We start from the raw sequence: 85,566 nt of genomic DNA on the forward strand, positions 1-85,566 counted from the left end.
GCCCAGCTCAGCTCCATCGCCCGGCAGCTCAACGAACGACCCAGAAAGACCTTGCTCTATCGGACACCAGCGGAGACCTTCGCCGAGTGTGTTGCAGCGATCAGTTGAGCCCACCACCCGTTGTGGAGATTCAGCTTGGTCGAGTTTCAACATGAGGTGACCGACGCCGCCGCACCGTCGGCAAAGCCGCAGCTGCGAGCAGCGCGGGCACGATCGTAAAAGTGCCGACGAACGTGACTGACTGGCTCATGGATCCAACGAGGGTCCAGGGCCGGAACGTCTACTGCGGCACAACCGTCACATTGCAACGAATGTCATTCCAGGCCGAGGTCTGGCCTCGGCTGTAGAAAGTCCCAGTCCTGTTTGGCTGGACGATACAGGATGCTGACGATGTGCATGCAACAACCTGCCCGGTGGATCCAGAACCAGCATTATAGGTAAAGCTGTATTCGGTTGCACGAACGGCCCTTGAAGAGTTCTGGTTAGTGAACTGACAGCCGACTGCACTCCCACGCACGACCCGTCCCTCATGATAGGATTGTTGCACAAACCCGGCAGACATTATTGCTGTTGCCATCGCCAGCGATGTCAAGACTATGGGCCTCATAACTCTTCTCCCAGATGCGTCATCTCTGAAACGGGCTGCACGCCGAAACCGGCATCGTCGCGATTTCGATCCAGGCTTAGCCACAAGCTTGCGCCATCGCCAGTGGTGACCCACCCCAATGGGCAGCGTCCCGCGGACCCATAAGCCGCGCTCACGATCCTCGGCGGCCGTCAGAGCCGCATCATCCCCACGGTCGTCCAAGGCCAAGTTCGATCACACGTCCACCCCAGAGATCGACTGTCAGCCCGGCCGCACCTGAACGGCCAACCGAACCAGCTACGAGCGCGTGACCGCCCTCTGCCGCAACGCGTCCGGGGTAGAGATCAACTCCGCGATGGTGGTGCTTCGGGCGGCGTTGGTCCGGGATCGGTTCAACCGGCAGAGGGCGATCTGCCGATCCTGACGGCGGTCTTTCGGATTGGATCTTCAGGTGTCCGCTCGAAGGGCAGCTTTACGGATTGACGGCGAGGACCGCCTTCGACCCATAGCAGCCATCGTCAATGTCTGTTCGCGGGTATGACGTGTCGGCTCGGAAGCGGCCGTTGAAGGCTTCAATGAAGGCATTGTCGGTCGGCTTGCCGGGCCTCCGGAACGTCCATGCCGTCAAGCCTGGCCGTCCACTTTTAGAAGGTCGGCGAGCTCAGACCGTGTTTCCTGCACAGATCCACCACCGGAACACCGGCCTTCTGCCCGCGCAAGATCCCGATGATCTGTTTCTGGCTGGCGCATGCGCCAGCCTTGAATTCGTGAGCCGTGATCGCTTCATTCTGTCCGTCCATTCGAGGAGCGGACTCTAGCTATTGCTGGAGGAGTTTCAGGGGGTCACTTCAGTCTGCTTGAATAGATCCACATCCCTCCCTCAATCCTTGTCCAGACATGATCCTGTCCCCCCGACGTTCCACCTCCGCCCGGACGACCGGGATACAGGCCTTGATTTGGGGTATGATCGTCTCAACCAATAGCGACACCGTTAGGTCACCATTGCCGCTCTCGCGTCCGATCATGGCCACCATTTTCGTCCCGAAGGCGTCGACCTGAGCCGTGTACGACGACTCGATGGCGTCCATACGGGTCTTTAGCAGATCTCTCTGGATACGCCCATCGGCGGCGGGATCCACCGCGTAAACGGCGTTTTGCATATCCCTTCTCATGGATTCAATGATGCGATCGAAGGCGACCCACTCTGCCCATTGTGCGTCCGTTTGCGTAGAATGGACCACGGCGGGGTTGGAGCCAGAAAGGGCAGCGGCGAACATGAGGGCGGCGATCATCTGAACTCCCGGGCAAACCCGGTGCGAAGTGTTCCGCCAAACGGGCCTCCGGCACAAGCCCATTGCCCTCGGTCATGAAATCGCCCCCGGTCTCGCCCCGGGCCGTGCCTGGCCGATACCGCCCGCATGGACCTGTCACAGGCGGACCGTGCAGAGGTGGCGAGACGGCTGGGGGCGGTCAGTCGAGGGTCCTGAGGCCGGTTGCGGTAATGTCCGCTGACCACCCATAGTGGACAATCCTCGCGCCCGCTTTCGGCCGTCTCGACGTGCGCCCGACTCGAGCGGCCGGACCAGCAAAACTCTGATCAGTCCTTCGTGGGACTGACCGCGTTCGCATCGTTGTAGGTCAGGGCCAGGAAAACGTCCTCCAGGTCCGGATCCTCGGTGGTGATGTCGGAGATGGTGATCCCGGCCGCGCGCACGGCGGCCAGCACATGCTCGACCGACGACTGGCCCTTCTTGTAGCTGATCGAGAAGGCGCCGTTGGCCCGCGCCACCACATCGAACCCGGCCACGACCGGCACCCCGTCCAGCGGATGCTCGGGCGTCACCACGACGTTCCTCGTATCCAGCCGGCGCAGCAGCTGCGGCGTCGGTTCGCAGGCCACGACCTCGCCCCGGTTCATGATGGCGATGGTGTCACACAGCTCCTGCGCCTCCTCCAGATAGTGGGTGGTCAGAAGGATGGTCACCCCCTCGGCATTGATGCGCCGGACATACTCCCACAGCTGGCGCCGCAGCTCGACGTCCACCCCCGCCGTGGGTTCGTCGAGAATCAGGATCGGCGGATTGTGGACCAGGGCCTTGGCCACCATCAGGCGGCGCTTCATCCCGCCCGACAGGGCCCGTACATAGGCATTGGCCTTGTCCGACAGGCCGAGCGCGGCCAGCAGTTCGTCCGAGCGCCGCTCCGACTTCGGCACGCCATAGAATCCGGCCTGGACCTCCAGGGCCTCGCGCGGGGTGAAGAAGACGTCGGCCACGATCTCCTGCGGCACCACGCCCAGGGCGGCGCGCGCGTCCCTCGGCCGTTCATCGATGTCGCGGCCCCAGATGGCGGCCGTCCCGCCGGTCTTGTTGACGATCCCCGCCAGGATGTTGATCAGGGTCGACTTGCCCGCCCCGTTCGGACCCAGCAGGCCGAACATCGACCCCCTCGGAATGACCAGGTCGACCCCGCGCAGGGCGATCTTCGGAGGCGACTTCTTCGAACCCGCATAGGTCTTTTCCAGCCCGTGCACCTCGATGGCGTTGACGGGCAGGGCTTCGTTATTGGTCATTCGGGGCTTTCGGCGTGTCGCTGCGCCGTCTAACTAGGCGTCGCACCCTCTCGCGCCAAGACCACGGACCGATCAATGCCGCCGCGCCACCCCGATCAACTCGTCCTCCCGCCCGAGGAAATCACGGTCTCCACCAAACGCGTGGCCTGCGACGGCGGCGGCGTGCTGGGCCACCCCCTGGTCTATCTCGACATGGGCGGCGATGATTTCATCGAGTGCGGCTACTGCGACCGTCGCTTCGTCCTCGCGGCCGATCATCACGCCGAGAGCGACTACCTCGATCCCGCCGCCCGGCCGCCGGAAGCGCACTAGACACGCGCACGGACCTCCGCGGAGCGGGCCTGTCGGCTTTTGTCGGAAGAGCGCCGTTTTCAGAACGGCGTCATCCTGATAAACCGGCCACCGGAGGACAGCTCATGATGATCCGCAATCTGTTGCTCGCGTCGGTCCTGGCGCTCGGAGCCTGCACCCAGGCGGCCGCTCCGGAAGACGCCCCGGACACGGCTCCGGCCGCCGCCGCCACTCCGGACTCGCCCGGCAACGAACTGCCGGTCGCCGCAGACCTCCTGGCCGGCGCGCCCCTGTCCGGTCGGTGGGAAGATGTCGGCGACGGCGCGACCGTGGGCGTGCTGTTCACCTCTCCGGACTACGCCGATACCCTCGCGATCGGCTGCAACACCGGCACGGGCGAGGCCTATATCAACTGGACCATCCAGAACCCTGCCGAGGACGGAGAGGTCCGGCTCTACACCGGGGCGAAGACCGAGACCTTCGCCGCCACCGGTTCGAACGCCGGCGCCGCCATCCGCACCATTGACGTCTCCGGCTCCGACCCGCGGCTGGCCGTCCTGAAGACGACCCAGGCGAAGTTCGCGGTCCAGGCCTCGGGCGAGGCCATCGTCCTGCCCTGGGATCCGTCGATCGCCCGGGTGCTGAACGAATGCGCAGGCTGACGGGCCAGGTCTGATCCTCACCATGGACAGAACCGCATAGAGGGTCGTCCCGGTCGATCAGGGTTCAGGCCCAGGCGAGATCCAGATGATCCCTGTGTATCCCGGCGGCCGGATCGCCGGGGACCATCTCCGACGTCGGCATAATGCCTTGCAGATCGTTCACCGCAGGCTGCGGCAGGTCGGCCGGCAGGGGCGCGAACAGGACGTCGTCGACCGGCGAGATCCACCCGATGCTCACGTCCGGATCGGCCGGCGGCACGAAAGCATCGTGGTCCTTGCTGGCGAGGAACAGCCACAGGTCGGCCGGCTCGTGGACCGGCCCGTCGATTTCGCCCGGCAGGACCTGGGCATCGTGGAGTCCCTTGGCGTCGACGGGGTCGACGGGGCTCCCGACATAGCCGCCATACCGGATGCCGCCGAGCCACGAAGCGGCAGTCAGGGCGATGTGCTCGGCGCTCTCCGAGAAGCCGATCACGACGGAGGCGCGGGTGGCGCCGGAACTCAACTGGTTGACCCAGGCGGCGACGCCGGCCGGCTCGCCCTCCCGGTTCAGGCAGAAGCGGTACAGTTGTTCCACGAAGGCCTGGTTCGACAGGGCGCCGTAGCGGGCCTGGAACTCCGCCGATCCGACGAAGGCCGCCGCGATCTGCGTCAGGCTCATGCCGCCCTCATACAGGGCGACCCAGCCCGCCAGACCCGACGGGTCAGGCAGGCGGTCCAGCGTGGCGTCGTACAGCCGCGCGATGACCTGGGCCTCGGCGTCGGGGATCCACAGGCCCGCGGCCAGGGTCGCGGCCGTGCGTAGCTGGTTCTCGGCGCTCTCGGAGAAGCCGACGACCACCTGGCCCCGGCTCATGCCGCCGTTCAGCGCGTTCACCCAGTTGGCCACGCCCGCCGGATCGCCGGTCCGGCCCAGGGCGAAGACGTAGAGTTGCTCGACGAATTGCTGATTGTTCAGCGCTCCGAACCGGCCCTGGAACTCGGCCGAGGCGACGAAACGACTGGCCAGAGCCTGGAGCCCAAGGGTTCCGAGCGCGGCGACATTGGCCTCCAGCCCCGCCTGATCCGGCGTCCGGTTCAGCGCCGCACTATACAACCGCATCACCTGCGCAGAGGCGCTCGTCGCGTCAAAGGTCAGGACCCCGTCGACGAAGCGGGCCTCCTCGATGGAGACCAGGGTGTCCGCGCCCTCGCCGTTGCCGGACACCGTCGTGGAGCTGGCCGCGTACTGGCGTCGCAAGCCGGAATAGAGGGCCGCGTCGATGCCTGCGCCGCCGTTGAGGAGGTCGTTGCCGGCGCCGCCGGACAGCCGGTCATTTCCTGCGCCGCCGTCGAGCCTGTCGTTGCCCGCGCCTCCCTCGATCCAGTCAGCGCCGTCGCCACCGGAAAGGGCGTTGGGTCCCGATCCGCCGATGATGTGATCGTCTCCCGCCGTCTGCTGTCCGATGAACGGCCCCAGGCCGGCATAGCTGGTGGTCGGCGAGAAATAGGGCGTCACTCCCATGGCCCAGTAGTGGGCGGCTGCCGCGGCGGAGGCCTCCTGCCCGAGCAGTGCGAGCACGGGGCGAGAGGGGAGGATGTTGGTGACCGCGCCGTTGATGTCCACCGGACTCGGATTTTCCATCAGCATCGAGTCGATGGCGTTCAGGAAAGTCTGGCTCCAGACGCCGCCGCCCGCGTCCCCGCCGATGAAGGGGTTTCCATTGGTGACGATGTAGACGTCGGGGTTCACCGCATGCACCGCGCGAGCGATCGCATCCACCAGTGAGATCATTCTCTGCGCGAGCAGCTGGACTGTCGGTTGGCCGGACTGCTGGCTGAGATGCCAATAGATGCCCACGTCATCCAGAAAGATGGAGTTATAGCCACGCCGGACCAGATCGACCGCCTGCTCGATGACGATCGCCTGCCAGGCCGGATCCCAGTATCTGACGATACGAGCATCGGGTCGCCCGTCGAGGCTGAAGTCGTAAAGCGGCTGCCCCTGCAGCCAGGCCGGCGCCGATCCCGTCAAGGCGCCGGTATCGCCTCCGCCACTCGTCCAGGCGGTCTCCCAGTACCGGCGATTGTCATCTGTGACGGCGACGTTGACATAGCCGCCGACCAGACGGCCCTGCGCCACCAGCGCGCGGACCTCCGTGTCCGTCAGCATGGGGGTGCTGCCTGCACGCGGGAGCGGCGCACCCTCGGTTATCACCAGATCGTAGGGCGATGCGGAGAGCTGCGAGAAGGTGACTCCCCCGTAGGCGAGGGCGAAGCTGGAAACTCGCGGCATCTCGACGCTCCCATGACCAAACGGCGTTATCCTGTGCCGGGCGACCTCGGGATGCAAGGCGTCATCGGCGCTATCTGGGGGTGTATTTCGTCCTTTCTCAAGTGACGGGACTCCCGCCCTCTAGACCGCCTGCCCCGCCGCCCAGCCCGACGACCACGCCCACTGGAAATTATAGCCGCCCAGCCAGCCCGTGACGTCGACCACCTCGCCGATGAAATACAGGCCGGGCACGGATTTCGCCGCCATGGTCTGCTGGTCCAGCTGATCGGTCGCCACCCCGCCCAGGGTGACCTCGGCGGTGCGGTAGCCCTCCGACCCCACCGGCTTGACGGTCCAGCCGTTCACCGCCGCATCCAGCCGCGCCAGCACCTTGTCCCCGACCTCGGCCAGCTTGCCGTTCGCGCCCTCGCGCGCGGTCAGCACCTCGGCCAGCCGGCGCGGGACGATATGGCCGAGCGCCGTGTGCACCGCCTGTTTGCCGCCGTTCTCGGCCTTGGCCGCCTTCAGCCGCCCCAGCACGTCGACGCCGGGTGCCATCTTCACCGTGATCGCCTCCCCTTCGCGCCAGTAGGAGCTGATCTGCAGGATGGCCGGCCCCGACAGCCCCCGGTGCGTGAACAGCATGGCCTCATTGAACGTGGGCCTACCACCCTGTGGGCTACTTGAGGCCGGGTTGGAGGTGACCGAAACATCCACCGCCACCCCCGCCAGCGGCGTCGTCTGTTCCAGCAGCCCCGCCTCGAAGGTCAGGGGCACCAGCGCCGGCCGCGTCTCCGTCACCCGTAGCCCCATCGACCGCGCGAGGTCATAGCCCCACCCCGTCGCCCCCATCTTGGGGATCGACTTCCCGCCCGAGGCCACCACCAGCGAGCCGCATTTCACCGCCCCCCCGTCCGACAGGCTCAGGGCGAACCCCTCCCCCTCGCGCGTCACCGAGGCCACGCCGGTGTTCAGCCTCAGCACCGCCCCCGCCTCCCGCATCGCCCCGGTCAGCATCGCCACGATCTGTTTGGCCGAGTCGTCGCAGAACAGCTGGCCCAGGGTCTTCTCGTGCCAGGCGATGCCCGCCCGATCCACCCGCTGAACAAAGTCCGCCACCGTGAATCGCCCGAGCGCCGAGGCCGCGAACCGCGGGTTCTCCCCCAGGAAGTTCGCCACCGTCGTCCCGGTGTTGGTGAAGTTGCACCGCCCCCCGCCACTGATGCGGATCTTCTCGCCCGGCGCCCGCGCGTGGTCGAGGACCAGCACCCGCCGTCCCCGCCGCCCGGCCTCGGCCGCGCACATCATCCCGGCAGCGCCCGCGCCGACCACCACCACGTCGAAAGTCTCTGATCTCATGGTTCAGCCCCTTACAGCATCCGGATGCGCGGCCGCACGGGCGGACTCGCTCCCCTGCCTGTGCACAAACCAGAACAAACCACGAACATCCCCTTGCCTCCGCCCCGTCCCCGGTGTTCAACCACCCCCGGGTCGGCCCCCATCCCCGAGGCGTTTCCAGATGACATCCCCCACTTCCGGCCCCACCCCCGACCCCCGCCCCGTCGCCCCCGACCTGGAGCGGCTCCTCGCCCCCCTGCGCGGTCTCGACCTGACCAGCGCCGACGGCCGCTGCGGCATCAAGACCCTCCTGGCCGAGATCGAGCGCCTGTCCCCCGGCGTCATCCTGCAACAGGCGGCGGGCATCCAGCTCCGGCGTCTGGGCTGCGTCACCCTCGCCGACCACCGCGACCGTGCCGCGGGCTGAAACGCTACAGCAGGCTGCGGATCACCCGGGTCAGGGGCGCCTCGTCGCCATTGAACGCGGCGATCATGGCCTCGAGATACTGCTGTCGATCGATCCGGCCCACGCCGATGGCATGCCCCGCCCGTTCGGCCAGCAGCACCAGAAATGCTTTCTGGGCCCTGCCATTCCCTTCCCGAAACGGGTGGATGACGTTTAGTTCGGACAGGACATGCGCCGCCCCCGCTGCGAAGGCGTCGGCATCCAGTCCGCGCAGATGATCGGCCCGCGCCAGATTGGCGAACAGGATCTCCATCTGCCGCCCGATCTGCTCGGGATAGCAGAACGTGCTCGCGTCCTTGGTGATGCGGACCGTCCGGTCCTTGCCCGCCCAGCGATAGACCGGCCCGAACAGATGCCGATGGATGGCGCGATAGTGTCGGGCGTCCAGCGCGCCGTCAGGCAGGGGCTGGGTCGATCGAAAGGTGACGACGGCCGCCTCGAACTGATCCAGTTCGGCCTGGCCCCTCAGCCCGTTGCGGTTCTTCAGAACCGCCGTTCCCCTGTAGCAATAAGGATCGTCGTCGGCTGCATACAGGGGTTCAAAGGGCGCGTCGGACAGGGGCGCCTACTTTTTGAACGCCGCGACAATCGCGCCCAGCTGCTGCGCCGGGGTCATTCCCGACGCCTCGACGTCCCGCAACACCCTTCGCGACGCCGCGTTCAGCGCCACGCCCTCGATCCCGTTCAGCCGCACGGCCGTATCCCGCCCCAGCGTCAGTGTCTCGCGCACCTTGCCGTTCGCCTGATGGACGGTCAGCACTCCGCCCTGACGCGCCAGCGCCCGCTTCGCCGCCGCCACGGCCTCGGCCCGGGTCGGGAAGAACGAGCCGCCTGTCGCCCCCTCGCGCACCGCCCACCGGCCGTCGACTTTCGCGACGGCGACGGACCCGGAATGGCGCGTTGAGCTTTTTGGCATGATCGGGAGTCTATCATGGAACAGGACAGCGCCAAGACGCTGCGTCCGCCCGCCCCCCTGCGCGGTCTCGACCTGACCAGCGCCGACGGCCGCTGCGGCATCAAGACCCTCCTGGCCGAGATCGAGCGCCTCTCCCCCGGCGTCATCCTGCAACAGGCGGCGGGCATCCAGATCCGGCGTCCGGGCTGCGTCACCCTCGCCGACCACCGCGACCGTGCCCAGGCGTCCTAAGGGCGAAGAGCGGATCATGTACCTGCGCCAGTCCCATTTCCGGGAGGAGGCGGGCGGCGGCCCCCTCCATGCGATGGTCCAGTGGGACGACGGCCTCAACGGCCGCGAGGCCTTCCTCAACCCCGGCCACTACCCCCCGTTCGAGGGCCCCGGCGCCGGGTTCCGCCTGATCCGCCACAAGAAGGGGTCCTATAGTTTCATCGAGCGGGTCGCGGACAAGGGCGGGGCGGCGTGGCGGGGGGAGGGGTGATCGGGGGCGGGGGCCACTACGGCGTTCGGGGCCTCCTGGTCGGGATCGAGTGCCTCTTCCCGGGCGCCATCCTGCAACAAGCGGTGGGGATCCAGCTCAGACGGCTGGGATGCGAGCTCCGAGGGTTGAACCAATCTATGGCAACCTCTACCGTGGCGAAGCTTGAGCTTGACTGATCAACCATGGGTGGATTTAGGTCGTTCGTGTTCAGAGAGGCGTGACCAGTACGATGTTTACGATCCTCCATTTGTCGGACCTACATCGGTCACCCGATGAACCGGTCGACAATGTCTCTCTCCTGGCATCCCTCGTGAACGATCTAGATCGAGCGAGAAGGGAGACGCCGCCTTGCCCGCCGCCTGACGCAATCATTGTGAGCGGTGATATCATTCAAGGGGCCAGAATTGCCCAGAAGGGCTGGGCGACCGCCGTCCGAGAGCAATATGACGTGGCGGAAGCCTTCCTCGGCTCCTTGGCGGACACTTTTTTGGACGGTGACCGCAGTCGGCTGATCCTAATCCCCGGCAATCATGATGTGTGCTGGAATACCGCTTTTGAAGCGATGGAGGAGGTTCACTACGATCCCGCAAATCAAACAATCCGAAGTCAGCTCAACTCGCCAGAAAGTACCTATAGGTGGGATTGGTCCAAGCTGAAACTCTACAGAATTCAAGACTTAAAACGGTATGATCAACGGCTGGGGGCGTATTGGTCATTTGTTGAGCGCTTCTACGCCGGAGCTAACCTTGCTCACTCAATTGATCCGAACCGAGGCTATCAGCTTTTTGAGCTCAACGAAGGACGCATTGTGGTGGCGGCTTTCGATTCAACCCACCAAAATGACTGCTACGCTTATGCGGGGGCATTCTCGCCGAGCGCTGCGGGTAGTGCATTTCTTAAGTTGCGAGACCTGACAAGGTCGGCCGATCTGAAAATCGCAGTCTGGCATCACAGCGTCCAAGGACCGCCAAACAGTAACGATTATATGGACGTCGGGCAGGTCCACGCATTAGTGGGGCACGGGTTCCAGCTAGGCTTGCATGGCCATCAGCACATCGCGGCTGAGGCAGCCTACTATGTCCATCGCGCAGAAGCGCAGAAGATGGCCGTGATTAGCGCAGGAAGTCTCTGCGCAGGTTCACGCGAACTGCCGCGTGGTGTTAATCGCCAGTACAACGTCATTGTGGTGGATGACGACCACGCAAGCGCTCGCCTGCATGTCCGCGAAATGGGTGAAGGTGCTCACTTCGCGTCCAAGCGGAGTGGAGCCTTCTTAGAGGGTTTCATTCGGGTGGATTGGCAGCCACCTCTCGATTTGGCCGGGAGGCCTGTTGACGTGGCGGAGGATTCCGAACGCCGCGCCGTGGACGAGGCCGAGAACGCGTTGAACAGTGGCGATCCTTTGGGGGCGCTTAGGGTGCTTGAGACCGTTGCGCTGCTGCCCGCCTCCTACGCCCGCGCACTGGCGTTGCGCGCTGCTGTAGCTCTCGATGATCACGATGCCGTAGCAAGGATTATCGATAGCCCCGCTAGTGTTACAGAGGCAGTTCAGCTCGTAAGTTCATTTGAACGGCTTGGTAGATTGCCAGAAGCGTTGCTTCTTCTTGAAAATTTGCCTGACATAGACATTTCAACAAAACGCGCACTTCAAGATCGCATCGAGATCAAGCTTCGGATCAAAACAACATGACCAACACGGAATTGATCCCATTCAAAGTCGAGACGCAACGCGTGCTCGAATTATTCGCAACGCAAATATATCACTCTCCGCTAGCCCTACTACGGGAGAATACTCAGAACGCTTTTGATGCAATTCGACTAAGATTACACGACGGCCAAGACTTCAAACCCAAGATAGATATAACGATTTCTCCGACTGAAATTGTTGTAGAAGACAACGGCCTCGGTATGACCGAGGAAGATCTTAAGCAGCATTTCTGGCAAGCTGGCAGCAGCAGCAAAAATACGGCAGAGGCGCGCGCTGCAGGCGTTGTAGGAACCTTCGGTATCGGTGCCATGGCGAGTTTCGGCATAGCTGATGCCGTGACGGTGGAGACTGAGAGTGCGCTCAACGGCGAGCGGCGTAGAAGTCATGCTGAGAAGGCCAAACTGTCTCTAACGGAGAACTGTGTTGAGCTCGCAGACGAGTTGCCGACGGGCTTTCCAGGAACCCGTGTCGTGGCGCACGTACGCGCAGGCGAAACAGTCAATGTTCAGCAGGCTCGGGATTATATCTCGGATTTCGTCGCCTTGGTCGATCTCCCGGTACTGATCAATGGCGAGCTTGTAAGTCAGAAGCCTATTGAGTCGGCGGTTCCGGTCGTCCCGGAGACTTGGCGTCTCGCGGAGGACGGTCGCGCAATTGGGCAGCATCTCGTGGCGAATGTGCTTTTTGTACTTTCGAACAACGCGGAGATTTGGCTGAAACTCACGGAGATGACTTGGCAAGGCGCGCCGCTCACGGGACAGATCGTCTTACGTAGCGGAACAAATGCGCTGCGCACCTTTCGAAGTGGCTTTGGATTAGCGACTGTATCCGTGAACTCCGCGTATCAATTTGGCGGTGTTGTCGATCTATTGAACCTTCAGCCGACTGCAGGACGTGAGGCCATCACGGTGGATGGCGTGCAAATGCTCCAGTCAATCATGGTTGATATTGATCGATTTACATCCGAAGTTCTTAGCAATCGAGAAGAGTGCGACTCTAGTACGCCTTTTATGAGCTGGGTATCGCGCCATGGCCGGGTGGACCTAATGGGGCGCCTGAAGGCTACCATCACACCTGGGGATCGCATTTCTCTTGCAGAGCTTCAAATTAGGACCGCGCAGACTCCCATACTTTATTATCAGGGAACAGATCAGGGTATTGTTAAACAACACGCTACCGATGAGCGACCCGTTCTTGTGTTAGCGCGTGGGAACCCGCGCCGACAATGTGAACAACTCTACATACAGTCGTTTGTGAAAACGGCATCAATATCTGACAAGCCGATAGCCAATAAAAAGAAGCCGTTTAAAGACCTTTCCACCGCAGAGAGTGCGCTGGCTTGGCGGCTCGAAACAATTTTGGACGCCGACTATTTTGTAAAGGCCAAAGTGGCTTTTGCCAGCATCACTCATAACCTTCCCATCTTGGCCGAGAAGAACGGAAATCAAATACAGGTTATTTTGGATCCCGAATCTCAGTCAGTCCGGATGCTACTTGAAGTTTATGATAGAGATTTTGCCGTATTTGGCGGGCTAGCAAAAGATTTTGTCAGGAATATCGTATTTCAACGCATAGCTGATTATGTCCCGAGTAGTACAAGACAGGGGGCAGAGGCATTTCTTTCGGCAATCCGAAAAACGAGGGAATTGTTTGAATACGGCGATCTTGATTTGGGAAGTCTGCCGCAGATTTGGGAAGACCAAGAGCAAGGCCGGATCACGTTGGATGAAGCGGTTCAACGCTCACGTATCGCAGCGCGGACAAATGTCCAGTTCATCGACGCCGGGACGGCTGTGCGCGCCAGCCAAGTTGTAGGAGATGTAATCGAGAATGAACACGCTCTACAGATAGCAGAGGGTGGCAGTACGGTAGAATCTTCTCACTCTGTCGATTTTGAATCTGCGCCAGCCATAACTCGTGTCGAGAAGGAAACGAGTGCCAAGCTTCTCATAATCGATGACAGCGAGCCTGCTTTGCGAGGTTATCGATGCTTCCTTGCGTTGTCAGATCGAGCCAGAGAGGAAATGGGCGAGTTCTTTTTGCAGCCCCATAAAACATCGATTGTTTGGGGTGGGCAAAAGACGCTCTTCATATTTCTCCATCACTCAGGTGAGTTTGGACTTTACTATGATCTCCAAACGCGTGAAGCGATCGACGCTAATGCGGGTGGCGGACCCTTTCCAACAGCGACTATCGTCCTCAAGAACGCGATCTATATCCCGATCCCCGACGCTATTCGCGACAGTTTCGTTCCGATCCAAGGTGAACGAAAGCGGTTCGAAGTTCGGGCCGATATCATCCGAACAGAATCGTCCGAGACGAGGGGGCGGTTAAGCGGGCCCGCCGCCTAGTGCGCCTCATCCCAGTTCTTCGCCGCTCTCGCCTCCACCACCAGCGGCACCGACAGCGCCACGGCGGGTTCCGCCGCCCCCTCCATGACCCGGCGGATGACGGGGATGGCGGTCTCGGCCAGGGCGTCCGGGCATTCGAAGACCAGTTCGTCGTGGACCTGGAGCAGCATCTTGACCTCCGACAGTCCGGCCGCCTCCAGCGCTGAGGGCATGCGGATCATGGCGCGGCGGATGATGTCGGCGGCGGCGCCCTGGATCGGGGCGTTGATGGCGGCGCGCTCGCCGAACTGGCGTTCGGCGCCCGATTTGGAATGGATGGCCGGGATGTGGATGCGGCGGCCGAAGACGGTGGAGACGAACCCCGCCTGGCGGACCTCGGCCTTGGTCGCGTCCATATAGTCGCGGATGCCGGGGAAGCGTTCGAAATAGGTCTTGATATAGGCGCCGGCCTCGCCCTGGTCGATGTTCAGCTGGGCGGCCAGGCCGAAGGCCGAGATGCCGTAGACGATGCCGAAGTTGATGGCCTTGGCGCGGCGGCGGGTCTCGGGGTCCATCTGGTCGACGGGGACGCCGAACATCTCCGACGCCGTGGCCGTGTGGATGTCGATCCCGGCCTTGAAGGCGCGTTTCAGCTCGGGGATGTCGCCGATATGGGCCAGCAGCCGCAGCTCGATCTGGGAATAGTCGGCGCTGATCAGGACGTGGCCGTCGCGGGCGATGAAGGCTTGGCGGATCTGGCGGCCCGTCTCGGTGCGGATCGGGATGTTCTGCAGATTGGGGTCGGAGGAGGCGAGGCGCCCCGTCGTCGCCGCCGCCAGCTGGTAACTGGTGTGGACCCGGTCGGTGGCCTCGTCCATCGCCGCGACAAGCGCGTCCGTATAGGTGCCCTTGAGCTTGGACAGCTGGCGCCAGTCGAGGATGGCGCGGGGCAGGGGGTGGGTCTCGGCGAGGGTTTCGAGGGTGGCGGCGCCGGTCTCCCACTGGCCCGAGGCGGTCTTCTTGCCGCCGGGCAGGTTGAGCTCGCCGAACAGCAGTTCGCCTATCTGTTTGGGACTCGAGATCGCGAAGGGGCGGCCGGCGATCTCGTGGGCCTGGGTCTCCAGCTCGGCCATGCGCAGCCCGAACTCCGACGACAGGCGGCGCAGGCGGGCGGGGTCGACGCGGATGCCCTCCAGCTCCATGTCGGCGAGGACCGCGGGCAGGGGCCGTTCCAGGGTCTCATAGACGGTGGCCAACCCTTCCGCCGCCAGCCGGGGTTTGAGCAGGCGCCACAGTCTCAGGGTTACGTCCGCGTCCTCGGCGGCGTAGGCGGTCGCCGGTTTCAGCGCGACATGTTTGAAGGATTTCTGGGACTTGCCTGTGCCGGCGACCGATTTGAACGGGATCGGGTCGTGGCCCAGATGGAGCCTCGACAGCTCATCCATCCCGTGTCCGTGCAGCCCGCCCTCCAGGACGTAGGAGATCAGCATGGTGTCGTCGGTCGGGGCGACGCGGATGCCCCTGCGGGCCATGACGGCCAGGTCGTATTTGCCGTTCTGGGTGACCTTCAGGACGGAGGGGTCCTCCAGCAGGGTCTTCAGTCGCGCCAGAACCGTGGCCTTGTCGAGCTGGTTCAGGGGCTCGCGCGTCTCGACCGCATCTCCGAAGTCCAGTCCGCCCCCGCCCGCCACCGGCTCATGCTCATGCGTCAGCGGAATATAGCAGGCGTCGTTCGGCCCGATCGCCAGGCTGACCCCGCACAGCCCTGCATGCGTCGCCGACAGGGCGTCCGTCTCGGTATCGAACCCGACCACCCCCGCCTCGCTCGCCCGCGCCAGGAAGGCGTCGAGCGCCTCCAGCGCCTGGATGCAGAGGTAGGCGTCGTGGTCGACCGCCTGTTTCTCGATCCCCTCCGGAATCGCCTGCGGCGCATAGCGGGGCGAGATGACCGGGGCGGTCAGGGGTGCGGGGCGGGGCGGGGCGAAGGCCGAGCCGTCGTGTCCCTCCAGCCGGCCGTCGCCGACCCGACGCAGCAGCGAGCGGAACTCCATCGTCTCGAGGAAGTCGGCCAGGATCGCCGGATCGGGATCGCGGACCCTGAAGTCGTCGATCGGCTCGGGCGCGGGGGCGTCGCAGGTCAGGCGGACCAGCTGGCGGCTGAGCAGGATCTGATCGCGGAAATTGATCAGGGTCTCGCGCCGCTTCGGCTGTTTGATCTCGCCCGCCCGTTCCAGAAGCGTGTCGAGGTCGCCGTACTCGTCCAGCAGCTGGGCCGCCGTCTTCGGGCCGATGCCGGGGGCGCCGGGGACGTTGTCGACGCTGTCGCCGATCAGGGCCTGGAGGTCGATCATCTTGTCCGGCGTGACGCCGAACTTCTCCATCACCGCCTCCTCGGCCAGACGGCGATCCTTCATCGGGTCCCACATGACGACCGAGGGACCGATCAGTTGCATCAGGTCCTTGTCGGACGAGACGATGACGCACTCCCCGCCCGCGTCCCGCACCTTGCAGGCATAGGTGGCGATCAGGTCGTCGGCCTCATAGCCTGGCAGTTCAACGCAGTGGACGCCGAACGCCGCCGTCGCCTGCCGCACCAGCGGGAACTGGGGAACCAGATCCTCGGGCGCCGGCGGACGATGGGCCTTGTACTGGTCGTAGAGGTCGTTGCGGAACGTCTTCTCCGAGTGATCGAAGATGGCCGCCAGGTGGGTCGGGCCGTCGGCGCCCTTCATGTCCTTCAACAGCTTCCACAGCATGTTGCAGTAGCCCTGGACCGCGCCCACCGGCAGGCCGTCGGACTTGCGCGTCAGCGGCGGCAGGGCGTGGTAGGCGCGGAAGATGTAGGCCGAAGCGTCGATCAGCCACAGCCGGACGGGAGGGCCGTCCTGGGTCAGGGGTTGATCGGTCTGCGGGGCGTCGGCGGCTTCGGGCGCGAGGTCGGCATCGGACATGGCGGCGAACATAGGCGGCGCGGCCGGGCTCGTCACGATCGGAAACCGCCTGATGTGTGAAGCTTGACCGCAGGGTCGCGATGCCGTCGGTTGAGCAGAACCGGGACGTCGGGGAGCGAGGTCATGAAGGTCAAGGGTTTCGTATCGGTCGCGCTGGCCTATCCGGCCGCTGCGGCAGTCGGGGCGGCTGTCGTTGCAGTGGAGTTCGGCGCCTTCGCGTTCACAGAGGGGGCCTCGACCGGCATGGCCGAGTTCGGATACGGCGGGGAAATGCTGGTGGTCGCCTGGCTCTATGCGTTCATCGTCTTTCTGCTCGGCCTGTTGATCGTCGGAACACCGGTCTGGCTGCTGATGGCGCGCCTCAAGCGCAATCAACGCCTTGACGCGACGGTGTGCGGGGCCGTGCTCGCCGGCCTCGCGGGATTTGTGATCATGCAGATGTTCAGCGGGGTGGTCTGGAGCTGGACCCCCCTGGCCTATGCGGCAGCGCTGGCGCTACCCGGCGCCGCGGCCGGCTGGACCCTCCACCGCGTCGCCTACGGCAGGCGCTCCGCCTAGAACTCCCGCCAGCTGTCGCCGGGGTCGCGTTCGCCGGGCCGGGCGGATTGCTGGCCCCAGGTGACCATCATCAGCAGTTTGTGACTGCGTATCCGGTACTCCCCGATCATGGGCGAGACGGCTCCGAGAGGCGCGCCTGTGCGGGCGTCGTAGACGAAGCCCGAGAACTCGGCGACCCCGACCCGGTCCCTGCGGCTGTAGAGGCTGAGCTCGGGGATCGAAACGACGTTGAGGTTCTCGTTGATCGGCAGGGCCAGCGGCGGGAGGCCCACCACGCGGCGCATCTGTTCCAGCGACAGGGCACCGGCGCGCAGCTCGAACACGGCGTCGGCCTGGCCCTTGTCATCGGCCAGGGCGAACCCCGATTCCGACAGGGCCGAGCGGACCGCCGAGGTGGCATAGGTCGAGCCCTCGCCCTGCATGTATCGGTTCTCGACGAAGACCCGTGAACCCGGCGGGATCGGCAGCCGCAATCCGTCCACCGCGATGTCGGCGGCGCGGGCCATCAGCAGCTGTTCGGTCGCGGTGCGGCCGGGATTGGTTTCGGAGGTCGATGCGCAGCCGGCAAGCAGGACCGCGACGCCCAGGTGGGCGAGGCGCACGCCTACCAGGTCCCGGTGTTGGGCATCAACAGCCAGGGCTCGGCGGGAGGGAGTGGCGTCCCTTCCTGCAGCAGTTCGATCGAGATGCCGTCCGGCGAACGGACGAACGCCATATTGCCGTCGCGGGGCGGGCGGTTGATGACCACGCCCGAGTCCATCAGGCGCTGGCAGGTCGCATAGATGTCATCGACCCTGTAGGCGAGGTGGCCGAAATTCCGGCCTCCCGTGTAGACTTCCGGGTCCCAGTTCCAGGTCAGCTCGACTTCGGGCGACCGCTCGGCGGCCGAGCGATCCCTGTCCTTCGGCGCGGCCAGGAAGACGAGCGTGAATCGCCCCTTCTCGTTCTCGATGCGGCGCACCTCCTCAAGGCCCAGCTGGGTGGTCCAGAAATGCAGGGAGGCGTCCAGGTCGGCGACCCGGACCATGGTGTGCAGATAGCGCATAAGAACACTTCAGGCTGCGGGAGGGAGAGTGCCGGCTTCTAGTCTGGAATCGTCAGCTTCCAAAGGCCGGAAAACCGCACTAAGCGTGGCGGCTCAACGTCCGTGCGCGAATTGTCGCAGGACGCACCGTCGGCCAGGGGGCGGCGGACAGTCAGGGATATGCATCGCTCCATGGGATCGATCACTCGCGCCAATGCCGCGCGCAACGCCGTTAAGGGCTCCGTCGCCAAGCCGAACACCACCAAGGGCCAGCAGGTCGGAGACATCAGTCTCGGCGAACGGCTCAAGTACGGCTTCGACAAGTCGATGTCAGGCGGTGCCATGGCGCTTGTCGGCTGGCTCGGTCTGGTCACTCTGATCACGATCCTCTTCGCCGCCACGGTCCTGACCCTGACCCGTTGGGGGCCGGATGGCGGCTGGAGCTTTATCGAGTCTCTTTGGCAGTCGTTGATGCGCACCACGGACGCCGGGACGGTGGCTGGTGACGCGGGCTGGGCCTTCCGCGGCCTGAACCTGTTCGTCACCGCCATGGGAATTCTGGTGTTCTCCGCGTTGATTTCGGTCATCTCGGCCGGACTGGATTCCAAGATCGAAGAGGCCCGCAAGGGCCGTTCGCGCGTGCTGGAGAGTGACCACACCATCATCCTGAACTGGTCAGCCTCGATCTTCGACATCATCTCCGAACTGGTCATCGCCAATGAGAGCCGGAAGAATCCGCGCATCGTCATCATGGCCAACAAGGACAAGGTCGAGATGGAGGACGAGATCGCCGACAAGGTCGAGGATCTCAAGAACACCCAGATCATCTGCCGTTCGGGTGATCCGACCGACCTGTTCGACCTGTCCATCGTCAATCCCCAGGCCTGCCGGTCGATCATCGTCGTGTCGCCCGAAGGCGTCGACGATCCAGACAGCCAGGTCATCAAGACGGTCCTGGCCCTGACCAACGATCCGAAGCGCCGCGAGGCCCGCTATCTGATCGCCGCCGAACTGCGCGATGCGAAGAACGCCGAGGTCGCCCGCATCGTCGGCGGCGACGAGGTCCAGCTGGTGCTCGCCGATGATCTGATCTCGCGCATCGTGGTCCAGTCCAGCCGTCAGGCCGGCCTCTCTGCGGTCTATTCGGAGCTGCTCGATTTCGACGGCTGCGAAATCTACACCACCGAGCTGGAGGAACTGGTCGGGGTGACCTACGGCGACGCGGTCATGGGCTACGAGGACTCGGCCCTGATCGGCATCCGCTATCCCGATGGCCGTGTGCGCATGAACCCGCCGATGGACGAAACCATCGTCGCAGGGTCGCGCGCGATCATCATCGCGGAGGACGACGCCTCCATCAAAATGACCCCCTTGCCGGACGCCGCCGTCGACGCCTCGGCGATCCGCAAGCCCAAGGTTGTTCGGCGCAAGGCCGAACGCACCCTGATCATCGGCTGGAACCGTCGTGGGCCGATGATCGCCTATGAGCTGTCGAAATACGTGCGCCCCGGATCGGTCCTGACGGTGGCCGGCGACACACCCGGTTTCGCCGAGGAGATCGCCTCCTTGCCGCTCGGCTCGACCAATATGAAGGTCACGGCGAGAACGATCGACACCAGCCATTCCGCCTCGATCGAGGCGCTGGACCCGGTCTCCTACGACTCCATCATGGTGCTGGGCTATTCCGACACGATGGAGGCCCAGTCTGCGGATACGCGCACCCTGATCACCCTGCTGCATCTGCGGAAACTCTCCGAGCGGCTGGGCACCCACATCAGCGTGGTCTCGGAGATGATCGACATCCGCAACCGCGAGCTGGCCGAAGTCACCCGCGCCGACGATTTCGTCGTGTCCAACAAGCTGGTCAGCCTGATGCTGGCCCAGGCGTCGGAGAACGAATATCTATCCTCGATCTTCGATGACCTGCTGGATGAGGATGGTTCGGAAATCTACATGCGTCCGATCGGCGACTATGTGGACCTGTCCGGCCCGGTGACCTTCTACACGATCGCCGAGGCGGCCCGGCAGCGCGGCGAGACCGCCATCGGCTATCGTCGCAAGCGCGAAAGCGAGGATGGCGACGGCCGCAACATGGGCGGGGTCGTGGTCAATCCGTCCAAGTCCGAGGCTCTGGACTACCTGCCGGAAGACCGCATCATCGTCCTCGCCGAAGGCTGATCGCGGCGGCCGGGGCGGGCTGCGACACACCGCCCCGGTTGGCGCGTTCTGACGCAGGCGCCATCTCTACCCCCCGACTTGAACCGGAGAACGCCGTTGCCCCTGTTGATGTGCCCCAACGACAATGCCCAGATGCAGACCCTGGACCGCAATGGCGTTCAGTTCGACATGTGCCCGACATGTCGCGGGGTCTGGCTGGATCGCGGCGAACTCGAGAAGCTGATGGAGGGCGCTGTCGCTTCGGCCGCTCCGGCGCAGCCGGCCTACGCCCCGCCACCCCAGCAGAGCGCGCCCCAGCAGCACACACCCTGGGGCCAGGCTCCGCAGCAGCCCCAGTACCGCGAGCAGCCGCGATATCGCGATGACGACGACTACCGCTACAAAAAGAAGAAGCGCGACAGCATCTTCGACATCTTCGACTGACCGGGTTGAGGCCGCGCGCGGCCGTGTCGCACGTTGGCCAAAAGAAGCAGACCCGGTCAGGGGCTGGACTCCTGAAGTCAGGCCGCCAGCCCGGCGGCCCTCATCAGTCCTTTCAGCGGCGCGATGCTTTCCGGCGCGGCGGTCAAGGCCGCCCGGGCTTCGGGCGCGCGGAAAATCTTGATCGCCTCGGCCTTGGCTCGATCGGCGGCTGGCCCCAGAGGCGCGGTCTCACCCGCCGCAAGCCTCAGCAGGGCCGAGAGCTTCTGGGGAACGGTGACGGGCGCGCGGGCCAGCTGGGCGGTGAGCTTCGCTTCGGCCTCCACCACCCCGCCGACGTTGCCGATGGCGGTCAGGATCTGCGCGGTGTCGTGTTCCGACAGGGCGGCGGCGACGACCGACCGATTCAGCTGGGCGAGGACCTGAAGCTTCTTCGAAGCCGTCGGGGCGCTGATGCGCATCTCGCTTTCGAAACGCAGCGAGGTCACGCAAGCGGCCAGCCAACGAGCGGCGGAACGTTTGTTGGCGGCGCCGGTGACGTTCTCACACAGGCGCGTCAGCTGTTCGGCCTCGCACAGGACCGTCTCGCACGGCACGACATAGGCCTGGACGAAATCGGCGGTGACCAGGCTCTTCGACCTTTCGGTGAAGGCGCTCTGGACCTCCTCCAGCGTCAGCAGTCGTCCTGCCGTCGCGGTCAGCGACATGGCGAGGGCGCGCAGGATATCGATCTCGCCTGAGGCATCGGCCGGCCGCAGTCGGCGGGGTCCCATCAGTTCGCGCAGCACCATACGGGCCAGGGAGGCGGCGAGGATCGGGTATTCGCCGGCCTCGATCCGCGCGCCCAGCCGGGCCGCCGGACCGTCGACGGACGGGATCAGCAGGGCCATGCGTGGATCATGGCGGATCAGCAGGTCGATCTCGCGCGGCGCGACCATCCTCACCACCGCGGCCAGATTACCGCCCTGGTCCAGCGCCGGCCCGAGAATTTCCGCAAGGGTCGTCCGCGCGCCCAGCTGTTCGCACAGGATCTGTTCGATCGCGACCATCACCATGGCGCGCGGCGCGCCTTCGGCCGGCGCCCGGTCGGCCAGGTCCATGAGTCGGTCAAGACGTGGCCGCGCCCCCCGGACGCCCGCCAGGGCCCCGGCCAAGACGCCCCCCATGATGAAGGATCGATCGGGCGCGCCGGCCAGTTTCTGGGCCACATCGGCCAGCGACCGGTTCGCCAGGTCGGGGAAGCTCCCCTTTCGTCCGGCGCTGACGACCCGTTCCATCGCCTGGTCGACGAGCTTCTGGTACTGGCGAATCAGCTCGTGCGAGGCCTGACCGGTGGCCTGGCTTTCGGGGATGGCGACCTTCTGGATCGCGTGCTGCAACTCGACGCCGGAGGCTTCCAATCGCTCGACCAGGTCCGGCCGGTGCAGAAGCTCGAAGACAGTAATCCCGTTCCGTCCCAGCCAGTCTTCGAGCACGCGCCCGATCAGCTCGCGGGCGTGCGGGGCGTAAAGATCCTGGGGGCCGAGGCAGGTCGGACGATCCTCGGCCGAATTGACCAGCCGCTTCTTCGGCGCTTCCGGCGCCCCCTTGGTCAGGACGGTGACGCTGTTGAACACCATCGTGTCCGGATCCAGGGTCTCCTTGGTGACCCGCACGGCCACGGCGTGCTTGTCGCGCAGGACTTCCTCGGCGGTGTCGACGGCGTGCTTGCGCTCTTCCGTCGCCAGCATCAGCGACCACGGCGCGGGCGCTGTCTTGCGGACATAGAGCTCGTAGTGGACGGGTCCGGCCATGGCGTCGCTTTCTGCGGTCGTGAAGCCGAGACTAGGCGCAAAGGCTTTAAGGTCCCGTTTCGCGAACGAAATCTGGTCAGCGCCGGACTGTGGCCGTAAAGTCACCGCGATCGCGGGCGAACGGTTACGCTTGCCGTGCGTTCAGACGCTCCCGACTTCGGTCAGGATCAGACGAGGAGACCTTCATAGTGGCCAACATCACCCTGGTGGACGACGACGAGAACATCGTCGCTTCCGTGTCGCTGGCTCTCGAGAGCCATGGCCACAAGGTGGTCGCCTATCACGACGGCGCCACCGGCCTTGAAGCGCTGGAGGCCTCGCCGCCCGATCTGGCCATCCTCGACGTCAAGATGCCCCGGATGGACGGCATGGAGGTGCTGCGCCGCCTGCGCCAGACGTCCCAGATCCCGGTCATCATGCTGACTTCGAAAGACGAGGAGATCGACGAGATCCTCGGCTTCAACCTCGGCGCAGACGACTATATCCACAAGCCGTTCTCGCAGCGTCTGCTGATCGAGCGGGTCAAGGCCCTGCTGCGCCGCTCGGGCGGCGACGGCGGCGAGCCCGAGCCCTCGGCCGAGATCTCGGGCAAGGCCATCCGCCGCGGCAAGCTGGTCATGGACCCGGCCCGCCACGAGAGCACCTGGGACGGCAAGCCGGTCAAGCTGACCGTCACCGAGTTCCTGCTGCTTCAGGCCCTCGCCCAGCGCCCCGGGTTCGTGAAGAGCCGCGACAACCTGATGGACGCCGCCTACGACGACCAAGTCTATGTCGACGACCGCACCATCGACAGCCACGTCAAGCGCATGCGCAAGAAGTTCCGGGTCGTCGACAACGAGTTTGACGCGATCGAGACCCTGTATGGCGTCGGTTATCGATACCGCGAGAGCTGATCCTCCGGAATCGTCCGAGGAGTTGCCGCTGCGCCGCCGCCTGATCCGCTTCGGCGGGTCGAGGCTCGGCGGGCTGATCCTCGTCCTGAATCTCATCAGCCTGCTGATTCTGCTCGGCGGGGCCCTGGCGCTCAACGAATGGCGCACGGGTCTCGTCCAGGCGCGTCAGGAATCCCTGCTTGGCCAGGCCGAGCTCCTGTCCAAGGTGCTGAGCGACAAAGAATACACGCGGGGCGAGCCTATCCCCGAGCTGAACCCTGACCAGGCGGCCAAGGTCCTGATCGATCGCTTCGTTCCGGAGGGCCAGCGCGCCCGCATCTTCGACCGCGACGGGGTGCTGCTGGTCGACAGTTTCGACGTTTCCGACACCATCGACGGCGAACCTCTGCCGCCGGCTCGCCCGGCCGGAACCCCCGCGCCGCCGGACACGGGGGCGGACAAGGCGGCGACCACGCTCGAGAACGCCAATGTCGCCCTTGAGGACGAAATTCTCGCCGCCCTCGCCGGTGATCCGCAGACCACGGTCCGGCGCTCGGAGAGCGGCGAGAGGGTGGTGTCCGTCTCCCTGCCCATCCGCCATGTCCAGCAGGTCCTGGGAGTCCTGACGCTGGAGGCCAATGACGTCGACCAGATCCTGGACGCCCAGCGTCGCGCCCTGATCCCCTTCGCCCTGGTCGCCCTGGCCGTGAACCTGCTGGCCTCGCTGCTTCTGCACCTGTTCGTCGCCCGACCCGTCATGCGGCTGTCGGCGGCGGCGGATCAGGTCCGGCTGCAACGCGCCCGCGCCATCTCCCTGCCGGATCTGGAAGACCGCCGCGACGAGATCGGCGACCTCGCCCGGTCGCTGGAATCCATGACCGACACCCTGTCGACCCGGATGGACGCCATCGAGCGGTTCGCCGCCGATGTGTCCCACGAGATCAAGAACCCCCTGACCTCGATCCGCTCGGCGCTGGAGACCCTGGATCTGGTTCAGGACCAGGACAAGCGCGATCGCCTGACCGCCGTCCTGCAACAGGACGTGCGTCGTCTGGATCGGCTGATCACCGACATCTCCAACGCCTCGCGCCTCGATGCGGAGCTGTCGCGGGACCGGCCGCGCCCCGTCGACCTGTCCGCCCTCCTGACCGATATCGTCGGGGTCTATGAGACCACCTCCAAGCCGGGCGAGGCGCCGGTGGCGTTGGACATCGCGCTTGATGCCCCGGCGCGGGTCATGGGCCGCGACGGGCCTCTGGGGCAGGTCTTCCGCAACCTGATCGACAATGCCCGTTCATTCAGCCCCGCCGGCGCCTCGGTCCGCGTCAGCGTCATCCGCGACGACCTAGACGCCCTGCCTCTGCATGTGCGGGTCGAGGATGACGGCCCCGGCATCCCGGCCGACAACCTCGAGACGGTGTTCGAGCGCTTCTATACCTCCCGGCCCCGGGGCGCGGCCTTCGGGTCCAACTCCGGCCTCGGCCTGTCGATCGTGCGCCAGATCGTCGAGGCGCATGGCGGCCGGGTCACGGCCACAAACCGGCTGGACGCTTCGGGCGCGGTCGAGGGCGCGCGGTTCGAGGTGGCCCTCCCTGCCGCCGGCCGCAGGGCTTGAACCCGCCCATCCATGCGACGTCGGTCGCCCGGCCCGGTCCGGGCGGCTGGCGCGGCGTCCTGCTGCGGGGCCCGTCCGGATCGGGGAAGAGCGACATGGCCCTGCGCCTGATCGACGCGGGCTGGCGTCTCGTCGCCGACGATTACAGCCATGTATGGGCCTCCGGCGATGTCCTCCATGCCTGCGCCCCGGACCGGATCGCCGGACGGATCGAAGCGCGGGGGCTGGGGCTCGTGGATGTAGCGACACGGCCTGTGGTGCGGGTTTCCCTTCTGGTCGACTGCGTGCAGGCCACGCCTGAACGACTGCCCGAACCGGTGTTCGAGACCGTGGCGGGGGTGCGACTGCCGCGTCTGGTTCTGGACATCCGGCCGGCCTCAGCGGTCCGGACTCTGGCCCTCGCGATCGACCGGCTTTAATCCCGCACCGGTTTGGCCTATCTAGGCCCGCTTGGGCTGGAGCGGGGGCTTCCGGGCCACGGCATAGGGGATACCCAGCGTTGCAGACGCTTTCCAGGATCGGCACGGCATGATCGGCCTCGTGATCGTCACCCACGGTGGCCTCGCGTCCGAATTCCTGTCCGCCATGGAGCATGTGGTCGGCCCCCAGCGCGGGGTCGCGGCCATCTGTATCGGGCCCGAGGATGACATGGAGCGGCGCCGTCGTGACATCGTCGACGCCGCCGCCGCCGTCGACGACGGCTCGGGCGTCATCCTTCTGACCGACATGTTCGGCGGCACGCCGTCGAACCTCGCCATCTCGGTGATGGAGCAGACCCATGCCGAGGTCATCGCGGGGTTGAACCTGCCCATGCTGATCAAATTGGCCAGCGTGCGCGGACGCGAAACGCTTGAGACCTGCGTCGCCCACGCCCAGGACGCAGGCCGCAAATACATCTCCGTGGCCTCCTGGGTCCTGGCGGGCGAGAAATAGCCTTGGGCGAGACGATGCCGACCGCGAAGGCGACCGCGAACATCTGCAACACCCGGGGGCTCCATGCCCGGGCCTCCGCCAAATTCGTCAAGCTGGCGTCCAGCTTCGAGGCCGAGATCCATGTGACCCGCGACGGCGTCACCGTCGACGCCCGCTCGATCATGGGTCTTCTGATGCTCGGCGCCGGGAACGGTTGCTCGATCGAGATCACCGCCGAAGGCTCCGACGCCCGGGAGGCTATCGACGCCCTCGGCGACCTGGTCGCCCGCAAGTTCGACGAGGACAGCTGACCTGTCGGGGGCGGGCCTGGCCCGTTCAGTCCGATGTCGGGCCCTGCTTCGCCCCGATGTGGGCGATCCCCAGCCTCTCCGCGATCCTGACCTGACGATCCCGTTCCCGTGCGGCCTGTCTCTGCGCTTCGGTCCGGGTGTCATGGCATCGCGCGCAGCAGACGCCCTCGACATAGAGGGGCGACGTCCGGCCCTCCGGGCTGACCGGCATCCGGCAGCCCCGGCAGAGGGTGTGCGTCCCCTCGGCCAGTCCGGGCCCGACCGCGACCCGTTCGTCGAAGACGAAGCATTCGCCGTTCCACAGGCTTTCGGCCTCCGGCACCGTCTCCAGATAGCGCAGGATCCCGCCCTGCAGATGGAAGACGTCGGTCACCCCTTCCGACTTCAGGAAGGCCGTCGACTTCTCGCAGCGGATGCCGCCGGTGCAGTACATGGCCACCTTCGGCGGGTTCGGCCCCATCTCCCGTTTCCGGGCGAGCAGGGCCCGCCCTTCGGTCCGGAACCACTCCGGAAAATCGCGGAACGACCGCGTGTTCGGCTGCACCGCCCCGGCAAAGGCCCCGACCTCGCCCTCGTAGTCGTTACGCGTGTCGATCACGATCGTGTCCGGATCGGCGATCAGGGCGTTCCAGTCCTCGGGCGCAACATAGGTCCCGGCGTTCATGGCCGGCTCCAGGTCGGGCAGGCCCAGGGTGACTATCTCGGGCTTCACCCGGACCTTCAGCCGATGGAACGGCATCCGTTCGGCGGAGGAATATTTGACGTCGGTCCCGGCGAAGCCGGGCAGGGCGGTCAGGCTGGCGATCACCCGCGCGATCGCCCCGGCCGGACCCGCGATGGTCCCGTTCACGCCCTCGCAGGCCACCAGCAGGGTGCCGCGCACGTCCTCGCCACAGAGATCCTCCAGGAGATCTCGCAGGGCAGCGGGATCGGCCACCGAAGCGAACCGGTAAAGGGCCGCGACGCGCAAAGCTGAGTCACTCATGGCTGAAATCCTGACCGCCAGTCCTGCGAAGCGCGTCAGCGCGAAGCAGGATGGTGGAGCCGAGGGGAGTCGAACCCCTGACCTCGTCATTGCGAACGACGCGCTCTACCAACTGAGCTACGGCCCCGTTTTCCGGGTGACAGGCGAGGGCGGGACATAGGCGGGCGCGAGGCGCGGTGTCAATCTCTGCGGTATCGGCGCCTGCGACCACGCAAAACCTTGGCCTTCCGCGGTCCGACGGCTAGAACCGACCTTCCCCCTCTTTCAGGAGTTCCCCGAATGGGCGAAGCGATCGTCTGGCTCATCAACGCCATCATCAGCCTGATGACCTGGTTCATCATCGGCTCGGCGATCCTCAGCTGGCTGTTCGCCTTCGATGTGATCAACCACCGCAATCGCTTCGTGAACCAGCTGGCCGGATTCCTCGACGCGGTCACGCGGCCCCTGATGGAGCCGTTCCGGCGGATCATCCCGCCCCTGGGGGGCATCGACATCTCGCCGATCGTCGTGTTGCTGCTGCTGAACTTCGCCCGGATCGCCTTCAACAACATGGCCGCCGGGCCGATTATCGCCGTCCTCGGCTAGAGCCGGATCCGGAAAATTGTGCGCGGTTTTCCGGATGGGTCCGGCGTCCGCATGACGCCAGGGCCGTGGCGCAGGCGCCGCACTGCGACATTCCAGCCTTGCGCCGCGCCCGGACGCTCTTAAGGTGCGGTCGCCCGGGCGAGACGCCGCTTCTGACCACGACTTCATGACCTCCACGATCAAAACAGTCGCCGTGATCGGCGCCGGGCAGATGGGCGTCGGCATCGCCCACGCCGTGGCCCTGGGCGGATATCAGGTGCGGCTGTACGACCTGGTCGCCGACCGTCTGCCCCTGGCGATCGGCGTGATCGGCGCCTCCCTGGCCCGCCAGGTCGAGCGCGGGACGGTCACCCGGGCCCAGGCCGATGCGGCCCTCGCCAATATCTCCGGGGTGGAGACCCTGGCCGAGGCCGGCAAGGCCGATCTGGTCATCGAGGCCGCCGTCGAGGACGAGGCGATCAAGAAGGCCGTGTTCGCCGAACTGGTCCCGCATCTCGGCGCCAACACCGTTCTGGCCTCCAACACCTCCTCCATCTCGATCACCCGTCTGGCGTCCGCCACCGACCGGCCCGACCGGTTCATCGGCCTGCATTTCATGAAGCCGGCGCCGGTGATGAAACTGGTGGAGATCATCCGCGGCATCGCCACCTCGGCCGCCACCTACGACGCCGCCGTCGCCTTCGCCGAGAGCCTGGGCAAGACCACGACCAATGCCGAGGACTTCCCCGCCTTCATCGTCAACCGCATCCTGGTGCCGATGATCAACGAGGCGATCTATGTCCTCTATGAAGGCGTCGGCAACGTCGCCTCGATCGACAAGGCGCTCAAGCTGGGCGCCAACCACCCGATGGGGCCGCTGGAGCTGGCCGACTTCATGGGTCTGGACGTCGTCCTGGCCATCATGAATGTGCTGTACGAAGGCCTGGCTGACAGCAAATACCGGCCCTGTCCCCTGCTGGTGAAATATGTCGAGGCCGGCTGGCTGGGGCGCAAGTCCGGCCGCGGCTTCTACGACTATTCCGGCGACGCGCCGGTCCCGACCCGCTGATGGCCCGTTTCGACACCCCCGCCGACCTGCCGGGCCAGGCGCCGGTCATCTGGCGCCGGACCCGGGCGGCGATCCCGCTCGCAGCCCTGGCCGGCGTCCTGTGGCCGCCACTGGTCCTCACCCTGCTGATCTGGCCTCCGCAGAACTGGATTCCGGGCCAGGACATCGACTGGCGTCTGACAGTTCTGGTGATCGGCATGATCGCCGTCCCCGTGGGCCTGTGGTCGATCCGGCGCGAGCGCGACCGTCGGGGCCGCCCGGCCTCGCGTCTCGGCGTCGTGTGGCGCTTCATGCTGTATGGCGGCCTGCTGGCCGCTGCCGCCCAGACGGTGCTGGCCCTGGCCATGATGGTCTATGGCATGATCCAGTCGGGCAGCGTCGGCCAGGGCGTCGGCGCGACCGAGACCACCCTGCTGATCTACGGCGTTGCCGGCCTGCCGGTCGCGATCCTGGTCGGGGTCAGCTATGCCCTCTGGGCGGGCCTTTGCGCCGCCTTTATCGCCTTCATCCCCGCGCCGGAGAAGGTGAAGGACCGGCTGGGCGTGCTCGGCGGCTGATCCGAGGCTGAGCGGGCGGTTTACGCCCGGCGGCTTTGCGCTAGAGTTCGTTCCATCGTCTGCTTTGGGGGAAGCGCAGGGCCATGTCCGAAGTCGAAATTCAGCCTCAGACGGCTGCCGTAGGCTTGGCGCCGACCGGGTCGAAAGACCGCATCTTCCAGCTGGACGTCCTGCGCGGCTGGGCGATCCTCGGGATCCTGGCCGTCAACGCCATCGCCTTCGCCTGGCCTTTCCAGGTCATGATGTCCGAGGCGCCGCCTCCGGGCGCGACCGGCCGGGCCGATCTGATCGGCGTGTGGGTGACCGACGTCTTCTTCCACGACAAGTTCCGCACCCTCTTCACCATGCTCTTCGGCGTGTCGATCTTTCTGGTCGGCGGCGAGAAGAACGACGAATCGCGTGGCTCCCTGCTCTGGCGTCGCCTGCTGTGGCTGGGCCTGTTCGGTCTGCTGCACGGCGTCGTGCTCTGGTACGGCGATATCCTGCTCCACTACGCCTACTGCGGCCTCCTGATGATGATGATGCGCTCCTGGAGCGCCCGGCGGCTGCTGTGGATCGGCGGCGGTGTGACCCTGTTGTGGGCCGTCGTCGCTGCGGTCGCCTCCTGGGGTATGGCCAATCTGCCGGCCGAGGTCGCCGCCCAGATGGAGGCCGCCCGCCCGGTCGCGAGCCCCGAAGCCATCGCCGAGGCCGTGGCCCTCTACCGGTCCGGCTGGCCGGCCGGTCTCATGGAGAACATCGAGGTCTGGGCGACCTTCCAGCTGATGGCCAGCCCGTTCCTGATTCCGGTGACTGTGCCGCTGATGATGCTGGGTCTGGGCCTGTTCAAGTCAGGCTATCTGATCGGTCGTGCACCCCTGTGGACCTACGCCCTCGTCATCCTGATCGGCGGCGCCAATCTGGCGGCCTTCGCCGTCTGGGGCTGGCAGGACACAATGGCCGGGGAGGGCGATCCGACCCGTGGCCTGGCGGGGGCCGCGAGCGGCGCGGCCTTCCTGATCACCCTCTTCTACGTCAGCGTGCTGATCCTTCTGGTGCGTTTCGGTCTCAGGCCGCTGGTCGCCTGGCTGGCGCCGGTCGGCCGGATGGCCTTCACCAACTACCTGACCCAGACCCTCATCATGGTCACCCTCTACTACGGGCCGTGGGGGCCGATGTGGATGGGCCAGCACGGTCCGGCCCAGATGTGGGCGGTGGTCGGCGCGGTCTGGGCGGCCCAAATCGTCTGGTCGCCGCTGTGGCTGTCGGTCTTCTCGATGGGGCCGCTCGAATGGATCTGGCGCTGCCTGACCTATGGACGGATGGTGCCGCTGAGGAAGTAGGGCAGTGGCGAGTGAGGAGTGACGAATGGCGAGGTCCGCTCCGGACCATCGCGCGTCCCCGGTCACCCCGGGCGTTGGAAGAGCGCCTTGAACTCGCCACTCGCCACTCGCCACTCGTCACTCTAGAACGCCGTCCATGACCGACGCCCCCTCCGCTGCCGAAGCCCCCGAACCCATTCGTCCCGAAGCCCGAGGCCCCCGGGGCTTCGCCGACCGGCGCGGAGCCGAGGTCGCCCAGGAACGCCGGATCGTGCGCCAGGTGTCCGAGGTCTATGAGCGTTGGGGCTTCGAGCCGCTGGAGACCGGCGCCTTCGAATACGCCGACGCGCTCGGTAAATTCCTGCCCGACGCCGACCGTCCGAACGAGGGCGTCTTCGCCCTTCAGGATGACGACGACCAGTGGATGGCCCTGCGTTACGACCTGACCGCCCCGCTCGCCCGGTTCGCGGCCCAGTCGTGGGAGACCCTGCCCAAACCCTATCGCCGCTATGCCTTCGGCCCCGTCTGGCGCAACGAGAAGCCCGGCCCGGGCCGGTTCCGCGAGTTCGTCCAGTGCGACGCCGACACCGTCGGTTCGGACCGCCCGGAAGCCGACGCCGAGATCATCGCCATGGCCTGCGAGGGCCTGCAGGCGGCGGGTCTGGCCGAGGGCCAGGCCGTGGTCCGCGTCTCCAACCGCAAACTGTTCGACGGCCTGTTCGAGGCCGGCGGGATCACCGACCCGATCCAGCGCCTGACCGCCCTGCGCGCCATCGACAAGTTCGACCGCCTCGGCTGGGAGGGCGTGGCCGCCCTGCTGGGCGAGGGCCGTCTCGATGAAAGCGGCGACTATACAAAGGGTGCCAATCTGCCCCTGGGCCTCGCCGCGACCATCGAGGCCTTCCTGGGCTCGGCCTCGGAAGGCACGCGGACCGAGACCCTGGACGCCATCGCCCGATCCGGCGCGCTCGGCGCGGCGGGCGAAGCCGCCCTTGAGGAACTGGCCGGCATCGACCGCGCCCTGACCGCCATGCGGGTGGATCAGACCACAGTCCGCTTCGACCCGACCATCGTGCGCGGTCTGGAATACTATACCGGCGCCGTCTTCGAGGCCGAGCTTCTGCTCGACACCGCCGACGACAGGGGCCGTCCGGTCCGTTTCGGCTCGATCGGCGGCGGCGGACGCTACGACGACCTCGTGGCCCGGTTCACCGGACAGTCGACGCCCGCGACCGGCTTTTCGTTCGGCGTCTCGCGGCTGGCGTCTGCGCTGCGGGCCGCGGGCCGGGCGGGCGAGGTCGCGCGCGGCCCCGTGGTCGTGATCGTCTTCTCCCAGGACGACATGCAATCCTATCTCGACGCAGTGTCCGAGTTGCGGGCCGCGGGGATCGCCGCCGAACTCTATCTCGGTCGGGCGGGGATGAAGGCCCAGATGAAATACGCCGACCGGCGCAATGCTCCGGCAGTCGTCCTGCTGGGCGGCGACGAGATCGCCGCGGGTCAGGTGACGATCAAGGACCTCGACGCCGGTCGCGCGGCGGCGGCGGGTCTGGCCGACAACGAGGCCTGGAAGGCCGAGCGCCCCGGCCAGCAGACGGTCCCCCGCAGAGACCTCGTGCGAGCCATTCGCACCATTATCGAAGCTTCTTCGAGAATGTAGGTCGCCTGCGGATGTGTTATCGATGTTCAGTCATGAAACCGTCTGTTTTCGCCTTTGGTTTGATTGACTTGAACCGGCCCGAAGCGTCATTTGCACTCACTCGAACGGCGCGGCGCTGACAAGGCGCAGCCGCAGTTCGGAGGCGTTTCGGGGAGGAAACGTCCGCTCCTCAGAGAGCGTGAAAGCCCGCTGCGATGTATCCCCCGCAGCGGGCTTTTTCACGTCTGGAGACCATCCCTGGAGCGCTATCGCTCGACGCGCGGCGTCTCGCTGCTTGAGCGCAATCTTCCGCGCAAAGATAAAGGCCGGAGCGGTCAGCCCCGGCCTTTTGGTCATATTGGCGATTCTGATCGCCGCCCTTGGTCGGTTTGACGTCGCCTACCAGATGCGGACCCGCTCTTCCGGCGTCAGATAGTAGCGCGTGCCCGGCTGGACATCGAAGGCCTCGTACCAGGCGTCGACATTGCGCAGCGGGCCGATCACGCGGAACTCGGACGGCGAGTGCGAATCGGTGGCGATCTGGTTCTTCAGGGCGTCGTCGCGATATTTCGCCTGCCAGACCTGGGCCCAGCCGAGGAAGAAGCGCTGGTCGCCGGTGAATCCGTCGAGGACCGGGGCCTCGGCGCCGTTCAACGACAGGTGATAGGCCTCCAGGCCCACGGCCACGCCCGAGGCGTCGCCGATGTTCTCGCCCATGGTCAGGCCGGGGTTGATGAAATGGCCGGCGATCGGCTCATAGCTGCCGTACTGGGCGCCCAGACGGGTGGTCAGGGCATTGAACGCAGCCGCGTCCGCCGGCGTCCACCAGTCGCGCAGCACGCCCTGGCCGTCGGACTTCCGGCCCTGGTCGTCGAAGCCGTGACCGATCTCGTGACCGATGACGCCGCCGATGCCGCCGTAGTTGACGGCCGGGTCCGCGTCCGGATCGAAGAAGGGCGGCTGCAGGATCGCGGCCGGAAAGACGATCTCGTTATTCGTGGAGTTGTAATAGGCGTTCACGGTCTGGGGCGTCATGCCCCACTCGGTCTTGTCGACCGGCGCATTCAGGCGGGCCAGGTCATACTCCCAGCGGAAGCGGCTGGCCCGTTCGCCATTGCCGAACAGGTCGTCGGCGCGGACCTCCAGATCCGAATAGTCACGCCAGCGGTCCGGATAGGCGATCTTGACGGTGAAGGCCGCGAGCTTGGCCTGGGCCGCCGCCTTGGTCTCCGGACTCATCCAGCTGTAGCCCTCGATGCGGTGGCTCAGGGCGACCCGCAGGTTGGCGACCAGCTGTTCCATCTGGGCCTTGGATTCGGCCGGGAAATACTCGGCGACATACTGGCGGCCGACGGCTTCGCCGAGGACCCCGTCAGCGAAGCTGATGCCCCGCTTGTCGCGGCTGCGTTGTTCCAGGGCGCCGGACAGTTCCCGCGACCGGAATTCCCACTGGGCGTCCGAGAAGCGCTGCGACAGGCGCGGCGCGGCCCGATCGACGGTCTGGAACGCCTGCCAGGCCTGCAGGGTCGCGACCGGCGTCTCGGCGTAGATGGCTGCGATCTTCGGCAGGGCGGTGTTCTGACGCACGATCAGGCGCGGAATGTCGCCCAGACGCGCAGCCCCGAAATAGCCAGCCCAGTCGAAGCCCGGCGCGTCTGCGGCGAGGCGCTCGATCGTGTATTCGTTATAGGTCCGGTCGCGGTCGCGGCTCTCGGCGGGCGTCCAGTGGGCTTCCGCGATCGCGGTCTCCATGGCCACGATCGCGGCGGCGTTTCCGGCCGGATCGTCCCAGCCGATCATCTCCAGCATCCGGGCCACATAGGCCTGATACTTCACCTTCTTTTCGGCGAAGAGCGGCGACAGATAGTAGTCGCGGTTGGGCAGGCCGAGCCCCGACTGGCTGGTCGAGACGACATAGCGGTCGGGGTTCTTCTGGTCGGTGGTGATTCCGGTCCCGAAGAAGGAGGCGCCCAGGCCGCCGATCGCGCCGCCCATATAGGCCGCCATGGCCTCATGCGTTGAGGCGGCGCGGATGGCCGTCAGGTAGGGTTGCAGCGGCTGGGCGTCCAGCGCCTCGATCCGGGCCGTGTCCATATAGCTGCGATAGGCGTCGGCGATCTTCTGCTCGTCGGTGCCCGGCTGCAGGTCGGTGCGGGCGACCAGCGTCTCGATCATCGCCTTGACCCGGTTGTCCGACAGCTCGCGCAACAGGCCGAAGGAGATGCCGTAGCTGGAGCGGTCGGCCGGAATGATCGTGCGGGCCAGGGCCGCGCCATTGGCGAAACTATTGAAATTGTCTCCCGGCAGCACCGACCGGTCCATGCCGGCGGTGTCGAAACCCCAGGTTCCGTAGTGCGGCGTTTCCGTGCTGCGATAGCCGGTGAACGGCGCGTCGCCGTCCTGGAAGATCGACTGAACCGTGCAGGCCTCGTCGATGCATCCGTGGTCATGGTCCTGGGCGGAGGCGGCGGCAGGCAGCAGGAGCGCGCCGAGCGCAGCGCCGACAAGCAGAGACTTCATGGGGATTTCCTGGGGTTCCGGATCGTCGCCGCGCAGGTGTCGCGGGTTCGGCACGGACCCTACGCCGGGTCCGCCCGGTGTCGCCTTAAAAAAAGTTCATGAATCCCGGCTCGGCGCTCGCCACGGGACGGCTTTAGGGTGACGATCATCCAGCAAGGAGATCGAATGGCGGGCGGACACGGCGGCGGCGACTACAAGGACCTGGTGGTCTTCCTCGCGGCCGCGGGTGTGGTCGTGCCCCTGTTCAATCGCTGGAAGATCAGTCCCGTTCTGGGCTTCCTGGCGGCCGGGGTGCTGCTGGGACCGGACGGGCTCGGCCGTTTCGCGCCTGTCGTCCCCTGGCTCGGGTGGTTCACCATCGACGACGCCGACCAGCTGGCCCAGCTGTCGGAGCTGGGGGTGGCCTTCCTTCTGTTCATGATCGGGCTCGAACTGTCCTGGGAGCGCCTGAAGGCGATGCGCAAGCTCGTCTTCGGCTTCGGCATGATGCAGGTCGTCCTCTGTGCTGCCGTTCTGGCGGGCGCCTTCATGCTGCTGGGCCAGCCGTTGGCCGGCGCGGCGGTCCTCGGCATGGGACTGGCCCTGTCGTCGACGGCGGTGGTTCTGCCGGTCATGGCCGAACGGGGACGGATGCGCGGCGTGGTCGGCCGCGCCACCTTCGCCGGCCTGCTGGCCCAGGATCTCGCCGTCGCGCCCATCCTGATCACGGTTACGGTGCTGACGACCCTGTCGGCGGCCGGAGGCGATCTGTCGCCCGCCGTCCTCGGCCCGGCCCTGCTGACGCTGGCGCCCGCAGCCATCGGCCTCGCCCTGATCGTCCTCGTGGGCCGTCTGGGCCTGCGCCCCCTGTTCCGGTCGGTTGCGAAGAGCCGGACCAAGTCCGGCGGCGGCAGTCAGGAGCTGTTCGTCGCCCTCTGTCTGCTGGTCGTCGTCGGCGCCGGTGTCGCCGCCCAGGCGTCCGGCCTGTCGATGAGCCTCGGGGCCCTGATTGCGGGCATCCTTCTGGCCGAGACCGAGTATCGCCGCGAGATCGAGATCAATATCGAACCCTTCAAGGGCCTGCTGCTGGGCGTCTTCTTCGTCGGCGTCGGAATCGGTCTGGACCTCGACGTCGTAGCGGCCGAGCCGGTTCTGGTCTTCGGCCTCGCCCTCGGCGTCATCGCCATCAAGGCGGTTCTGATCTTCGGTCTGGCGCGGGCCTGGGGGCTGTCCGCCCGCGCAGCCATCGAGACCGCTCTCGTGCTCGGTCCAGCCGGGGAGTTCGCCTTCGTCATCGTCAACACAAGTCTTGTGGACGGCGTGGCGACGCCGGCCTTCACCCAGGCCGTGCTGGTCGCCGCGACCATCAGCATGTTCGCCGTGCCCCTGGCCGCCATGCTGGGCCAGCGGCTGGCGAAGTCCGCTCCGACCTCGCCGGCGCCCGCGGTCGCGTCCGGCGCCGAGCCCGATGCGAAGGCCGCCTCGGTCCTGATCGTCGGCTTCGGCCGGGTGGGGCGTCTCGTCGCCGAGATGCTGGCCGAGCATGGACAGGACTTCATCGCCGTGGACACCGACCCCTCAACCGTCGCCGCTGGCCGACGCGACGGCCATGACGTGTCCTACGGCGATGCGGCGCGACCGGAGATGCTGTCCCTGTGCGGCATCGGGACGATCAAGGCCCTCGTCGTCACCATGGACGCCCCGACGAAGGTGGACGAGGTGGTCATCGCCGCCCGCGCCCTGCGCGACGATCTGGTCGTTATCGCCCGCGCCCGCGACGATCGGCATGCCGCCCGCCTTTACGGGCTCGGCGTCACCGACGCCGTGCCGGAAACGACCGAGGCCAGCCTTCAACTGGCCGAGAACACCCTGGTCGATCTCGGCGTGCCGATGGGTCTGGTGCTCGCCTCGATCCACGAGCGGCGCGACAAGTATCGGGCGGTGTTTCAGGCGGCCATCCCAGAGGACCGACGCCACCGCAAGACCAGGGCGCTTCGGGCCAACCCGAAGCCTTAACCAGAAACACGACCCATTTTGGTCATCGTTCCGTGATGAAAGCCCGGGTTCCCCCCGGGGCCCGGCGTTCTGCGGGTCGCTTGCTCGCGTCCGCAATCATCGGCGTGACCGATCCAGTCACTGCCCCTTCTGTCCATCTGTTTCGCGGATCCCCCCGCCGTGAAGCGTCAGCTACAGAGTATTCGTGTTCATGCGTGAGTCCGCGTCGACCGCCACCCTTTCCGCCACCGAAGCCCAGCCCCGGCTGAACCGCCGCCAGGCCGCCAAGGTGCGTACGCGCCAGAAGGTGCTCGACGCCGCTCGCGGTCTCTTCGCTGAACGGGGCTACGAGCCCGCCACGATCCGCGACATCGCCAAGGGCGCCGGCATGTCCACCGGCGCCGTGTTCGCCAACTTCCAGGACAAGGCCGAACTGTTCGAGGCTGTCCTCACCGAGGACATGGCCGGTCTGGCCGAGGTCATGCTGAACGGCGCCGGCGACGGCTCCACGCGTGATCGCCTCGTGAACGCCCTGACCGCCGGATATCACGGATCGATCGACCAGCTGCCGCTGTTCCAGGCCATCGTCGCCCGCTCGTGGTTCCAGCCCGTTGCGGCCGAGACCCGCCAGCGCGCTGCGACGCAAGGCCTGACCGACGTCATTTCCGACATCCTGCGCGCCGGCATAGGCGCCGGCGAGATCCGTCAGGACGCCGACATCGCCCTTCTGACCGAACTGACCTGGGACGCCTATCTGTCGAACTACCGTCGCGCCGCCTACGACGGCTGGACCGTGGACCAGCTGGCGGACCACATCGGCCGCCAGGTCGACACCCTGCTGGCCGGCGTCAGCACGAAGTAACTGTCCGGGAGAGGCTCAGCTCTTCCACTTCAGAACCGCCGGCTTGACCGGGTTTGAAAAGCCGCGCCCCTCAGCGCGGCTTTTCTGCCATTCGCGCTTGAGCTGCTGATACCATTTCGCCTGTTTGTCGGCGTCGTCGATCCAGATCAGGGCCGGATCGTAGCGCAGTCCTTCGTTCTGCAGGTTCACCATCCCGCCGTCCTGTTTCAGGAAGGCCACGACCCCCATACGCAGGAAGGGTCTGGCGAGACCGAAGACCCAGTGGTCCGACCAGAAGATCTGGGTGATCCGCGTTTTCGTCGCGGTGACCGGCGTCAGACAGGTCAGGGCCAGGACCTGCTTCTCCCCCACCTGGATACGTTCCCAGCGATAGCCCGGGAGGCGGAAGGTGATCTCGGTCGCGGGCGTCCCGCCCAGGATCCTGTAGGCGCGGGAGTTCGACGACGGCGCGTGCCTCACCATGGCGAAGCCCAGCTCACGCGGCTCGAACGCCTTCGACTTCTCGTGCATCGACTGTTCGGAGCGCCACCACCACTGCTGGTGCACAAAGGGGCCGTGGGCGGGGTCCATCAGTCCGACCACGGCGTGGTCGATATGGCTGTCGAAATCCATCCATTCGACCAGTTTCGCGTCGCCGCCGACGACGCCCGGGAAGGTCGGGGGCGGATGGTCGGGCTCGGCGTCCGAGCGCGGGTCGGAGCGGACGAAGACGAACACCATTCCCTGGCTCTCGACCACCGGATAGGACCGCACCCGGACCCGCTCGACCTCGAACGGCTGTTCGTCGACGAGCGAGGGAATGGCGGCGCAGACCCCGTCAGTGCGGAAACGCCAGCCGTGGTAGCAGCACTCCACCGTCTCGGGCTCGCCCGGCTTCTGCACCAGCCGCCCGGCCGACAGGGGGGCGGCGCGGTGCGGACAGATGTCGCGCATGGCATAGACCTGGCCGTCGCGACGGCGTCCGATCAGAACCGGCTCGCCCAGCAGTTCGTAGCGCTTCAGCGAGGCCTCGCCGACGTCGCGCGACAGGGCGGCGAAATACCAGGTGTCGAGCACGAAGCCCTGGCCGAACGCGGCGGGCGGGGCCTTGGCTTCAGGTGAATTCATCAGACTGTCGGCTGGGGTCATGCGCGGATGATAGAGGCTGGTATCGCTTTCGTCATTGTCCGAGGAAATTCGTCGGGGCAGGTTGCGTCCTGCATCCGTTCGCACGACCTGTGACGACAAGGGACCAGAACGCCGGACGGGCCGGCCCAGGGAAACGCATTTCATGAACAGCCAGATCCTCACCGGCCTCGTCGCCGCCCTCGGCCTCATGGCCAATTTCGCCCTCGTCGGCCCGGCGAGCGCCCAGGACGGCCATGCCGCCCATGCCGCAGACCACGGCCATCATCACGCCGACTTCGAATCGACCCGCATGCACGTCCGTGTGGACGGCGAGGCCGGGCCCGGCGTGCGTGACATCATCCTGATCCCGGGCCTGAGCTCCTCCCCGGAGGTGTGGCAGGGCACGGTCGATCACCTGGGCAGCGGCTGGCGCGTCCACCGCATCCACATCCAGGGCTTCGCCGGTGCACCGGCCGAAGGCAATGCCGAAGGTCCGGTCGCCGCCCCCGTGGCCGAGGAGATCGCCCGTTACATCGCTGAACAGAACCTCGATCATCCCGTCGTCGTCGGCCACTCCATGGGCGGCACCATCGGGATGATGCTGGCCGCGCGTCATCCGGATGCGGTCGGCAAGCTGATGGTCGTCGACATGGTGCCGTTCATGGGGGCGATGTTCGGCGCCCCCGGCACGGACCCGACGGCCGAGAGCGTCGCTCCGATCGCCGATCAGATCTACGCCGGCATGAACGCCGCCTCGGACGAACAGTATCAGTCGATGGCCGCGGCCAGCGTGTCCGGCATGGTCAATACCGATGCGGCTCGGGCGGCGATCCTGGAGGATACGGCGTCCAGCGATCGCCGCGTCTCGGCCAATGCCTATCGCGAGCTGCTCGTGACCGATCTCCGGCCAGAGCTGGCGCGGATCAAGGCGCCGACCGAGGTGCTCTATATCAAGTTCAACGTCCCAGGCATGACCGCCGAGGTCACCGACATGATCTACCAGGGCTCTTTCGCCACCCTGCCGGGCGCGGAGCTGAGGCGGATCGACGACAGCGCCCACTTCATCTTCCTGGACCAGCCCGAGGCCTTCAACGCCCGACTGGACGCTTTCCTGGCCGAATGACCGACCCGGCTGCTCCGGGCGTCCTGGAGGCCGCGGCTGATATCGTCGCCCTCTACGATCGGCGGTCCAGCGACTGGATCGCCGATCGGGGCCAGGTCCTGACCGAGGCCGACCGGACCTGGATCGACCGGTTTACGGCCCGGCTGTCTCCCGGCGATTCCGTGCTGGACGTCGGCAGCGGCTCGGGGCGGCCGATGGCGGCTGCGCTTCTGGAGCGAGGTTTCCGCGTCACCGGCGTCGATTCCTCGGCGCGGCTGGTGGCCCATGCGGCCTCGGACCTGCCGGCTGGCCGGTTCGTCCAGGCCGATATGCGCGCCCTCGACCTCGGCGAGACCTTCGCCGGCGTCCTGGCCTGGCACAGCCTGTTCCATCTCTCGCCCGGGGATCAGCGCATCGCCCTGTCGCGCCTGCTGGCCCATGCCGCCCCGCGTGCGACGATCCTGTTCTCGTCCGGCCCGCGCGAGGGCGATGCCGTCGGCGTCTGGCGGGGAGAGCCCCTCTATCACGGCAGTCTCGACCCCGGGGAGTATGAGACCCGACTCACCGCGCAGGGGTTTCAGGTTGAATCCGGTGTCTGGTCGGACGACGGCTCGGCCTGGCTCGCGCATCGCCATGGATGATCGTTAAGGCCCGCGCCATCGTTTCGGCCGAATGGCCCATCACGCTGACGTGAAGTCTTCACGCGCCGTTCACCACAAAGGCGTTTTGGTGAGCGACGTTTTGGTGCACGCGACGAACGGCTATGACGGCCGGGGCTTCTGAGGATATCGATGGCCGGTCCGGGTTTCGGAAACAGAGGTGGCGGCGGCGCGGCGAAGCCCGCACGCACGCGACTGCAACAGGTCCTCTACTGGGGCTCGGTGCTGGCCGTCTGGGGCCTTATCTTCCTGGTGGTCTTCTTCGCCGTGTTCGCGCGCGGCCTGCCCGACACCTCGGCCCTCTATGATGTCGATCGCCAGCCCTCGATCACCTATCTGGATCGCAACGGAGCCCTGATCGCCACGCGGGGCTCCCAGCAGGCCCCGCCGGCCGATCTCGAGGCCCTGCCCGACTATGTTCCGGCCGCCTTCATCGCCATCGAGGACCAGCGCTTCTACTGGCACCCCGGGTTCGACCCCATCGGCATGACCCGGGCCATGGCCGCGAACATGCGCGCCGGGCGGATCGTCCAGGGCGGTTCGACCCTGACCCAGCAGCTGGCCAAGAACCTGTTCCTGACTCCGGACCAGAACCTGCGCCGCAAGGTGCAGGAGCTGATGCTGGCCGTCTGGCTGGAGATGAAATTCTCCAAGCAGGAGATCCTCGCCCTCTATCTGAACCGCGTCTATTTCGGCGCGGGGGCTTACGGGATCGAGGCGGCGTCGCAACGCTATTTCGACAAGTCGGCCCAGGATCTGACCGTCGGCGAGGCGGCCCTTCTGGCCGGCCTGCTGAAGGCGCCCTCACGCTATTCGCCGGTATCGGAACATGAACGCGCCGCTGCCCGGGCCACTGTGGTGCTGGACGAGATGGAAGAATCCGGCGTCATCACGCCCGAACAGCGCGCCGCAGCCGTGCTGGAGCCGGTCCGCGTCTCGCGCACCCTGGCGACCCAGCACGCCCAGTATTTCATCGACTGGCTCGACAAGGAGATCCGCGGTCTGGTCGGCCAGCCGACCGAGGACATGGTCGTCGAGACGACCCTGGATCTGACCCTGCAGACGGCGGCCGAGCGCAACGTCCGTCGCATCCTGGACCGCGACGCCGGACGCGGGGTGGAACAGGCCGCGCTTGTGGCCCTGGACGGCGACGGCCGTGTGCGGGCCATGATCGGCGGCGCCTCCTATGCCGACAGCCAGTTCAACCGCGCCGTGGACGCCCGCCGTCAGGCCGGCTCGGCCTTCAAGCCCTTCGTCTATCTGGCGGCCATGGAGGCCGGCTACACGCCCGAGACCCCCGTGGTCGACGAGCCGATCCGGATCGGCAACTGGAGCCCGCGCAACTACTCCGGGACCTTCTCCGGCGAGATGACCCTGGCCCAGGCCGTGGCCCAGTCGACCAACACCGTCGCGGCCTATGTCGCTGATCAGATCGGTCGTGACAGCGTCGCCCGCGCCGCGCGCCGGCTTGGCATTTCCTCGCGCATCGGTCTGGAGCCGGCCATGGCCCTGGGGGCGGTGGAGGTCTCGCCGATCGACATGGCTACGGCCTATGACGCCTTCGCCAACGGCGGCCGCCGGGTCGAGGCCTATGGCATCAGCCGCATCCGCACGCCCCAGGGTCGGGTCATCTACCAGCGCGGCGCCCGCGACGCGGCCTCGGGTCAGGCGATCAACAACCCGTCCCTCTACTATATGAACCAGATGCTGCGGGGCGTGGTCACCGGAGGCACGGCGCGCAGCGCGGCCATCGCCGGTCGCGACATCGCCGGCAAGACCGGAACGACCTCGGACTACAAGGACGCCTGGTTCGTCGGCTACACGGGCGGTTTCGTCACCGCCGTATGGGTCGGCAAGGACGACAATACCGCTATGCGCGGCGTCACCGGCGGCGCGGCCCCGGCGGCGATCTGGAAGGGGTTCATGGAGGCGGCCCTGCCGCGCCTGAACGTCCAGCCGATCCCCAACGGTCCGCCCATGCCTGAAGGCTGGGTCGCGCCCGATCCGATCGGCGACCTGATCGGCGATGCTGAAGATCCCTACGGCGACTCCACCGTCCTGCCCGACGGGGTCGATCCGAACCAGGGCCAGCCCTATCAACCGAACCCGCCCGCCGAACAGCTGCGTCGCGACGCCATCCCCACGGACCGCCCGCGCCGCGATGACCCGCCGGACCAGAATCCCGAACCGGCCGCACAGCCGGAGAAGGAAAGCGATCCGCTGTTCTTCTAGCGCCGCCGCCTAGCGGCCGACGGCATGCAGCGCCGCGCCGTGGTCCCTGAGCCAGGCGCGGAACGCCCGGTGGTCGCCGACCAGCCGTTTCACCACCGACCAGTAGGCCGGGCTGTGGTCGGCGTGGACCAGGTGCGCAACCTCGTGGGCGGCGAGGTAGTCCAGCACCTCTGGCGGGGCCATGATCACGCGCCAAGAATAGCGGATCGAGCGGGACATCGGGCTGCATGACCCCCAGCGCGACGCCGGGTCATTGATGGTCAGGGTCACCGGCCGCTGGCCGAGAGCCCGAAGGTGGACATCGGTTCGGGCCTGAAGCGTGTCTCTGGCCATCCTCTTGAGCAGGTTGACCACCCGGCGGGCGAAGGCCTCGCCCTCGCCGCCTGAAACGATGCGAAGGCCGTCAGGCCCTTCGACCAGTCTGGCCGCGCCCGCTCCGCCGGTGGCTTCGAGGCGGACGGTACCGCCGCGATAGGGAATGACTGCGCCGGGTTCGATCGCCTTGCCGCCGGGTCGCGCCGCCAGTCGCTCGGCGATCCAGGCCGACCGGGAGTGGGCGAAAGCGACCGCATCGACCAGCCGCCGCTCCGATGGCGCGATGGCCACAGCCTCACCCTTCCGCGTATCGATGCGGATCGAGATGCGCCGCGCGCGCGGATTGACGCTCAGACGTAGGGCGTGGCCGCACTCAAGCGGCAGTCGCTGACCGGTCTGGTACGGCGCAGAGCTTTTCATTGGCGGCGATGAAGTCCCGGGTGCGGGGGTAGATGTCCTCGCGGAACCGCCGCCCGTTGAAGACGCCGTAGTGGCCGACGCCCGGCTGGACGTAAAGCACCCGTCGGTCGTCCGGGATGTTGGTGCAGATCGTATGCGCCGCCTGGGTCTGGCCGACGCCCGAGATATCGTCCTTCTCGCCCTCGACGGTCATCAGGCCGATGTCGGTGATCTTCGTCAGGTCGACCTTTTCGCCGTGATGCTCGAGCAGGCCACGCGGCAGCAGGTGCGACTGGAAGACGATATCGATGGTCTGGAGATAGAATTCCTCGGTCAGGTCGAGGACCGACAGATACTCGTCGTAGAATTCCTCGTGCTTCTCCACCCCGTCCCCGTCGCCCGCGACGAGGTGACGGAAATACTCGTGGTGGGCGTCCTTGTGCCTCTGCTCGTTCATCGACATGAAGCTGTAGAGCTGGACGAAGCCCGGATAGACCTCGCGGCCGAACCCCGGATAGGGCCATGGCACGGTGTGGATCATGTTCGACTGGAACCAGGCGAAGGGTCTGGCTTCCGCCAGCTGGTTCGTCACCGTCGGTGACAGACGCGCATCGATCGGCGAGCCCATGAAGGTCATGGAGGCCGGGCGGTTCGGATCGTTCTCGGCGGCCATCACGGCGGCAGCGGCCAGCACCGGCGGACCCGGCTGGCAGACGCCGACGACGTGGGCGCGCGGGCCGATCTGGGCCAGCATGGTGCGGACGTGATCGATGTAGTCGTAGAAGTCGAAACGACCTTCCAGCATCGGCACCTGACGGGCGTTGACCCAGTCGGTGACATAGACGTCGTGGTCCTGAAGGAAGGTCTCCACGGTTCCGCGCAGCAGGGTGGCGTAGTGGCCGGACAGGGGGGCGACGATCAGGACGCTGGGCGCCGCGACCGGCTTTTTGGCCCGCTTCAGGTCACCGACGTTGCGGGCGAATCGCACCAGCCGGACCCAGGGGCTCTGCCAGATGACCTGTTCGGTCGTGCGCACCGGCTGGTTGTTGATGGTCACGACCTCGAGACCCCAGGCGGGCTTGCCGTAGCGGCGCGTGACGCTCTCGAACAGCTCGGCCGAGGCGTAGGCTGTCCGACCGATGGCCGTCTGCGACGCCGGATTGAAGGGCGAGGTCCAGAACTTCCGGGCGAACTGCGCCCCGATCCGGAAAGGCTGCGCCGATTGATAGGCGAGCTCGTGAAGTGCGTAGAGCATGAAATCCTGTGATCGGCCCCGCCGAAGCGGCGATGCCATCATAGAACGCGCTGCACTGCAAAAGGATTTATTTTCCTCCCCCGAGCGAAGCGCAGGGGGAGGACTGTCAGCCTCGCGCCATCACCCGTTTGATCAGCTGGGCCGAGCGCTCGGGCCCCAGATCGTGGCCCAGGGCCGAGCGGAACTGGCCGTCCGGCCCCATCAGATAGACGGTCAGCGAGTGGTTCATCGTGTAGTCCTCGCCGTCCCCGACCTTCTGGAAATAGGCGCGGTAAACCCTGGCGGCGTCAGCGACCTGCTGTTGCGTCCCGGTCAGGCCGATCACGCCGGGCGGAAAACCGTCGGACGACAGATAGTCTTTCAGGGCCTGCGGGGTGTCGCGCTCCGGATCGATCGAGACGAAGACGATCTGCAGATTGTCGGCGTCGGCGCCCAGCAGGGTCCGCGTGGCCTCCAGCGAGGTCAGGGTCGTCGGGCAGAAGTCCGGGCAGTAGGTGAAGCCGAAGAAGACCAGGCTCCATTTGCCGTCCAGAAGCGTCTGGTCGACCGCCGCGCCGTCCTGGTTGACCAGCTGGAACGGGCCGCCGACGGACGGTTGACCGGTCGCGGTCCCCTCCGTGACCGCCTCGGCCCGCTCACGGCCTGACACGACCACCACGGTCACGGTGGCCAGGGCGGCCGCGATGGCGACGCAGGCCCCGGCGAACAGCAGGATGGAACGGCGTGGCATCATGTCTCTCCGGGCCGACAGCGGGGCGTGACCGGTCTATAGACAAGGTGTGAGCCAGAACGAAGTCCGCCCCGCCCCGCACGACGCCGCCGACGTCATGTCGCAATTCCCGCCCCCGACGCCGAGTTGGGCAAGTCTGCCGCGTCGCAGCCGGGGGCTGTCGCTCAGGACCCTGATCATCCTGCGCTGGCTGGCCATCGTCGGCCAGACCGCCACCCTGATCGTGCTCGACACGATGTTCCACTTCCCGCTGCCGCGGTGGCAGTGCCTGCTGGTCATCCTGGCCAGTGTGATCGTCAACCTGCTGGCCATGGGTCGCTTGCAGCGGGTCGACAGCCGCCTGCCGGACGGGCGCCAGACCGCTATCCATCTGGGGTTCGACATTCTTCAGCTCTCGGCCCTGCTGGCCTTCACCGGCGGGCTCGCCAACCCCTTCTGCCTTCTGCTCGTCGCCCCGGTGACGGTGGCGGCGGCCTCCCTGCCGGGGCGTCAGGCCCTGGCGCTGGGGCTCATGGTCCTGATATCGACCACGGCCCTGTTCTTCTGGTCCATGCCCCTGCCGTGGCAGCACGGAACCGACATCGCCCTGCCGGTCCTCTACCGCTTCGGCATCGGCCTGGCTCTCACCACCGGAGTGGTCTTCACCGCCGCCTATGCCTGGCGCGTCGCCGCCGACGCCGAGAAGCTCGAACTGGCCCTGGCCACGACCCAGGATGTCCTGCAGCGCGAACAGAGGCTGGCGGCTCTCGGCGGACTGGCGGCAGCGGCCGCGCACGAACTGGGTACGCCGCTGGCGACCATCCAGGTGGTCGCCAAGGAGCTGCTTCGCGCCTCGCCGTCCGACGGTCCCATCGCGGAGGACGCACGCCTGATGCTGCAGCAGGCCGAACGCTGTCGCGAAATCCTGAAACGCCTGTCCCAGCGCCCCGAAGACGGCGATCCCCTCTATACCGAGATCGGGCTGAAGGCCCTTCTGAACGAGGTCGTCGACCCGCACCTCGGTTTCGATCTGCACATCACCGTCGCCGTCCGCACCCCGGCGGGGATGGAGGAGCCGCACGTGAAGCGGTTGGCCGAGGTGGTTCACGGCCTGTCCGCCCTGGTCGAGAACGCAGCGGACTTCGCCGCCTCGAGGGTGCGGGTCCAGGCGACAGCGGATCGGGACTGGATCACCATCGAGGTCCTGGACGACGGCCCGGGGTTCGCGCCCGACATCCTGCCCCGGCTCGGCGAGCCCTATGTGACCAGCCGCCCGCACGGCAAGTCGCGTCAGGCTCTGGCGGCGCAGCTCGCTGCCGCGGCCGCCGCCGCGCGACCGGCCCGGCGCGGCAAGACGGCGCCTCCGCCTCCGCCGGAACCTGATATCATCCCGAGCCAGGGCGGAATGGGGCTCGGCTTCTTCATCGCCCGGACCCTGCTCGAACGGACCGGGGGCAAGGTCCTGGTGGGCCCCGGTGACGGCGCGCCGGGGCCGAACCGGGGCGCCCGCGTCACGGTGCGGTGGGATCGTCGTGCGCTGGAGCCGGCCTCGTAGAGGCCGCCGGACCTGCGATCCATCGCCGCACCGCTTGACCGGGCCGACGCACAGGCCGACTTGACGATCAGGAGAACCAGCCATGCCGACCACCGCCGCCACTATGGAAGCCCGTATCGCCGAGCTTCAGGACCGCTCCCTGCTGCTGCTCGACGACGATCAGGCCTTGCGGACCCGTCTGGGCCGTGCCCTGGAATCGCGTGGCTTCCAGGTGACGACCGCTGGATCGGTGGCCGAGGCGACCGCCGCCCTGAGCGCCCATCTGCCTGCCTTCGCAGTGCTCGACATGCGTCTGGACGACGGCAACGGCCTGAAGGTGGTCGAGGCCATCCGCGAGCGTCGCGACGACGCCCGTATTGTCATGCTCACGGGCTACGGCGCGATCGCCACGGCCGTTGCGGCGGTGAAGGCCGGAGCCGTCGACTATCTGTCCAAGCCCGCCGACGCCGATGATGTGGTCAAGGCTCTGCTGGCCACCGGGGATGCGCCCGAGCCTCCCGAAAACCCGATGAGCGCCGACCGGGTCCGTTGGGAGCATATCCAGCGAGTCTACGAACTGTGCGATCACAACGTCTCGGAGACCGCGCGTCGCCTCGGCATGCACCGCCGGACCCTGCAGCGGATTCTGGCGAAACGGGCTCCGAGGTAGCCGCCTTCCTTCTCCCCTTGCGGGAGAAGGTGGCCGAGCGCTGCGAGGCCGGATGAGGGGTTACGCTGACCTCACCGTCCGTCCTTGCCAGCGCGTTCTCCAGTCGACGGTGTGACCCCTCATCCGTCAGCCTTCGGCTGCCACCTTCTCCCGCAAGGGGAGAAGGCGTTTACTCCCGCAACGTCCGCATCGCCGCAAGACGTCCGAAGGCGATCGTCAGGGCCTTCCGCCGCGCGGGTGCCAGGCTCATCACCGGCGCATCCCGCACAACCGCCCCGCCGAATTGATCCGCGACGATCAGGCCCGGCTCCTCCGGCAGCACCCCTTCCGGAAACTCCGGCGCCACGGCGAAGAAGAAGGCGTCGCAGAAGGGCGCATATTCGGGCCATTTGCGATCGACGCGATAGTCCTCGATCCCCGACTTCACCTCGACGATGACGATGTCGCCCTTGCGGCCCAGGGCCATGACGTCCGCTCGCCTGCCGTTCGGCAGACAGACCTCCAGCAGCGGCGCATAGCCCATGTCGGCCAGTAGTCGGGCCGCCCCGCGCGTGACGCCGAGCGTGGTCTCAGGGCGGCTGAAGGCGAGTTCGAGATGAACGGCGGCGGGCATGCTGCCAATATGTTCCGGTTCCGTTCCGGCTTCAAGCGAGGCGTTTGCGGTTCCCTGCCCACTCAGCCTTCGTCTGGCCCCACAGATCGACGCGGAGCGTTTCAAATGGCGGAGGCAGTCTGCCGGGGCCGCGATTGAGCGAGCCGAGGCGGGCGGCCAGTTGCTGCGATGCGGCGTTGTCCGGGTCGATGGAGTGGATGACGTCGTCCCAGGCCAGAACGTCGAAGGCGTAGTCCATGCTGGCCACCGCCGCCTCGAGCGCATAGCCCTTGCCCATCGCGTCCCGGTGCAGGCTCCAGCCCACCTCCGGCCCGGGCCAGCCGTGCGGGTTCCAGGGGCCGATCCGGCCGACCCACCGACCGGTGGATTTCTCGATCACCGAGAAGAAACCCTCGCCGGTCAGGGCCCAGGCGCCGGCCACGGACATCAGGGCGCGCCAGACCTCGGGCGGAGACTTCGCGCCGCCGATGAAGCGCGTGGTCTCCGCATCGCCCTGGAAGTCGCACCAGCGATCGAAGTCCTCCATCGCCGGGGGGCGCAGGATCAGGCGTTCGGTCTCGATGGTCGGCCCCATGGACGAGGCCTGGGCAATCACAGCGGATACTCCCGTTCCAGTTCGTAGTGGCTGCCGTCGTCGCTCAGGGTGCTGGAATACAGGCCGAAACGGTCGATCCGGATCGGCGGCGAATGCAGAAGGTTATGGTTGGTGATCCAGGCCCCGATCCGGTCGGGATTGGTCTGGGTCTTGAGATAGGCCAGGGTCACGTGTGGACGGTACAGCCGTGGCTCCATCGTCACGCCGGCCCTTTCGGCGGCCGACTTGCAGCGGCCGGCCAGCACGTTCAGCCGCTCCGAAGGCTCCAGCCCGGCCCAGAGGGTGTGACTGCGATGCGCATCGCCGAAGGCGCCCACCCCCTTCAGCTCGATCTCGAAGGCCCCGCCCGGAATACGGGCCAATTCGGCCGCGAGATCGTCGGCGCGCCGCTCGTCGACATCGCCATAGAAGGCCAGGGTAATATGGAGGGCCTCGGCGGGACGCCACTTCGCGCCTGGTAGCCCGGTCTGGCGTCGCCCGAGCGTCTCGGCGACCTCGAAGGGGATGGGTACGGCGGTGAACAGGCGCAACATGCGACCGTTCGTAGCGGCTGGCGACGAAGGCGGGAAGCGGGCGGAACCCCTGCGGCGATCGATCCCTTGCTAAGAGGGTTCCTGAACCCGATATTTCACACTTCGGCGCGGGGTGTTTCCCGCTGCCTCAACAGGAGAAGACACTCACGATGAGCGACTTCAGAAACGGCTACTCGACGCCGGCTCCGGCCAAGGCCGACATGGCCGTGGACGCGGGACTGCGCAGCTTCATGCTGGGCGTCTACAACAAGCTCGCCCTCGGCCTCGTGGTCGCCGGCGCCCTGGCCTATGCCACCGGCAATGTGCCGGCGGTGCAGAATCTGCTGTTCTTCCAGACGGCTGACGGTCGGTACGGCATGACCATCCTGGGCATGATCGTCCAGTTCCTGCCCCTGGTTCTCCTATTCGGCTCGATGTTCTTCATGAAGAACCCGACGGCCGGTGGCGTGAACACTCTCTACTGGGCCGTGGTGGCGTCGATCGGTGCCGGGATGGGCATCCTGTTCCTGCGCTACACCGGCGAAAGCCTGGCCTCGACCTTCTTCGTGACGGCCGCCGCCTTCGGTGCGCTGAGCCTGATCGGCTACACAACGAAGAAGGACCTGACCGCCATGGGCTCGTTCCTGATCATGGGCGTGATCGGCCTGATCATCGCCTCGATCGTGAACATGTTCATGCAGTCGGGCACGATGGCGTTGATCATCTCGGGTCTGGGCGTTCTGATCTTCGCGGGTCTGATCGCCTATGACACCCAGCGTCTGAAGATGACCTACTACCAGCTGGGCGGCGATCACGCAGCGATGGGCGTGGCGACCGGTTTCGGCGCCCTGAGCCTGTTCATCAACTTCGTGAACCTGTTCCAGTTCCTGCTGGCCTTCATGGGCGGCAACCGGAACTAGCCTCAAGTCGCGAGCCTCCGCGAGGCGAGCATGGCAAACAAGACCGGAGGGCCTCGGCGGAAACGCCGGGGCCCTTTCTCGTGGCCCTAGTCCACCACCTGGAATTTCCGGCTGTCGAAGACCCGCAGCACCTGGGCCAGCTCACGTCCCCGTTTCAGCACCACCCCGCCTTCGCCGATTACCGACCACTGGCCCTGACGCGTCTGCAGGGCGGGGCGTTTCTCGATCCGGTAGGCGGGGGCGTCGCCGGAGCGGCGGAAGACGGCGAACTCCGCGGCCTCCCGGCCCCCGACCATGGCGTAGTCGCGCCATTCGGCCTGGGCGACCATCCGTCCGTAGACCCGCAGAATCAGGTCCAGCTCGCGCCGTTCGAAGAAGACGGACGAAGTCTGGGTGCCGCTGTCACTGGAGCCGGGGTCGAAGGTCATCCCGATCAATCTAGGCGCGGCTCCGTCAAACGCCAGCGGCGTCCGGATCGATGTGTGAACACCCGATTAGCCACGACACGAAATGGCCCCCTTTCGGTCCTTCGTCGGCCCGGTTGGACAGCGAAACAGTGAACGTCGGCCTGACGGAGTTCGGTAGCGTCCCGGATCCTGAACAGCCCCCCCAGCCCCCCTGGATGTTGCCGCAGTGGCTTCGCCAGGCCGACGCTTCCTCCAAAGCGAGACCCCCGCCCTGCCACCCTCCCCCCTCCGGCACGGCGGGGGTTTTGCTGTGTGGAGCATGGCTCCACACAGCCTTGTTTTTCAGGCGCTACCGCTCGCGACGCGGTCGCTCGCTGCTTGAGCGCGAGAATGGCTCGCCCAGAAAATCGAACGACCGCTCGCCGGTGGGCTTCAGTCCGCCGCGGCGAGGACGATCTCGATGCTCTCATCGCCGCGCTGGACCTTCAGGGTCGCGCCGGCGCTGGAAGACAGGGCCCGCGCCAGTTCGGAGAAGCTCGATACCGACATGCCGTTGGCGACGATGACCAGGTCTCCGGCCCGCAGATCCTGCTGCGCTGCCGCCGATCCGCCCTCGACCGCCACGACCAGCGCGCCCGGGGCGCTGATCCCGTCGGAAGGCTTCACATCGCGGAAATTGGCGCCGTAGGCCTGGAGCGAGGTCGCCCCGACCTGGACCGGATCGGTCGACAGGACCTCGACGTTCAGCGACGTGGTCGTCTCGCGCCCGTCGCGCAGATAGACGAGGGTGATCGGCGTGCCCGGAGCGGCGATGCCGACCGTCGCCTGGACAGAGCCGGCGTTGGCCACCGGGCGGTTCTGGATGCGGGTGATGATGTCGCCGCGCTGCAGGCCGGCGCGCTCGGCCGGGGAGCCCGGCAGGACGTCCTCGACAATGGCGCCGCGCACGAAGCCGAGGCCCGCCTCGACCGCACGTTCGGCGGTCAGGGAGCCCAGGGTCGCGCCGATCCGTCCGCGCGTGACCTCGCCGTTGGCGCGCAGCTGTTCGACGACGAACAGCAGGATCCGGGTCGGGACGGCGAAGGCTATGCCGTCATTGCCGCCGTCGATGCCGCCCGACAGGATCGAGGTGTTGATCCCGATCAGCCGCCCCCGGCTGTCCAGCAGCGGCCCGCCAGAGTTGCCCGAGTTCACGGCCGCGTCGGTCTGGATATAGTCCTCGACCGCGTCGCCCATGCCGGACCGGCCCAGGCCTGAGATCACCCCCATGGTCAGGGTCTGGTCGAGGCCCAGCGGATAGCCGACCGCGAAGGCCAGGTCCCCCGTGCGCAGGGTGTCGGAATCGACCGTCTCCACCTGCGACAGGCCGGTGGCGTTGATCTGCAGGACCGCGATGTCGGTCGCCTTGTCCGAGCCGATCAGGGTGGCGTCGAGCAGCCGTCCGTCGGTCATGTCGACGCGGAATTTCTGGCCGTCCTCGATCACATGGTGGTTGGTGACGATGATGCCGTTGGCGGCGTCGATGATGACGCCAGAGCCGCTGGAGACCGGCGTCGGCTCGGTCTGGCCGGTGGTGGGTCCCGCCGACATGCCCAGGGTCGTGACCTGGACCACGGCCGGCAGCGATCGCTCCAGCCCGGTCGCGAAGCTGAACACGCCGCGGCGGGCGTCATAGGGCAGGGGGAAGTTCGGGGCGGTCTGGGCCTGTGCGGCGCCGGCGACGGCGCCCAGCAGGGTGAGGGCGAGGGCCGAACCGGTCAGGAGGCGAAGGCGCGTCATGGTAAATCCCCAGAATGTGAGGCGAGCCTAGCGTGAGAACCGCGCCGTGACGATGGCCCCGGGCTTCGCGTCATCAATCGTCATCTGGCCCCCGTGGCGACGCAGGATGGCGCGCACGAAGGCCAGTCCCATCCCGTGGCTGTCGGGACTGCGCGGGGCCGTCGACGGCGCGCCCGACATGCCCGGCCCCTGGTCCGCGACCGAAAGACAGGGCCCGCCGTCGTCGTCCCAGGCGCGGATCGTGACCCGCCCCCCCTCGGGTGAGAACTTCACGGCATTGTCGACCAGGTTGGCGACGGCCCGCTGCAGCAGGGAGCGCACGCCCAGGACCGAGACCGGCTCGCCCTCGGCCACGATCTGGATGTCGCGGGCGTCGGCGATCGGCTGGTAGAGCTCCACTGCCGCCTCGGCCAGAACATCCAGTTGCACGATCTCGAACAGCCAGGCCTCGCCGTCACGCAAGGCCATGGCCTCGTTCATGGCCCGGGTGATCTCGGCGATGTCGCGCCGCGCCGCCTCGCCCAGCCGCAGCCGTTCGGCGGGCTCCTCGGTCTCCATCAGCCGGTCCAGACGGGCCGAGGCGCGGGCGAGCGGGGTGCGGAAATCGTGCGCCAGCTGGTCGGCGGAATCGCGCAGCCAGCTCAACAATTCTTCCAGCCGGTCGAGCGTCCGGTTCACCTGGTTGGACAGCTGGGTCAGTTCCGGCGCCACGGCCACGTCGGGGGCGCGGCGCGAGAAGTCGCCGAGGGCGGCACGGTCCAGGACCGTCGAGACCTCGGCGATGGCGCTGGTCAGGCGCTGGCGGGCGAACAGGGCGGCGGTCAGGCCGGACACCAGGATCAGGGCTCCCGTCAGGGCCACGGCCAGGACGGCCCAGCGCCAGGCGACCCCGGCCGGGTCGACGACCCGTCCGACGATGATCGACAGCGACCCGATCGGCCGCTTGACCACGACCACGTCGACCCCGCGAGAGAGGCACAGCTGGCCCGCCTCGAGCCGGATCAGATAGACGCCCTCGCCCAATCTCGGCACCCGTGTGGCCCGGGCGGTTTCCAGCGCCAGAAGGCCGGCGGGCTTGCCGACCGGCGCCCGGATGAACCGGACCCCGGCGCCGCCCTGTCCGGTGCGACAGGTCTCCTCCAGGGTGGTGACATTGCGTGTCGGTCCGTCCTGGAAGGCGCTGAGGAAGGCCGACATATAGGCGGCGTCGCCCTCGGTCATGGCCGAGGCGTCCATCGAGGTGTCGGCCGGCAGCTTGGAGGCCATGGCCCCGAAATCCGCGAGCGCCGACAGGGCCGCCTGCTGGCGCTGGTCCAGCCGGGCCGCCTGACCGGTCACGATCAGGGATCCGGTCAGGGCCAGGGCCGCCAGGACGGCCAGACCCGAGGCGAGCTGGGTCAGGGTCCGCCGCGCCATCCAGGCCCCCAGACCTTCCGGGCGGACCTTGCTCCAGATCGCCGCCAGCCGTTTCAAGCGGTCAGGCCGCGTCCAGGTCGCGGAAGATCAGGCTCTGGCTGCGGGCCGAGACGATCAGGGGATGCAGGTCCTCGCCCAGCTCCGGCGCCTGTTCCTTCAACCGGCGACGCAGGGCCGAGATTCGGGCGTCGATGATGTTGACGAAATTGTCGGGCAGGAAGGTCCATTCGACCCAGCACCGGTCCCACAGCATGGTCTTGGTCACCGGCTGGCCGCGCGCGGTCATCAGCTCCGAGACGATGGCGAACTCGAGCGGCGACAGGTCGATCAACCGCTCGGTCCCCTCGATCATCAGCTTCAGCGTGCGGGCGCCGGGCGACAGGCGGAACGGGCCGTTGACCAGGTCGGCGTTGGCGGGCCGGGCGCGCCGGGCCACGCGACGCAGCTGGGCCGCGATCCGGGCCAGCAGCTCCTCGTCGCCGATCGGCTTGGACAGATAGTCGTCGGCCCCGCCCAGCAGGCCCTCGACCCTCTGACGTTCGCCGGTCAGGGCGGTCAGCATCAGGGCGGGCGCATCGGAGGACGGACCGGACGAGGTACGCAGACGCTTCAGGGTCTCCAGACCGTCCAGCCCCTTGGTCAGCCGGTCGAGAATGAGGATGTCATAGGCATGGGCGGCGGCGGCGCTCAGCGCCTGTTCGCCGGCATCGACACAGTCCACGGCCTCGAACCCGGCGCGCAACAGCCGGTCAGACACATGTTCGGCCAGGGCCGGATCGTCCTCGAGCACCAGGGCGCGACGGCCTGCGAAGACCTCCGCCAGGGCCGCGAAGGGATCGGTGTCCGCCGCCTGTTCGATGTCCGTCGTGCTCATGCGTTCGTCCCCGGCCGTGATCCGGTCCGGTATAGTCCGGGCCGGCGCCAGGACAAAACACCCGGCGATCTGATCCTGGGGCGTCCGGCCCGCCCGCGCCGCTGATCCTTCCTGACGAGGCCCGGCTTGTCGGCCACGGGCGGCATGATAGCGTCGCCGACGGCGCGACCCGGCGCCGGACGGGAAATCGCCATGACCCTGCTCGCCCTCGCCGCCGCCCTCGCGCTCCAGACCACCACCCCCGCCGACCCGGCCTCGGCCGAGGCGGTCGCCGTTATGGCGCCGGTCAAGGCCACCTTCGCGGCGATCGCCACGCGTGACGGAACGTTGCTGACCCCTCATTTCGATCCGGAGGCGACCATGATCGTCACGGTCGAGCGGCCCGACGGGAGCCGTGTCATCCGTCGGCTGACGGCCCAGGAGTTCGCCGGAGGTCTGCGTCCCGGGGCCGAACGGTTCGAGGAGGTCATGCCCGACCCGATCATCGCCATCGACGGCGACGTTGCGATGGTCTTCGGCCGCTATCTGTTCAAGGTCGACGGCGCGGTCGTCCACTGCGGCGCCAACCATTTCGATATGGTCCGCAAGGACGGCGCCTGGACCATCGCCGGCATCACCTGGAGCCAGCGCACGACGGGGTGCGAATAGGGTCGGCCGGTCGCTGGCCCTAGTTCGACGGCGACGGATCCGGAGTCCATCCCCAGGCGTCCATCATGACCTGGAACAGATAGGTGTTCGGGAAATAGCCGTGAACGCGTTCGGCGCCTGCGCCGATGGCCAGGACGGGAACTTCCTCGGCGGTATGGGTGGCGTTCACCAGGACATGGTCGAGGCGGACCGTACCTTCCCCGCCGGAGGCCCTCCAGGCGTCATAGCCTTCGAGAAGAGGCGTGCCGCGCCGTCCGCCGTCCACTTGCAGGCCGAAGGAGTGGTCGGCGGTGAAGAGCAGCAGGGTGTCGTTCAGATCGACCCGACCTTCCACCTCGGCGATCAGCCTGTCGAAATCCACGACGTTCTGCAGGCCCGCCCGCGGATCGTCCGTGTGGGCGTCCCACTCGACCACGAGGAAATATCCCGTCGGTGAACGCTGAAGGACGTTGAGCGCCCTCAGGGTCGCCGCGTGGACGTCCATCTCGTCGGCCACGACGATGGGCCGGAGATTCGCGGCCGGAGCCTCGTCAAGCGTGGCGTAGATCGGCCGATCATGGGTGTCGCTCAGTGCGTCGAAACCCGTTCCCAGCGCGGCCAGTTGCTCCGCGATTCTCTGGCGACCGGCCCCGAACAGGACGTCGGCGCCGTCACCGAACCTGGGTGAGAAGGCCTGGACGAAGATCTCGCCCCATTTCGCCCGGTCGTTCACATGGGCGTAGTTGGCCGCCGGGGTTGCGTCGGCGATCGACTGGGTCGTGATGACGCCGGTGAGCAGACCGCGCTCCTCAGCGTACTCGAGCAGGGTCTTGGTCGCCGCGCCGTCAGTCCGGCCCCGTACGGCGTCGGGACCCTGGCTGATGACGCCGTTGCGGGTCTTGATGCCCGTCACAATCGCCGACATGCCGTTGGCGGAATCGGAGACGAAATCATCCACCGGTGAGGTTTCGCTCAGCCCCAGGTGCGGCCATTGCTGGACATGGAGTCGCAGGGGCTCGCCATAGGCCATCAGGCTGGCCGCCGAGAGAACCGGCACGCCCCCGGCGTCGGCCAGGAACAAGATGACGTTCCGCGCTCTCGGGGGCGCCGGGACTGGCGTGTGGCCGGACGTTGTGGCGACGACCTGTCCGGCGACCGCCATCGCGGGAAAGATGGACAGGGCCAAAGCGGCCGAAACGGTCACGGCGGTCAGGTAATGGAACGGTCTCATGTAAGGTCGGGCCTCGATGCAAAGGCGCATGAGGAGGCGGACACAGCACCGCGCCCCGTCGATCACGCTCCGGTCGAATACACCGGGGTTCGTGTCAGCTCGGCGACGGTCGGGCCGGGAACACGGCGTCGTGGCGTCGCAGGCCGGCTTGAGACTCCTAGAACGCGCTTTCGCCCGTGATCGCCCGTCCGAGGATCAGCGCATGCACGTCATGCGCCCCCTCATAGGTGTTGACCGTCTCCAGATTCATCGCGTGGCGCATGACGTGCAGTTCGCCGGTGATGCCCGCACCGCCGTGCATGTCGCGGGCTTCGCGGGCGATGGCCAGGGCCTTGCCGCAGTTGTTGCGCTTCATCAGGCTGATGGCCTCGGGCACCCAGGCACCTGTGTCCAGCAGGCGGCCCAGGGCATAGGCGCCCTCGAGGCCGAGGAAGATCTCGGTCTGCATGTCGGCCAGCTTCTTCTGCACCAGCTGGCGCGACGACAGCGGCCGCCCGAACAGCATCCGCTCGCCGACATAGTCCCGCGTCGCATGGAAGCAGAACTCGGCCGCCCCCATTGCACCCCAGCTGATGCCGTAGCGCGCCTTGTTCAGGCAGGAGAAGGGCCCGCGCAGCCCCTTCACCCCGGGCAGCAGATTGGCCTCGGGCACGAAGACGTCGTTCAGCCCGATGTCGCCGGTGATCGAGGCGCGCAACGACAGCTTGTCGCCGATCTTGCCGGTGGTGAACCCCTCCATGCCGCGCTCGACGATGAAGCCCCGGATGACACCGTCCAGCTTGGCCCAGACGATGGCGAGGTCGGCGATCGGCGAGTTGGTGATCCAGTACTTCCCGCCGTTCAGCCTGTAGCCGCCCTCAACCGCCACGGCATTGGTCTTCATCGAGGCCGGGTCCGAACCGCCGTCCGCCTCGGTCAGGCCGAAACAGCCGACCAGTTCGCCCGCCGCCATCCTCGGAAGGAAGCGAAGTTTCTGCTCCTCATTGCCGAAGGCGTAGATCGGATACATGGCCAGGGACGACTGCACCGACATGGCGCTGCGATAGCCTGAGTCCACCGCCTCGATCTCGCGCGCGATCAGTCCATAGGCGACGTGGCTGACGCCCGAGCCGCCGTACTGTTCCGGCAACATGGCGCCGAGGAAGCCCATCTCGCCCATCTCGGTCATGATGGCGCGGTCGAAGACCTCGTCACGGAAGGCGGCGACGACCCGGGGCAACAGGCGTTCGCGGGCATAGGTCCGGGCCGCGTCGCGGATGGCGCGCTCGTCCTCGGTCAGACGGCTCTCCATGTCGAACGGGTCGTCCCACTTGAAGGTCTGGGTCACGGGTGCGGCACCGTCGGCCATGGGATCATCCTCTGAGTGGTCGGACTTCTCACGCGAGACTGACGCGCCGGCCCTGTTTCGAGCGCCGGTTTAGGCCAGAATGCGCGCGACGGGTAGAGACGAGGCCCATCGCAGGCTAGGCTGAGTGGATGATCCGAGCCCTGAAGACCCTGTTCGTCGATCACCCGCGCGAGGTCGAGGAAAGCTACCTCCACCACGCGGCCGTGGCCGCGCGCATGGGGTTGCGGCTGGCGAGGCTGTCGGGCTGCGCCTTCATCCACGGCGTGGTTCCCGGTCTGCACAGGACGACCGTGTCCTCGGACATCAAACGGATGGCCGACGAACTGGGCTATCGCGCCGAGATCGCGCGCGAGACCCGGATGCGGGACGCCGGCGCCTTCGACCCGGGCCTCTAGAATGACCGCGCCCCAGGCCCTCGCGGGCGTCCGTGTCCTCGACCTGTCGCGTGTTCTGGCCGGCCCCTGGGCGACCCAGACCCTGGCCGACCTCGGCGCCGAGGTGATCAAGATCGAACGCCCCGGCGGCGGCGACGACACCCGCGCCTGGGGCCCGCCCTTCACCACGAAGACCGACGGCACGCGCGGCGACAGCGCCTATTTCCTGTGCGCCAACCGGGGCAAGAAATCCGTCGAGCTGGACATCGCCTCGCCGGAGGGCGCGGAGGTCATCCGCAAACTGGCCGCGACCTGCGACGTCGTGGTCGAGAACTTCAAGGTCGGTGGCCTGGCGAAATACGGCCTCGACTACGCCTCCCTGTCTGCGGCCAATCCGCGCCTCGTCTATTGCTCGATCACCGGCTTCGGCCAGTCGGGCCCGCGCGCCTCCCAGGCCGGCTACGACTATATGATCCAGGCCATGGGCGGGCTGATGAGCGTGACCGGCCAGCCGGACGGCTCGCCCGGCGCCGAGCCGATGAAGGTCGGGGTCGCCGTGGTCGACCTGGCCACCGGCCTCTACGCCTCGAACGCCATCCTCGCGGCCCTGCTGCATGCCCGGGCGACCGGTCAGGGCCAGCATGTCGACATCGCCCTGTTCGACGTCCAGGCCGCCATGCTGGCCAACCAGGCGACCAACTATTTCGTCTCCGGCAAGGCCCCGACCCGGATGGGCAATGCCCACCCCAACCTCGTGCCCTATCAGCCCTTCCCCTGTTCGGACGGGATGGTGGTGATCGCGGTCGGCAATGATTCCCAGTTCCGGACCCTGTGCGCGGTGCTCGGCGCCGAGGGTCTGGCGACCGAGCCGCGCTATGCCGCCAACGCCGGACGGATCGAGCACCGGGCCGAACTGGTCGCGGCCCTCTCGGCCATCACCTCCAGCTGGACCATGTCGGACCTGATGGCCCGGCTGGAGCCGGCCGGCGTCCCGTGCGGCCCGGTCAACACCATCGACCAGGTCTTCGACGAACCCCAGGCGAAACACCGCGGGCTGGAGATCGAGCTGGTGCGTGACGATCTTTCGGCCCCGACGAAGACCGTCGCCTCGCCGATCCGGCTGTCGGCGACGCCGGTCCGCTATGACGTCGCCCCACCCGCTCTGGGGGCGGACACCGAGGCGGTGCTGGGCGCGCTCGACTAGGACAAACGAAAGCGGCGGGGCCGTCGCCGACCCCGCCGTCCATGTCCCGGTCTTGTGAGAACCGCTTACAGATCCAGCAGGGCCCGCGCCGGGTCTTCCAGCAGCTGCTTGACCCGCACGAGGAAGGTCACGGCCTCCTTGCCGTCGACGATGCGGTGGTCGTAGCTCAGGGCGATGTACATCATCGGCCGGATCTCGACCTGGCCGTTCACCGCCATCGGGCGCTGGACGATGTTGTGCATGCCGAGGATGCCCGACTGGGGCGCGTTCAGGATCGGGGTCGACATCAGCGACCCGTAGGTGCCGCCGTTGGTGATGGTGAAGGTGCCGCCCTGCAGCTGGTCCAGCGTCAGGTCGCCATCGCGGGCGGCCTTGCCCAGAGCCCCGATGCCCTTCTCGATGCCGGCCAGCGACAGCACGTCGGCGTCGCGCAGGACCGGCACGACCAGACCCTTCTCGGTGCCGACGGCGACGCCGATGTCATAGTGGTTCTTGTAGATGATGTCGGTGCCGTCGATCTCGGCATTGACGGCCGGGATCTCCTTCAGGGCCGCGACAACGGCCTTGGTGAAGAAGGACATGAAGCCCAGCTTCACGCCGTGGGCCTTCTCGAAGGCCTCCTTGTACTGGTTCCGCAGGGCCATGACGTTGGTCATGTCCACCTCATTGAAGGTGGTCAGCTGGGCGGCGGTGTTCTGCGACTCCTTCAGGCGGCGCGCGATGGTCTGGCGCAGACGGGTCATCTTGACCCGCTCCTCGCGCGGCTGGTCGGCGCGCGGGGCCGCCGGGGCGGCGGCCGCGGGAGCGGGCGTCGGCGCCGTGAAGGCCTGGGCGGCTGCGGCCGGAGCGGGCGCGGCGGCGGCGGCGAGGGCGTCGCCCTTGGTGATATTGCCCTTCGGACCGGTCGGCGCGATGGCCTTCGGGTCGAGGTTGTTCTCGGTCACCACGCGCTGGACGGCGGGCGACAGGGTGTCGTTGGGGATCTGGGCCGAGCCCGCATTGGCGCTGGCGGCCTTGGCAGGCGCGGCGGCCGGAGCGGGGGCCGCAGCGGCGCCCGACCCCGAGATCGAGCCGATGACCTGGCCCGGCGTGACCGTCGCGCCTTCGTCGACTGCGATGGTCAGGACGCCGTCGGCGGGGGAGACGACCTCAAGGGCGACCTTGTCGGTCTCGATCTCGACCAGGACCTCGTCCTTCTTGACCGTGTCGCCGCTCTTCCTCGACCATTTGCCGACCGCGCCTTCGGCGACGCTCTCGCCCATGACGGGGATGGTGATGTCGACAGAGGCGGACGCAGCGGCCGGCCCAGCGGCGGCGGGAGCCGGAGCGGCGGCCGCAGGAGCAGCCGCAGGCTTCGATCCGGCGGCGCCTTCGCTCACGGATCCAAGGACCGCGCCAGGGGTCACGGTGTCGCCTTCGCCGAACTTGATCTCGCCGAGCGTGCCGTCAGTCGGGGAGACGACTTCCAGCGAGACCTTGTCGGTCTCCAGCTCGACCAGGACCTCGTCCTTCTTGACCGGGTCGCCGACCTTCTTGCTCCACTTGGCGATGGTCGCCTCGGAGACGGATTCGCCGAGGGCGGGGGTCAGGATGTCGGCCATGTGTCGTTTCCGGTCGTTCGGTCTGGTGTCTGTAAGATAGGCGAGAACGGCGACAGGCGGGAGACCGCCCGTCTCCGCAGGATCAGGCGAGGGCCTCGGACGTGAACTTCTCGAGTTCCTGCAGGTGCCGGCTCATCAGGCCGGCGGCGGTCGAGGCCGAGGCCGGGCGGCCGACATAGCGGGCGCGCCTGGCCTTGACGTCCATCTTGTCCAGCGTCAGCTCCAGCCACGGATCGACGAAGGTCCAGCCGCCCATGTTTTTCGGCTCTTCCTGGCACCAGACCAGTTCAGCGTTGGGGAAGCGGGACAGCTCGGTCGTCAGCGACTTGATCGGCCACGGATAGAACTGTTCCAGGCGCAGGATGTAGATGTCGTTGACGCCCTTCTTTTCGCGCGCGTCCAGCAGGTCGTAATAGACCTTGCCCGAGCACAGGATCACGCGGCGGATGTCCTTGTCGCCCTTGATCGTGATGCCCGAGACGTCGGGCCGGGTCTGGGCGTCGTCGTGCAGGACGCGGTGGAAGGACGACCCCTCGGCCATGTCCTTCAGCGTCGAGACCGCCTTCTTGTGACGCAGCAGCGACTTCGGCGTCATGATGATCAGGGGCTTGCGGAACGGCCGGTGCATCTGGCGACGCAGGATGTGGAAATAGTTGGCCGGGGTCGTGCAGTTGGCGACCTGCATATTGTCTTCGGCGCACTGCTGCAGGAACCGCTCGAGGCGGGCCGAGGAGTGTTCCGGACCCTGGCCCTCGTAGCCATGAGGCAGGAGCATGGTCAGGCCGCACATGCGCAGCCATTTGCGCTCACCGGACGAGATGAACTGGTCGATGACCACCTGGGCCCCGTTCACGAAGTCGCCGAACTGGGCTTCCCACATCACCAGGGTGTTGGGATCGGACAGTGCGTAGCCGTATTCGAAGCCGAGCACCGCCTCTTCGGACAGGGCTGAATCGATCACCTCGAAATGCTGCTGGTCGCCGCCAAGGTTGTTCAAGGGGACGTAGCGGTCCTCGGTGGTCTGGTCGATGATGCCGGAGTGGCGCTGGCTGAAGGTGCCGCGCACCGAATCCTGACCTGACAGACGCACCGGGAAGCCCTCGGACAGCAGCGAGCCGAAGGCCAGGCTTTCGGCCGTGGCCCAGTCGATGTTCTGGCCGGTGTCGATCGTCTCGCGGCGGGCCTCGATGACCCGCTTCAGCGTCTTGTGGATGTCGACCTGGTTCGGGACAGTGGTCAGCCGGTGGCCGAGGTCCTTCAGCTTCGCCTCGGGCACGGCCGTGTCGCCGCGGCGGTCCTCGCCCTCGGGCAGGCCCACCCCCTTCCACTGACCGTCGAGCCAGTCGGCCTTGTCGGCCTTGAAGGTCTTGCCGAGCTCGAACTGTTCGTCCAGCCAGGCTTCGAAACGCGTCACCTCGGCATCGACCTCGGCCTGGGTCAGGACGCCTTCCTCGACCAGCCGCTTGGCGTAGATCTCGCGCGTCGACGGCAGGGCGCGGATCTTCGAATACATGATCGGCTGGGTGAAGGTCGGATCGTCGCCTTCGTTGTGGCCGAAGCGGCGGTAGCAGAACATGTCCACCACCACGTCCTTCTTGAACTTCTGGCGGAACTCCGTGGCCACCTTGGCGGCGAAGACGACCGCTTCCGGATCGTCGCCGTTGACGTGGAAGATCGGGGCCTGGACCATCAGGGCGACGTCCGAGCAATAGGGCGTCGAGCGCGAATTGCGCGGCGAGGTCGTGAAGCCGATCTGGTTGTTGATGACGAAATGCATCGTCCCGCCGGTGCGGTAGCCCTTCAGACCCATCAGGGCGAAGCACTCGGCCACCACGCCCTGGCCGGCGAAGGCGGCGTCGCCGTGGATCAACAGCGGCATGACCTTGGAGCGATCCAGCGCCCACTGGCTTTCCGGCAACCCCTTGTTGGCCTCGCGGATGTCGAACGCCTGTTTGGCGCGCGCCTTTCCGAGCACGACCGGATTGACGATCTCGAGGTGCGACGGGTTGGCGGTCAGGCTCAGGTGGACGTGGTTGCCGTCGAACTCGCGGTCCGACGAGGCGCCCATATGGTATTTGACGTCGCCCGATCCCTCGATGTCCGAAGGCACGGACGAGCCGCCCTGGAACTCGTGGAAAATGGTCTTGTAGGGCTTGCCCATCACGGCCGCGAGCGTGTTCAGACGGCCCCGGTGGGCCATGCCGATGACGATCTCGTCGACGCCCAGGGCGCCGCCGCGCTTGATCATCTGCTCAAGCGCCGGGACCATGGCCTCGCCGCCGTCAAGGCCGAACCGCTTGGTGCCCGGGAAGCGCTTGTGCAGGAAGCGTTCGAAACCCTCGGCTTCGATCAGCTTGTTGAGGATGGCGATCTTGCCTTCCTTGGTGAAGCCGTTCTTCTCGAAGGCGTCCGGACCCTCGAACCGCTGCTGGAGCCAGGACTTCTCCTCCGGCTCGGCGATATGCATGAACTGGATGCCGATATTGCCGCAGTAGGTGCGCTTCAGGACCGCCATCACCTCGCGGATCGTGCCGGTCTCCATGCCGAGCACGCCGTCCAGATAGATCGGACGGTCCATGTCGGCCTCGGTGAAGCCGTAGAACTCGGGCGTCAGCTCGGGATTGTTGGTCGCCGCCTCGATGCCCAGCGGATCAAGCGTCGCCTGCAGATGGCCGCGCACCCGATAGCTGCGGATGAGCATCAGGACGCGGATGGAATCGTGGGCGGCGGCGCGGATCTCGGCGGCCGATGCGCCGGCCGGGGCGGGAGAGGCCGCGGCCGCAGGGGCCGCAGCGGCCGGCTTCGCCTTGGGATCGGGCTTGGGCGCGGGCCAGCGGCCGTCGAACACGCCGGTTTCTTCGGTCGGCTCCGTAACCTGGGACCGACCCCAGCTTCCGGCAGCGGCCGAGGCCTGCACCGTCGCGGCGGTGTCGCGCAGCTGGTCGAAGAAGCCGCGCCATTCGGCCGAGACGCTGGACGGATCGACCGCCCATTTGTCGTGGAGTCCTTCGATGAAGGCGGCATTGGAGCCGTAGAGGAAGCTGGTCTCGGCAAAGACCTGGTTCAGCCGACCTGCATCGTCCGCCATTGTATTCGTCGTCCCGACTCGGCCTCGGGTTTCTGAGCGGTCACATCCGCGTGAGGCCGGCGCGGATCATATAGGCGCTGTTTCCTTATGGGTCATGACCGAACCGGGGCGCCGGGCGAAGAAATTCGCTGAAACGCCAAAGAAAAACGCCCCCGACGGCAGCCGGAGGCGTCTTCCATGACATTTCGCCGCACGATCGATGCCCAAAACACCAATCCGCGCTCAAGCAGCGAGCCGCCGCGCGGCGAGCGATAGCGCGTCGCTCCGAAGGAGCGAATGCTGAAGGGCGCTTTAGCCCTTCAGCACTTCGACCAATGTCTTGCCGAGGCGGGCCGGGGATTCCGACATGCGGATGCCGGCGGCCTCCATGGCCGCGATCTTGGATTCCGCATCGCCCTTGCCGCCGGAAACGACGGCGCCGGCGTGGCCCATGGTCCGGCCCTTGGGCGCCGTGCGGCCCGCGATGAAGCCGGCCATCGGCTTCTTGCGGCCCTTTTTGGCCTCGTCGATCAGGAACTGGGCGGCGTCCTCTTCCGCGCCGCCGCCGATCTCACCGATCATGATGATCGAGGTGGTTTCCGGGTCAGCAAGGAACAGCTCCAGCATGTCGATGAACTCGGTGCCCTTGACCGGGTCGCCGCCGATGCCGACGGCCGTCGTCTGGCCCAGGCCCTCGTTGGTGGTCTGGAACACGGCCTCATAGGTCAGGGTGCCCGACCGCGACACGATTCCGACCGAGCCCTTCTTGAAGATGGAGCCCGGCATGATGCCGATCTTGCACTCGTCCGGCGTCAGGATGCCGGGGCAGTTGGGGCCCAGCAGGCGCGACTTGGAGTCTTCCAGACGGCGCTTCACCTTCACCATGTCCAGCACCGGAATGCCTTCGGTGATGCAGGTGATGAAGGGGATCTCGGCCTCGATGGCCTCGATGATGGCGGCGGCGGCGCCGGCCGGCGGGACGTAGATCACCGAGGCGTCGGCGCCGGTGGCCTCCTTGGCTTCGGCGACCGAGGCGTAGATCGGCAGGGTCTCGCCGTGCGAACCCGTCCAGTTGGTGCCGCCCTTGGTCGGGTGCACGCCGGCGACCATCTGGGTGCCGTGATAGGCCAGGGCCTGTTCGGTGTGGAAGCCGCCCGTCTTGCCGGTCAGGCCCTGGACGATGATCTTGGTATTCTTGTCGACGAGGATGGACATGGGTCAGGGCTCGGGAAAATAGTTGATCGAGAGTTCAAGGGTTCCGCGCTGCGGAATGTAGGTCGCGTGGACTTGGGCTCCGCTCGCAAGACGCCAGCTCTTGACCGTCATGCCGGGAGGGCCGCCCTGATAGTGAGTTGTATCTAAAGGGTTTGCGTGATCGAGCGGGGAGCCGTTGATGATCATCTCGGGGATTTTCGTCTCCCAAGTCGACGCATCGGTTCGGAACTCCAACGCACAAGTCACTTGCTCCGGCACTTCACGGGAAATCCCTTGGCTATCTGTCAGCCGAGACGAAGCAGGATAGTGCGCAAGTCGCAACTCCGCCCCTTCCTGACGGTAGACGGAAATCCAGTCCCTAGGCGGCTGCGGCGCCCGCGGCGAGGCGACCCAGCCATGCGATCTTGCGCGTTCCTCAAACATTGACCGGTCCCTACCTGCCGCAACGCAGGTCTCGGGAAACTCGGCGACCGCGCGGTCTAGAGGAAAGACGGGCGTAGCCTGTGGAGGCGACGCCGCAATCAGCATCGCCAAGGTCAGCATCAACCCACCGCCGCGACGATCTTCTGGGCGGCGTCATCCAGGTCGTCGGCGGCCTGGATGGTCAGGCCCGACTCGTTCAGGATTTTCTTGCCCAATTCGGCATTGGTGCCTTCGAGGCGGACGACCAGCGGAACCTTCAGGCCCACTTCCTTCACGGCCGCGACCACGCCCTCGGCGATGACATCGCACTTCATGATGCCGCCGAAGATGTTGACAAGGATGCCCTGGACGGCCGGGTCGGCGGTGATGATCTTGAAGGCCGCCGCGACCTTCTCCTTGCCGGCGCCGCCGCCGACGTCGCAGAAGTTGGCGGGTTCCTTGCCGTACAGCTTGATGATGTCCATCGTCGCCATGGCCAGGCCGGCGCCGTTGACCATGCAGCCGATGTTGCCGTCCAGCGCCACATAGGCGAGGTCCCACTCGGACGCCTCGATCTCCTTGGCGTCTTCTTCGGTCTCGTCGCGCAGCAGTTTGATGTCCTCGTGGCGGAAGAGGGCGTTGCCGTCGAAGCTGACCTTTGCGTCCAGCACGCGGAGGCGGCCGTTGGTCATGACGATCAGCGGGTTGACCTCCAGCATCGACATGTCGGTCTCGATGAAGGCCTTGTACAGGATCGGGAACAGGCTCTTGCCGTCCTCGGCCGCTGCGCCTTCCAGCCTGTAGGCGGCGTTGATCTTCGCCACGTCGGCGTCGGTCACACCGGTGGCCGGATCGATGGCGATGGTCTGGATTTTCTCGGGCGTGTCGTGGGCGACGGCCTCGATGTCCATGCCGCCCTCGGTCGAGACGACGAAGGCGACCCGGCCGACTTCACGGTCGACCAGCAGCGAGCAGTACAGTTCGCGGTCGATGTCGGCGCCGTCCTCGATGTAGAGGCGGTTGACCTGTTTGCCGGCCTCGCCCGTCTGGGCGGTGACCAGGGTGGCGCCGAGCATTTCCCTGGCGTTGGCCACGACCTCTTCGATCGACCGGGCCAGGCGAACGCCGCCCTTGGCGTCGGGGCCCAGTTCCTTGAACTTGCCCTTGCCGCGCCCGCCCGCGTGGATCTGGCTCTTCACGACATACAGCGGACCGGGCAGCGAACGGGCCGCGGCCTCGGCCTGGTCAGCGGACGTGATGGCCACGCCCTCGGCGACCGGCGCGCCAAAGCCTTTCAGGACCTGCTTGCCCTGATATTCGTGAATGTTCATGGGGAGACCGCCGCGATCGCTGGGAAGGATTGGCCGCGCTTATAGGCGCGACCCCTTCGCAGGCGCAACCGGCTCCGCCTCAATCGACCCAGTCGCGTCTCAGGCTGCGGGCAGAGATGAACAGCAGGATGGCCGCCAGCCCGTAGAACCACTGCCCGACATAGAGCGAGTAGCGCAGCGCCTCTTCGGCAAAACGGGGTGTCAGATATTCCGATACTGCACCCAGCAGATAGATCCCCAGGCCGATCCCGACGAGATTGTTGATCAGCAGGAAGCTGGCCGAGGCAGTCGAGCGCATATGCGACGGCACCAGGTGCTGGATCGCCGTAATGACCGGGCCCAGCCAGGCCAGTGACAGGGCCTGGGGAATCAGGAACAGGAAGAAGGCCAGCCATTTGTCCTCGACATTCATGGCCAGGAAAAACAGGGGCACGGCGATGACGAAACCGACCGCCGGGACGAGAGGATAGGCTGCGCGTTTGACGCCCTTGCCGAGTTTGTCGGCGAGCCATCCGCCCAGCCAGATCCCGATCGTGCCGCCGAACAAGGCGATGCCCGCCATGTACCAGGCCCGTTCCGCCCCCTCCATACCCATGGAGCGCTGGAAGAAACTGGGCAGCCAGAAGGCCGCCCCATAGCCATAGACCGACGAACAGGCGGCCCCGAACGACAGGAACCAGAAGCTCGGCTTCTTCAGCAGGACGGCCCAGACCTGACCGAACGAGGCGGCCTGCTGCACCGGTGCAGGCGTGACGACGAGAGGGGCTTCGGGGGCGGTCTCGGGACGGTCGAATCCGCCGCGGATCGGGTCGCGTACCGTCAGCTTGAACAGGGGAGCCAGCAGCACGCCGACAAGACCCAGAATCACAAATGCAGCGCGCCAGTCGATGGCGGCGGCCAGCAGACCCCCGAACAGATAACCCAGTCCAGTTCCGATCGGCACGCCGAAGGAATAGACGGCCAGGGCCCGTGCGCGCTGGGCCTTCGGGAAATAGTCAGCGACGAGCGAGTAGGAGGGTGCCACCCCCCCGGCCTCACCGATTCCCACACCCATGCGGGACGCGAACAGGAAGGTGAACCCGGTTGCCAGCCCGCACAGGGCGGTGAAGCCCGACCAGACAGCCAGCGAACTGGCGATGATCGTGGTGCGGCTCATGCGGTCCGCCAGCCAGGCGATCGGCAGGGCCAGGGTCGAATAGACCAGCGCAAAGGCCGGTCCGCCCAGCAAGCCCAGCTGGCTGTCGGTGAACTTCATCTCGGCCTGGATGTAGGGCGCCAGAATGGCCAGCACCTGCCGGTCGATGAAGTTGAAGGTGTAGACCACCATCAGCATGCCCAGCACATAGAAGCGATAGGCGGGTCGCTCGAGCGGTGTGGGCGCGGTGCCGGGTGCGGTGGTCATGTGCTTTCCTCAGGACTCTCGTTCCTTGTCCTGACCGTAAGGCCTGATCAGGAAAAGTGTGAAGCGGTTTTCCGCCTGGATCTGGCCCCGGCCAAAATGCGTGGGGCAGGCTGCATAAGAAAAAGGGCGGCGGCTCTGTCGAACCGCCGCCCCAGTCGCGTCATGCGTGGATCAGTACCGGACGGTCACCGAAGCCGAGAAGGTCCGCGGCGGGCCGTAGAAGGCCGAGATCGAGTTGTTGAAGGTGGCGCCGGCGAAGTTGTAGCCGCCGACCTTGTATTCCTCGTCGGTCAGGTTCTTGCCGGTCAGGGCGACCTGGTAGTGACCGTTCGGCGCGGTCCAGACCGCCGCCAGGTCGACCAGGGTGTAGGCGTCCTGGTCGAGGATCGGATCCGGCGCGTCGAACAGGTGGTAGTCCGAGCGGTAGGAGATCGACGGGGTGACGTTCAGCTCGCCGCCGGCCAGATCGCCCGACCAGGTCACGCCCCAGAAGGCCGACCATTCCGGAGAGTTCTGCGGCTCGCGGGTGTTGGAGATATCGACCGGCGTCCCGGTGATCCGGGTAATGAACTGATCGAACTCATTTTTCAGATAACCGACCGAGAAGTTCGAAGTCAGGTTGTCCGTCAGGAAGGCGCGGCCTTCGAACTCGAAGCCGTAGATGGTCGAGGCGCCGGCATTGTCGACGACCGAGGCCACGCCGACGGCCGGCAGGGTTGCGACCTGCTGGGTCGTGATCTGCTGGTCCGTGTAGTCCGAATAGAAGGCGGCCGAGGCAAACGACAGGCGGTCATTGAACGCCGTGCCCTTCAGTCCCAGTTCATAGGTGGTGACGGTCTCGGGCTGGTAGCCGTTGACAGTCGAGGGCACCAGGGCCGCGTCGCCGCGCATGTCCCAGCCGCCGGACTTGAAGCCCTGGCTGATCGAGGCGTAGCCGGTCAGTTCTTCGGTCAGATCGTAGGAGACGCTGACCCGCGGCGTGAACTTCTCGAAGGTGTCGTCGGCCAGATAGTTTGTGCGGGTGGCGAAGATCGCCCGGGCCGCGCCGCCGGTCAGCGGCGAGCGGGCCGCGCCGAGGTAGAAGAAGCGCTGGACACCGGCGTCCTTCTTGTCCTGGGTGTAGCGACCGCCGATCGAGGCGTGCAGGCGATCCGAGAAGTCGTAGCTGAAGTCGGCATAGGCCGAGAGCGACTCGGTATTGACGTATCCGGCCGCAGCGATGGCGAGGCCGAGGTTGCCGGCGATGGTGTCGAACACGCCCGAGGACTCGCCGTCGAGGTAGAACAGGCCGGCGACGCCGGACCAGTTGTCGCCCTGCATCAGTGCCTGGAACTCCTGGGTGAACTGTTCGTCGGCGTAGATCGCCGGAACGTCCAGGGACGGCAGGGGCGTCTGGTCGAAGTCGATGACGGTGGCGGTATCACCGCTGCGCCAGGCCGAGATCGATTTCAGGGTCAGCGTATCGTTGACGGTGTATTCGACCGTGATGGACGAACCCTGGGTCTCGACTTCCTGGTTGCCCTGGATGCCGGCATTGGTGTCGTAGATTCCGGCCGGGGGCCTGAAGCCGCCGGTGGTCGAGTTCACTTCGCGGTGGCCGTGACGCGGGGCCGAGTCATCTTCGACACGGTCCCAGGCGAAACGAACGAACAGCTGGTCGGTGGGCGTCCACTCGGCGCTGGCGCGATAGGCGGTGACGTTCTTGTCGTACTGGTCTTCGCCGGTGAACAGGTTCGTGCCGAAGCCGTCACGGTCATATTTGGCGAAGGCGCCGCCGACGGCGAAGGTGTCGCCCAGCGGAAGGCTGGCGGACACCAGGACGTCGCGCTGGTTATAGCTTCCGACGGTGCCGCGGCCCATGAACTCGAACTCGTCGCCGAGGCGCTTGGTCACGTATTTGATCGCGCCGCCGATGGTGTTGCGGCCGTAGAGGGTGCCTTGCGGGCCGCGCAGGACCTCGATGCGGTTGACGTCGAAGATGTCGAGAACGGCGCCCTGCGGGCGAGCGACATAGACGTCGTCGATGTAGAGGCCGACGCCCGGCTCGAAGCCCCACAGCGGGTCCTGCTGGCCCACGCCGCGGATGAAGCTGATCAGGGTCGAGTTGGAGCCGCGGGCGATCTGGACCGTGGCGTTCGGGGTCTGCTGCTGCAGGGCGGTGATGTCGGTCGCGCCGGTGTTCTCCAGCTGTTCGGCCGACAGGGCGGAGACGGCGACCGGCACGTCCTTGAGCTGTTCGTCGCGACGACGGGCGGTGACGACGACGTCATCCAGCGCCGTCTGGTCGTTCTGCGGCGCGGCGTCCTGCGCCATGGCCATCGACGAGGCGGCGCTCCAGGCGGCCCCGGCCAGCAGCACGCTCTTCATGACTCTGTTCATGCGAAACCCTTTTCCAATGATGTTTCCAGCCGTCGACGCTTTTATTCAGCGTTCGATGATTTTCCGAGAAACTGACGACCTTTGGCCCCGGTGTCAAACGGCAGCGCTTTCACGCCGACACGTGGCGGTCCTTCTGTGGCGCCGTTGCACCGACACGATTTTTCGTGGCTAGCTTGGCGGATGAGCAAGCTGGATGTCCCGGGCCCGGTTCCCGCCACCCCCGCGAGGCGCGGCCGGCCGCCCAAGGTCAAGGCCGAAGGCGTCGGCGGCGACACCCGTGAATCCATTCTGGATGCGGCAGAAGACCTGTTTTCCAAGCACGGTTTCTATGGCGTCACCATCCGTGAGGTGGCGCGCGAGGCGGGCGTCGATACGGCCCTGGTCCATTACTATTTCGGGGCCAAACGCGATCTGTTCGACGCGGTCTTCCTGCGTCGCGCCGAGGTCTGGAACAACGAACGGGTTGAGGCCATCAACCGTTACGCCCTGGCGAACGCGGGATTGATGACCCTGGAAGGGTTGCTCCGGGCCTTCCTCGAGCCGCCGTTCCAGTGGTCGCTGAAGGGCGGGCCGGGTTGGAAACACTATTCGGCCCTTGTCGCCCAGACCAACGCCAACCCCACCTTCGGCGGTGAGACCATGGCCCGATATTTCGACCCGGCGATCCGGCGTCTGATCGAGCTGGTGAAGGTCGTCCTTCCGGACGCCCACGAGGTCGATCTCTACTGGGCCTATCACAACCTCTCGGGAGCCCTGACCCTGACGCTCGGCGAGACCGGGCGTCTGGACCGGCTGTCCGGCGGCCTGTGTCGCTCCGGCGATCTGGAGACGGCGTGCGATTACATGGTCCGCTTCGCCTCGGCGGGCTTCCGCGCCGTCTGTCCGGCTGGACCGAGGACCTAGCCCAGGAAGACGCTCCACATCAGACGGCCGGGAAACAGGGTGAACATTCCGGCGATCACCAGGGCGCCGACGAAAAGCCCGGTCATCCGTCCCCGGTGTCTGGCGACCTCGTGGCGTCGCGCGGCATAGACGGCCATCGGCAGGACGATGACGGTCCAGCCGCTCAGCAGGTGCACCAGAGAAAGGGCCCCGCCGTTCAGTTCGCGCACGAAGAACGAACTGATCGCCACGGTCGCCATGGCCAGGACCCAGGCCCAGCCAAGGATCCGGTGCAGACGATTGCCCTTGATCCCGGCCAGCAGGATCAGGCCGATCGCCAGGGCGACCACCGCCGCCGCGATATGGATCTGCAGCACCGGGGTCTGGCGCGTCAGAAGGGCCCAGTCCGGCGCATGGGGCTGGATCGGCAGCCCGTTCCGGGGCCCCGCCACGAACAGAAACCAGGCCAGGACTCCGGCCGCGATCACCGGCGGAGCGAACAGGAACAGACGGTGGGTCTGCGACAGCGGCGGAAGAATCCGGGACACGGTGATGGCTCCTTGAGAACGACGCCAGCCTTCCGCTCCGCAGGCCGGATCGCCAGCACCGGTTCGCCAGCCGACGCCCCGCCTTCGCGAACGAACGCGTCAGTGCAGCCGGAACGTCCGGGTCGCGCCCGCCGCCGGCAGATCGAAGGCCGCCTGGTCGAAGGGCGGAGGTCCGAACCGCCCACGGGCATCGTTGGAGAAGCCGTAGGCTTCGCGCGGCAGGCCGATGGGCCAAAGGGTCAGGTCGCCGTTTCCGTCCGTATCGTGGAAGGCGGCGACCGCATATCGGCCCGGCGCCAGACCTGTGATGGTCAGGGTGGTGACCGCGCCGGTACGCGGGACCATGCGACTGACGACGGGGCCTTCGCCGCGGCGAAAGGCCTCGGCGTCGCGATACACGGCGACGGCGATCCGCCCGCCAGAGCCCGGCGTCGACAGGTTCAGGACCAGGTCGGCGGCGGAAGCGGCCGAAGCCAAACCTGCAAGAAACATCACCAGGGCGCTCGTCAGGATTGCCAACTTCATCAAAGCGCCTTTTGGTCTGAGAACGTCCGATCCACAGTCCACGCGCCGGAGCGCTTCGTCCAGCCATGACCGCGACCGCTTCGCCCCCGCGTCCGAAACGCCCGGCCACCTTGGGTCTGCCACGCGGCCTGATCATCGCGGCGGCTGCGGGCGTCGTTCTGGCCCTGACCGGCGCATTCGGCACGGTGCAGATACCGCTCTCGCTGCGGCTGGCGTATTGGGTGCCGGTCATGCTGGCGGGGGCCCTTTGGGGCCATGTCTGTTCACGGCTGGTCGACCGCTGGATCGATATGGACGAGAGGCCCTGGATGACGGTGGCGGCTCTGAGCGCCTCGGTTACCGGGCCCGTGTCCCTTCTGGTCTGGTTCGTCACCGGCCTGGTCTTCGAGGGCCAGGTCTATCGCGTCGATGCCCTGCCCATGATGGTCGGCCCGGTTCTGATCGTCACGGCGGTGATGAGCACCATCAACGTCTTCCTCGGCAAGGCCCAACCGGTCCAGACCCATGCGGCCCAGGTCGGTGCCGCCCCCGCCCGCTTCCCGGATCGCCTGCCGCAGAAGCTGCGGGGGGCCGCGATCCGGGCGGTCCAGGCCGAGGACCACTATCTGCGGATCCACACCGACCGGGGTTCTGATCTGATCCTGATGCGGCTGTCCGATGCGCTGGAGGAGCTGGAGGGGCTGGAGGGATCCCAGACCCACCGCAGCTGGTGGGTGGCGAAGGACGCGGTGCGCGACGTGGCCCGGGGCGACGGACGGGCGACCCTGACCCTGGACGGCGGCGTGACCGTGCCGGTCAGCCGCCGCTACGCCCGGGCCCTGCGCGAAGCAGGCTGGTACTAGCCCCTCCATGCCCCGTGGAATCCGGCCGGCAGGGCGACGTCGGCCCGCCAGGTCGCCACCGGTCCGCCTTCGATCGAAGCGACGTCGAAGACGTGCAGTTCGGTCACGCCCTCGGCCAGATTGATCGACGGGGCGACAAGCCAGGCGTCACGTTCGGCGGTGGTTCCGGGCTTGGGCACGAAGACCGCCTCCTCCATGATCTGGTCGTCGCCGAAGCTGAAGGCATGGTTGCGACCGGTCTTCCAGTCCTGCACCGCCAGGCCGTTGGGCAGGGGCCGGCCGCCGCGCTCGCCGGCGACGTGAACCGTCAGGCTGCGCTCGATCCCGGCGCGGCGCGGATCGCCCTTGGGAAACTCCGCCGTCACCCCGGACGAGGTCAGTTCGGCGCGCCCGTCCGGACGCAGGGTGACCAGTTTCAGCACGCTGGCCTCGCCCGGGACCGTGCCCCGGCCCGCGACCAGCACGCGGGCGCCCTCAATGGCGAAGGTGGCGTCCCGGTTGGCGGCGACGTCGAAGCGGATCGTGCCGTCGGCCTCTTCCCAGCCGTCGCCGAGGTGGAAGAAGCTGAAGGTCTCCAGCTCATAGATCCGGGTCGAGGTCAGGTCGGCCTTGTCGACGACCAGGACCTGGGTCCCCAGCTCCGGCTTCCAGGCGAACTGGGTGGAGAAGGGCATGCCGGCATGGTCGAGGACCCAGGGCTGGAGCACGAAGATCAGGTGACGTTCGGTCGCCGTGAAGTCGTGCAGATAGCTGGCCCGCGGCAGGCGCAGGACCCGGGCGTCGATCAGCGCGCCCGAGGTCTGCAGATGCCAGACAATGACCTGATCGCCATTGGTGCCGACGTTCCAGATCGTGCCGTCCGGGGCATAGCGGGGGTGGGCCTGGAAGGGCATGCCCTTCAGGTCGTCGCGCAGGGCGACGAACTGTTCCGTCGCGAGGGTCGCGGCGTCCATCCGCAGCGGCGAACCGCCCTCCCACAGGGCCCAGACCTTGTCGCCCGTCACCATGACAGCGGTATTGGCGGCGTTCGCATCATCGTTGGAGCCGATCCGTGCGCGGCTGTCGCCGGCGGTGCCGAAGCCGGGCGTGACGACGGCGTCCAGCTCCGTTTCGGTGCGCCGCTTGGGGGTGTCGGCGAAGCGGGCGGCCAGGGTCACGCCGCCGTTGGCCACGGTGAACGACCGCATCAGGCCGTCGCCGTCGAACCAGTGGGTGGCGCTGCCGCCCGGGCGGCGGAACTTGCCCGGACCGTTGCGGAACAGGGTCCCCTCCAGTCCTGCCGGCGCCCGGCCATGCACCAGACGCAGGGCGCGCGGCGCGATGTCGCCCTCGAGGTCGGCGGTGGCCAGGGCCCAGGGGGCGGCGACCTCCCGGGCGATCGCGGCGCGGACCATCTCCGGCGTGGCGACGGCGGCGGACAGGGCGGCGGCGCCCATCAGGAAATGGCGGCGGGAGGGGGTCATGTCGGGTCTCTTCGAACGGGTGTGTTAGCGGATGCTGATCGTCTGGGCGGCGGCGCCCGAGACGGTGAAGCGGGCGCGCTCCCAGCTGGCCGGCCCCATGTTGCCGCGGGCGTTGTTGGAGAAGGCATAGGGCTCGGTCGGCATGCCGAAGGGGTTGGTGTCCATGCGGCCGTTGCCGTTGACGTCGTGGAAGGCCTTCACGCCGTAGTCGCCGGCGGGCAGGCCCTCGAAGGTGACGCTGTGCTCGCCGGCGGCGACGTCGATGCGGGCGGCGCGGACCGGCTGGCCGCCGCCGTAGGTCGCTTCGTCATACAGGGCGACCATGATCGCGCCGGTCGCGGCGCCGGTGTCGAAGGTCAGGGCGACGCTGGCGGGGTCGGAGGCCAGGGCGGGGGCGGCGGTCAGGAGGGCGATGGCGAAGGCGGCGGTGCGGATCATGGCGGTCTTCCTCTGGATCGGTGAGGCGTCGGGTGAAGCCTCGGGTTTGTCTCGATGTCCCGACCCTCGGCCCGGCCCGGCCCGACCGCCAGCGGACTTGCGGCGACGGACGGCCCGGCTTCGTGAACGGCGGCGCGCGTTCGCCTGCGATGCGCGAACGAACACCTGTCCCGGACTTGCTGCGCCAACGGACGTCTGGCGGTCGGCGCGGTTCAGGCGCAGACTGCGGTCCGGGGCTGACCGTCAACCCGGAGACCTGCCGATGACCGCGCGTATCCTCCTTCCGTCCCTCCTCCTCGCCGCCGCCCTGGCGGCCTGCGCCGGGACGCCGCGTTCCAGCCCGACCTATGGCCAGGAGCTGGACCAGCTGACCGCCGACTGCACCGCCCGGGGCGGCATCCTCAGCCCCATTTCGGGCGCCCAGACGGGCCGGCCCCAGACCGACTTCGCCTGCGAGATCCGCGGCGGCGCCAGCCGGCTGAACCGCAGCAACTAGGCGGTCTTCGCCCGCGTCTTCCTCACCGAGGTCGGTGGGTCAGACCAGACTCCGGAATTTGGAGTCCGGATAGTCCGTTGAGTCTCGTCGGGCGGACGGCAAAACACCGTCCGAAGCGTCCGTTGCGTCCGAAGCGTCCGGCCGGGTTCAGGACCGCGTGCAGGATACACCCGCCGTCATGGGTGCCGCACAGAAAGGCCCTCGTCAGGACCGGTCGTTGAAATCGCGGGCGGAATCCGGGCGTCTGTTGATGGGTATGACCTGCCTCCCTCTCCCGTTGGGAGAGGGCTTGAGGCTCGCAGAGCGCAGCGATGCGCCAGCCGAAAGGGTGAGGGCCGTGCGCTGGAAGGGCGGCGTTGCCCCGACCCCACGACGGCTTACGCCGACGGACAGGCCCGACCCTCATCCGTCCGCTTCGCGGCCACCTTCTCCCAACGGGAGAAGGAAGTTAGTCTTGTTCCATGACTTCCAGCCGCCTCACTCCGCGCGTCCGGTTCCTGCGCCGGTCCGGCGGCCTGGCCGAGCAGCGCGTCTGGGCCCGGCTGCGAGCCGGCGCCGTCGACGGGTGGAAGGTGCGCCGCCAGCACGCCATCGGGCCGTACGTCGTCGACTTCGCCTGCATGCCCCTGTGGCTTGTCATCGAGATCGACGGCGGGGTTCACAACACGGACGAGGCGATGCTGAACGACCACCATCGCCAGCAGGCGATCGAGGCGCTCGGCTGGACCGTGATCCGCTTCACCAACGCCCAGGCCCTGGGCGAACCCGGGCGCATCGACGACGCCATCCGGGAGCAGGCCAAGACGCTGGGTTTATGACCTGCCTCCCTCTCCCGTTGGGAGAGGGCTTGAGCGCACGGCGGCGTCAGCCGCCGTCCTTGCGCGAAAGGGTGAGGGCCGCACACCTGAGTCGGCGTCAGCCGTGTCTCCGTCCGTGCGACGGCTTACGCCGACTGAAACGGCCGACCCTCATCCGTCCGCTTCGCGGCCACCTTCTCCCAACGGGAGAAGGAAGAGACGGGCGCGATCGACCCCAGCTTCCTGATCACCCACAAGATCAGGCTGGAAGACGGCCCCGACGCCTACAAGATGTTCCAGGAGAAGACGGACGGGTGTGTGAAGGTGGTGATCAACCCCTAGGCCGGGAACGCCCGGCGGCGAGGAGACCGGAGGCTCCGGCGGTGACGCCGGGTTGGTGCCAAGCTGATTATTTAAGAGGCCACGTCTTAATTGCGAGCTCGGCCAATAATGCCTGCCTTTTTGAAATCTCTTCAGGCGTCCATTCGTCCACGGCACCGATCATTGCCGTCGTCGTGTAAGGCGATTTAGCGAGCGCATCCTTCTTGTCAGCAAAGGCCGAGCTCTTCAGGTCGGAATTGTCCTTGGCGATCATCAAAGCCATGTTTCCAATCCGCTTCGAATAAGCTTTGACTGCCTCGTCATCGTAGGAAGGCCAGTTGCCCATGGGCTTGAGAGGCAGCACGTGCTCGAGATTTATTACGTCTGAATCGTCGTTTGGAATCATCCAGGCGTCTTCATCGCCAGAGTCGCTCATCTCGATTGAACGCAGGTAGTACCGGGCAAATTTCGCCTGACTGACGGTAGCAACTTCGAACGCCTGCCGGAAAAGCTCGTCCGACGGAATGATCGGATTTAGCAGCACGGCAAGATCCTTCGCCGAGCTGATCTCGCCGTCGAATACTTGCTTTGCCGCGCGTGCTAGCGGCTGTTCGATAGAGCCCGATCGGGTCGTCGAAGCAATTATCAGTCTAACGCCGTAGGAAACAAGACGCTGATAAGCAAGCGCCGTCTCTTTAACTGTAAAGCGCCGAGCAATAGCCAACATAAGCGGCCTGAACGGTTTTAGATCGAACAGTTGAAGAACCTTTAGTGAGGCTCTGACGTGAGAGGGATACTCATTCCATTTCTCGCTCTGGGGGCTAGCCATAGCCACGTAGTCGTTGGCGAGCGATTCTAGCTCCGTGACAAAATTCACGGATGACTGGGCGCCCTTTACGGAAGTTTGGACTCGCTCATAGACGTCCGTTTCCTTCAGGTAGCCATTCATTGCAATCAGAGATTGGCGAAGGAAGGTCATAGTGATGTCCTCTTCCTCCAGCGTTTCTAATGCTCCCTTCACGTAAGACCAAAGTTGTTGCACTTCCGAGAGCCGAGTCCCGGACTGGCCGAAGATGTAGTTCTTGACCAAGTCCGATTGAGATACTTTTAATCCCCTATCGTTCAGGGTCTCGAACATCTTAAATGCGTTTACGTCATCGGGGACTTTTAGAAGAATTACTCGCGCATTGAATTCGATGTATTTCATCCACCGAAGAAACGCTTTTGTTCGGTCTGCTTCGCTGAACGGCTTTGCAACTGCCGTCATTTGAGCTTTCGCCAATCCGTAAGCAGCCACGAGCCGGCCATGTGAGTCACGGTTGGGAAGCGCGCTCTGGCTCTTTCCGGTCAGAAGAAGCTCATGAAAAACTGCAGAATCCGCTGCGTTAAGCGTCATCTTTGGAGAATCTTCGAGCGTCTCGGTATCGACGTCGGTCAGAAATGCTTCCAAGGCCTTAGGGAGATTGTCGCTGCCTTGGAGAGAGACTTGGCGCATCGCGGCCAGAACCAGCGCCGTCGTGGCCAGACGTTGCTGGCCATCCACGACCTCCAGCACACCGTTTGCACGGGGGATCGTAACTAGAGTGCCCAAGAAATGTTGCGGCTCATCATCGTTGATGGCTGCGGCAAGATCTTCGAGGAGGTTCTGAACCTCCTTCTTTTCCCAAGCATAATCCCGCTGGTTCGCTGGCACCAACAGGCGGTAGCGCTTGAGGACGGCACCCAGACCGAGCTGCTCGAAACCGATTTCCGATTGAACCTTAGCCATTCACCGTCTCAGAAGATGCGCCGCTTTTGCGAGGGGTACTAATGCACCCGCGCCTTGCCGATCTCCAGCCCTTCTGTCCCCGCTGACACGGCGATCACCGACCCGTCTTCCAGCTCTCCGGCCAGCAGCTTCTTGGCCATCGGGTCGACGAGGTCCTTCTGGATCACCCGCTTGAGCGGGCGCGCGCCGTAGACCGGGTCGTAGCCCTTGTCGGCCAGCCACGCCAAAGCCCCGTCGTCGATGGACAGGGTCAGGCGGCGGTCGGCCATCAGCTTTTCGAGGCGCTGAAGCTGGATGCGGACGATGCCGGCCATCTGGTCGCGGCCGAGGCGGCGGAACAGGATGATCTCGTCGATGCGGTTGAGGAACTCCGGGCGGAAGTGGGCGCGGACGGCCTCCATGACGTAGGGGCGGACGGCCTCGACGTCGTCGCCCTCGCCCTGTTCGGACAGGGCCTGGGAGCCGAGGTTGGAGGTCATGATGATCAATGTGTTGCGGAAGTCGACGACGCGGCCCTGACCGTCGGTCAGGCGGCCGTCGTCCAGCACTTGCAGGAGCACGTTGAAGACGTCGGGGTGGGCCTTTTCGACCTCGTCGAACAGGACGACCTGATAGGGGCGGCGGCGCACCGCCTCGGTCAGGGCCCCGCCCTCGTCATAGCCGACATAGCCCGGAGGGGCGCCGATCAGGCGGCTGACGCTGTGCTTCTCCATGTACTCTGACATGTCCATCCGGGTGATGGCGGCCTCGTCGTCGAACAGGAAGGCGGCCAAGGCCTTGGTCAGCTCGGTCTTGCCGACGCCGGTGGGGCCGAGGAACAGGAAGGAGCCGAGCGGGCGGTGGGGGTCGTTGAGGCCGGCGCGCGCCCGGCGGACGGCGTCGGCGACGGCTTCCAGGGCGGCGTCCTGACCGACGACGCGGCCGCGCAGGGCGTCCTCCATCGACAGCAGTTTCTCGCGCTCGCCCTCCAGCATCTTGTCGACCGGGACGCCGGTCCAGCGGGAGACGACGGCGGCGATCTGCTGGGCGTCGACGACCTCGGGGGTCAGGGGGGAGGCGGTCTTCTCGTCGGCCTCGGCCTGGGCCAGCTGCTTCTCGATCTGGGGGATCTGGCCGTAGGCGATCTCGGACGCGCGGCCGAGGTCGCCGTTTCTCTGGGCCGCGGCGAGTTCGGCGCGGAGCCGGTCGAGGGTTTCGCGCAGCTGGGCGCCCTGGCCGACCTTGTCCTTCTCGGCCTTCCAGCGGGCGGTGAGGTCGTCGGACTGGCCTTCGAGGTCCGCGATTTCGTCCTCCAGTTTTTCGAGCCGCTGGACCGAGGCGGTGTCGGTCTCCTTCTTCAGGGCCTCGCGCTCGATCTTCAGCTGGACCAGGCGGCGGTCGATCTCGTCGAGGGCCTCCGGCTTGGAATCGACGGCCATGCGGACGCGGCTGCCGGCCTCGTCGATCAGGTCGATGGCCTTGTCGGGCAGGAAGCGGTCGGTGATGTAGCGGTTCGACAGGGTGGCGGCGGCGACGATGGCGCTGTCGGAGATGCGGACCCCGTGGTGGACTTCGTACTTCTCCTTCAGCCCGCGCAGGATGGAGACCGTGTCCTCGACCGAGGGCTCGTCGACGAAGACGGGCTGGAAGCGGCGGGCGAGGGCGGCGTCCTTCTCGACGTGTTTGCGGTACTCATCCAGGGTGGTGGCGCCGACGCAGTGGAGCTCGCCGCGCGCGAGGGCGGGCTTCAGCAGGTTGGAGGCGTCCATGGCCCCGTCGCCCTTTCCGGCACCGACCAGGGTGTGCATCTCGTCGATGAAGAGGATGATCTGGCCCTCGGCGGCCGTGACCTCGCCGAGCACGGCCTTGAGCCGTTCCTCGAACTCGCCGCGGTATTTCGCGCCGGCGATCAGGGAGCCCATGTCGAGGCTCATGACGGTCTTGTCCTTGAGGCTCTCGGGCACGTCGCCGTTGACGATGCGCAGGGCCAGACCCTCGACGATGGCGGTCTTGCCGACCCCGGGTTCGCCGATCAGGACGGGGTTGTTCTTGGTGCGGCGGGCCAGGACCTGGATGGTGCGGCGGATCTCCTCGTCGCGGCCGATGACCGGGTCGATCTTCTGGTCCCGGGCGGCCTGGGTCAGGTCGCGGGCGTAGCGTTTGAGGGCGTCGTAGCCGTCCTCGGCGGCGGCGGAGTCGGCGGTCTTGCCCTTGCGCACATCGGCGACGGCGGCGTCCAGCTTGTCGGCCGTGACCCCGGCGGATTTCAGGGCGTCGCCGGCCGGACCGCCTTCACGGGCGATGGCGGCGAGGAGCCGTTCGGTGGTGACGAAGGCGTCGCCGGCCTTCTTCGCCGTTTCCTCGGCATTGGCGAAGACGCGGGCGGTGGCGCCGTCGAGATAGAGCTGGCTCGTCGCGCTCTCGACCTGGGGGCGTTTCTTCAAAAGGGCCTCGGCGCCCTCCGAGGCCTTGGTCGGGTCGCCGCCGGCGGCGGTGATCAGGTTGCGGGCCAGGCCGTCGCGCTCCTCCAGCAGCACCTTCAAGAGGTGCTCGGGCGCGAACTGCTGATGTTTGCGGGCCAGGGCCAGGGACTGGGCCGACTGGACCGCCTGTTTGGCGCGATCGGAATAGAGGTCGAGGTTCATGCGGTTCCCCTTGGAGGCGGACATCGTTCAGACGCCCTCACAGGAAGCGACGCCTTGATCTGGGTCAGAGGTGGTTGTGGCGATCCGGCCACACAAGAGGCGGGCCGCCGGATCAGTAGATCCAGAAGACCTCGTCCTCTTCGGTCCAGCCGACGACGACATGGCCCGTCTCGTCGTCGTCGCCGACCCAGCGATAGCGGACCATCTGACCACTACGCACGTCCCAGCGCTCCACCGGGGAGAAGACGTGGTCGGCCCTGACGCCCCAGGACGGCGCGGTGTCTCCGCCGGAGGCGATGAGCTCGGGCGCCAGCAGGCTGTCGGGCAGGTCGGCCTCGGCGCGGCGGAAGGCGCGGCGCAGAAGGGCCGTGCGGTCGTCTTCGTCCAGCAGGGGCTGGGTCGTCCAGGTCGAGTCCGGGGCCAGACCCTCGGCCATGGCCAGACACAGGTGCTCCAGGGGCGGCTCGCCGTCGCCGTCGGTATTGGAGACCGCCAGCACCTGGAGACCCGACCCGGCGAACGCCATGCGCTGGGAGGCGAAGCCGGGGACAGAGCCGGTGTGATGATGGCAGGCCTCTCCGCGACACCGCTCGAGGAAGACGCCCCCGCCATAGGGGGCCTCGCGGCCGGTCCGCAGGCGGCCGGACTGGAAGGCCAGGGCCATGGTTTCGGGGTTGAGCAGGGTGGAACCGGCCAGGGCCTGACACCAGGGCGCCCAGTCGAGGGCGCTGAACAGCACGCCCCCGTCGGCCGCGCGGCTCATCTCGTCGTCCATCCGGTCGGCCTTGGCCAGGTCGTCGCCGTCCAGGGTGTAGCCTTGGGCCCGCGCGGGAATGTCGGTCGCGGTGGCGTCCGGACGGGCGAAGGGCATGCCGGCGGGGACGAAGAGGCGCTGGCGGACGTAGTCGGCGTAGCTCATCCCCGACACGGCCTCGATCAGCCAGCCGAGGACGAAATAGTTGGTGTTGGAATAGGCCCAGGCCTCGCCCGGCTCGAAGTCGCGGCCCTCGGCCACGGCGTCGAAGATCATCCGGCGGGTGACCGGCTCCGACCAGTCCTCGACCTGATCCAGATAGTCCGGCAGGCCCGACGTCTGATGCAGCAGGTGGGTGATCGGGGTGCCGGCCAGGACGGCGGGGAGTCCGGGGACATGGGCACCCAGACGATCGGTCAGGGCCAGCTTTCCGGCCTGGACCAGCTGGAGGACGGCGACGGCGGTGACGAACTTTCCGTTCGAGCCGATGTGGAACAGGGTCTCGCGCGTGACGGGTCGCTTCGGCGACCGGCGTGCGTCACCCCAGGCGAAGACGCCGGCGAGGCGGCCGTGCCGTGACGCCGCCACCATGCCGCCGACCGCGCCGCTGTCGGTCACCAGGTCCGTCAGTCGGGCGGCCAGACCCTCGGGCAGGTCGGGGACCGATGTCCCGGCCTCGTCCGCACGGACGCACCCGCCGACGCCGGTGAGGCCCAGCCCGGCCACGGCGGCGGCGATCAGTTCCCTGCGATCCATCGACTCTCTTCCCCTGTCCTGACCGCAAGGGAAGGACGACCCGGTCCTGCGGTCAAGGTGGCGAGGACCGCGGGATCGTCTCGACGCGGCCTCGCCGGCGGAGCAGGGTGTGGCTCGCATCAACGGATGACCATGCTGCACGACCTGTCGCCCATCGACCCCTCTGTGCTCCTGCCCTTCCTGGTGGCGGTGTCGTTGATCGAACTGACCCCGGGCCCGAACATGGGCTGGCTGGCGCTGGTGTCCGCAGGCCAGGGGCGGACGGCCGGGTTCGCCGCCGTGGCCGGGGTGACCCTGGGGCTGGCGGTCTGGATGGTCGGGGCGGCCTTTGGCCTGACGTCCGTCCTGCTGGCCTTTCCGTGGCTGTACCAGGGGGTGCGCTGGGCGGGGGTCGTCTTCCTGCTGTGGCTGGCGTGGGAGGCCTGGGCGGGGGCGGGCAGGGTGACCCTGGAACCGGCCCGTGATCCGGAGAAGCTGCGCGGACTCTTCCTGCGGGGACTGACGGGGAACCTGCTGAACCCCAAGGCGGCCGTCTTCTATGTCGCCCTGTTGCCGACCTTCATCCGGCCCGACCACGGTGCGCCGCTGGTCCAGGCGCTGACCCTGGGGAGCCTGCATCTGGTCGTCAGCGTCGTCATCCATGGCACCATCGTGCTGGGCGCGGCGGCGGCGGGCGCGGTCGTCATGCGGCGGCTGCGCGGCCTGTGGGCCGGTCGGGCGATGGCGGCGGGGATCGCCGCCGTCGCCGTCTGGATGGCCTGGGCGACCCGCGGGTAACCCGGATCAGCCGCCGGTCGGGCCGGTGGAGAAGTCGAACTGTTCCGGCTGGCGGCGCTGGCCGTTGCCCAGCGACCAGCTCAGGCCGATGTAGAAGGCCGTCAGGTTGATGTCCTGGTTGAATTCCTCGCGGAAGGCGGGGGTCTCGAACACGCTGTCGTTGTTGAAGGAGCCCAGCACATCGCGGCCGGTGAAGACGAAGGACAGCTGCTCGGTCAGCTTGCGACGATAGCCGATGTTGACCATTCCGCCGGCTTCACGCGTGCCCTGGGCCAGCAGTTGCTCGCCCTGCCAGAAGCCTGACACCTGGACGAAATCCTTGGGTGTCGGCTGCCAGGTCAGGTTCATGCGGCCGCTGGCGAACGTGCCTTCGCGATTGCCGCCCCCCGGGATGCCGGTCGAGTCGATCTCCTGACGGAACAGGTTGACCGCGCCGCTGTAGCGCAGCGTCGTCGTCAGCGGGCCGGTCGCCGTCAGCTCCAGACCCATGTCGCGGCGCGAGCCGAGGTTCTCGGGCCGGGTCAGCAGCACGCCGCCGCCGATGTCGCGCGCGACCTCGGTGAAGGCGCCGTCCGTGTCACGCAGATAGGCGGTGGCCATGTAGAAGGACTGGCCCTCACGCATCTGCCACATGACTTCGAAGGCATCGGTTTCCTGGGGCTCCAGATCCGGATTGCCCGAACGCAGGTTCAACGGGTCCTGGAAGGCGACGAAGGGGTTCAGCTGGGCCGGCGAGGGCCGGGCGATACGGCGTGAATAGCTGGCCCGCAGCGTCTGGGTCTCCGACAGCGTGTACTGCAGGTGGGCGGTCGGATAGGCCTTGAAGTAGTCCTGCCCGGCCGAGGTCCCGCCGGTCAGGTCGGCGATCTCGATGTCGGCCTGTTCGAGGCGCAGACCCAGCTGGGCGGAGAACTTCTCAGTCAGCGGCCGTTCCCAGGTCGCGTACCAGGCGTGGACGGTTTGATCGGCCTCGAAGCGGTTGGAGAAGCCCGGGGCCGGCACAAGCGTCGAGGTCGTGCCGCCGCGCAGGAAACGGAAGTCCTGCTCGGGCTTCTGGATATTGAGCTCATAGCCCAGGCGTAGCTGGCCGCCCTCGGCGAAAGGCCGGGTATAGGCGCTGGTCAGGCCGATGGTGGTCTGATCGCTCAGCTGGTCGAGCCGCTCGTAGAAGTCGGGGGCGACAGGCGCCAGGAAGCGATTGAGCGTCAGCGCGCCGATCTCGTTGCTGTTCTCGTCGAAGCGAAGCTCGTTGGACCATTCGTGGCCGGCATCGTCGAAGCGATGGAGCAGGCGGACGGTCGCGCCCCAGTTCACGAAGTCGAAGTTGACCGAACCGTCACGGCGGTAGCGGCTGGTCACGGTTCCGGCCGCGTTGCGTGTCTCGAAAAGGCCAGGCTGGTCCTGCTCGCCCTCAAAGGCGACTCCGCGCAGCTCACCGGTCAGCTGGGTGCGGTCGGTCAGGCGGTATTCGGCGGTGACCCGGCTGACCACGCCGGACTGGTCGTTCTCGACCTCCTGCACGGTGGTCGTGGTCGACAGCAGGGCGCCGGTGGCCGGGTTGAACTGTTCGCGGATGCGCTCCAGCGA

Annotated in this window: 75 protein-coding genes, 1 tRNA gene and 3 pseudogenes; 37 read left to right on the forward strand and 42 right to left on the reverse strand. The window is 66.8% G+C overall.

From position 1 onward, the window contains the following. A pseudogene (locus Q0044_RS00200) lies at positions 1-108 on the forward strand (IS30 family transposase); the annotation flags it as partial. Positions 109-1,434: 1,326 nt separating this feature from the next. On the opposite strand, the gene Q0044_RS00210 reads toward Q0044_RS00200, so the two are convergent. Continuing rightward, on the reverse strand, positions 1,435-1,878 hold the full coding sequence (locus tag Q0044_RS00210; protein ID WP_298158126.1) for a hypothetical protein: 444 nt from the start codon (positions 1,876-1,878) through the stop codon (positions 1,435-1,437). Positions 1,879-2,183: 305 nt separating this feature from the next. Further along, entirely contained in the window at positions 2,184-3,158 is a 975-nt protein-coding gene (locus Q0044_RS00215) for an ABC transporter ATP-binding protein (protein WP_298158127.1), read from the reverse strand. 75 nt (positions 3,159-3,233) lie between these two features. On the opposite strand from Q0044_RS00215, the gene Q0044_RS00220 reads away from it, so the two are divergent. Further along, positions 3,234-3,470, forward strand: coding sequence for a zinc-finger domain-containing protein (locus Q0044_RS00220; RefSeq protein ID WP_298158128.1), 237 nt, complete (start codon positions 3,234-3,236; stop codon positions 3,468-3,470). A gap of 107 nt (positions 3,471-3,577) precedes the next feature. Beyond that, positions 3,578-4,111, forward strand: coding sequence for a hypothetical protein (locus tag Q0044_RS00225; protein WP_298158129.1), 534 nt, complete (start codon positions 3,578-3,580; stop codon positions 4,109-4,111). Positions 4,112-4,175: 64 nt separating this feature from the next. Here the strand turns inward: Q0044_RS00225 and Q0044_RS00230 are convergent, their stop codons facing one another. Further along, positions 4,176-6,386: a DUF4214 domain-containing protein gene (locus Q0044_RS00230; protein WP_298158130.1), complete on the reverse strand. Its 2,211-nt coding sequence runs from the start codon at positions 6,384-6,386 to the stop codon at positions 4,176-4,178. Positions 6,387-6,506: 120 nt separating this feature from the next. Beyond that, a complete protein-coding gene (locus Q0044_RS00235) occupies positions 6,507-7,724 on the reverse strand; it encodes a BaiN/RdsA family NAD(P)/FAD-dependent oxidoreductase (RefSeq protein WP_298158131.1) in 1,218 nt (405 codons plus the stop codon). 160 nt (positions 7,725-7,884) lie between these two features. Here Q0044_RS00235 and Q0044_RS00240 point away from each other — a divergent pair, with 160 nt between their 5' ends. Beyond that, positions 7,885-8,130, forward strand: a complete 246-nt coding sequence (locus Q0044_RS00240; protein WP_298158132.1) for a hypothetical protein — start codon at positions 7,885-7,887, stop codon at positions 8,128-8,130. Positions 8,131-8,134: 4 nt separating this feature from the next. Here the strand turns inward: Q0044_RS00240 and Q0044_RS00245 are convergent, their stop codons facing one another. Together Q0044_RS00245 and Q0044_RS00250 are read right to left on the reverse strand one after the other, a co-directional pair. After that, positions 8,135-8,728 carry a Fic/DOC family protein gene (locus tag Q0044_RS00245; protein ID WP_366941088.1) on the reverse strand — a complete coding sequence of 198 codons (594 nt, stop codon included), beginning with the start codon at positions 8,726-8,728 and terminating at the stop codon, positions 8,135-8,137. 6 nt (positions 8,729-8,734) lie between these two features. Then, a complete protein-coding gene (locus tag Q0044_RS00250; RefSeq protein ID WP_298158133.1) occupies positions 8,735-9,085 on the reverse strand; it encodes a DUF2188 domain-containing protein in 351 nt (116 codons plus the stop codon). Positions 9,086-9,100: 15 nt separating this feature from the next. Here Q0044_RS00250 and Q0044_RS00255 point away from each other — a divergent pair, with 15 nt between their 5' ends. The 4 genes from Q0044_RS00255 (at position 9,101) to Q0044_RS00270 (ending at position 13,625) form a co-directional block, all read left to right on the forward strand. Continuing rightward, positions 9,101-9,316 (forward strand): hypothetical protein, encoded by a 216-nt coding sequence (locus Q0044_RS00255; protein ID WP_298158134.1) that lies wholly within the window; start codon positions 9,101-9,103, stop codon positions 9,314-9,316. 16 nt (positions 9,317-9,332) lie between these two features. Beyond that, positions 9,333-9,566 (forward strand): hypothetical protein, encoded by a 234-nt coding sequence (locus Q0044_RS00260; protein ID WP_298158135.1) that lies wholly within the window; start codon positions 9,333-9,335, stop codon positions 9,564-9,566. Positions 9,567-9,795: 229 nt separating this feature from the next. Then, the gene (locus tag Q0044_RS00265) at positions 9,796-11,256 is read left to right on the forward strand and encodes a metallophosphoesterase family protein (RefSeq protein ID WP_298158137.1); all 1,461 of its coding nucleotides are present in this window, start codon (positions 9,796-9,798) and stop codon (positions 11,254-11,256) included. Then, positions 11,253-13,625, forward strand: a complete 2,373-nt coding sequence (locus tag Q0044_RS00270; protein WP_298158139.1) for an ATP-binding protein — start codon at positions 11,253-11,255, stop codon at positions 13,623-13,625. Before Q0044_RS00265 ends, Q0044_RS00270 begins: the two co-directional genes overlap by 4 nt. Here the strand turns inward: Q0044_RS00270 and polA are convergent. Beyond that, positions 13,622-16,567 (reverse strand): DNA polymerase I, encoded by a 2,946-nt coding sequence (gene polA / locus Q0044_RS00275; protein WP_524536141.1) that lies wholly within the window; start codon positions 16,565-16,567, stop codon positions 13,622-13,624. The two genes, Q0044_RS00270 and polA, sit on opposite strands and share 4 nt — an antisense overlap. 111 nt (positions 16,568-16,678) lie before the next feature. On the opposite strand from polA, the gene Q0044_RS00280 reads away from it, so the two are divergent. Then, entirely contained in the window at positions 16,679-17,113 is a 435-nt protein-coding gene (locus Q0044_RS00280) for a hypothetical protein (RefSeq protein ID WP_298158141.1), read from the forward strand. Here the strand turns inward: Q0044_RS00280 and Q0044_RS00285 are convergent. Together Q0044_RS00285 and Q0044_RS00290 are read right to left on the reverse strand one after the other, a co-directional pair. Then, the gene (locus Q0044_RS00285; protein ID WP_298158143.1) at positions 17,110-17,715 is read right to left on the reverse strand and encodes a DUF6655 family protein; all 606 of its coding nucleotides are present in this window, start codon (positions 17,713-17,715) and stop codon (positions 17,110-17,112) included. The genes Q0044_RS00280 and Q0044_RS00285 overlap by 4 nt on opposite strands. 2 nt (positions 17,716-17,717) lie before the next feature. Continuing rightward, entirely contained in the window at positions 17,718-18,158 is a 441-nt protein-coding gene (locus Q0044_RS00290; protein WP_298158145.1) for a VOC family protein, read from the reverse strand. A 171-nt stretch (positions 18,159-18,329) separates the two neighbouring features. Between Q0044_RS00290 and Q0044_RS00295 the strand changes: the two genes are divergently transcribed. Together Q0044_RS00295 and Q0044_RS00300 are read left to right on the forward strand one after the other, a co-directional pair. Continuing rightward, the gene (locus Q0044_RS00295; protein WP_298158147.1) at positions 18,330-20,315 is read left to right on the forward strand and encodes a CASTOR/POLLUX-related putative ion channel; all 1,986 of its coding nucleotides are present in this window, start codon (positions 18,330-18,332) and stop codon (positions 20,313-20,315) included. A gap of 96 nt (positions 20,316-20,411) precedes the next feature. Next, positions 20,412-20,738, forward strand: coding sequence for a TFIIB-type zinc ribbon-containing protein (locus Q0044_RS00300; RefSeq protein WP_298158148.1), 327 nt, complete (start codon positions 20,412-20,414; stop codon positions 20,736-20,738). 77 nt (positions 20,739-20,815) lie between these two features. Here Q0044_RS00300 and Q0044_RS00305 read toward each other — a convergent pair whose 3' ends face one another. Next, positions 20,816-22,528, reverse strand: coding sequence for a hypothetical protein (locus Q0044_RS00305; protein ID WP_298158150.1), 1,713 nt, complete (start codon positions 22,526-22,528; stop codon positions 20,816-20,818). Between the two features lie 188 nt (positions 22,529-22,716). On the opposite strand from Q0044_RS00305, the gene chvI reads away from it, so the two are divergent. From chvI to Q0044_RS00330, 5 genes are all read left to right on the forward strand, one after another. Beyond that, complete coding sequence (gene chvI / locus Q0044_RS00310; protein ID WP_298158152.1) at positions 22,717-23,421, forward strand: two-component response regulator ChvI; 705 nt, start codon at positions 22,717-22,719, stop codon at positions 23,419-23,421. Further along, positions 23,390-25,015 (forward strand): two-component sensor histidine kinase ChvG, encoded by a 1,626-nt coding sequence (gene chvG / locus Q0044_RS00315; protein WP_298158153.1) that lies wholly within the window; start codon positions 23,390-23,392, stop codon positions 25,013-25,015. Before chvI ends, chvG begins: the two co-directional genes overlap by 32 nt. Continuing rightward, positions 25,012-25,434: an HPr kinase/phosphorylase gene (locus tag Q0044_RS00320; RefSeq protein ID WP_298158155.1), complete on the forward strand. Its 423-nt coding sequence runs from the start codon at positions 25,012-25,014 to the stop codon at positions 25,432-25,434. Before chvG ends, Q0044_RS00320 begins: the two co-directional genes overlap by 4 nt. 109 nt (positions 25,435-25,543) lie before the next feature. Further along, entirely contained in the window at positions 25,544-25,948 is a 405-nt protein-coding gene (locus tag Q0044_RS00325; protein ID WP_271084494.1) for a PTS sugar transporter subunit IIA, read from the forward strand. A 14-nt stretch (positions 25,949-25,962) separates the two neighbouring features. Beyond that, positions 25,963-26,238, forward strand: a complete 276-nt coding sequence (locus Q0044_RS00330; RefSeq protein ID WP_298158157.1) for an HPr family phosphocarrier protein — start codon at positions 25,963-25,965, stop codon at positions 26,236-26,238. A 25-nt stretch (positions 26,239-26,263) separates the two neighbouring features. Here Q0044_RS00330 and trhO read toward each other — a convergent pair whose 3' ends face one another. Together trhO and Q0044_RS00340 are read right to left on the reverse strand one after the other, a co-directional pair. Then, positions 26,264-27,223 (reverse strand): oxygen-dependent tRNA uridine(34) hydroxylase TrhO, encoded by a 960-nt coding sequence (gene trhO / locus Q0044_RS00335; RefSeq protein WP_298158159.1) that lies wholly within the window; start codon positions 27,221-27,223, stop codon positions 26,264-26,266. Positions 27,224-27,274: 51 nt separating this feature from the next. After that, a tRNA-Ala gene (locus Q0044_RS00340) sits at positions 27,275-27,350 on the reverse strand. A gap of 152 nt (positions 27,351-27,502) precedes the next feature. On the opposite strand from Q0044_RS00340, the gene Q0044_RS00345 reads away from it, so the two are divergent. From Q0044_RS00345 to hisS, 5 genes are all read left to right on the forward strand, one after another. Further along, the gene (locus Q0044_RS00345; protein ID WP_298158161.1) at positions 27,503-27,808 is read left to right on the forward strand and encodes a YggT family protein; all 306 of its coding nucleotides are present in this window, start codon (positions 27,503-27,505) and stop codon (positions 27,806-27,808) included. A gap of 166 nt (positions 27,809-27,974) precedes the next feature. Continuing rightward, entirely contained in the window at positions 27,975-28,856 is an 882-nt protein-coding gene (locus Q0044_RS00350; protein WP_298158163.1) for a 3-hydroxybutyryl-CoA dehydrogenase, read from the forward strand. Then, the gene (locus tag Q0044_RS00355; RefSeq protein ID WP_298158166.1) at positions 28,856-29,413 is read left to right on the forward strand and encodes a phthalate transporter; all 558 of its coding nucleotides are present in this window, start codon (positions 28,856-28,858) and stop codon (positions 29,411-29,413) included. The genes Q0044_RS00350 and Q0044_RS00355 overlap by 1 nt, the downstream gene beginning before the upstream one ends. 83 nt (positions 29,414-29,496) lie before the next feature. Beyond that, positions 29,497-30,735, forward strand: coding sequence for a DUF418 domain-containing protein (locus tag Q0044_RS00360; RefSeq protein ID WP_298158168.1), 1,239 nt, complete (start codon positions 29,497-29,499; stop codon positions 30,733-30,735). Positions 30,736-30,871: 136 nt separating this feature from the next. Then, positions 30,872-32,374 carry a histidine--tRNA ligase gene (gene hisS / locus Q0044_RS00365; RefSeq protein ID WP_298158170.1) on the forward strand — a complete coding sequence of 501 codons (1,503 nt, stop codon included), beginning with the start codon at positions 30,872-30,874 and terminating at the stop codon, positions 32,372-32,374. Positions 32,375-32,752: 378 nt separating this feature from the next. Here the strand turns inward: hisS and Q0044_RS00370 are convergent, their stop codons facing one another. Continuing rightward, positions 32,753-34,873 (reverse strand): M13 family metallopeptidase, encoded by a 2,121-nt coding sequence (locus Q0044_RS00370; RefSeq protein WP_298158172.1) that lies wholly within the window; start codon positions 34,871-34,873, stop codon positions 32,753-32,755. A gap of 165 nt (positions 34,874-35,038) precedes the next feature. On the opposite strand from Q0044_RS00370, the gene Q0044_RS00375 reads away from it, so the two are divergent. Both Q0044_RS00375 and Q0044_RS00380 read left to right on the forward strand, forming a co-directional pair. After that, entirely contained in the window at positions 35,039-36,868 is a 1,830-nt protein-coding gene (locus Q0044_RS00375; protein ID WP_298158174.1) for a cation:proton antiporter domain-containing protein, read from the forward strand. A 190-nt stretch (positions 36,869-37,058) separates the two neighbouring features. Continuing rightward, positions 37,059-37,709 carry a TetR/AcrR family transcriptional regulator gene (locus Q0044_RS00380; protein WP_298158176.1) on the forward strand — a complete coding sequence of 217 codons (651 nt, stop codon included), beginning with the start codon at positions 37,059-37,061 and terminating at the stop codon, positions 37,707-37,709. Between the two features lie 15 nt (positions 37,710-37,724). Here Q0044_RS00380 and Q0044_RS00385 read toward each other — a convergent pair whose 3' ends face one another. Further along, positions 37,725-38,816, reverse strand: coding sequence for a Rieske 2Fe-2S domain-containing protein (locus tag Q0044_RS00385; protein WP_298158177.1), 1,092 nt, complete (start codon positions 38,814-38,816; stop codon positions 37,725-37,727). Positions 38,817-38,979: 163 nt separating this feature from the next. Between Q0044_RS00385 and Q0044_RS00390 the strand changes: the two genes are divergently transcribed. From Q0044_RS00390 to Q0044_RS00400, 3 genes are all read left to right on the forward strand, one after another. Next, positions 38,980-39,939: an alpha/beta fold hydrolase gene (locus tag Q0044_RS00390; protein ID WP_298158179.1), complete on the forward strand. Its 960-nt coding sequence runs from the start codon at positions 38,980-38,982 to the stop codon at positions 39,937-39,939. Then, on the forward strand, positions 39,936-40,559 hold the full coding sequence (locus Q0044_RS00395) for a class I SAM-dependent methyltransferase (RefSeq protein WP_298158181.1): 624 nt from the start codon (positions 39,936-39,938) through the stop codon (positions 40,557-40,559). The genes Q0044_RS00390 and Q0044_RS00395 overlap by 4 nt, the downstream gene beginning before the upstream one ends. Positions 40,560-40,709: 150 nt before the next feature. Next, complete coding sequence (locus tag Q0044_RS00400; RefSeq protein ID WP_298158183.1) at positions 40,710-42,809, forward strand: transglycosylase domain-containing protein; 2,100 nt, start codon at positions 40,710-40,712, stop codon at positions 42,807-42,809. A gap of 9 nt (positions 42,810-42,818) precedes the next feature. On the opposite strand, the gene Q0044_RS00405 is transcribed toward Q0044_RS00400, so the two are convergent. The 3 genes from Q0044_RS00405 to Q0044_RS00415 form a co-directional block, all read right to left on the reverse strand. Next, the gene (locus Q0044_RS00405; RefSeq protein ID WP_298158185.1) at positions 42,819-43,544 is read right to left on the reverse strand and encodes a M48 family metallopeptidase; all 726 of its coding nucleotides are present in this window, start codon (positions 43,542-43,544) and stop codon (positions 42,819-42,821) included. After that, positions 43,498-44,778, reverse strand: a complete 1,281-nt coding sequence (locus Q0044_RS00410) for a polyhydroxyalkanoate depolymerase (protein ID WP_298158187.1) — start codon at positions 44,776-44,778, stop codon at positions 43,498-43,500. The genes Q0044_RS00405 and Q0044_RS00410 overlap by 47 nt, the downstream gene beginning before the upstream one ends. A gap of 106 nt (positions 44,779-44,884) precedes the next feature. Further along, positions 44,885-45,508, reverse strand: a complete 624-nt coding sequence (locus Q0044_RS00415; protein ID WP_298158189.1) for an SCO family protein — start codon at positions 45,506-45,508, stop codon at positions 44,885-44,887. Positions 45,509-45,557: 49 nt separating this feature from the next. On the opposite strand from Q0044_RS00415, the gene Q0044_RS00420 reads away from it, so the two are divergent. Both Q0044_RS00420 and Q0044_RS00425 read left to right on the forward strand, forming a co-directional pair. Continuing rightward, entirely contained in the window at positions 45,558-47,042 is a 1,485-nt protein-coding gene (locus Q0044_RS00420; protein WP_298158191.1) for an ActS/PrrB/RegB family redox-sensitive histidine kinase, read from the forward strand. Positions 47,043-47,145: 103 nt separating this feature from the next. Continuing rightward, positions 47,146-47,691: an ActR/PrrA/RegA family redox response regulator transcription factor gene (locus tag Q0044_RS00425; RefSeq protein ID WP_298158259.1), complete on the forward strand. Its 546-nt coding sequence runs from the start codon at positions 47,146-47,148 to the stop codon at positions 47,689-47,691. Positions 47,692-47,810: 119 nt separating this feature from the next. Here the strand turns inward: Q0044_RS00425 and mmcB are convergent. From mmcB to thpR, 3 genes and pseudogenes are all read right to left on the reverse strand, one after another. Further along, positions 47,811-48,304 (reverse strand): annotated as a pseudogene (gene mmcB / locus Q0044_RS00430) (DNA repair putative endonuclease MmcB). Positions 48,305-48,335: 31 nt separating this feature from the next. Then, positions 48,336-48,878, reverse strand: a complete 543-nt coding sequence (locus Q0044_RS00435; protein WP_298158195.1) for a GNAT family N-acetyltransferase — start codon at positions 48,876-48,878, stop codon at positions 48,336-48,338. A gap of 17 nt (positions 48,879-48,895) precedes the next feature. Further along, positions 48,896-49,432, reverse strand: coding sequence for an RNA 2',3'-cyclic phosphodiesterase (gene thpR / locus Q0044_RS00440; RefSeq protein WP_298158197.1), 537 nt, complete (start codon positions 49,430-49,432; stop codon positions 48,896-48,898). A gap of 149 nt (positions 49,433-49,581) precedes the next feature. Here thpR and Q0044_RS00445 point away from each other — a divergent pair, with 149 nt between their 5' ends. Beyond that, positions 49,582-50,331: a Bax inhibitor-1/YccA family protein gene (locus tag Q0044_RS00445; protein WP_298158199.1), complete on the forward strand. Its 750-nt coding sequence runs from the start codon at positions 49,582-49,584 to the stop codon at positions 50,329-50,331. Positions 50,332-50,417: 86 nt separating this feature from the next. Here the strand turns inward: Q0044_RS00445 and Q0044_RS00450 are convergent, their stop codons facing one another. From Q0044_RS00450 to Q0044_RS00465, 4 genes are all read right to left on the reverse strand, one after another. Continuing rightward, positions 50,418-50,759 carry a DUF2794 domain-containing protein gene (locus tag Q0044_RS00450; RefSeq protein ID WP_298158201.1) on the reverse strand — a complete coding sequence of 114 codons (342 nt, stop codon included), beginning with the start codon at positions 50,757-50,759 and terminating at the stop codon, positions 50,418-50,420. Positions 50,760-51,170: 411 nt separating this feature from the next. After that, complete coding sequence (locus Q0044_RS00455) at positions 51,171-52,517, reverse strand: trypsin-like peptidase domain-containing protein (RefSeq protein ID WP_298158202.1); 1,347 nt, start codon at positions 52,515-52,517, stop codon at positions 51,171-51,173. Between the two features lie 27 nt (positions 52,518-52,544). Beyond that, a complete protein-coding gene (locus Q0044_RS00460) occupies positions 52,545-53,990 on the reverse strand; it encodes a sensor histidine kinase (protein WP_298158204.1) in 1,446 nt (481 codons plus the stop codon). 4 nt (positions 53,991-53,994) lie between these two features. After that, positions 53,995-54,807 (reverse strand): response regulator transcription factor, encoded by an 813-nt coding sequence (locus tag Q0044_RS00465; RefSeq protein WP_298158206.1) that lies wholly within the window; start codon positions 54,805-54,807, stop codon positions 53,995-53,997. A 192-nt stretch (positions 54,808-54,999) separates the two neighbouring features. Here Q0044_RS00465 and Q0044_RS00470 point away from each other — a divergent pair, with 192 nt between their 5' ends. Beyond that, the gene (locus Q0044_RS00470; RefSeq protein ID WP_298158208.1) at positions 55,000-55,455 is read left to right on the forward strand and encodes a nuclear transport factor 2 family protein; all 456 of its coding nucleotides are present in this window, start codon (positions 55,000-55,002) and stop codon (positions 55,453-55,455) included. Positions 55,456-55,474: 19 nt separating this feature from the next. Here Q0044_RS00470 and Q0044_RS00475 read toward each other — a convergent pair whose 3' ends face one another. Further along, complete coding sequence (locus Q0044_RS00475; protein ID WP_298158210.1) at positions 55,475-56,665, reverse strand: alkaline phosphatase; 1,191 nt, start codon at positions 56,663-56,665, stop codon at positions 55,475-55,477. Between the two features lie 157 nt (positions 56,666-56,822). Beyond that, complete coding sequence (locus tag Q0044_RS00480; RefSeq protein WP_298158212.1) at positions 56,823-58,013, reverse strand: acyl-CoA dehydrogenase; 1,191 nt, start codon at positions 58,011-58,013, stop codon at positions 56,823-56,825. Between the two features lie 128 nt (positions 58,014-58,141). On the opposite strand from Q0044_RS00480, the gene Q0044_RS00485 reads away from it, so the two are divergent. Then, positions 58,142-58,408 carry a DUF6356 family protein gene (locus tag Q0044_RS00485; RefSeq protein ID WP_298158215.1) on the forward strand — a complete coding sequence of 89 codons (267 nt, stop codon included), beginning with the start codon at positions 58,142-58,144 and terminating at the stop codon, positions 58,406-58,408. A 1-nt stretch (position 58,409) separates the two neighbouring features. After that, the gene (locus Q0044_RS00490) at positions 58,410-59,591 is read left to right on the forward strand and encodes a CaiB/BaiF CoA transferase family protein (protein WP_298158217.1); all 1,182 of its coding nucleotides are present in this window, start codon (positions 58,410-58,412) and stop codon (positions 59,589-59,591) included. 65 nt (positions 59,592-59,656) lie between these two features. Here the strand turns inward: Q0044_RS00490 and odhB are convergent, their stop codons facing one another. The 8 genes and pseudogenes from odhB to Q0044_RS00530 form a co-directional block, all read right to left on the reverse strand. Further along, positions 59,657-60,868, reverse strand: a complete 1,212-nt coding sequence (odhB, locus tag Q0044_RS00495) for a 2-oxoglutarate dehydrogenase complex dihydrolipoyllysine-residue succinyltransferase (protein ID WP_298158261.1) — start codon at positions 60,866-60,868, stop codon at positions 59,657-59,659. Between the two features lie 120 nt (positions 60,869-60,988). Next, positions 60,989-61,192: pseudogene (locus Q0044_RS00500) on the reverse strand (biotin/lipoyl-containing protein); the annotation flags it as partial. A gap of 82 nt (positions 61,193-61,274) precedes the next feature. After that, positions 61,275-64,280, reverse strand: a complete 3,006-nt coding sequence (locus tag Q0044_RS00505; RefSeq protein WP_298158219.1) for a 2-oxoglutarate dehydrogenase E1 component — start codon at positions 64,278-64,280, stop codon at positions 61,275-61,277. 291 nt (positions 64,281-64,571) lie between these two features. Next, entirely contained in the window at positions 64,572-65,474 is a 903-nt protein-coding gene (sucD, locus tag Q0044_RS00510) for a succinate--CoA ligase subunit alpha (RefSeq protein ID WP_298158221.1), read from the reverse strand. Positions 65,475-65,477: 3 nt separating this feature from the next. Further along, a complete protein-coding gene (locus Q0044_RS00515) occupies positions 65,478-65,897 on the reverse strand; it encodes a hypothetical protein (RefSeq protein WP_298158222.1) in 420 nt (139 codons plus the stop codon). Positions 65,898-66,016: 119 nt separating this feature from the next. Next, the gene (gene sucC / locus Q0044_RS00520) at positions 66,017-67,207 is read right to left on the reverse strand and encodes an ADP-forming succinate--CoA ligase subunit beta (RefSeq protein WP_298158224.1); all 1,191 of its coding nucleotides are present in this window, start codon (positions 67,205-67,207) and stop codon (positions 66,017-66,019) included. Between the two features lie 79 nt (positions 67,208-67,286). After that, the gene (locus tag Q0044_RS00525; RefSeq protein ID WP_298158226.1) at positions 67,287-68,609 is read right to left on the reverse strand and encodes a spinster family MFS transporter; all 1,323 of its coding nucleotides are present in this window, start codon (positions 68,607-68,609) and stop codon (positions 67,287-67,289) included. A 171-nt stretch (positions 68,610-68,780) separates the two neighbouring features. Next, positions 68,781-70,988: a TonB-dependent receptor gene (locus Q0044_RS00530; RefSeq protein ID WP_298158228.1), complete on the reverse strand. Its 2,208-nt coding sequence runs from the start codon at positions 70,986-70,988 to the stop codon at positions 68,781-68,783. 180 nt (positions 70,989-71,168) lie between these two features. Here Q0044_RS00530 and Q0044_RS00535 point away from each other — a divergent pair, with 180 nt between their 5' ends. Further along, positions 71,169-71,891: a TetR/AcrR family transcriptional regulator gene (locus tag Q0044_RS00535; RefSeq protein WP_298158230.1), complete on the forward strand. Its 723-nt coding sequence runs from the start codon at positions 71,169-71,171 to the stop codon at positions 71,889-71,891. Here Q0044_RS00535 and Q0044_RS00540 read toward each other — a convergent pair. After that, a complete protein-coding gene (locus Q0044_RS00540) occupies positions 71,888-72,418 on the reverse strand; it encodes a DUF2306 domain-containing protein (protein WP_298158232.1) in 531 nt (176 codons plus the stop codon). The genes Q0044_RS00535 and Q0044_RS00540 overlap by 4 nt on opposite strands. A 99-nt stretch (positions 72,419-72,517) precedes the next feature. Then, on the reverse strand, positions 72,518-72,943 hold the full coding sequence (locus Q0044_RS00545; RefSeq protein WP_298158234.1) for a DUF2141 domain-containing protein: 426 nt from the start codon (positions 72,941-72,943) through the stop codon (positions 72,518-72,520). 65 nt (positions 72,944-73,008) lie between these two features. Here Q0044_RS00545 and Q0044_RS00550 point away from each other — a divergent pair, with 65 nt between their 5' ends. Beyond that, positions 73,009-73,785, forward strand: coding sequence for a LytTR family DNA-binding domain-containing protein (locus Q0044_RS00550; RefSeq protein ID WP_298158236.1), 777 nt, complete (start codon positions 73,009-73,011; stop codon positions 73,783-73,785). On the opposite strand, the gene Q0044_RS00555 is transcribed toward Q0044_RS00550, so the two are convergent. Together Q0044_RS00555 and Q0044_RS00560 are read right to left on the reverse strand one after the other, a co-directional pair. Beyond that, on the reverse strand, positions 73,782-75,248 hold the full coding sequence (locus Q0044_RS00555; RefSeq protein ID WP_298158238.1) for a carotenoid oxygenase family protein: 1,467 nt from the start codon (positions 75,246-75,248) through the stop codon (positions 73,782-73,784). The two genes, Q0044_RS00550 and Q0044_RS00555, sit on opposite strands and share 4 nt — an antisense overlap. Before the next feature lie 24 nt (positions 75,249-75,272). Continuing rightward, positions 75,273-75,686 (reverse strand): DUF2141 domain-containing protein, encoded by a 414-nt coding sequence (locus Q0044_RS00560; RefSeq protein WP_298158239.1) that lies wholly within the window; start codon positions 75,684-75,686, stop codon positions 75,273-75,275. A gap of 262 nt (positions 75,687-75,948) precedes the next feature. On the opposite strand from Q0044_RS00560, the gene Q0044_RS00565 reads away from it, so the two are divergent. Then, positions 75,949-76,182, forward strand: a complete 234-nt coding sequence (locus tag Q0044_RS00565; protein WP_298158241.1) for a hypothetical protein — start codon at positions 75,949-75,951, stop codon at positions 76,180-76,182. A gap of 461 nt (positions 76,183-76,643) precedes the next feature. Further along, complete coding sequence (locus Q0044_RS00570) at positions 76,644-77,000, forward strand: endonuclease domain-containing protein (protein WP_298158243.1); 357 nt, start codon at positions 76,644-76,646, stop codon at positions 76,998-77,000. A gap of 388 nt (positions 77,001-77,388) precedes the next feature. Here the strand turns inward: Q0044_RS00570 and Q0044_RS00575 are convergent, their stop codons facing one another. The 3 genes from Q0044_RS00575 to Q0044_RS00585 all read right to left on the reverse strand — a co-directional run bounded on the left by Q0044_RS00575 (position 77,389) and on the right by Q0044_RS00585 (position 83,202). Further along, entirely contained in the window at positions 77,389-79,068 is a 1,680-nt protein-coding gene (locus Q0044_RS00575; protein ID WP_298158245.1) for a DUF262 domain-containing protein, read from the reverse strand. Between the two features lie 38 nt (positions 79,069-79,106). Next, positions 79,107-81,692 (reverse strand): ATP-dependent chaperone ClpB, encoded by a 2,586-nt coding sequence (gene clpB, locus Q0044_RS00580; protein ID WP_298158247.1) that lies wholly within the window; start codon positions 81,690-81,692, stop codon positions 79,107-79,109. A gap of 112 nt (positions 81,693-81,804) precedes the next feature. Next, positions 81,805-83,202, reverse strand: coding sequence for a serine hydrolase domain-containing protein (locus Q0044_RS00585; RefSeq protein WP_298158249.1), 1,398 nt, complete (start codon positions 83,200-83,202; stop codon positions 81,805-81,807). Between the two features lie 132 nt (positions 83,203-83,334). On the opposite strand from Q0044_RS00585, the gene Q0044_RS00590 reads away from it, so the two are divergent. Then, the gene (locus Q0044_RS00590; RefSeq protein ID WP_298158251.1) at positions 83,335-83,979 is read left to right on the forward strand and encodes a LysE family translocator; all 645 of its coding nucleotides are present in this window, start codon (positions 83,335-83,337) and stop codon (positions 83,977-83,979) included. Positions 83,980-83,985: 6 nt separating this feature from the next. Here Q0044_RS00590 and Q0044_RS00595 read toward each other — a convergent pair. Next, positions 83,986-85,566 (reverse strand): outer membrane beta-barrel family protein (locus Q0044_RS00595; RefSeq protein WP_298158253.1); only part of this gene is annotated, 1,581 nt, incomplete at its 5' end.

Origin of the sequence: Brevundimonas sp., assembly GCF_027484365.1 — a bacterium.
Lineage (GTDB): Bacteria > Pseudomonadota > Alphaproteobacteria > Caulobacterales > Caulobacteraceae > Brevundimonas.

What these genes read in the sequence shown, in the direction of transcription:
- Q0044_RS00370 (WP_298158172.1), bottom strand. Translation starts at nt 34,873, where the DNA reads ATGAAGTCTCTGCTTGTCGGCGCTGCGCTCGGCGCGCTCCTGCTGCCT.
- Q0044_RS00530 (WP_298158228.1), bottom strand. Translation starts at nt 70,988, where the DNA reads ATGAACAGAGTCATGAAGAGCGTGCTGCTGGCCGGGGCCGCCTGGAGC.
- Q0044_RS00235 (WP_298158131.1), bottom strand. Translation starts at nt 7,724, where the DNA reads ATGAGATCAGAGACTTTCGACGTGGTGGTGGTCGGCGCGGGCGCTGCC.
- Q0044_RS00585 (WP_298158249.1), bottom strand. Translation starts at nt 83,202, where the DNA reads ATGGATCGCAGGGAACTGATCGCCGCCGCCGTGGCCGGGCTGGGCCTC.
- Q0044_RS00560 (WP_298158239.1), bottom strand. Translation starts at nt 75,686, where the DNA reads ATGATCCGCACCGCCGCCTTCGCCATCGCCCTCCTGACCGCCGCCCCC.
- Q0044_RS00350 (WP_298158163.1), top strand. Translation starts at nt 27,975, where the DNA reads ATGACCTCCACGATCAAAACAGTCGCCGTGATCGGCGCCGGGCAGATG.
- Q0044_RS00295 (WP_298158147.1), top strand. Translation starts at nt 18,330, where the DNA reads ATGGGATCGATCACTCGCGCCAATGCCGCGCGCAACGCCGTTAAGGGC.
- Q0044_RS00565 (WP_298158241.1), top strand. Translation starts at nt 75,949, where the DNA reads ATGACCGCGCGTATCCTCCTTCCGTCCCTCCTCCTCGCCGCCGCCCTG.
- Q0044_RS00545 (WP_298158234.1), bottom strand. Translation starts at nt 72,943, where the DNA reads ATGAAGTTGGCAATCCTGACGAGCGCCCTGGTGATGTTTCTTGCAGGT.
- Q0044_RS00225 (WP_298158129.1), top strand. Translation starts at nt 3,578, where the DNA reads ATGATCCGCAATCTGTTGCTCGCGTCGGTCCTGGCGCTCGGAGCCTGC.
- Q0044_RS00305 (WP_298158150.1), bottom strand. Translation starts at nt 22,528, where the DNA reads ATGGCCGGACCCGTCCACTACGAGCTCTATGTCCGCAAGACAGCGCCC.
- Q0044_RS00250 (WP_298158133.1), bottom strand. Translation starts at nt 9,085, where the DNA reads ATGCCAAAAAGCTCAACGCGCCATTCCGGGTCCGTCGCCGTCGCGAAA.
- Q0044_RS00515 (WP_298158222.1), bottom strand. Translation starts at nt 65,897, where the DNA reads ATGTTTGAGGAACGCGCAAGATCGCATGGCTGGGTCGCCTCGCCGCGG.
- polA (WP_524536141.1), bottom strand. Translation starts at nt 16,567, where the DNA reads ATGTTCGCCGCCATGTCCGATGCCGACCTCGCGCCCGAAGCCGCCGAC.
- Q0044_RS00535 (WP_298158230.1), top strand. Translation starts at nt 71,169, where the DNA reads ATGAGCAAGCTGGATGTCCCGGGCCCGGTTCCCGCCACCCCCGCGAGG.
- sucD (WP_298158221.1), bottom strand. Translation starts at nt 65,474, where the DNA reads ATGTCCATCCTCGTCGACAAGAATACCAAGATCATCGTCCAGGGCCTG.
- Q0044_RS00255 (WP_298158134.1), top strand. Translation starts at nt 9,101, where the DNA reads ATGGAACAGGACAGCGCCAAGACGCTGCGTCCGCCCGCCCCCCTGCGC.
- hisS (WP_298158170.1), top strand. Translation starts at nt 30,872, where the DNA reads ATGACCGACGCCCCCTCCGCTGCCGAAGCCCCCGAACCCATTCGTCCC.
- Q0044_RS00390 (WP_298158179.1), top strand. Translation starts at nt 38,980, where the DNA reads ATGAACAGCCAGATCCTCACCGGCCTCGTCGCCGCCCTCGGCCTCATG.
- Q0044_RS00260 (WP_298158135.1), top strand. Translation starts at nt 9,333, where the DNA reads ATGTACCTGCGCCAGTCCCATTTCCGGGAGGAGGCGGGCGGCGGCCCC.
- Q0044_RS00410 (WP_298158187.1), bottom strand. Translation starts at nt 44,778, where the DNA reads ATGCTCTACGCACTTCACGAGCTCGCCTATCAATCGGCGCAGCCTTTC.
- thpR (WP_298158197.1), bottom strand. Translation starts at nt 49,432, where the DNA reads ATGTTGCGCCTGTTCACCGCCGTACCCATCCCCTTCGAGGTCGCCGAG.
- Q0044_RS00290 (WP_298158145.1), bottom strand. Translation starts at nt 18,158, where the DNA reads ATGCGCTATCTGCACACCATGGTCCGGGTCGCCGACCTGGACGCCTCC.
- Q0044_RS00355 (WP_298158166.1), top strand. Translation starts at nt 28,856, where the DNA reads ATGGCCCGTTTCGACACCCCCGCCGACCTGCCGGGCCAGGCGCCGGTC.
- Q0044_RS00485 (WP_298158215.1), top strand. Translation starts at nt 58,142, where the DNA reads ATGATCCGAGCCCTGAAGACCCTGTTCGTCGATCACCCGCGCGAGGTC.
- Q0044_RS00240 (WP_298158132.1), top strand. Translation starts at nt 7,885, where the DNA reads ATGACATCCCCCACTTCCGGCCCCACCCCCGACCCCCGCCCCGTCGCC.
- Q0044_RS00575 (WP_298158245.1), bottom strand. Translation starts at nt 79,068, where the DNA reads ATGGCTAAGGTTCAATCGGAAATCGGTTTCGAGCAGCTCGGTCTGGGT.
- Q0044_RS00360 (WP_298158168.1), top strand. Translation starts at nt 29,497, where the DNA reads ATGTCCGAAGTCGAAATTCAGCCTCAGACGGCTGCCGTAGGCTTGGCG.
- Q0044_RS00210 (WP_298158126.1), bottom strand. Translation starts at nt 1,878, where the DNA reads ATGATCGCCGCCCTCATGTTCGCCGCTGCCCTTTCTGGCTCCAACCCC.
- Q0044_RS00375 (WP_298158174.1), top strand. Translation starts at nt 35,039, where the DNA reads ATGGCGGGCGGACACGGCGGCGGCGACTACAAGGACCTGGTGGTCTTC.
- Q0044_RS00330 (WP_298158157.1), top strand. Translation starts at nt 25,963, where the DNA reads ATGCCGACCGCGAAGGCGACCGCGAACATCTGCAACACCCGGGGGCTC.
- Q0044_RS00280 (WP_298158141.1), top strand. Translation starts at nt 16,679, where the DNA reads ATGAAGGTCAAGGGTTTCGTATCGGTCGCGCTGGCCTATCCGGCCGCT.
- Q0044_RS00450 (WP_298158201.1), bottom strand. Translation starts at nt 50,759, where the DNA reads ATGACCTTCGACCCCGGCTCCAGTGACAGCGGCACCCAGACTTCGTCC.
- Q0044_RS00405 (WP_298158185.1), bottom strand. Translation starts at nt 43,544, where the DNA reads ATGAAAAGCTCTGCGCCGTACCAGACCGGTCAGCGACTGCCGCTTGAG.
- Q0044_RS00465 (WP_298158206.1), bottom strand. Translation starts at nt 54,807, where the DNA reads ATGAGCACGACGGACATCGAACAGGCGGCGGACACCGATCCCTTCGCG.
- Q0044_RS00555 (WP_298158238.1), bottom strand. Translation starts at nt 75,248, where the DNA reads ATGACCCCCTCCCGCCGCCATTTCCTGATGGGCGCCGCCGCCCTGTCC.
- Q0044_RS00415 (WP_298158189.1), bottom strand. Translation starts at nt 45,508, where the DNA reads ATGCCACGCCGTTCCATCCTGCTGTTCGCCGGGGCCTGCGTCGCCATC.
- Q0044_RS00325 (WP_271084494.1), top strand. Translation starts at nt 25,544, where the DNA reads ATGATCGGCCTCGTGATCGTCACCCACGGTGGCCTCGCGTCCGAATTC.
- Q0044_RS00435 (WP_298158195.1), bottom strand. Translation starts at nt 48,878, where the DNA reads ATGGGGCCGACCATCGAGACCGAACGCCTGATCCTGCGCCCCCCGGCG.
- Q0044_RS00505 (WP_298158219.1), bottom strand. Translation starts at nt 64,280, where the DNA reads ATGGCGGACGATGCAGGTCGGCTGAACCAGGTCTTTGCCGAGACCAGC.
- Q0044_RS00220 (WP_298158128.1), top strand. Translation starts at nt 3,234, where the DNA reads ATGCCGCCGCGCCACCCCGATCAACTCGTCCTCCCGCCCGAGGAAATC.
- Q0044_RS00215 (WP_298158127.1), bottom strand. Translation starts at nt 3,158, where the DNA reads ATGACCAATAACGAAGCCCTGCCCGTCAACGCCATCGAGGTGCACGGG.
- Q0044_RS00230 (WP_298158130.1), bottom strand. Translation starts at nt 6,386, where the DNA reads ATGCCGCGAGTTTCCAGCTTCGCCCTCGCCTACGGGGGAGTCACCTTC.
- Q0044_RS00570 (WP_298158243.1), top strand. Translation starts at nt 76,644, where the DNA reads ATGACTTCCAGCCGCCTCACTCCGCGCGTCCGGTTCCTGCGCCGGTCC.
- Q0044_RS00425 (WP_298158259.1), top strand. Translation starts at nt 47,146, where the DNA reads ATGGAAGCCCGTATCGCCGAGCTTCAGGACCGCTCCCTGCTGCTGCTC.
- Q0044_RS00475 (WP_298158210.1), bottom strand. Translation starts at nt 56,665, where the DNA reads ATGAGACCGTTCCATTACCTGACCGCCGTGACCGTTTCGGCCGCTTTG.
- Q0044_RS00395 (WP_298158181.1), top strand. Translation starts at nt 39,936, where the DNA reads ATGACCGACCCGGCTGCTCCGGGCGTCCTGGAGGCCGCGGCTGATATC.
- Q0044_RS00345 (WP_298158161.1), top strand. Translation starts at nt 27,503, where the DNA reads ATGGGCGAAGCGATCGTCTGGCTCATCAACGCCATCATCAGCCTGATG.
- Q0044_RS00400 (WP_298158183.1), top strand. Translation starts at nt 40,710, where the DNA reads ATGGCCGGTCCGGGTTTCGGAAACAGAGGTGGCGGCGGCGCGGCGAAG.
- Q0044_RS00590 (WP_298158251.1), top strand. Translation starts at nt 83,335, where the DNA reads ATGCTGCACGACCTGTCGCCCATCGACCCCTCTGTGCTCCTGCCCTTC.
- Q0044_RS00445 (WP_298158199.1), top strand. Translation starts at nt 49,582, where the DNA reads ATGAGCGACTTCAGAAACGGCTACTCGACGCCGGCTCCGGCCAAGGCC.
- Q0044_RS00455 (WP_298158202.1), bottom strand. Translation starts at nt 52,517, where the DNA reads ATGACGCGCCTTCGCCTCCTGACCGGTTCGGCCCTCGCCCTCACCCTG.
- Q0044_RS00270 (WP_298158139.1), top strand. Translation starts at nt 11,253, where the DNA reads ATGACCAACACGGAATTGATCCCATTCAAAGTCGAGACGCAACGCGTG.
- trhO (WP_298158159.1), bottom strand. Translation starts at nt 27,223, where the DNA reads ATGAGTGACTCAGCTTTGCGCGTCGCGGCCCTTTACCGGTTCGCTTCG.
- Q0044_RS00385 (WP_298158177.1), bottom strand. Translation starts at nt 38,816, where the DNA reads ATGAATTCACCTGAAGCCAAGGCCCCGCCCGCCGCGTTCGGCCAGGGC.
- Q0044_RS00470 (WP_298158208.1), top strand. Translation starts at nt 55,000, where the DNA reads ATGACCCTGCTCGCCCTCGCCGCCGCCCTCGCGCTCCAGACCACCACC.
- Q0044_RS00525 (WP_298158226.1), bottom strand. Translation starts at nt 68,609, where the DNA reads ATGACCACCGCACCCGGCACCGCGCCCACACCGCTCGAGCGACCCGCC.
- Q0044_RS00480 (WP_298158212.1), bottom strand. Translation starts at nt 58,013, where the DNA reads ATGGCCGACGGTGCCGCACCCGTGACCCAGACCTTCAAGTGGGACGAC.
- Q0044_RS00550 (WP_298158236.1), top strand. Translation starts at nt 73,009, where the DNA reads ATGACCGCGACCGCTTCGCCCCCGCGTCCGAAACGCCCGGCCACCTTG.
- sucC (WP_298158224.1), bottom strand. Translation starts at nt 67,207, where the DNA reads ATGAACATTCACGAATATCAGGGCAAGCAGGTCCTGAAAGGCTTTGGC.
- chvG (WP_298158153.1), top strand. Translation starts at nt 23,390, where the DNA reads ATGGCGTCGGTTATCGATACCGCGAGAGCTGATCCTCCGGAATCGTCC.
- clpB (WP_298158247.1), bottom strand. Translation starts at nt 81,692, where the DNA reads ATGAACCTCGACCTCTATTCCGATCGCGCCAAACAGGCGGTCCAGTCG.
- Q0044_RS00380 (WP_298158176.1), top strand. Translation starts at nt 37,059, where the DNA reads ATGCGTGAGTCCGCGTCGACCGCCACCCTTTCCGCCACCGAAGCCCAG.
- Q0044_RS00490 (WP_298158217.1), top strand. Translation starts at nt 58,410, where the DNA reads ATGACCGCGCCCCAGGCCCTCGCGGGCGTCCGTGTCCTCGACCTGTCG.
- Q0044_RS00265 (WP_298158137.1), top strand. Translation starts at nt 9,796, where the DNA reads ATGTTTACGATCCTCCATTTGTCGGACCTACATCGGTCACCCGATGAA.